Annotated in this window: 108 protein-coding genes and 1 other RNA gene (2 of these 109 only partly in view); 37 read left to right on the forward strand and 72 right to left on the reverse strand. The window is 59.8% G+C overall.

Going from position 1 to position 115,343, the window contains the following annotated elements; genetic code table 11:
• The 4 genes from sucD to zapE form a co-directional block, all read right to left on the reverse strand.
• Positions 1–829: the 5' portion of a succinate--CoA ligase subunit alpha gene (gene sucD / locus B0E33_RS09050; protein ID WP_077291000.1), read on the reverse strand. It extends 80 nt beyond the left edge of the window; 829 of the gene's 909 nt are visible here — the first part of the coding sequence; its start codon is at positions 827–829; its stop codon lies beyond the left edge, outside the window.
• 333 nt (positions 830–1,162) lie between these two features.
• Positions 1,163–2,356, reverse strand: coding sequence for an ADP-forming succinate--CoA ligase subunit beta (sucC, locus tag B0E33_RS09055; RefSeq protein WP_077291001.1), 1,194 nt, complete (start codon positions 2,354–2,356; stop codon positions 1,163–1,165).
• Positions 2,357–2,431: 75 nt separating this feature from the next.
• On the reverse strand, positions 2,432–3,394 hold the full coding sequence (gene mdh, locus B0E33_RS09060) for a malate dehydrogenase (RefSeq protein WP_022999018.1): 963 nt from the start codon (positions 3,392–3,394) through the stop codon (positions 2,432–2,434).
• A 173-nt stretch (positions 3,395–3,567) separates the two neighbouring features.
• Entirely contained in the window at positions 3,568–4,725 is a 1,158-nt protein-coding gene (gene zapE / locus B0E33_RS09065) for a cell division protein ZapE (RefSeq protein ID WP_031268680.1), read from the reverse strand.
• A gap of 172 nt (positions 4,726–4,897) precedes the next feature.
• On the opposite strand from zapE, the gene B0E33_RS09070 reads away from it, so the two are divergent.
• Entirely contained in the window at positions 4,898–5,455 is a 558-nt protein-coding gene (locus tag B0E33_RS09070; protein ID WP_077291002.1) for a GrpB family protein, read from the forward strand.
• A 303-nt stretch (positions 5,456–5,758) separates the two neighbouring features.
• Here B0E33_RS09070 and B0E33_RS09075 read toward each other — a convergent pair whose 3' ends face one another.
• From B0E33_RS09075 to B0E33_RS09085, 3 genes are all read right to left on the reverse strand, one after another.
• Positions 5,759–6,541 (reverse strand): DUF7662 domain-containing protein, encoded by a 783-nt coding sequence (locus B0E33_RS09075; protein ID WP_022999021.1) that lies wholly within the window; start codon positions 6,539–6,541, stop codon positions 5,759–5,761.
• A gap of 74 nt (positions 6,542–6,615) precedes the next feature.
• Positions 6,616–7,137, reverse strand: coding sequence for a protease inhibitor Inh/omp19 family protein (locus tag B0E33_RS09080; RefSeq protein WP_077291003.1), 522 nt, complete (start codon positions 7,135–7,137; stop codon positions 6,616–6,618).
• Positions 7,138–7,237: 100 nt separating this feature from the next.
• Complete coding sequence (locus B0E33_RS09085; RefSeq protein WP_208997789.1) at positions 7,238–7,693, reverse strand: arsenate-mycothiol transferase ArsC; 456 nt, start codon at positions 7,691–7,693, stop codon at positions 7,238–7,240.
• A gap of 234 nt (positions 7,694–7,927) precedes the next feature.
• On the opposite strand from B0E33_RS09085, the gene B0E33_RS09090 reads away from it, so the two are divergent.
• The 3 genes from B0E33_RS09090 to recQ all read left to right on the forward strand — a co-directional run bounded on the left by B0E33_RS09090 (position 7,928) and on the right by recQ (position 11,361).
• On the forward strand, positions 7,928–8,305 hold the full coding sequence (locus B0E33_RS09090) for an MAPEG family protein (RefSeq protein WP_022999024.1): 378 nt from the start codon (positions 7,928–7,930) through the stop codon (positions 8,303–8,305).
• 117 nt (positions 8,306–8,422) lie between these two features.
• Positions 8,423–9,316 carry a GNAT family N-acetyltransferase gene (locus B0E33_RS09095; RefSeq protein WP_022999025.1) on the forward strand — a complete coding sequence of 298 codons (894 nt, stop codon included), beginning with the start codon at positions 8,423–8,425 and terminating at the stop codon, positions 9,314–9,316.
• A gap of 155 nt (positions 9,317–9,471) precedes the next feature.
• Entirely contained in the window at positions 9,472–11,361 is a 1,890-nt protein-coding gene (gene recQ, locus B0E33_RS09100) for a DNA helicase RecQ (RefSeq protein ID WP_022999026.1), read from the forward strand.
• A 29-nt stretch (positions 11,362–11,390) separates the two neighbouring features.
• Here the strand turns inward: recQ and B0E33_RS09105 are convergent, their stop codons facing one another.
• The 5 genes from B0E33_RS09105 to creD form a co-directional block, all read right to left on the reverse strand.
• The gene (locus B0E33_RS09105) at positions 11,391–11,912 is read right to left on the reverse strand and encodes a hypothetical protein (protein WP_022999027.1); all 522 of its coding nucleotides are present in this window, start codon (positions 11,910–11,912) and stop codon (positions 11,391–11,393) included.
• 137 nt (positions 11,913–12,049) lie between these two features.
• The gene (gene msrA, locus B0E33_RS09110) at positions 12,050–12,694 is read right to left on the reverse strand and encodes a peptide-methionine (S)-S-oxide reductase MsrA (RefSeq protein ID WP_077291005.1); all 645 of its coding nucleotides are present in this window, start codon (positions 12,692–12,694) and stop codon (positions 12,050–12,052) included.
• A 306-nt stretch (positions 12,695–13,000) separates the two neighbouring features.
• On the reverse strand, positions 13,001–13,378 hold the full coding sequence (locus tag B0E33_RS09115; protein ID WP_077291006.1) for a VOC family protein: 378 nt from the start codon (positions 13,376–13,378) through the stop codon (positions 13,001–13,003).
• A 34-nt stretch (positions 13,379–13,412) separates the two neighbouring features.
• Positions 13,413–13,796 (reverse strand): VOC family protein, encoded by a 384-nt coding sequence (locus B0E33_RS09120; RefSeq protein ID WP_077293203.1) that lies wholly within the window; start codon positions 13,794–13,796, stop codon positions 13,413–13,415.
• Between the two features lie 178 nt (positions 13,797–13,974).
• Positions 13,975–15,441 carry a cell envelope integrity protein CreD gene (creD, locus tag B0E33_RS09125; RefSeq protein WP_077291007.1) on the reverse strand — a complete coding sequence of 489 codons (1,467 nt, stop codon included), beginning with the start codon at positions 15,439–15,441 and terminating at the stop codon, positions 13,975–13,977.
• A gap of 249 nt (positions 15,442–15,690) precedes the next feature.
• On the opposite strand from creD, the gene B0E33_RS09130 reads away from it, so the two are divergent.
• Together B0E33_RS09130 and B0E33_RS09135 are read left to right on the forward strand one after the other, a co-directional pair.
• The gene (locus B0E33_RS09130; protein ID WP_077291008.1) at positions 15,691–16,881 is read left to right on the forward strand and encodes a Rossmann-fold NAD(P)-binding domain-containing protein; all 1,191 of its coding nucleotides are present in this window, start codon (positions 15,691–15,693) and stop codon (positions 16,879–16,881) included.
• Entirely contained in the window at positions 16,842–17,666 is an 825-nt protein-coding gene (locus B0E33_RS09135) for a class I SAM-dependent methyltransferase (protein ID WP_208997790.1), read from the forward strand. The genes B0E33_RS09130 and B0E33_RS09135 overlap by 40 nt, the downstream gene beginning before the upstream one ends.
• A 332-nt stretch (positions 17,667–17,998) precedes the next feature.
• On the opposite strand, the gene B0E33_RS09140 is transcribed toward B0E33_RS09135, so the two are convergent.
• The 7 genes from B0E33_RS09140 to B0E33_RS09170 form a co-directional block, all read right to left on the reverse strand.
• Positions 17,999–18,781, reverse strand: a complete 783-nt coding sequence (locus B0E33_RS09140) for a succinate dehydrogenase iron-sulfur subunit (RefSeq protein ID WP_031268685.1) — start codon at positions 18,779–18,781, stop codon at positions 17,999–18,001.
• 59 nt (positions 18,782–18,840) lie between these two features.
• Positions 18,841–19,686 carry an FkbM family methyltransferase gene (locus B0E33_RS09145; protein WP_031268686.1) on the reverse strand — a complete coding sequence of 282 codons (846 nt, stop codon included), beginning with the start codon at positions 19,684–19,686 and terminating at the stop codon, positions 18,841–18,843.
• A gap of 12 nt (positions 19,687–19,698) precedes the next feature.
• On the reverse strand, positions 19,699–21,525 hold the full coding sequence (sdhA, locus tag B0E33_RS09150; RefSeq protein ID WP_077291009.1) for a succinate dehydrogenase flavoprotein subunit: 1,827 nt from the start codon (positions 21,523–21,525) through the stop codon (positions 19,699–19,701).
• A gap of 5 nt (positions 21,526–21,530) precedes the next feature.
• Entirely contained in the window at positions 21,531–21,914 is a 384-nt protein-coding gene (gene sdhD / locus B0E33_RS09155; protein WP_077291010.1) for a succinate dehydrogenase, hydrophobic membrane anchor protein, read from the reverse strand.
• A 10-nt stretch (positions 21,915–21,924) separates the two neighbouring features.
• Positions 21,925–22,323, reverse strand: coding sequence for a succinate dehydrogenase, cytochrome b556 subunit (sdhC, locus tag B0E33_RS09160; RefSeq protein WP_077291011.1), 399 nt, complete (start codon positions 22,321–22,323; stop codon positions 21,925–21,927).
• Between the two features lie 277 nt (positions 22,324–22,600).
• Positions 22,601–23,536 (reverse strand): glutaminase, encoded by a 936-nt coding sequence (locus B0E33_RS09165; RefSeq protein ID WP_022999040.1) that lies wholly within the window; start codon positions 23,534–23,536, stop codon positions 22,601–22,603.
• Positions 23,537–23,666: 130 nt separating this feature from the next.
• Positions 23,667–24,347 (reverse strand): sulfate transporter family protein, encoded by a 681-nt coding sequence (locus B0E33_RS09170; protein WP_022999041.1) that lies wholly within the window; start codon positions 24,345–24,347, stop codon positions 23,667–23,669.
• Positions 24,348–24,530: 183 nt separating this feature from the next.
• On the opposite strand from B0E33_RS09170, the gene B0E33_RS09175 reads away from it, so the two are divergent.
• Positions 24,531–25,277 (forward strand): class I SAM-dependent methyltransferase, encoded by a 747-nt coding sequence (locus tag B0E33_RS09175; protein ID WP_156912366.1) that lies wholly within the window; start codon positions 24,531–24,533, stop codon positions 25,275–25,277.
• Positions 25,278–25,325: 48 nt separating this feature from the next.
• On the opposite strand, the gene recR is transcribed toward B0E33_RS09175, so the two are convergent.
• The 3 genes from recR to B0E33_RS09190 form a co-directional block, all read right to left on the reverse strand.
• Positions 25,326–25,934, reverse strand: a complete 609-nt coding sequence (gene recR / locus B0E33_RS09180) for a recombination mediator RecR (protein ID WP_022999043.1) — start codon at positions 25,932–25,934, stop codon at positions 25,326–25,328.
• Positions 25,935–26,086: 152 nt separating this feature from the next.
• Positions 26,087–26,407, reverse strand: coding sequence for a YbaB/EbfC family nucleoid-associated protein (locus B0E33_RS09185; RefSeq protein WP_006935456.1), 321 nt, complete (start codon positions 26,405–26,407; stop codon positions 26,087–26,089).
• Between the two features lie 89 nt (positions 26,408–26,496).
• Positions 26,497–28,407: a DNA polymerase III subunit gamma/tau gene (locus tag B0E33_RS09190; protein WP_439126686.1), complete on the reverse strand. Its 1,911-nt coding sequence runs from the start codon at positions 28,405–28,407 to the stop codon at positions 26,497–26,499.
• Between the two features lie 164 nt (positions 28,408–28,571).
• Between B0E33_RS09190 and B0E33_RS09195 the strand changes: the two genes are divergently transcribed.
• Complete coding sequence (locus tag B0E33_RS09195) at positions 28,572–28,892, forward strand: hypothetical protein (RefSeq protein ID WP_077291013.1); 321 nt, start codon at positions 28,572–28,574, stop codon at positions 28,890–28,892.
• A gap of 12 nt (positions 28,893–28,904) precedes the next feature.
• Here B0E33_RS09195 and B0E33_RS09200 read toward each other — a convergent pair whose 3' ends face one another.
• The 3 genes from B0E33_RS09200 to ffs all read right to left on the reverse strand — a co-directional run bounded on the left by B0E33_RS09200 (position 28,905) and on the right by ffs (position 29,782).
• Entirely contained in the window at positions 28,905–29,303 is a 399-nt protein-coding gene (locus B0E33_RS09200; protein WP_077291014.1) for a hypothetical protein, read from the reverse strand.
• Entirely contained in the window at positions 29,290–29,550 is a 261-nt protein-coding gene (locus B0E33_RS09205; protein ID WP_077293206.1) for a hypothetical protein, read from the reverse strand. Before B0E33_RS09205 ends, B0E33_RS09200 begins: the two co-directional genes overlap by 14 nt.
• Before the next feature lie 134 nt (positions 29,551–29,684).
• An RNA gene (gene ffs / locus B0E33_RS09210) (signal recognition particle sRNA small type) lies at positions 29,685–29,782 on the reverse strand.
• A gap of 131 nt (positions 29,783–29,913) precedes the next feature.
• On the opposite strand from ffs, the gene B0E33_RS09215 reads away from it, so the two are divergent.
• The 7 genes from B0E33_RS09215 to B0E33_RS09245 all read left to right on the forward strand — a co-directional run bounded on the left by B0E33_RS09215 (position 29,914) and on the right by B0E33_RS09245 (position 36,277).
• Positions 29,914–30,333, forward strand: a complete 420-nt coding sequence (locus B0E33_RS09215) for an HIT family protein (RefSeq protein WP_022999048.1) — start codon at positions 29,914–29,916, stop codon at positions 30,331–30,333.
• A gap of 162 nt (positions 30,334–30,495) precedes the next feature.
• The gene (gene nudC / locus B0E33_RS09220) at positions 30,496–31,446 is read left to right on the forward strand and encodes an NAD(+) diphosphatase (RefSeq protein ID WP_077291015.1); all 951 of its coding nucleotides are present in this window, start codon (positions 30,496–30,498) and stop codon (positions 31,444–31,446) included.
• Positions 31,446–32,024, forward strand: coding sequence for a histidine phosphatase family protein (locus tag B0E33_RS09225; RefSeq protein ID WP_077291016.1), 579 nt, complete (start codon positions 31,446–31,448; stop codon positions 32,022–32,024). The genes nudC and B0E33_RS09225 overlap by 1 nt, the downstream gene beginning before the upstream one ends.
• A gap of 66 nt (positions 32,025–32,090) precedes the next feature.
• Entirely contained in the window at positions 32,091–33,305 is a 1,215-nt protein-coding gene (locus B0E33_RS09230) for a lytic murein transglycosylase (protein WP_077293207.1), read from the forward strand.
• 180 nt (positions 33,306–33,485) lie between these two features.
• A complete protein-coding gene (locus B0E33_RS09235) occupies positions 33,486–34,751 on the forward strand; it encodes a SulP family inorganic anion transporter (RefSeq protein ID WP_077291017.1) in 1,266 nt (421 codons plus the stop codon).
• A 182-nt stretch (positions 34,752–34,933) separates the two neighbouring features.
• Positions 34,934–35,548: a hypothetical protein gene (locus B0E33_RS09240; protein ID WP_156912367.1), complete on the forward strand. Its 615-nt coding sequence runs from the start codon at positions 34,934–34,936 to the stop codon at positions 35,546–35,548.
• Positions 35,549–35,638: 90 nt separating this feature from the next.
• Entirely contained in the window at positions 35,639–36,277 is a 639-nt protein-coding gene (locus tag B0E33_RS09245; RefSeq protein ID WP_156912368.1) for a hypothetical protein, read from the forward strand.
• 93 nt (positions 36,278–36,370) lie between these two features.
• Here B0E33_RS09245 and B0E33_RS09250 read toward each other — a convergent pair whose 3' ends face one another.
• The 7 genes from B0E33_RS09250 to B0E33_RS09280 form a co-directional block, all read right to left on the reverse strand.
• Positions 36,371–38,002, reverse strand: a complete 1,632-nt coding sequence (locus tag B0E33_RS09250; protein ID WP_055659277.1) for an ABC transporter ATP-binding protein — start codon at positions 38,000–38,002, stop codon at positions 36,371–36,373.
• A gap of 10 nt (positions 38,003–38,012) precedes the next feature.
• On the reverse strand, positions 38,013–39,281 hold the full coding sequence (locus B0E33_RS09255; protein ID WP_022999056.1) for an ABC transporter permease: 1,269 nt from the start codon (positions 39,279–39,281) through the stop codon (positions 38,013–38,015).
• A 3-nt stretch (positions 39,282–39,284) separates the two neighbouring features.
• A complete protein-coding gene (locus B0E33_RS09260; protein ID WP_022999057.1) occupies positions 39,285–40,409 on the reverse strand; it encodes a microcin C ABC transporter permease YejB in 1,125 nt (374 codons plus the stop codon).
• A gap of 63 nt (positions 40,410–40,472) precedes the next feature.
• Entirely contained in the window at positions 40,473–42,368 is a 1,896-nt protein-coding gene (locus B0E33_RS09265) for an extracellular solute-binding protein (RefSeq protein WP_077291020.1), read from the reverse strand.
• Positions 42,365–44,245, reverse strand: coding sequence for an extracellular solute-binding protein (locus B0E33_RS09270; protein ID WP_077291021.1), 1,881 nt, complete (start codon positions 44,243–44,245; stop codon positions 42,365–42,367). Before B0E33_RS09270 ends, B0E33_RS09265 begins: the two co-directional genes overlap by 4 nt.
• A gap of 109 nt (positions 44,246–44,354) precedes the next feature.
• A complete protein-coding gene (locus tag B0E33_RS09275; RefSeq protein WP_208997791.1) occupies positions 44,355–45,776 on the reverse strand; it encodes a diguanylate cyclase in 1,422 nt (473 codons plus the stop codon).
• Between the two features lie 157 nt (positions 45,777–45,933).
• A complete protein-coding gene (locus B0E33_RS09280) occupies positions 45,934–46,485 on the reverse strand; it encodes a c-type cytochrome (RefSeq protein WP_022999061.1) in 552 nt (183 codons plus the stop codon).
• Between the two features lie 185 nt (positions 46,486–46,670).
• Between B0E33_RS09280 and B0E33_RS09285 the strand changes: the two genes are divergently transcribed.
• The 3 genes from B0E33_RS09285 to B0E33_RS09295 are packed head-to-tail and all read left to right on the forward strand — an operon-like array spanning position 46,671 to position 49,371.
• A complete protein-coding gene (locus tag B0E33_RS09285; RefSeq protein ID WP_022999062.1) occupies positions 46,671–47,417 on the forward strand; it encodes a 3-deoxy-manno-octulosonate cytidylyltransferase in 747 nt (248 codons plus the stop codon).
• A gap of 29 nt (positions 47,418–47,446) precedes the next feature.
• Positions 47,447–48,337: a prephenate dehydratase gene (locus B0E33_RS09290; protein ID WP_022999063.1), complete on the forward strand. Its 891-nt coding sequence runs from the start codon at positions 47,447–47,449 to the stop codon at positions 48,335–48,337.
• 32 nt (positions 48,338–48,369) lie between these two features.
• A complete protein-coding gene (locus B0E33_RS09295) occupies positions 48,370–49,371 on the forward strand; it encodes an adenosine kinase (RefSeq protein ID WP_022999064.1) in 1,002 nt (333 codons plus the stop codon).
• Positions 49,372–49,420: 49 nt separating this feature from the next.
• Here B0E33_RS09295 and B0E33_RS09300 read toward each other — a convergent pair whose 3' ends face one another.
• The 4 genes from B0E33_RS09300 to B0E33_RS09320 form a co-directional block, all read right to left on the reverse strand.
• Positions 49,421–50,773: an amidase family protein gene (locus B0E33_RS09300; protein WP_167579511.1), complete on the reverse strand. Its 1,353-nt coding sequence runs from the start codon at positions 50,771–50,773 to the stop codon at positions 49,421–49,423.
• Between the two features lie 154 nt (positions 50,774–50,927).
• Positions 50,928–51,185 carry a hypothetical protein gene (locus B0E33_RS09305; RefSeq protein ID WP_197923148.1) on the reverse strand — a complete coding sequence of 86 codons (258 nt, stop codon included), beginning with the start codon at positions 51,183–51,185 and terminating at the stop codon, positions 50,928–50,930.
• A gap of 382 nt (positions 51,186–51,567) precedes the next feature.
• Positions 51,568–52,320, reverse strand: coding sequence for an SDR family oxidoreductase (locus B0E33_RS09315; protein WP_077291024.1), 753 nt, complete (start codon positions 52,318–52,320; stop codon positions 51,568–51,570).
• Positions 52,321–52,505: 185 nt separating this feature from the next.
• The gene (locus B0E33_RS09320) at positions 52,506–52,859 is read right to left on the reverse strand and encodes a cyclophilin-like fold protein (RefSeq protein ID WP_197923149.1); all 354 of its coding nucleotides are present in this window, start codon (positions 52,857–52,859) and stop codon (positions 52,506–52,508) included.
• 379 nt (positions 52,860–53,238) lie between these two features.
• Here B0E33_RS09320 and B0E33_RS09325 point away from each other — a divergent pair, with 379 nt between their 5' ends.
• The 6 genes from B0E33_RS09325 (at position 53,239) to B0E33_RS09350 (ending at position 57,665) form a co-directional block, all read left to right on the forward strand.
• Positions 53,239–53,694, forward strand: a complete 456-nt coding sequence (locus tag B0E33_RS09325; RefSeq protein ID WP_022999070.1) for a (R)-mandelonitrile lyase — start codon at positions 53,239–53,241, stop codon at positions 53,692–53,694.
• Positions 53,684–54,694: a PQQ-dependent sugar dehydrogenase gene (locus tag B0E33_RS09330; RefSeq protein ID WP_077291025.1), complete on the forward strand. Its 1,011-nt coding sequence runs from the start codon at positions 53,684–53,686 to the stop codon at positions 54,692–54,694. Before B0E33_RS09325 ends, B0E33_RS09330 begins: the two co-directional genes overlap by 11 nt.
• A gap of 87 nt (positions 54,695–54,781) precedes the next feature.
• A complete protein-coding gene (locus B0E33_RS09335; protein WP_055659269.1) occupies positions 54,782–55,678 on the forward strand; it encodes a LysR family transcriptional regulator in 897 nt (298 codons plus the stop codon).
• Positions 55,679–55,790: 112 nt separating this feature from the next.
• Positions 55,791–56,552: a carboxymuconolactone decarboxylase family protein gene (locus B0E33_RS09340; protein WP_022999073.1), complete on the forward strand. Its 762-nt coding sequence runs from the start codon at positions 55,791–55,793 to the stop codon at positions 56,550–56,552.
• Between the two features lie 50 nt (positions 56,553–56,602).
• Entirely contained in the window at positions 56,603–57,241 is a 639-nt protein-coding gene (locus B0E33_RS09345) for an NADPH-dependent F420 reductase (protein ID WP_077291026.1), read from the forward strand.
• A 28-nt stretch (positions 57,242–57,269) separates the two neighbouring features.
• Positions 57,270–57,665, forward strand: coding sequence for a (R)-mandelonitrile lyase (locus B0E33_RS09350; protein WP_077291027.1), 396 nt, complete (start codon positions 57,270–57,272; stop codon positions 57,663–57,665).
• 118 nt (positions 57,666–57,783) lie between these two features.
• Here the strand turns inward: B0E33_RS09350 and B0E33_RS09355 are convergent, their stop codons facing one another.
• From B0E33_RS09355 to B0E33_RS09380, 6 genes are all read right to left on the reverse strand, one after another.
• The gene (locus tag B0E33_RS09355; RefSeq protein ID WP_077291028.1) at positions 57,784–60,951 is read right to left on the reverse strand and encodes a multidrug efflux RND transporter permease subunit; all 3,168 of its coding nucleotides are present in this window, start codon (positions 60,949–60,951) and stop codon (positions 57,784–57,786) included.
• 15 nt (positions 60,952–60,966) lie between these two features.
• Positions 60,967–62,061 carry an efflux RND transporter periplasmic adaptor subunit gene (locus B0E33_RS09360; RefSeq protein WP_167579512.1) on the reverse strand — a complete coding sequence of 365 codons (1,095 nt, stop codon included), beginning with the start codon at positions 62,059–62,061 and terminating at the stop codon, positions 60,967–60,969.
• A 308-nt stretch (positions 62,062–62,369) separates the two neighbouring features.
• The gene (locus B0E33_RS09365) at positions 62,370–63,257 is read right to left on the reverse strand and encodes a DMT family transporter (protein ID WP_075281710.1); all 888 of its coding nucleotides are present in this window, start codon (positions 63,255–63,257) and stop codon (positions 62,370–62,372) included.
• Between the two features lie 102 nt (positions 63,258–63,359).
• On the reverse strand, positions 63,360–64,469 hold the full coding sequence (locus tag B0E33_RS09370; protein ID WP_206051420.1) for an alpha/beta fold hydrolase: 1,110 nt from the start codon (positions 64,467–64,469) through the stop codon (positions 63,360–63,362).
• Positions 64,470–64,596: 127 nt separating this feature from the next.
• On the reverse strand, positions 64,597–65,046 hold the full coding sequence (locus tag B0E33_RS09375; RefSeq protein ID WP_055657103.1) for a DoxX family protein: 450 nt from the start codon (positions 65,044–65,046) through the stop codon (positions 64,597–64,599).
• Between the two features lie 228 nt (positions 65,047–65,274).
• Positions 65,275–66,135, reverse strand: a complete 861-nt coding sequence (locus B0E33_RS09380; RefSeq protein ID WP_077291030.1) for an alpha/beta fold hydrolase — start codon at positions 66,133–66,135, stop codon at positions 65,275–65,277.
• A 164-nt stretch (positions 66,136–66,299) separates the two neighbouring features.
• Here B0E33_RS09380 and B0E33_RS09385 point away from each other — a divergent pair, with 164 nt between their 5' ends.
• The 3 genes from B0E33_RS09385 to B0E33_RS09395 are packed head-to-tail and all read left to right on the forward strand — an operon-like array spanning position 66,300 to position 69,434.
• Positions 66,300–66,962 (forward strand): response regulator transcription factor, encoded by a 663-nt coding sequence (locus B0E33_RS09385; RefSeq protein ID WP_022999082.1) that lies wholly within the window; start codon positions 66,300–66,302, stop codon positions 66,960–66,962.
• Positions 66,952–67,323 (forward strand): response regulator transcription factor, encoded by a 372-nt coding sequence (locus tag B0E33_RS09390; protein ID WP_022999083.1) that lies wholly within the window; start codon positions 66,952–66,954, stop codon positions 67,321–67,323. The genes B0E33_RS09385 and B0E33_RS09390 overlap by 11 nt, the downstream gene beginning before the upstream one ends.
• Positions 67,324–67,337: 14 nt before the next feature.
• Positions 67,338–69,434 carry a PAS domain S-box protein gene (locus tag B0E33_RS09395; RefSeq protein WP_077291031.1) on the forward strand — a complete coding sequence of 699 codons (2,097 nt, stop codon included), beginning with the start codon at positions 67,338–67,340 and terminating at the stop codon, positions 69,432–69,434.
• 48 nt (positions 69,435–69,482) lie between these two features.
• On the opposite strand, the gene B0E33_RS09400 is transcribed toward B0E33_RS09395, so the two are convergent.
• A complete protein-coding gene (locus B0E33_RS09400) occupies positions 69,483–70,325 on the reverse strand; it encodes an alpha/beta fold hydrolase (RefSeq protein ID WP_228148114.1) in 843 nt (280 codons plus the stop codon).
• 439 nt (positions 70,326–70,764) lie between these two features.
• Between B0E33_RS09400 and B0E33_RS09405 the strand changes: the two genes are divergently transcribed.
• Positions 70,765–71,478 carry a RibD family protein gene (locus B0E33_RS09405; RefSeq protein ID WP_077291032.1) on the forward strand — a complete coding sequence of 238 codons (714 nt, stop codon included), beginning with the start codon at positions 70,765–70,767 and terminating at the stop codon, positions 71,476–71,478.
• The gene (locus B0E33_RS30865) at positions 71,462–71,611 is read left to right on the forward strand and encodes a hypothetical protein (protein ID WP_156912369.1); all 150 of its coding nucleotides are present in this window, start codon (positions 71,462–71,464) and stop codon (positions 71,609–71,611) included. The genes B0E33_RS09405 and B0E33_RS30865 overlap by 17 nt, the downstream gene beginning before the upstream one ends.
• Positions 71,612–71,723: 112 nt before the next feature.
• On the opposite strand, the gene B0E33_RS09410 is transcribed toward B0E33_RS30865, so the two are convergent.
• Positions 71,724–73,130, reverse strand: a complete 1,407-nt coding sequence (locus B0E33_RS09410; protein WP_206051421.1) for a HAMP domain-containing sensor histidine kinase — start codon at positions 73,128–73,130, stop codon at positions 71,724–71,726.
• On the reverse strand, positions 73,127–73,846 hold the full coding sequence (locus B0E33_RS09415) for a response regulator (RefSeq protein WP_075281717.1): 720 nt from the start codon (positions 73,844–73,846) through the stop codon (positions 73,127–73,129). Before B0E33_RS09415 ends, B0E33_RS09410 begins: the two co-directional genes overlap by 4 nt.
• Positions 73,847–74,146: 300 nt before the next feature.
• On the opposite strand from B0E33_RS09415, the gene B0E33_RS09420 reads away from it, so the two are divergent.
• The 3 genes from B0E33_RS09420 (at position 74,147) to B0E33_RS09430 (ending at position 77,638) form a co-directional block, all read left to right on the forward strand.
• Complete coding sequence (locus tag B0E33_RS09420; RefSeq protein WP_062490880.1) at positions 74,147–74,608, forward strand: (2Fe-2S)-binding protein; 462 nt, start codon at positions 74,147–74,149, stop codon at positions 74,606–74,608.
• Between the two features lies 1 nt (position 74,609).
• Positions 74,610–76,784 carry a xanthine dehydrogenase family protein molybdopterin-binding subunit gene (locus B0E33_RS09425; RefSeq protein ID WP_077291033.1) on the forward strand — a complete coding sequence of 725 codons (2,175 nt, stop codon included), beginning with the start codon at positions 74,610–74,612 and terminating at the stop codon, positions 76,782–76,784.
• 131 nt (positions 76,785–76,915) lie between these two features.
• Positions 76,916–77,638 (forward strand): transporter substrate-binding domain-containing protein, encoded by a 723-nt coding sequence (locus tag B0E33_RS09430; protein ID WP_077291034.1) that lies wholly within the window; start codon positions 76,916–76,918, stop codon positions 77,636–77,638.
• A 42-nt stretch (positions 77,639–77,680) separates the two neighbouring features.
• On the opposite strand, the gene B0E33_RS09435 is transcribed toward B0E33_RS09430, so the two are convergent.
• A complete protein-coding gene (locus tag B0E33_RS09435; protein WP_077291035.1) occupies positions 77,681–78,148 on the reverse strand; it encodes a hypothetical protein in 468 nt (155 codons plus the stop codon).
• A gap of 114 nt (positions 78,149–78,262) precedes the next feature.
• On the reverse strand, positions 78,263–79,588 hold the full coding sequence (locus B0E33_RS09440; RefSeq protein WP_077291036.1) for an SLC5/6 family protein: 1,326 nt from the start codon (positions 79,586–79,588) through the stop codon (positions 78,263–78,265).
• A gap of 148 nt (positions 79,589–79,736) precedes the next feature.
• On the opposite strand from B0E33_RS09440, the gene B0E33_RS09445 reads away from it, so the two are divergent.
• The 4 genes from B0E33_RS09445 to B0E33_RS09460 all read left to right on the forward strand — a co-directional run bounded on the left by B0E33_RS09445 (position 79,737) and on the right by B0E33_RS09460 (position 84,118).
• On the forward strand, positions 79,737–80,447 hold the full coding sequence (locus B0E33_RS09445) for a helix-turn-helix transcriptional regulator (protein WP_161633214.1): 711 nt from the start codon (positions 79,737–79,739) through the stop codon (positions 80,445–80,447).
• 121 nt (positions 80,448–80,568) lie between these two features.
• Complete coding sequence (locus tag B0E33_RS09450) at positions 80,569–81,144, forward strand: LemA family protein (protein WP_167579513.1); 576 nt, start codon at positions 80,569–80,571, stop codon at positions 81,142–81,144.
• A complete protein-coding gene (locus B0E33_RS09455) occupies positions 81,141–82,160 on the forward strand; it encodes a hypothetical protein (RefSeq protein ID WP_077291038.1) in 1,020 nt (339 codons plus the stop codon). The genes B0E33_RS09450 and B0E33_RS09455 overlap by 4 nt, the downstream gene beginning before the upstream one ends.
• A gap of 287 nt (positions 82,161–82,447) precedes the next feature.
• Positions 82,448–84,118: a serine aminopeptidase domain-containing protein gene (locus B0E33_RS09460; RefSeq protein WP_265733545.1), complete on the forward strand. Its 1,671-nt coding sequence runs from the start codon at positions 82,448–82,450 to the stop codon at positions 84,116–84,118.
• A 43-nt stretch (positions 84,119–84,161) separates the two neighbouring features.
• Here B0E33_RS09460 and B0E33_RS09465 read toward each other — a convergent pair whose 3' ends face one another.
• The 6 genes from B0E33_RS09465 to dapB form a co-directional block, all read right to left on the reverse strand.
• Positions 84,162–84,554, reverse strand: a complete 393-nt coding sequence (locus tag B0E33_RS09465) for a hypothetical protein (RefSeq protein WP_022999097.1) — start codon at positions 84,552–84,554, stop codon at positions 84,162–84,164.
• A gap of 132 nt (positions 84,555–84,686) precedes the next feature.
• Positions 84,687–85,364 (reverse strand): hypothetical protein, encoded by a 678-nt coding sequence (locus tag B0E33_RS09470; RefSeq protein ID WP_077291041.1) that lies wholly within the window; start codon positions 85,362–85,364, stop codon positions 84,687–84,689.
• Entirely contained in the window at positions 85,361–87,346 is a 1,986-nt protein-coding gene (locus B0E33_RS09475; protein ID WP_167579515.1) for a vWA domain-containing protein, read from the reverse strand. The genes B0E33_RS09470 and B0E33_RS09475 overlap by 4 nt, the downstream gene beginning before the upstream one ends.
• A 14-nt stretch (positions 87,347–87,360) precedes the next feature.
• Positions 87,361–88,284: a hypothetical protein gene (locus B0E33_RS09480; RefSeq protein ID WP_077291043.1), complete on the reverse strand. Its 924-nt coding sequence runs from the start codon at positions 88,282–88,284 to the stop codon at positions 87,361–87,363.
• A gap of 282 nt (positions 88,285–88,566) precedes the next feature.
• The gene (locus tag B0E33_RS09485; protein ID WP_022999102.1) at positions 88,567–89,187 is read right to left on the reverse strand and encodes a 2,3-bisphosphoglycerate-dependent phosphoglycerate mutase; all 621 of its coding nucleotides are present in this window, start codon (positions 89,185–89,187) and stop codon (positions 88,567–88,569) included.
• 29 nt (positions 89,188–89,216) lie between these two features.
• Positions 89,217–90,029 (reverse strand): 4-hydroxy-tetrahydrodipicolinate reductase, encoded by an 813-nt coding sequence (dapB, locus tag B0E33_RS09490; RefSeq protein WP_197923153.1) that lies wholly within the window; start codon positions 90,027–90,029, stop codon positions 89,217–89,219.
• Positions 90,030–90,530: 501 nt separating this feature from the next.
• Here dapB and B0E33_RS09495 point away from each other — a divergent pair.
• A complete protein-coding gene (locus B0E33_RS09495; protein ID WP_077291044.1) occupies positions 90,531–93,287 on the forward strand; it encodes an EAL domain-containing protein in 2,757 nt (918 codons plus the stop codon).
• 81 nt (positions 93,288–93,368) lie between these two features.
• Here the strand turns inward: B0E33_RS09495 and pnp are convergent, their stop codons facing one another.
• The 19 genes from pnp to rimI form a co-directional block, all read right to left on the reverse strand.
• On the reverse strand, positions 93,369–95,498 hold the full coding sequence (gene pnp, locus B0E33_RS09500) for a polyribonucleotide nucleotidyltransferase (RefSeq protein ID WP_031268705.1): 2,130 nt from the start codon (positions 95,496–95,498) through the stop codon (positions 93,369–93,371).
• Positions 95,499–95,850: 352 nt separating this feature from the next.
• Positions 95,851–96,120: a 30S ribosomal protein S15 gene (gene rpsO / locus B0E33_RS09505; protein WP_006935430.1), complete on the reverse strand. Its 270-nt coding sequence runs from the start codon at positions 96,118–96,120 to the stop codon at positions 95,851–95,853.
• Positions 96,121–96,329: 209 nt separating this feature from the next.
• A complete protein-coding gene (gene truB, locus B0E33_RS09510) occupies positions 96,330–97,274 on the reverse strand; it encodes a tRNA pseudouridine(55) synthase TruB (RefSeq protein ID WP_077291045.1) in 945 nt (314 codons plus the stop codon).
• 609 nt (positions 97,275–97,883) lie between these two features.
• Positions 97,884–98,309, reverse strand: coding sequence for a 30S ribosome-binding factor RbfA (gene rbfA, locus B0E33_RS09515; RefSeq protein ID WP_055657070.1), 426 nt, complete (start codon positions 98,307–98,309; stop codon positions 97,884–97,886).
• Between the two features lie 243 nt (positions 98,310–98,552).
• Positions 98,553–101,285, reverse strand: coding sequence for a translation initiation factor IF-2 (gene infB, locus B0E33_RS09520; protein ID WP_022999109.1), 2,733 nt, complete (start codon positions 101,283–101,285; stop codon positions 98,553–98,555).
• Positions 101,286–101,314: 29 nt separating this feature from the next.
• Positions 101,315–101,950: an RNA-binding protein gene (locus B0E33_RS09525; RefSeq protein ID WP_031268706.1), complete on the reverse strand. Its 636-nt coding sequence runs from the start codon at positions 101,948–101,950 to the stop codon at positions 101,315–101,317.
• A 140-nt stretch (positions 101,951–102,090) separates the two neighbouring features.
• Positions 102,091–103,746 (reverse strand): transcription termination factor NusA, encoded by a 1,656-nt coding sequence (gene nusA / locus B0E33_RS09530; RefSeq protein WP_022999112.1) that lies wholly within the window; start codon positions 103,744–103,746, stop codon positions 102,091–102,093.
• Positions 103,747–103,813: 67 nt separating this feature from the next.
• Positions 103,814–104,407 (reverse strand): ribosome maturation factor RimP, encoded by a 594-nt coding sequence (gene rimP, locus B0E33_RS09535; protein WP_077291046.1) that lies wholly within the window; start codon positions 104,405–104,407, stop codon positions 103,814–103,816.
• A gap of 301 nt (positions 104,408–104,708) precedes the next feature.
• Entirely contained in the window at positions 104,709–105,395 is a 687-nt protein-coding gene (trmB, locus tag B0E33_RS09540) for a tRNA (guanine(46)-N(7))-methyltransferase TrmB (RefSeq protein ID WP_077291047.1), read from the reverse strand.
• Positions 105,396–105,475: 80 nt separating this feature from the next.
• Positions 105,476–106,648, reverse strand: a complete 1,173-nt coding sequence (gene metK / locus B0E33_RS09545) for a methionine adenosyltransferase (protein WP_022999115.1) — start codon at positions 106,646–106,648, stop codon at positions 105,476–105,478.
• Positions 106,649–106,760: 112 nt separating this feature from the next.
• On the reverse strand, positions 106,761–107,165 hold the full coding sequence (locus B0E33_RS09550) for a helix-turn-helix domain-containing protein (RefSeq protein ID WP_023014432.1): 405 nt from the start codon (positions 107,163–107,165) through the stop codon (positions 106,761–106,763).
• Positions 107,166–107,355: 190 nt separating this feature from the next.
• Positions 107,356–108,972: an apolipoprotein N-acyltransferase gene (gene lnt, locus B0E33_RS09555; protein ID WP_208997792.1), complete on the reverse strand. Its 1,617-nt coding sequence runs from the start codon at positions 108,970–108,972 to the stop codon at positions 107,356–107,358.
• A gap of 157 nt (positions 108,973–109,129) precedes the next feature.
• Entirely contained in the window at positions 109,130–110,326 is a 1,197-nt protein-coding gene (locus B0E33_RS09560) for a hemolysin family protein (protein WP_022999118.1), read from the reverse strand.
• Between the two features lie 35 nt (positions 110,327–110,361).
• Positions 110,362–110,877, reverse strand: coding sequence for an rRNA maturation RNase YbeY (gene ybeY, locus B0E33_RS09565; RefSeq protein WP_075281731.1), 516 nt, complete (start codon positions 110,875–110,877; stop codon positions 110,362–110,364).
• 16 nt (positions 110,878–110,893) lie between these two features.
• Positions 110,894–111,955 carry a PhoH family protein gene (locus B0E33_RS09570; RefSeq protein ID WP_022999120.1) on the reverse strand — a complete coding sequence of 354 codons (1,062 nt, stop codon included), beginning with the start codon at positions 111,953–111,955 and terminating at the stop codon, positions 110,894–110,896.
• 84 nt (positions 111,956–112,039) lie between these two features.
• Positions 112,040–113,491 carry a tRNA (N6-isopentenyl adenosine(37)-C2)-methylthiotransferase MiaB gene (gene miaB / locus B0E33_RS09575; RefSeq protein WP_077293212.1) on the reverse strand — a complete coding sequence of 484 codons (1,452 nt, stop codon included), beginning with the start codon at positions 113,489–113,491 and terminating at the stop codon, positions 112,040–112,042.
• 198 nt (positions 113,492–113,689) lie between these two features.
• Positions 113,690–114,556, reverse strand: coding sequence for a lyso-ornithine lipid O-acyltransferase (gene olsA / locus B0E33_RS09580; RefSeq protein ID WP_077291048.1), 867 nt, complete (start codon positions 114,554–114,556; stop codon positions 113,690–113,692).
• Positions 114,549–114,998, reverse strand: a complete 450-nt coding sequence (locus B0E33_RS09585; RefSeq protein WP_031268709.1) for a Fur family transcriptional regulator — start codon at positions 114,996–114,998, stop codon at positions 114,549–114,551. Before B0E33_RS09585 ends, olsA begins: the two co-directional genes overlap by 8 nt.
• 54 nt (positions 114,999–115,052) lie before the next feature.
• Positions 115,053–115,343 carry the 3' portion of a ribosomal protein S18-alanine N-acetyltransferase gene (rimI, locus tag B0E33_RS09590; RefSeq protein ID WP_022999124.1) on the reverse strand. Its footprint extends 198 nt past the window's final position, so only the last 291 of its 489 coding nucleotides appear in the window; its start codon lies off the right edge, out of view; the stop codon is at positions 115,053–115,055.

A 115,343-nucleotide genomic window follows, 5' to 3' on the forward strand; every position in this document is an offset into this window, starting at 1 on the left:
CAGCGATCTTGTCTTCTGCACCGCCCTTGCCGCCTGAAATAACGGCACCGGCGTGGCCCATGGTACGGCCCGGAGGCGCTGTCCGTCCGGCGATGAAACCAGCCATCGGCTTGGACCGGCCGCGCTTGGCTTCGTCCTTCAGGAACTGCGCCGCGTCTTCTTCCGCGGAGCCACCGATTTCGCCGATCATGATGATCGACTGGGTTTCGTCGTCGGCCAGGAACATTTCCAGGACGTCGATGAACTCGGTGCCCTTGACCGGGTCGCCGCCGATGCCGACAGCCGTCGTCTGGCCGAGGCCGGCATTTGTGGTCTGGAAGACAGCTTCATAAGTAAGGGTGCCGGAGCGGGAAACAACACCGACGGAGCCTTTCTTGAAGATGGAGCCCGGCATGATGCCGATCTTGCATTCTTCCGGGGTCAGGATGCCCGGGCAGTTCGGGCCGAGGAGGCGCGACTTGGATTTCTCCAGCTTGGCCTTGACCTTGACCATGTCGGCAACCGGGATGCCCTCGGTGATGCAGACGATAAACGGAACTTCCGCTTCGATGGCCTCGATGATCGCTGCGCCCGCGCCTGCCGGCGGAACGTAGATCACGGAGGCGTCGGCACCGGTTGCTTCCCTGGCTTCGCCTACGGTCGCATAGATCGGCAGGGATGCAGCGCTGTCGACACCGGAAGACCAGGTCTCGCCACCCTTTTTCGGGTGCACGCCGGCGACCATCTTGGTGCCGTAATACTCAAGCGCCTGTTCGGTGTGGAACGTGCCGGTCTTGCCGGTCAGGCCCTGAACGATGATTTTCGTGTCTTTATTGACGAGGATAGACATCTATCATGTTTCCTTCGTATTGGCGGCACGCTGTCTAGACCGAGGTCCTGCAATGTAAATAACCAGAGATACAATGCAGGCAGCAGTCAGATTATATGCAACGGTAATGTAGGCTGCTCGAGCAATATCAAAGTCCTCCAGAAAATAGCTCGTCCATACGACAAGGCACAAAACTGTTGAAACGGCGATAATCACTTTAGAAACCAAGACTTCCTTTCGAACCGTCCATTTTCTACGCCCTACAATGGCAACCCATAAAGTCATCAATGCCGGACTATAGAGGAGCAGTAGGACCAAAAGCCCAAATACCATCTATATTGCGCGCCTCCGGGCTTAACCTTTAACCGCTTTCACGATTTTCTGGGCGGCGTCGTCGAGATCGTCAGCGGCGATCACGTTCAGGCCGCTTTCGTTGATGATCTTCTTGCCGAGTTCCACGTTGGTGCCTTCCAGGCGAACAACGAGCGGAACCTGCAGGCCGACTTCCTTGACGGCTGCAACCACGCCTTCCGCGATCACGTCGCAGCGCATGATGCCACCGAAGATGTTGACCAGGATGCCCTTCACGTTCGGATCGGACGTGATGATCTTGAACGCGGCCGTCACCTTCTCCTTGGAAGCGCCACCGCCAACATCAAGGAAGTTGGCCGGCTCGGCGCCGTAGAGCTTGATGATGTCCATGGTCGCCATGGCAAGGCCGGCACCGTTGACCATGCAGCCGATGTCACCGTCGAGAGCGACATAGGCGAGGTCGTACTTGGAGGCCTCGATTTCCTTGTCGTCTTCCTCGGTGACGTCGCGCAGCTCCATGATGTCCGGATGACGGAACAGAGCGTTGCCGTCGAAGGAAACCTTGGCATCCAGTACGCGCAGGCGGCCGTCCTTCATGACGATCAGCGGGTTGACTTCCAGAAGGCTCATGTCCTTCTCGACGAAAGCCGTGTGCAGGATCGGGAACAGCTTCATGCCGTCTTCACGTGCCGCATCGGTCAGTTCCAGCGCGTCGCACAGCTTGGCGGCATCGGCTTCGGTCACACCGGTTTCCGGATCGATCGGCAGGGTGACGATCTTTTCGGGGGTTTCTTCGGCAACCGCTTCAATGTCCATGCCACCTTCGGTGGAGACAACGAAAGCCGGGCGGCCAACGGTCCGGTCGACCAGAATGGAGAGGTAAAGCTCACGCTCGATGTCGGCGCCGTCTTCGATGTAGAGACGGTTGACCACCTTGCCGGCGGCACCGGTCTGTTTGGTGACCAGCGTGTTGCCGAGCATTTCCTTGGCGTTGGACGTGACTTCGTCCAGCGAGAAAGCCAGACGGACACCGCCCTTGGCATCAGCGGCCAGTTCCTTGAACTTGCCCTTGCCGCGGCCACCTGCGTGGATCTGCGACTTCACGACCCAGAGCGGGCCCGGAAGGCTCTTGGCGGCTGCTTCGGCTTCGTCGGCGGAGAAGATGGCAACGCCTTCGGCCACCGGTGCACCGTATTCCTTCAGAACGGCCTTGGCCTGGTATTCATGAATGTTCATGTGTTTCCCCCGTTGTCGGAGGACCGTTCTTCCCGGCAGGAAGAACGGCCGCAAATTCCCTTAGGCGGGCCCGGTTCAGGCGAGCGCCGGCTGAATTTTCTTGCAGGCCTCGACCAGACCGTCGACGGAAGCGACAGACTTGTCGAAGTTGGCCTTTTCGTCGCCCTGCAGGTCGATCTCGATGATGCGTTCGACGCCATCGGCGCCGATCACGACCGGAACGCCCACATAGGTGTCCTTCAGGCCGTACTGGCCGTCGAGAGCAGCAGCACACGGCAGAACGCGCTTCTTGTCCTTCAGGTAGCTTTCTGCCATTGCGATGGCGGAAGCCGCCGGAGCGTAGAAAGCGGAGCCGGTCTTCAGGAGGCCGACGATCTCCGCGCCGCCATCACGGGTACGCTGGACGATTTCTTCCAGACGCTCGGCAGTGCACCAGCCCATCTTGACCAGGTCGGTGAGCGGGATGCCGGCGACGGTGGAGTAGCGGGTCAGCGGCACCATGGTGTCGCCGTGGCCGCCGAGAACGAATGCGGTCACATCTTCGATGGAGACGTTGAACTCGTCTGCCAGGAAGTAACGGAAACGGGCGCTATCCAATACGCCTGCCATGCCGACAACCTTGTTCTTCGGCAGACCGGAGAACTTCTGCAGGGCCCAGACCATCGCGTCGAGCGGGTTGGTGATGCAGATGACGAATGCGTTCGGGGCATACTTTGCGATGCCGGCGCCAACCTGCTCCATAACCTTCAGGTTGATTTCCAGAAGGTCGTCGCGGCTCATGCCGGGTTTACGCGGAACACCGGCGGTAACGATGACAACGTCCGAGCCTTCGATGGCTTCGTAGCTGTTGGCACCCGCCATTTTGGCATCGAAGCCATCGACCGGGGAGGACTCGGCCAGGTCGAGTGCCTTACCCTGCGGAACACCTTCCGCGATGTCGAAGAGCACGATGTCTCCCAGTTCCTTCAAACCTGCCAGATGTGCGAGCGTGCCGCCGATCTGACCAGAGCCGATCAAGGCAATCTTGTTCCGCGCCATTTCGAAAGTTTCCCTTTACGTAAGATGGAACTCCATGCCATCCTCTGATGACTGAGGATGGCACTACTCCCTTTGATCCGCCCGCGCAACCTCGCCAAAAGAATATTGCGCGATGCCGGACAAATTTTCTCAGATCTTCCCGTCTGCATAATTCACCTATAGGGAATGCAGACCTATGCGTGTACTTGTCGTCTTTCTCCCGCAAGGTACGCCTCGGACCGCATCTCGATCAACCGGGAGGCTGTCCGGTCGAATTCAAAGGCTTCCGTGCCGTCCTCGCCGACGTAAAGATCCTGCGGCTCGGCCTCAGCCGATACCACCAGCTTGATGCCGTTATCGTAAAGCGTATCGATCAGATTGATGAAGCGCTTGGCTTCGTTGCGCCGCGCCTTGGACAGCACGGGCACGTTGTCCAGAAACACCGTGCCGAAAGCATGAGCGATGCGCAGATAATCACTTGCCCCCAACGGCTGCATGCACAGGTCGTCGAAGGTGAATCTGGCCGCTCCAGCCGCGACACAGGGAACGGCGATCTTGCGGCCTTTGTTCTCCAGCTCTTCGGAATGCGGTGTCATGCCGTGCGTCAGCTTGGCAAAGAGCTCATCCATCTGGGCGTTTGCACTCTCGCCCAGAGGCGTGACATAGACCGGCGCACCAGCAAGCTTCTCCAGCCGGTAATCCGTCGGACTGTCCAGATGCAGCACTTCCACCTTGGAGGTCAGCATCTTGATGAAGGGTAGGAACAGCTGGCGGTTAAGCCCGTCCTTGTAGAGGAGAGACGGCTCGACGTTGGACGTGGCGACAACGATGACGCCGCGCTCGAAAAGCTGGGTGAACAGGCGGCCGAGGATCATGGCATCGGCAATGTCGGTCACCGAGAACTCATCAAACAGCAGCAGCCGCGTTTCTTCGGCAATCTGGCTCGCCACGGGCGGGATCGGATCGTCACCCTTGACCTCGCCGCGCTTGTGCGCCTGGCGGTGGGCATGAATGCGCTCGTGCACATCGGTCATGAACTCGTGGAAATGCACACGCCTTTTGCGGCGGATGACCGTTACCTCGTAAAAGAGGTCCATCAGCATCGTCTTGCCGCGCCCGACACCGCCCCACATGTAAAGCCCCTGTACGGAGGCCCAGAGCTGGTTCTTCTTGTTGGCGAACAGCCAGCCAAGTGAACTTTTCTTGGAGGCCAGGCGGGTTTCGGCAAGACGGGTGTTCAGGAGATCGAGCTGGCGCACCGCCTCCCGTTGCACGGGGTCTTCCTTGATCTCACCCGACGCGATGAGCGCGTCGTAGCGGGCGCTCAGGGCGCGGTTGACCGGCAGTTCCATCTTCAAGGGTGCTGCTCCCTCCATGAGAATTCATGGGGTCTTGGACGTATCTATTTGCACGGCGGAATAAGGTCAAAACGTCGCAGATGCAAGTCATGATATGGTTGCATACGATCACACATTCTTACGGATTTGTTTTTCAACCGTTTGAAATTTAAGGATTTCAGACCTCATGTCCATTCCGTTGCTCCCACATAATCCGGACTGGTTTCGCCAGGCTGACCTGCTGATCGACGACCTCGGACATCTTCTGGGAGCAAGGGCCCTGCGCCTGGACCATGTCGGGTCCACGGCCGTCCCTGGGCTGATTGCCAAACCCAAACTTCATATCGATGTAACGCTGGCTTCCGGATTTTCACCGGCTGCACTCAGCAACGATCTCCTGCTGTATGGCTACCATGATCTCGGCGCCCGCTTTCGGGAAGACGAAGTGCAAATGACCCGGCCAGCCGGACCAGGTCCCCGGTCGAAGGAGAGGGAAAATCACGAGCTGATTATCGCGCATCGGCTGTGTCTGTGTGCATCCGATTGCCCCTCACCTGATAAGCGGCGCCAGTTTCGCGACGCCTTGCGCGGCGATGCCAGCCTTGCCGGGCGCTATGCCGCCCTGAAACGGGACCTTGCCCTCATGGCCGGTTCGACCCCCGACTGGGAAATATACAATACCGGCAAGACATCCTTCATCGAAGGCGTGCTCTCAGGGGAAGGTATGCGACTGATCCAGCGATGACGCTCCTTCCGGCCCCGCCATCACTGCCCCCATTGACGGAACACCGCACCCAGCAGCCCGGTTCGCAATTCACTGATAATGGGCAGAAAAACACAGGCCAAGCCTTGAGGAACTCGAAACAGGAAGGCAGCACGCCCTCTGAACAAACAGCGCCCGCAACCGGTGGGAGGGTTACGGGCGCAGGGCACAGGGAGGGGTCCTGTGCGGGAGGAACGCAATCATGAACGCCCAAACGGCTCGGCCTGACTGGACCCGGCCATCATGCCTGTGCCCGGCTGAGCGCAAAAAGCACTCAGACAACACTTAGCGCAGGTAAAGGGCCGTCTTGCGACCGTTCTGGACTTCCTGAAGATAGAGCAGCTGGGCAACCAGATAACACTCGGACTGGTCGTCCAGATTGGCCTTGCGGCCACGACCGTCGGTCAGCAGCCAGGCATTGCCGGACTTGACGACATCGCATTCGATTGGTGCGGCGGCATCGAAACCGGCTTTCTTGAACAGCTCCGTACCGACGCGGCTGCCGGTATCGTCGTCCAGACCCTTCATCGCCATGCGCAGGCTGCGATAGGCCTTGTGAACCGACAAGGTTGCGACGATGGCAGTGACGACTTCGTCGCCTTCCATGGCCGCGAAGCGCACAACGCCGCCTTCCTGCGGAATGATGGAATTGGAACAGGGCGTGCGCTGGACATCGCCAAGCGTGGTCCATTCGGAGCGCAACGTTACGGTTGCAGGCTGACGAAGGGCCGCCATTTCCTTGGTGAGCCGCTTTTCTGCAGTTTTTTGCGGATTCTTGGCGGTCCGATCCATACGGGCGGACACCCCGGCCACGGTTCCGCCGATGCGCAACCGGCGGAAGACGATGACATCGCGCATGAGATCGGTTCGCTCTACCCGCCAGCCGGCATCAAGCCAGGCGTTCTGGTGAACGAGACTGCCGCCGGAATTTGCCCACCATGTCCGGTGTTCCCGGGCGCTCTTGGGCAGCGACGAGCCTATGATATCTTCGACTTCGTTCAGCTTGGCCGCCCAGACAACATCTTCCAGTCGTGCCAAGTGTTCCCGCAGTGGTTCATATTTTGACATTTGCACAGCCTTTCCGGTAGCTATGCAAATATACACCTATAGCGCGAGCTGTCCAGCATAAATACGGAGGGGCCTTAACGGTACAGCGAGATCGGCGATCCGGTAGAGGTCTGACCGTTGAACTGGCCGGAAGCGCTGGAGTAAAGCTGTGCAACGATCAGGCCGGCGCCGTCCTTCAGAACCACCTGATTGCCGCTCAGGTCCCATGCAGAGATCCCGGACAGTACAGGCGAAGCACAACCTCTGGTATTTGCACGGTAGCCGCCGGACCATGTTGTCAGCGTCATGAAGGCCATGCAGTTGTCGCCAGCGGAGGTGATTTTCCAGCCACCCAGAAGGTCTGTCCGGCCAACTTCCTTGGCATCGGCAGGCGCTGCAACCGGGTTGCTGGCCAGGTCGGTCGGCTGAGCCGACGGATCGTTGAGACCGCCAGCCGGCGCGTTGGGATCAAGCGGTGCAAGCTGTCCCGAGCCTACGGGTGTAGTCGGGGTCGCCGGCAGCGGTTCGGCATAATTCCGGCCTCCGGACAATCTCTGGCAACCAGCTGCCAGGACCACCAGGCCGACGATCAAAACAAACTTTCCCGCGCGCATCATGACGAATCAATCCCTCACCTTCGTCCCAATATGGGAGCAACTCTTAGCCCACAATTTGTCGAAAATCCAAAATCCTGAGAATCGACCGTTTTCTGATCGCTCAGGCGACCCGGCTCGAGACGGCCTTGCCTGCTGTTTTTGGCGGCTCCACAAGCCTGTCGATCGCCTCCGCAATCTTCTCGAAATAAGTGGCGCAGGCACCAAAACCATCCGGAAAAGGCGGTTTTGCGGCAATGTTCCACCAATGGCTCGATGTCGTGGTCTTCCACTGCGGCGGCAAGGCCACCGGCGCCTGGTCAGCGAGATAGACGACCCTGTCGGGAATTTCAGCATGCGGCATCAGGAAAATGTCGATCGGCTTGGGCGCAAGCCCTTTGGCATCAATTCCCCGTGCCGACAGTATCCGGCGCACATGCCGGCTCAGTTCCTGGGAAGGAGCCACACCTGCGGAGAACGCCCGCATCAGACCACCTGCCCGAAAATTCAGATAGGCTTCGGCCAGGGGCGACAGCAGGCTGTTGTCCGGACAGACGAACAGAACGGTTGTTTTCGACAAGGGGCATTCCTTCGCGGCTGCAGCCCATGCCAATCACGTCATGGGCGGCCTCCCCCTAGCGCCGGGACGGGAAGACTTTATGACAAACCCGGGGCAACATCGAAAATCATGAGGATATCTTCCACGAGCCTGATAGATATGCGCACAAACGCTCGCGTGCAGCCCGGTGCTCTGCTGCAACCTCATTCCGGGTATTCGCGCGCAAGACCTGCAACACGTTCCTGAGGAGCCCACATGCCCGTCGCCTTCTGGTGTGTCCTTGCCGCCGCCATCCTGCCGCTGCTTTCCGTCTTTCCGGCAAAACTGGACAAGTCCTTCGACAACGCCCGCCCACGTGACCCGGACTATTGGCGAGACGGTTTTCGCGCCCGCGCACAGGGGGCACAGGCGAATGGCTTCGAGGCATTTCCCCTGTTTGCGGTTGCCGTTTTCGTTGGCCTCAACCAGGGCGGCGACCCTCACTGGATCGACAGGCTCGCCGTGCTTTTCGTGTTATTGAGGATCATTTATATCGGCTGCTACTGGGCCGACCGCGCCTCGCCGCGCTCGCTTGCCTGGGCAGCCTCCTTCTTGACATCGCTGGCAATTTTCACCAGTTCCCTATGGAGCTGAGCCGCCGATGGGCGGATTCCGATCCTGAAATTCGTACAACGATCATTTGCACCAAGAGGCTGATTTCGTTAACGATGCATCGGAGTGAGGCAGTAATCTCGTGGGCAGAGGTGCATTGTGCGGACGACCGACCAGACGACAGACACCTTGCCGACGCGCCGTCAGGCCGCGGCACAGAGGCAGATTTCTGAGCAGCATATCGTCGACCTTCTGATTGCCGAACGGGGCAAGCTGGTGATGGCCAGCCCGTGGTGGCCCTTCATCAGACCCTTCGCGCACAAGATCCTTCGCTACAAGTCCGCCGTCGAAATGGCCGACACCATTGCGCAGATGGAAGCGCTGGAGGTTTTTGCCCATTTGAGCGGATTGCTGTCGCTTGACGTCACCACGCTTGGCCTTGAACGGGTTCCGCAGGAAGGCCCCGTCGTTCTGGTGTCCAACCACCCGACCGGCATTGCCGACGGCATCGTACTTTATGATGCGATCAAGTCCCGCCGGAACGATCTTGCGATCTTTGCCAACCGCGATGCCATCCGCATCAACCCGCGCCTTGCCGACATGATCATTCCGGTCGAATGGCGTGCTGACTTCAAGACCCGCGAAAAATCCAAGGAAACGATCAAGCTCGCCTCCTCCGCCTTTGCCAAGGAGCGGGTGGTGGTGCTGTTTCCCTCCGGGCGCCTGGCCTATTGGCACGACGGCAAGCTGACAGAACGGCCCTGGATGACGTCAGCCCTGGCGCTGGCACGCAAGAACAAGGCCCCGATCATTCCCATGCACATGGGCGGGCGCAATTCCGGTCTGTTCTATTTCCTTGCGAGAGTGTCGACCGAATTGCGCGACATGACGGTCTTCAACGAATTGCTCAACAAGGAACATGCCAAGTTCAACGTGCATTTCGGCAAGCCGATCCGCCCGGAAAAACTTGAAGGCGACCTTGGCGATCTGACCGAACAGATGCGCATTCACTGCGCCGAAACGCTGGCGACGGATCCGGACGCCGAGTTCTAGGTGCCAACGCACCGCCTCCACGCGTCTCCTAAGCATCTGATTTTTTGATGCTCTGACCAGGGCCTGCACGTCATCCACAGGCGTGGTTCCGCCTTCATTGCCCTTCTTCCGCGAATAAGACATTGTGCGGGAGAATCAAAGGACCCGTCTCACCCATGCCCGTTTCGCCCGCTGTTGCCGCGGAGGAAGTCATTCCAGTGCAGCATGCCGTTGCTCCGACCGTGCGTCCGGAGCCGAAGCCGCTTGCGGTTCTGCAGAAGGTTTTCGGCTACAGCAGCTTCAGGGGCAAACAGCAGGCGGTGATCGAAACGCTTGTGGACGGCAACGACGCTGTCGTTCTGTTTCCCACCGGCGCAGGCAAGTCGCTCTGTTACCAGATCCCGGCACTGTGCCGGCGTGGGGTTGGCATTGTCGTCTCGCCGCTGATCGCGCTGATGAAAGACCAGGTCGGTGCGCTTCGCGCCGCTGGCGTTCAGGCCGCAGCTCTCAATTCCACGCTGTCACCTGAAGAACAGGACGGCATTCGCAGTGCCCTGCGCCGCGGTGAAATCGACCTGCTCTACGTGACACCGGAGCGGCTGGGCACCGAGAGCTTCCGCAAGTTCCTGGACACGCTGCAGATTGCCCTTTTTGCCATCGATGAAGCGCATTGCGTCAGCCAGTGGGGACATGACTTCCGTCCGGAGTACATGTCGCTGTCCTGTCTGCGCGACCGCTATCCGGGCGTCCCGCGTGTGGCGTTGACCGCGACTGCCGACCCGCACACCCAAAAAGACATTCTGGCCCGCCTGCAGCTGGAAGACGCCGCCGTCTTTTCCACCAGCTTCGACCGGCCCAACATCCGCTACGAGATTGTCGAGCGCACCAACCAGCGCCAGCAGCTGCTGGATTTCCTGAAGAAGCACTCCGGCGAGAGTGGCATCGTCTATTGCCTGTCGCGGGCAAAGGTTGAGGATATCGCCGAATGGCTGACCTCTAAAGGCATCAGGGCCCTGCCCTATCATGCCGGATTGCCCGCGGAACAGCGCTCCGCCAACCAGGATGCGTTTCTGCTGGAAGAAGGGCTGTGCCTGGTGGCGACGGTTGCCTTCGGCATGGGTATCGACAAGCCGGATGTGCGCTATGTCGCGCATCTGGATCTGCCCTCTTCGGTCGAGGCCTATTACCAGGAAACCGGCCGTGCAGGCCGCGACGGCGCTCCCTCCGAAGCCTTCATGGCTTACGGCATGGCCGATCTGGTGCAGCGCCGGCGCATGATTGCCGAGGGCGATGCGCCCGAAGAGGTCAAGCGCGCGGAAAATGCCAAGCTGAACGCGCTTCTCGGCATTTGTGAAACGGCCGGTTGCCGTCGTCAGGCCCTGCTAGCCCATTTCGGCGAGACCTACCCCAAACCCTGTGGCAACTGCGACACCTGCCTGTCCCCGGTGGAGACCTGGGACGGCACGGAAGCTGCCCAAAAGCTGATGTCGGCGATCTATCGTACTGGTCAACGTTTCGGCACGGCGCATGTCATAGATGTGCTTCTGGGCAAGACCAACGAGAAAAGCACCCGCTTCGGCCATGACACGCTGTCGGTTTTCGGAATTGGTCAGGACGTGCCGCAGAAGACCTGGCAGTCGATTGCCCGTCAGCTTGTCGCCGCAGGCTACGTCGATGTCGACCATGCCCAGTTCGGTGCTCTTGTTCTGACGGAAAAGGCCCGGAGCGTCCTGCGCGGTGACGAGAAGCTCGCCTTGCGCAAGGACCGGAGCGCGGCAGGCCTGAAACGGACGAGTTCTTCACGTACGGCCTCCATCGCCGATGAACTGGACCATGAAGACAGGCTGCTGTTTGAACGCTTGCGCAGGCTGCGGACCCAGATTGCCCGCGATCAGGGCGTACCGCCCTATGTAGTGTTCACGGATGCGACGCTGGCCGGGATATCCGCTGCGCGCCCGGTGACCGAAGATGCGCTGCTGGCCGTTTCCGGTGTCGGGCAGTCCAAACTTGAAAAATACGGCGAGGCGTTCCTCGAGCTGGTCGAGGCATTTGAAGCCGGCGTATGACCGCCACGATGGTTGCCGATGAAATCCGGTCAACCGTCCTGCTGCAGGCAGAGTTGATAAACCCCGGCAAGATCCGACAAGGTTTCTTCATCAGGATGGGACAGGAAACTGTCGATGATGTCCCTGAGCGCCAGATGCATGTTCCGGTGCTGGCGCAGACGCCTGTAGGACGAGCCGAGCTTGTAGATCTGTTCGATTTCCTCATGCGAGAAGAGGTCCAGACCCGCAATACCCAGCACGACACCAAGATCAGCATTGGTGCGGCGCGTCAGGTTATGGGCAATCAGGAACCCGAACAGGCCGGTGACAAATCGGTTTTCGAAGCACAGTTCGTCAAAGTCGCGCTCGACCACTTTCAGCACGAGCTTCATGATCGACACGGTGGCAGCTGCCGCAAATTCGGTCGGTGTGTTGGTGTCACAGATCTCCAACCCTGCTGCTTCCAGCATGGCGGCGGTGGATCTTCGAAGGCGGTCTTCCGTCTCGACGGCTCTCAATTCAGAAATAAATTCCGGCTCTGCTGTAACGCGACTTCCAAACAAGCTCAGCATGTTAGCGTCCTTTCAGACGTAAGCCCACTGAAAGTATGTAGTGTACACCTTACCCTACGGCAAATTGATGCCTGAAAATTCGACGAAAATGCTGTTCTTTTGGGCCGTTCCCCGCGGAAACGGCCCATTTTCGAATGTTATGACCCTGCCTTGGGCAACCCCTTGAAGGCTTCGCTGCCCCACACGGCCTTGACCTGCGCATCCCTACCGCACCCTTTCCGGTAGCCCTTGTAGGCGTCGGCGCGGGTGACGTAGCCGAAGCGGGTAAGCGTACGAACCTGGCTCTTGTAATAGGCCTGATGGTAGTCCTCAGCGGGCCAGAAAACGGCCGGAGCCTCGACCGGCGTTACGATCTTGCCGCCGAGTGCCTTTTCCGCCTTCGCGATTTCCGCCCTGGCCTGTTTCGCCTGGGTTTCGTCCAGAGGATAGATGGCGGTGGAATAGGCATGTCCCCGGTCGCAGAATTGACCGCCGGCGTCCGTCACATCGACGGTGCGCAGGAATATCCCGACAAGTTCGGTGTAACTGATCTTGTTCTCGTCGAAATCGACCTTGACGACCTCCCGGTGACCGCCACGATCATAATCCTTGTAGGTAGGGTTCTGGGTCTCCCCGCCGGCATAGCCGGAAACGACATCGCGCACGCCGGGAAGTTTCTCAAGATCGGATTCAACGCACCAGAAGCATCCTCCGGCAAGCACCGCGGTTTCGGCCTGTGCGGTTCCCGGTGGCATCGACGCCACGAGCGCGGCAAAGAAAGTGAGCGGGAGCAGGCGTTTCATGTCAGGTCCTCCAGGGAGCTGGTTGTGGTCGACCTTTCCTAAGGGGGCGCCAACCTGATGATGATGGCGAAACCCCGACCGGAAAGACGACCAGCGCGCTTGGGTTTCGAGCTGTGGTCTTCGACTTTGAAATGCGCCTCATGGGTTGGAAGACCGGAGAAGGCATTTCGAATTCTACCCGAAAGAGGTAACGCGCCCGGCGGCTGAGACAAACTCAACTCCGCTCGCCAAACCAGCACATGCCCGTGAGCCTGGCGTGAGGCCCCTCGTTTCGGACCGCCAAAGCCATGTCCGATCAGGCCGTTCTCAGGCCTCCCAGGTCTTGGCAGCCTCCTCAAAACCGGCGAGTTGCGGTTTGACGACGCAGAACCGGTGACCGCTGGTTGCCTGCATCACTGTCCAGCCGTCCAGTTTCTGAACGATGGTCGCGCCCAGACCTTCAAGCCGGGCAACTTCCTTTTCCGGATCGCCGGTTTCGATATCCAGGTGCACGCGGGAGGGATGCTCGACCGACTGGAGCAGGATGCCGATTTCATCTTCCGTGCCGATCAGACGGCGATAGCGTGGGTTTTTCGGCTCAGCTTCAACAGTGCGCCCGAGCGCACCGGCCCAGAATTCCGCATGGCGGTCGATATCGCCACCTTCACAGTCGATCACCAGATCTCCCAGCCGGCTCTTGTGCATTTTATTCTCCAAATTGAAATCAGGAAACAAAGACTTATTCAGGCAGGTGACAGACCGCCTCGATATTCAGACCATCCGGGTCGAGTACGAAAGCACCGTAGTAATTTTCGTGGTACTGCGGCCGCAGGCCCGGTGCGCCGTTGTCCTTGCCGCCGGCTGCGATCGCAGCCTCGTAGAAGGCATCGACGAGCGCCCGGTTCGAAGCTGCAAAGGCGACATGCACCGGTGTTCCGGGGGCTTTGCCTTCGCCAATCCAGAAGTCCGGCTTGTCCTTGCCGAAACCGCAATAGGCGGGTCCACCCGTCATTTCAGCGGTGACTTCCATCAACACCTTGATGCCAAGTGGCGCCAGGACCTTTTCGTAGAACGCACGAGACGCCGGAAAATCGCTGACCGCAAAACCGATATGATCAAGAATGGACATCACGTCCTCCCACTCACCTCAATAGAACAAAATAAGAACATTCAAGGAGGAATTGCAAGCCTCGTTTTAGAGCTGCGATGCGCTCAACCGGCAAATGCCAAGCAAAATCGGCGGCGCAGCGATGCCACACCGCCGATCGGATTGGCGACATACCGGAATGACAGAATGACCGTCAGACCGCTTCGGCTTGCGGCCTCGTGCCAACCTGTTGTTGCCCGGACCAGTCGATCCGCTGGGTGGCAAACATGGTAACGGCAAGTGACAGGAACCCGATCATCGAACCGATCAGGAGCGCGTAGTCCTGCTCCTGCATGAGCGCATAAAGCACGCCGAATATCGCAGCCAGGACCGCAAGCATCACGCTTCCGGCAAGACGGCTTTTGAGCGAAGTCCCGATATAGAGCGCATTCAGCAGCGTCGCGGCGGCAGCGGCCACAAGATAGGCCAGGCCGTAGCCAACATGCTCTGCAAAGGCGAGCAGCATGACGTAGAAGACGATCAGGGACAGTCCGACCAGACCATACTGGATCCAATGGACCCGCCATCCGGAGCGCATTTCCAGAACGAAGACCGCCAGGAAGGTCAGACTGATGAAGCAGACTGCGTATTTCAACGACCTGGAAATGGTCTGATAGAAATTGACGGGTTCAACGAATTGCACTCCCAGAACCTTGTTTTGCAACGGCATTTGCGGACCGAGCACCAGTTTGGGAATGCCGCGGGCAAGATAGGGGATGGTCCAGGATGCGTTGAAACCGGCATCGCCGATTTCTCGGGCTTCCGGCAGGAATGCGCCGGTGAAGCCGGGATGCGGCCAGTCGGATTGAAGGGATACGCTGGTCGTCTGACCGGCCGGGGCAACATAGAAGGCGGTGGAGCCGTTCAGCTGCATCGGGATGTCGAAAGAAAACCCGTTTCGCCACAAACCCGCAGCGACAGGTGCGTTGATACCGGACGCGTTGATCGTGGCAACAGACCGCCGTATCGGCTCCATGGTCAGTGGCCCGAGCCCAGGCTCGAACGGCACGGAACCACTGTCGTTCAGGACCAGTGTGACCTCGCTTTTCAGCGCTGCGATGTCGCCGATGCCGACCACAAGAACCGCCTTGTCCCCGGCAATGTCGATTTGCCCACCGAACTGCGGCTGAAAGTTTTCGGACGACGTTGCGGCGAACCGGCCCTTCAATGTCACGTCGCCATGATAGACGGGCAGCGAATAGATCGATTTCCTGCGCTCCTGAACGGAGATGTCGCCACGCACATCCAGCTTTTCCGGAAACAGGATGGCAGTGTGCCAGCGAATTTCGGTCTTGGCGTTTTCTCCGGTGGAAACAGTGAAGGTCTCGCTGAACGGAACAACCAGATACGGTCCGTTGATCTCCTGGACGCCACCCCAAGATCGGGCGATGTCCTGAGCGACATCCCGGGCCCTTTCGGCACGTTCTTCCACCAGCACCCAGACGAACAAGCTCGGCACTAGCAGCATCACGGTCAACACTCCGATGATCACGAACTTGACTGCAGGAGACCCAAGAAAAGACGTTCGGCGCACCGGCTGTTCACGGGGTGAGCGGGGCTGCGAAAATTGAGGTCGCTCCTGCGGTTGTTCAACGGTGTCGTTTTCAGTATCGCTTGTCATGCAAATCAACCCTCTGCCAGAAGGATGTCCCGTCAGACGGGCACCCGGTCAACAGGGCGATCATTGAAGACAGAACAGGACACAAAAGGGCGTGGCCGAGCGGCTTTTCAGTATTGTTTGTGCAGTTCCTGTGCAGTGGCTCAAAAGTTGTTGGATTGCTGCCTCATTTTTCCTGTCTATTTCACAACTCGCACTTGTGCGTACCGGCGGCGCAGTGCCAGAATGGCAGAACCCTCGGAATAACCAACAATGCATCCATTAAGCGACATATCTACCGCGGCCGCGCCCGCCTATGCCCGACGTGCGGACTATCTGCCGGCGCTGGTCAAGCGGCTCGATCTCTTCAAGAGTGAAGCGCACCGGTATCTGCTGGTGGCGCATCTGTTTGACGACACAAGGCGCATGATCGATGCGCTGGAAGGGGTCATGGATTTCGATGCAATCATCGGCATCCCGTATTCCTCCGGCAGTGATGTGACACGGCTGAAATGGCAGGCCGTATACGGCGACAAGGTCCAGTGCCCGAAGACCGAGCCAGAATTCAAAGAGGTCCTGGCCAACGCCTTGCAGAAGAGCCTGGATGCCTGCCTGGCCTCCGACCAGAAGCTCGTCATTCAGGAAGTCGGCGGTTATGCCGTCGAATTGCTGCACGAGCGGTTTCAAGATCAGCTGCACCTTGTCGAAGGCGTGGTGGAGATCACCAAGCAAGGCGTGTGGCGGGCCGGGCAGACGCGGCTGCGGGTGCCTGTGCTCCACTGTGCCGACAGCGAGCTGAAGCGCCTGGAAGCGGTACGTTGCGGCGAGACCATTGCCCGGTGCCTGGATGGGCTCATGCGCGATCTCGGCAACTCCCTGGCCGGCCGGCACGCTGCTGTCTTCGGAGCAGGCTGGATCGGGTTCGGCGTGGCCAAGGCCCTGCGCCGGCTGGATGTCATCGTCTCGCTGATCGATGTCGACCCGCTGAAAATCGCAGAAGCAAGGTTGTCAGGTTATCCGGCGACCCTTCATCCCACGGATCTCGAGCAATGCGACCTGGTTGTCGGGGCGGCAGGGCGCTTGTCGATAACCCGGGACGTGTTGCAGCAGCTTCGCAACGGCTGCCTGGTGGCGAGCGCCAGTTCCCGGCGGATCGAAATCGACGTCGATTTTCTGGAACAGTCGCCAGCCTGCGACATTCATCCGTCGATCAAGGCTTTCCAGCTTCCCGGTCAACAGGGGGCGGACAAGCAGATCTGCCTCGTCAACGACGGCTACCCGGCCAATTTCATTCCCGGCTCCGGCAGCGTTGCCGATGAAGTGGTCGAGCTGATCCTCGGCGAACTGATCGTGCTGATGGCCGACCTGACCACCTACACCTACGAACCCGGCATTCACCGCTTGGCGACAGAAGGAGAGGCAGTGTGCACCAAACTCTGGATCGAACAGAGAGACCAGACCTAGCGGATGATGAGCAATCCGAAGTTACTGTCCATTCGCAGTATCTGGTCAAGAAGCTCGCGAACGCCCAGAGAAACCTGTACGGAACGGTGAAGTTCGACATTGTCGCCCGCACCATCCGGGACTGGGCACAAGACCTTGGTCGGCCGCCGCGTATTCTCGATATCGGTTGCTCGACCTCGATTTCGAAAGAATATCTCGCCGACACCGGCCTGGATTTCGACTATTGCGGTGCCGATTATGAAGCGGCGTTCGAACCGGACATCGTGCTGGATGCCACCCGTCTTTCCGAACACCGCGACGACCTTCCCTGGCAACCGGATGTGATCGCCCTTCTGGACGTGCTGGAGCATCTACCAGGCCGTGGGCCGGCGATCGAATCCGTGATGCGTCAATGTGGTGAGGTCATTGCGCCGGGTGGACTGATCCTAGCCGTGGTCCCGCAGCTTTACCGCCTCGACCGGCTGAAGCTGGGCCACCTGCACTACGCCGAGCACCAGGTCCGCATGACCTTGAACGAATGGTCGGAGATCATCGGCCGCGCGGTCACGATCGAGTCGGTGCACGGCATCGGCTATCTCTCGTGCCTGCCCTATCTGCCGATGCTCAGCCCCTGGTACGAGGAAACCAACCGCCACGGGAAACTGTTCCACCACCTGCGCGGCAAGACCTTCGAATGGGGTCCGCTGAAACCCGCTGAAATCGCCCTTACCCGCACGCTTGGTCGTGTTCCCGGGTTCAGGGGCTGGTGCAACAGCTCGCTTCTGGTGTGCCGGGCGAAGGTGTGATGCCGGTGGAGCTTTTCTTGAGAACGCGGTAATCCCGGCACAGCTTCGGCCCGACCAGAACAGGGCACCGGGAAACGCAAAAGCGTTTTCCCGCGTCATTCCGGACAAGGAAGGCGCAGCCGACCGCAGATCCGGAATCCAGAAATATGCTGCGCGAATAGCGCTGCCTTATCTTTCCAGAGTGTTCGCTCCGCTCACGCTGATATCTGGATTCCGGATCGGTGCGCAGCTTCACTGCGCTTGTCCGGAATGACGGTGGCAAGGTCGTTCGGAACCAATACAAAAAAGGCCGCCCCCCGGGACGGCCTTTCGATTTTCTGGCGCCGTGAAACTTACACCCGGCGTTCGACCATCATCTTCTTGATCTCGGCGATCGCCTTGGCCGGGTTCAGACCCTTCGGGCAGGCTTGCGAGCAGTTCATGATGGTGTGGCAGCGATAGAGACGGAAGGGGTCTTCCAGATTGTCCAGACGCTCGCCGGTGGCCTCGTCCCGGCTGTCGATCAGCCAGCGATAGGCCTGCAGAAGGACGGCCGGGCCGAGATAGCGGTCGCCGTTCCACCAATAACTCGGGCAGGACGTGGAACAGCAGGCGCACAGAATGCACTCATACAGGCCATCAAGCTTCACCCGGTCTTCATGCGACTGGCGCCATTCCTTTTCCGGGGCTGGCGATACTGTCTTCAACCACGGCTCGATCGAGCGGTGCTGGGCATAGAAATTGGTCAGATCCGGCACAAGGTCCTTGACCACCGGCATGTGCGGCAGCGGGTAGATCTTGACGACGTCGCCGGCAATCTCGTCCATGCCCTTGGTGCAGGCCAGAGTATTGGTGCCGTCGATGTTCATTGCGCAGGACCCGCAGATACCTTCGCGGCAGGACCGGCGGAAGGTCAGTGTCGGATCGATCTTGTTCTTGATGTAGATGAGGCCGTCGAGCACCATCGGACCGCAATCGTCCGCATTGATGAAATAGGTATCGACGCGCGGGTTGCGGCCATCGTCCGGGTTCCAGCGATAGATGCGGTATTCACGCAGGTTGGTGGCGCCTTCCGGCTTGTCCCACACCTTGCCTTCCGTCACCTGGGAGTTCCGGGGAAGCGTCAGCTGAACCATCTCGTTACTGCTCCGCGTTGGGCCCTTGGTTTCGCGTCCAGGGCCAAATCGTCTTTCGCTCAGGCAGAGAGCTCAAAGACCATGTTGTCATTCGTCTGGCCGGTTACCCCGTAGCCGCGGTTTGCCAGTTCACTCAGGCAATCCTCGGTCCAGTAGGGCCGGCAATTGGTTTCAAGCAGGATCACGCGGGGCCAGAGGCTCCGGTCCGCGTGCCTCAGGAAAGGCAGGACCACACGGTCCTCAAAGCCTTCCACATCAACTTTCAAAACATCGATCCGGGTGAGGCCCTGATCGTCGGCTATGGCCGTCAGCGGACGAACCTTCACGAAGGTCGGTGTCCAGTCGCCAGCCCACTCGCCGGTGGTCAGGTCCTTCACGAAGGTGGCAAAGCCGCAGTTGCTCGGTTCCTGCCACAGTGGCAGCGTATCGTCGCGCGGGCCAACGGCTGAATTGACCACCGTAACGGTGTCCAGGTCGTTTGCACGTACGTTGAAACCGAGCTTCGTTGCCGTCTGCGGGTTGGCCTCGATCGCAACAACCTCCGCGCCGAGACCGGCGGCAAAGATCGAATAGGAGCCGATGTTGGCGCCGATATCGACAAACACCTTGCCCTTGCCCAGATGCGGTTCGATCAGCTTGTGTTCTTCGCGCTCCGGCAGGCGGCCCTTGGCCAGGATCTTGCGGTCGTCATAGTTTTCACCCGGATAGATCCGGAACTTCAGACCGTCGGCTTCCAGGTCGTAGGGGCCCTTGAAGAACCGCGCTACCAGGGAGCGGATACGCTTGCGCAGGCCCTTGGAAAGGTCGTGCCGGTCGGCAAGACGCCAGGCAGCCCGGACCATCCGCTCGGCGGGATATGTGCCGAACGGACTTCTCGTGTCCAAAAGGGTTGCCACCTGGCTCACCGTGCCGTCTCCTTAGTAGACGCGCGCTTTCGGCGCGATCTTCTTCGGATCGATGCCACCCTCTTCAAGGGTGGTCAGCGGATCGAGCACCACCGGACGGTAGTCCAGCTTGACGTTGCCGGCTTCGTCGACCCACGAGAGCGTGTGCTTGCGCCAGTTCTCGTCGTCGCGGCCGGCGAACGGACCGTCCTTGTAGTCCTCGCGGGCATGGGCGCCGCGGCTTTCCTTGCGGGCTTCCGCGCCGTAGACCGTGGTGATGGCGTTGGCCATCAGGTTCTCCAGCTCCAGTGTTTCCACCAGATCGGAGTTCCAGATCAGCGAACGGTCGGAGACCTTGAGGTCCTTCATTTCGCCCCAGATCTCGGTCAGACGCTTGCAGCCCTGCTCCAGGCTTTCCTGGGTCCGGAAGACGGCAGCGTCTTCCTGCATGGCGCGCTGCATCTTGTCGCGAAGATCGGCGGTCGGGATGGAACCGGAAGCGTTCCGCAGCTTGTTGAAGCGGTCCATGATCTTTTCACAGGAAGCTTCGCTCGGCGCCGGAACGGCCGATTTCGGATCGACGACCTCACCAGCCTTGATCGCCGCCGCGCGGCCGAAGACCACAAGGTCGATCAGCGAGTTGGAGCCGAGACGGTTGGCACCGTGCACCGATGCACAGCCGGCTTCACCGACGGCCATCAGGCCTTCCTGGATGCGGTTCGGATTGTTGCCGTCCGCGTTCAGCACTTCGCCCCAGTAGTTGGTCGGAATGCCGCCCATGTTGTAGTGAACGGTCGGCAGGACCGGGATCGGATCCTTGGTCACATCCACGCCGGCGAAGATGCGGGCGCTTTCGGAAATGCCCGGCAGACGTTCGGCCAGCAGAGCCGGATCGAGGTGATCCAGGTGCAGGAAGATGTGGTCCTTGTCCTTGCCGACGCCGCGGCCTTCGCGGATTTCCATGGTCATGCAGCGCGAGACCACGTCACGGGAGGCAAGGTCCTTGGCCGACGGTGCGTAGCGCTCCATGAAGCGTTCGCCCTCGGAGTTGACCAGATAACCGCCTTCACCGCGTGCCCCTTCGGTGATCAGGCAGCCGGAGCCGTAGATGCCGGTCGGGTGGAACTGGACGAATTCCATGTCCTGAAGCGGCAGGCCTGCACGGGCCACCATGCCGCCACCGTCACCGGTGCAGGTGTGGGCGGAGGTTGCCGAGAAGAAGGCGCGGCCGTAACCGCCGGTCGCCAGAACCACCATCTTGGCGGCAAAGCGGTGCATGGTGCCGTCATCAAGGTTCCACGCGATCACGCCCTGGCACACGCCGTCTTCGGACATGATCAGGTCGAGTGCAAAATACTCGATGTAGAATTCGGCATTGTTGCGCAGGGACTGGCCGTACAGCGTGTGCAGGATGGCGTGTCCGGTCCGGTCGGCTGCAGCGCAAGTGCGTTGCACGGGAGGACCTTCGCCGTAGTTCTGCATGTGGCCGCCGAACGGGCGCTGATAGATGCGGCCGTCTTCGGTCCGGGAGAACGGCACACCATAGTGTTCCAGTTCGTAGACCGCCTTCGGCGCTTCACGGGCCAGGTATTCCATGGCGTCGGTGTCACCGAGCCAGTCGGATCCCTTCACCGTGTCGTACATGTGCCATTCCCAGCAGTCCGGCGTCATGTTCTTGAGCGACGCGGCGATGCCGCCCTGGGCAGCAACGGTGTGGGAGCGGGTCGGGAACACCTTGGTGATGCAGGCCGTTCTCAGGCCCTGCTCGGCCATGCCGAGCGTGGCCCGAAGGCCTGCGCCACCGGCGCCGACGACCACCACATCATAGGTGTGGTCGACAAATTCATAGGTCTTGGCCATTCGGGTCAGCCTCCAAAGCCAATCTTGAGCACTGCGAAGACGCAGCCGAAACCGATTAAGGCGCAGAAGAAGGTGTTCGCCATCAACGTGAGGAACTTGATGCCTTCGCCATGCACATAGTCTTCGATGATCACCTGCATGCCGAGCTTCATGTGATAGACGCCGGAGAGGATAACCAGGAGCAGGATGATCGAAACGAGCGGGTTCTTGAGGGTCTCGACCACGTCACCGTGGGAGGAGCCCTGCATCGCGATCACCAGGATCACGAAGAACGAGATCAGGAACACGTTGGCGACAGCGGTCAGACGCTGCTTCCAGAAGTGATCGGTGCCTTCCTTGGCAGATCCAAGGCCGCGTACCTTGTTCAGGGGTGTGCGCATATCTGTCATGACACTCTCCTTAGCGAATCGCGTAGCCGATGATCCAGAGGATCAGCGTGACGGCAACGGACCCGATGATGGTCGCCTTGGCGAGCCACTCGCGCGCTTCCTTGCCGAAGCCCGCACCCATGTCCCAGATGAAGTGGCGCAGGCCGCCGAGCATGTGATGCACAAGCGCCCAGGTGAAGCCGAACAGGATCAGACGGCCGATGATCGAGCCGTAGATGCCGTTGACGAAATCGAAGTAGCTGGGGCCCGCCGCAGCGGCGATCAGCCACCAGGCCAGCAGGACAGTGCCGAAATAGAGCGCCGCGCCAGTGATGCGGTGCAGAATCGACATGACCATCGTCAGAATGAGCTTGTAAATCTGAAGATGGGGCGACAGCGGGCGGTTGCCCCGCAGATCGGCGTTCGACATGGAATTCCTCTCCCGTACGACGCTAGAGCGAAATGCGCTTAAGATGACCCGTTTGAACCTGGTTCCGACCCCGGACGAACCGGCGCAGCCTTCTGGCCAAACGACCCAACCTCAACTCACCTCACCCCAGTTTACGTTTACGCAAACGTAAGCAAATCAAAGCGTTGTCTAGGTGCGTAATAGCGCCAACGCTTCAAAAGGTCAAAATATCCTATAGGCCTAATTGCAAGGAAACTACTTCTATATCGTTTAAATTCATCCGGTGACAGAAAGTGACCTAAACGTGAGCCCCTTCGCCCCCGTGGGGAACGCCGAACACCGACCAGCCGGTTTTGTGAGCAAAATGCTCCATTGCTTCCGTGCCCAGCTTGGAATTGCCGTACTTGTTGAGACCCGGCGACCAGACGGCGATCGACGCCCGGCTTGGCGAAATCACGAGAATGCCGCCGCCGACACCACTTTTGCCCGGCATGCCGACACGAAAGGCGAAATCGCCCGAACCGTCGTAATGGCCACAAGTCATCATGAGGGCATTGATCCGCCTCCGGCGCTCGATCGAAACAAGGCCCGGCATCCGGGGCGCATCCACCAGAAAGCGGCCGGCAAGCGCAAGCTGCCGGCAGGACATTTCAATGGCGCATTGATGGCAGTAGGTGCCAAGCACCTTGTCGACGGAAGCCCGCAGGTTGCCGTAGGACGCCAGATAATGGGCAAGCGAGAAATTGCGGTGTCCGGTGGCGAGTTCCGACTTCGCGACCTTCTCGTTCATGTGGATGCTGTCGTCGTCGCAGGCGGCGCGAATAAAGCGCAGCAATTCGCCCAGAGCTTCCCGTGGCGTTGATCCGGCCAGATAGGTATCCGTCGTCACCAGCGCACCGGCATTAATGAACGGATTGCGGGGAATGCCATCTTCCCGCTCCAGAAGCAGGATCGAATCGAAGGAAAGCCCGGAGGGTTCGCGCCCAACCCTGTACCAGAGCTGATCTCCGACCCGGCCGAGCGCCAGAGCAAGGGCAAAAATCTTGGAGACGGACTGGATGGAGAACGGCACATCGGCATTGCCGGCTGTGAATACCCTGCCATCGGCCAGGGCGACGGCTATGCCGAACTGGTTGGGATCGATGCCTGCCAGTTCGGGAATATAGGTCGCGACATTGCCTTTGTCGGGATTGGCCGCAGCGGCTTCCGCGATTTCCGTCAGCAATTCCTGCATGTGCTCCTCCGGTTCGGAGGGGCACTTGGTCAGATTGCCATGGGATATGCAAGTGTCGGGTGACGTGACGCCATCCTGGCAGCCTCAATTGCCGGGCGTGGTCTCCAGCCCCGCAAGAGCAAGACAGTCTTCAGGCGCGCGCCACATTCTGCCGCTGCGCTGCCAGCAGCTTGAAAAGATGCAGCATGAAGATGGTCGCAAAGATCGGCGTCACCAGGTTGAGAATCGGCACGGCAAGCAAGCCGGCGATGATGAGACCACCGAGAAAAACGGTTCCGCCCCGCGCCTTGCGGAATGCCTTCGCCTCGGCCGCCGGAAGGAAACGCATGGCGGCGAATTCGAAGAATTCCCGGCCGAGCAGGTAACCGTTCACGATGAAGAAGGCGACCAGATTGACACCGGGCACAAGCAGCAGCACCAGGGCAAACAGGTTGCCCAAAATCACGACGCCGGTGAACTTTATGGTCTGCACGATCGACTGCGACAGCGGCAGTGCGCGGCCCGGCTGGTCGTGCGGATAGTCTTTCTTGTCGACGATATCCGCGATTTCGTCCTGAAAGAGGCCGGCGAAAAGCGCTGAAATAGGCGCAATCAGGAAGCCGAGTACGAATATTGCGCCAATGCCCGTCAGAACGGATATCGCCGTGTCCATCCAGGCATAAGGCAGCGCGACGAAGGCCGCGATCACGCCCTGAAGGGCGATCCAGATGACCACAAGCACGCCAAGTGTAAAGCCAAGCATCTTCCAGAAAATTGCCCGGAACGGCGGTTCGAACACCTCGGACATGGCGCGGGAAGCAGCTTGGAACATGACACCTTCAAATTTCTCGTGAACGACCGCCTCGACATAAGTGCAGCGCCGATCATGTGCAAGCCCGCGGACGATAGGCGACTGAAAACTAAACTTATTGTTGTGCGAACCCGTTTCTGAAACTAGCATTTGTTAAACGGTTGTTCGTTGCCGGTACTTTACACCCCAGGTTCGGACCGCACGATGCTGCATCTTCATTTCGCCCCCGACACCGACATCACCAAGGGACTGGCACCCGAAGCCCTGAAAATGTTCCAGTTCGAGTGGAACATCTATCACAAGCTGGTGCGTGCCAACGAAATGCACCACCGGGAAATCGGCCAGCTCTTGCGCGACGAGATCGGCAGACGTTTTGACAGGCCTTTCGCTTTTCTGGATCTGGCCTGCGGCGACGCCAGTCTTGCGCAGACGGTGCTTCAGGACAGCAAGGTCGCGACCTACGAGGGCCTCGACCTGTCACGCCCGGCGCTGCAATGCGCCGCCCGGGTGATGAAAGACGTTCCGCATGATGTGGAACTTGCCGAAGAGGACATGGTGGAAGGCATCGTGAGCCGTCCGGCCAGCGCCAACTTCATCTGGTGCGGTTATTCCATCCATCATCTTCAGCGCGCGCAAAAACAGAAAATGCTGTCAGCGATCCGCAACGCACTCAAGCCGGGTGGCGTCTTCGTCTGCGCGGAGCCTGTGTGCCTGCCCGGCGAAACACGAGCCGATTATACACGCCGCTGGCAGAAAGAACTGCGCCACCGGTTTCGTTCACTTACCGACGCCGAATATGACCACCTCTGGCAACACATCAGCACGCACGACTTTCCCGAGACCCCGGAAGATTGGTTGGCGATGGGCGAGACAGCTGGTTTTACATCGAGCCGGGAGATCTTCCGGTTTCCCGGCGATCTGTTTTGCGCCGCGTTTTTGTATGAGAAGTGAGGCTGTCGGCTTCGGCAGTGTGCCAGGTGCCTGGTTTCCAGCGTGTTTCTAGAACCGCGTCCGGGCGCGCAGCGCCTGCGCCAGCGTGCCTTCGTCCAGATAGTCCAGTTCGCCGCCGACGGGCACCCCATGGGCGAGCCGGGTGACATTGACCTCAAGATGAGACAGCTGGTCCATGATGTAGTGGGCCGTTGTCTGCCCCTCGACGGTGGCGTTGATCGCCAGAATGACTTCCGAAAAGCCTTCCGACCCGCAACGGTCGATCAGCGAGGCGAGATTGAGATCCTCCGGGCCGATGCCGTCGAGAGGCGACAGGGTACCGCCCAGGACGTGATACCGGGCATTGACCGCGCCGGCACGTTCCAGCGCCCACAGATCGGCAACATCCTCGACCACCACCAGAACACTCTGGTCGCGTTTCGGATCTGAACAGATGGTGCAGGGATCGGACGTATCGACTGTGCCACAAGTGGAGCAGATGCCGATTTCCCGAACCGCAATGCCCATGGCGTCCGCCAGCGGCACCAGCAGCTGATCCTTTTTCTTGATCAGATGCAGCGCGGCACGGCGCGCCGAACGCGGGCCAAGCCCCGGCAATTTCGCCAGGAGCTGGATCAGCCGTTCGATTTCCGGTCCTGCCACACTTTTCTGTGCCATGGTTTTCTCTTCAGCGCGCGTTGACGACCACCTGAAAGACCTGCCGCGTCAAACCGGCCGGATCGCTCCCCTGATTTCCAGGAAGCAACCAAGAGGCCGGCTTACGAGGCATGGCGCGAGGCCCTTACGGCCGTCACGCACTTCAGTTGGTATCAGAACGGCAGTTTCATGCCGGCGGGCAGGCCCAGACCACCCATCAGTTCCTGGGTCTTTTCCTGAATTGCCTGCTCGACCTTGGCACGGGCTTCGGTGTGGGCAGCAATCAGCAGATCCTCGAGGATCTCCTTTTCCTCTTCCTTCAGAAGAGACGGATCGATCGACAGCGACTTCAGATCGCTCTTGCCGTTGAGACGCACGGTGACCAGGCCGCCACCGGCCGAGCCTTCGGCCTCGATCTCAACGATCTGCTCCTGCAGCGAGCCCATCTGCTCCTGCATTTGCTTGGCCTGTTTCATCATCTTGAGGAAATCCATGGAACGACTCCTTCCAAACCCTCACATGGCGCGGATTTCCGCGACCTTACCTATCTGGGAACTGCATTTAGAAGAACAAGAAGCGCGGATCAATCGTCTTCGTCATCCCCGAGCGCTTCGCTCAGGAGCGGATCGCTGACCATCGGGTCGGCCAGAGCAGCGTCGTCTTCTTCGGTGACCTGAACCTTCACGTCGACAACACGGGCACCCGGGAACTGCGCCAGCAGGGCAGCAACGGTTGGGTGCGACTTCGCGTCGGACAGGAGTTGCTGCTGGTTGGCCTCCTGCTCCTCGTGGATGGTCGGGCGTCCCTGAGTGCGGGAAACCACGACAAACCAGCGCTGTCCGGTCCATTCGGTCAGTTTGCGGCCGAACTCGCCGGCGATATCGGCCGGGGCGTCGTCCGTCGGCTGGATCTCGATCTTGCCGGGCTCGAATTTCACCAGACGCATGAGGCGCTGGATCTTGACCTTGAACGGAATGTCGCCCTTCTCGGAAGCAAGGGCGGCGCAATCGTAGAGGCTCTTGAGATTATACGCCGGCTGAGCCTGCGGCTCGGGCGCGGCTTGCGGCACTCCCTGAGGCGCGGGCCTGCCGCCCTGGATGGCCGAGAGCTGAGGGCGGGCGCTTGCCTGCATGGTCGGGCCACTGCCCGAACTGCCGGGCGCGTAGTTCATGCCGACAGCCATGGCGGATGTACCACCGCCACCACCGGCAGGTGCTCCGCCACCACCAGATGGTGCCGCACCGCCAAACGGGTTCTGGCCGTTCTTGATCTGTGCCATCAGGTCGCCCGGATCCGGCAGGTCCGCGGCATAGGCAAGGCGCACCAACACCATGTCGGCAGCGGCCAGTGGCTTGGACGCAGCCTGAACTTCCTGGACACCCTTCAAGAGGATCTGCCATGCACGGGACAGAAGCCGAACGGAAATCTGCTCTGCAAACTCCCGGCCGCGCGCCCGTTCAGCTTCGGTCACGGACGCTTCGTCAGCCGATTTCGGCGCAACCTTCATGCGCGTGACAAGGTGCGTGAAGTCCGCCAGGTCCGTCAGCACGATGGCCGGATCCGCACCGACCTCATATTGCGCCTGCAGTTCGCCCAGGGCGTCCTCGATCCGGCCGGCCATGATGTGGCCGAAGAGGTCTATCACCCGGGCACGGTCCGCAAGACCCAGCATCTGACGCAGGTCTTCCGCCTCGATGGCGCCGGCGCCATGGGCCATGGCCTGATCGAGCAGGGACAGGGAATCGCGCGCCGACCCCTCCCCCGCACGGGCAATCAGCATCAGGGCTTCGTCGGAAATCTGGATGCCCTCGGCATCGGAGATCCGGCGCAGCAGACCGATCAGCTTGGATTGTTCGATCCGGCGCAGGTCGAAACGCTGGCAGCGCGACAGGACCGTGATCGGCACCTTGCGGATCTCCGTCGTCGCGAAGATGAACTTCACGTGCTCCGGCGGCTCTTCCAGGGTCTTCAGCAGACCGTTGAAGGCGGCGTTCGAAAGCATGTGCACTTCGTCGATGATGTAGACCTTGTAGCGCGCCGTTGCCGGGCGGTAGCGAGCCGCATCGATGATTTCGCGAATGTCGTTGATGCCGGTGTGGGAGGCGGCGTCCATCTCGATGACGTCGACATGGCGGCCTTCCATGATGGCCTTGCAGTGCGTGCCTTCCTGGGTGAGCTTCACCGTCGGCTTGTCGGCAACGCCCGGCACTTCGTAATTGAGGCCCCGCGCGAGGATGCGGGCGGTGGTGGTCTTGCCGACACCGCGCACCCCGGTCAGCATCCAGGCCTGCGCAATCCGCCCGGTTTCAAACGCATTTTCCAGCGTCTGCACCATCGGCTCCTGGCCGACCAGATCCTCAAACGTCTTCGGCCGGTACTTGCGCGCAAGAACGCGGTAAGCACCATCGTCGGTCGCCGGTTTCACCGCGCCCTGATCCGCCATCAACCCCGGCGTCTGCCCGCCGTCACTTTCGGAAAAGCCTGTCTCGTCCATGAGCCGCACCATAACCATTTTTTCGAAAAGTGGGACGGGCTTTTGAAAGTTTTTGTGCGTCGGACTGCCCCGGGCCGCAATACCTTCAGGGAACCCTTTGCCCAAGCCACGCATTGAGTAACTGCCGGCCGTTATTTTCAGCCGGTTTTCATTAGGGAGATGATATGTCTGGAAAACTCTCGCACGACCTGTTCAGCCTCTGGTTCCAGGCGCCTGTCGTCATCGCCATGCGCTGCCAGAACTGGACCGCAAACCTTGCGGCGGGCACGGCCTGGACCAATCCGGAGCTTCATCGGATGATAAGCGAAAAGGCTGCAGCTGCGACGGAAAGCGCGCTTGCCATGAACAGGGCGCTGCTACGTGATGGAATAACATCGTTTCAGCGGTACTGGCTGGGTGGGCAATCAATCGCGGCAAAGGGCACACGGCCCTATGCGAAGCGTGTCCGCGCAAACGCCAAGCGCCTGAGCAGGAAACCGCGGTAGTTACCGATTTCCTCAGCCCTGATATCTGTCCGGCAACAAAAACCGTTGCCTTGCACCTGGCGACCCAAGCCGCGCGTCCGAATACCACGTTGCCATCAACGCCCTTGAGCTGAGATCCGGGTTCTTGGCAAGAAATTCGCCGAAGGTTTCATGCGGCGTCTCGGCCATCCGCTCCGACAGGATGCCCAGGAAGGCCAGGGTGATGGTGGTGTTGTACTTCTCCGGCACGCCTGCTCTGGAGGCGAGGCCACGCAAGGCGTTGCCATATCGGCAAGCCGCTTCCAGAAACTCGTACTTCTGCAGCATCTGGCAGGCAACGCCGATATGGTCCACATGGCTGAAGCCTTTTGCATCCAGCTGGCCAGCTTCGAAGCGATCGGAAAGCTGCGCGTAATCCCTAAGCTTCGGCATTTGTTTCATCCTTCAGTTTGTGGCTGTCGGCCGCGCTCAGATCGAGGTCGTAAACGCTCTTGAGTTGCCGGATCTTGTCTAGCGTCTCCTTCGAAAACGGCGGCTTGTTCTCAAAAGCATGCAGCGCCATGCCCTCGATCAGGTCGCCAAGACTGATGTCCAGATGTTCGGCGAGCCCTTTCAGGACCTTCAGCAACCGTTTTTCCAGGCGCACACCGGTTTGAACGCGCTCAACTGATTTTTCCATCTTGTTATCATGGTACCAATGTACCAGATAAGTCAACTTTTCGATTTGAGATGCGGAGAGCCCGAGCCTGAAAAACAAAAAAGCACCGCGGAGAACCGGCGGTGCTTTTTGGTAAAGCTGATGCTTTGGATAGGGTGGGAGGCTGGCACGGCGACCCGTGCCGAGGCTCGTTAGGGCTGCTTCCTTCCGGACCTGACCCGGTTGGCGAGTGGCTCGTCCACCACCAACCTCCCGTGGGCCTTATATCAGAAGAAGGATGGGGTTTGGCAAGAGGGCAACACGGTTTTTTGTTCGCCGGGAAATCACACTCCCAAACCCGCCACGAAGCGTGTAGCCTTCGGGAAATTCTGCCCGGAGTGTTTCATGTCATCCTTTGCCCTCAATGCCCGTCTCGAAGGCGACAGCTACTTCGTCAGCGATCTGACGCTGTGCACCGTCCGTCTGCTGAAAGATGCCAACTATCCCTGGCTGCTGCTCATTCCGCGCCAGTCGGACCTCGTCGAGATCATCGATCTGGAGGAGGCCGACCAGATGCAGTTGATGCGAGAAATCGCCCTGGCCAGCCGGGTGCTGCGCGAAGTGACCGACTGCGAGAAGCTGAATGTCGGCGCGCTCGGCAATCAGGTGTCCCAACTGCATGTCCATGTGATCGCCCGTTACCGGGACGATCCGGCCTGGCCCGGGCCGGTCTGGGGTGCGGTTCCGGCGCAGGAGTATTCCCACGACAGGGTGGAAACCCTGATCGAGAAGTTGCGGGATACCCTTGCCGGTGACGACGACTGATTGCCGGACCGGTCCAACTTCCTGCCTCGTAGCTGTTTCAATCTGCATTCAGATGTGATCGGCGGCTCCGGCAGGAAGCGGTTTCTCCAAGCTGGAAAATGCACTACGTGAAGAACCAGCACCTATTTACCTCCCGCCCCTTTCTCTTCCAAGGACTTTGACATGAACGCCAACCCCGCCGGTTCCCTGGCCATGGAAATGAGTTTCCTCGGCAACACCCTTGACCGGCAATCGACACGGCGTGGCGATACCGCCTATCTGGCAAGTCTTCTGGAAAAGCCCGATACGCGCATCGTGCTGTCGACGGACCGGACATTGGTCTTTGCCGCGGGCGAAAACCTTGCCGCCGGGCATCGTCTGGAGGTCGCCCTTTCGATCGGAGCCGTGCGGGAGGAGATGATTTTCCTGGGACTGCGCCCGGAAAACGGCGAGGCCCTGTTCGCAACGGCCTTGCCCGCGACAGACGAAGACCTTGCGGATCGCACGGACCTTCAGCTTGTCGACTTGCGCACCCTTGCCCTGCAGAACGCATTTGCACCGCAGGACATGGGCGCACTTGCCCAGGCCCGCGCCCTGATCCACTGGCATCGCACGCATCAGTTCTGTTCGCGCTGCGGCGAGAAAAGCCATCTGTCCGAAGCCGGATACCGTCGCGATTGCCCGTCCTGCGGCGGCCAGCATTTTCCGCGCACAGACCCCTGTGTGATCATGCTGATTACCGACGAGAGCGGAGACAAGGCCCTGCTGGGCCGCCCGGCCCGACTTCCGGAGGGCATTTACACCACCCTTGCCGGTTTCATGGAACCGGGAGAAACAATCGAACAGGCCGTGCGGCGCGAAACGCTGGAGGAAAGCGGGATCATTGTTGGCGACGTCCGTCTGATTGCCAACCAACCCTGGCCGTTTCCGGCGAACCTCATGCTCGGCTGTATCGGCAAGGCAACCTCCTTCGACATCGCCATCGAGGACGACGAGCTTGAAGCCTGCAAGTGGTGCGACCGGGACGAAGTGCGGCAAATGCTGGCCGATACGCATCCCGAGGGCCACAAGATACCACCTTCGATTTCCATCGCCTTTGAACTGATCAAGGGCTGGCTCGACGGAACGCTCTGATGACCTGGTGCGCGTACCTGACCCATCCGGAAGTCCTGATCGATCCGGACGTTCCCGTTCCCGAGTGGGGCCTGTCGGATACGGGCCGGGAGCGTGCGGCGAAAGCCACCGTCCTGCCGTTTGCCAAGGACATCCGACAGGTAATCTCCAGTGCCGAAAAGAAGGCGCTTGATACCGCGCAGGTCTTCTCCGGCCGCCTCCGCGTCTTTCAGCGGTCGCTTCCGTTCCTGCACGAGAATGACCGGAGTGCGACCGGCTTTCTGCCACCAGAAGAGTTCGAGCGGACCGCAGATCTTTTCTTTGCCGATCCGCATCATTCCGTTCGCGGCTGGGAACGTGCGATCGACGCCCAGGACCGGATCGTCAATGGTGTCAAAAGCGCCCTGCGCCACATTCCCGAGGAAGACCCGGTCCTGTTCGTCGGTCATGGCGCCGTCGGCACCTTGCTGATGTGCCATCTGATGGCCGCACCGATTTCCCGCCATCATGACCAGAGACGCGGCGGCAGCTGGTACCGCTTCGAGAAATCCTGGCTGATGAGCCAGGCCGGGCGCAATTTGGCTTGGACAGACCTTTAAGCGCGGTCGGACGAAGACCCGGAACATGTTAGGCTGCCCCGACCTGTCGTGATCCGGGAGCCCGATGTGATCTGCCGTTTGCCGAAGCTTGTTCTTGCGACCCTGAGCTGCCTCGCCGTTACTTTGCTGCCCGCCAACGCGGGCCAATATGATGCCCAATTCCGGCAGTTCCTGTCTTCAGAAGTTGCTCCGGCGGCGCGCCAGCAAGGAATCTCCCAGGCAACTCTCGACCGGGAACTGAAAGGTCTGACACCCGACACCTCCCTGCCGGGGCTGGTCAGGCCGGGCGGCAAGGGCACGCCGCCCAAGATCAACTTTCAGGCCGAGTTCGGTTCCCCAAGCCGCTACTTCCGGGACAGCCAATTCAACGCCCTTGTGCCGCGCGGGCGATCGCTGATGCAGAAACACGCGGCCGTGCTGTCGCGGATCGAAGCGAAATACGGTGTGCCCAGCCGGATCATCCTGGCCATCTGGGCAAGGGAATCAGGCTATGGCGGGGCCAAGATCCCCTATGACGCGATCCGCGTTCTGGCGACGCAGGCCTTCATGGGCCAGAGGCCGGACTTCTTCAAAGGCGAATTGATCGCCGGATTGAAGATCCTGCAAAATGGCGATGTATCCAGGCAGGGCATGAAAAGCTCCTGGGGTGGAGCCATGGGTCAACCACAGTTCCTGCCGTCTTCCTTCTGGAAGTATGCTGTCGATTTCGACGGTGACGGCAAGCGCAACATCTGGACCTCCGACATCGACACGATGGCCTCCATTGCCCATTATCTCTCGGCGCATGGCTGGGTAGCTGACCGCGACTGGGGATATGAAGTCCATCTTCCCGACAACGTCTCATGCACGCGGGAAGGTCCGGACAACCGCCAGAAAATTTCCGACTTCGTGCGTGAAGGCGTCAAGCGCGTCAGCGGCAAGCCTTTCCCGGCCAATGAAGTCAACCGGCCGGGCAACATCCTGCTGCCTGCCGGCCGCTACGGCCCAGCTTTCATTGCCACGGAAAACTTCTACGTCATCAAGGACTACAACGAGAGTGACACCTATGCGCTCTTCGTCGGTCACCTGGCGGACAGGTATGGCAACAACAGCGGTTTTGTCGGCGACTGGAAACCGATGAAGGAAACAACCAGAGGCGCGGTACGGAACCTTCAGCAGAGGCTTGAGGGACTGGGGCATGACGTTGGCGGCGCCGATGGCCTGATCGGCTTCAAGACCCGTCGATCCATCGGCAAGGACCAGGAGAAGAACGGCTTCTTCGCGACTTGCTGGGTCGGCTAGAACACACCCTGACCGCTCTCCTGGGTTGTGTTTCAAGGTGCCCGCAAAACTGCCGTTTCCAGGTAGAAGTATCCCGTGACCAAGCGCCGCGGGACGCCCGTTTCAACAAACAGTTGATTTTGGGCGTGCAGTGCGGAAGACTGTTTCCACATCCTTCCTTACTGCTTCTCCGGTGCCTTCATGCGGCTCCCCAAGATCGTTACCACATTGCAGGATTATTCCCTGCCGCTCTTCCGTGCCGACCTCGTCGCCGGGATCACCGTTGCCATGGTTGCCCTGCCGCTCAGCCTGGCGATCGCCATTGCTTCGGGGGCCGATCCTGCGAAAGGGCTGGTAACGGCGATTGTCGGCGGGTTCTTCATCTCGCTTCTCGGCGGCAGCCGGGTGCAGATTGGCGGGCCGACCGGCGCTTTCATCGTGGTGGTTTACGGCGTCATTGCCGATCACGGGTACGACGGGCTGGTGCTGGCAACCTTCATGGCGGGCATACTGCTATTGATCGGCGGGTATTTCCGGATCGGCAGGCTGATCCGCTATGTGCCGGAAGCCGTGGTCAACGGGTTCACCATCGGCATCGCGATCATCATCGCCTCCAGCCAGATCAAGGATTTCTTCGGCCTTCAGATCTCCGAGGTACCGGCGGACTTTCTGGAAAAGCTTCCCGTTCTCTGGGAAGCACGTGACACCGCGTCGCTGGCCGCCAGCGGACTTGCCCTGGTCACGCTGGTAATGATCGTCGTCCTGCGCCGGATGGCTCCGGCCTTTCCGGGGCTGATCGTTGCCGTGTCACTGGCCTCGCTGGCTGTCGTTCTGGCCACCCTGCCGGTAGAGACCATAGCCTCGCGCTTCGGTGCCCTGCCCAACACGCTGCCACTTCCGGCGCTGCCAAGCGTCACTGTCGAGCGGGTCGTGGAACTGTTTCCCTCCGCCATCGTGATCGCGTTCCTTGCCGGCGTGGAATCACTTCTGTCCGCGATGGTGGCCGACAGGATGATCGAAGGAAGCCACCGCCCCAACGCCGAGATGCTGGCACAGGGAACCGCCAATATCGCGTCTGCCCTTTTTGGCGGCCTTCCGGCCACCGGTGCCATTGCCCGCACGGCCACAAACGTCCGTGCCGGTGGCAAGACGCCGGTATCCGGGCTGGTGCATGCGCTTGCCATTTTGCTGATCATGCTGGTTGCGGCCCCCCTGGCCGGATACCTTGCCTTGCCCGCCATGGCGGCCTTGCTGGTTCTCACAGCCTGGAGCATGAGCGAACCGCACAAGTGGAAATCCTATCTGAGCGCCCCGATGGCCGACCGCATGTTGCTGTTGACCACGCTGATCCTGACGGTCCTGATCGATCTGACCGTTGCCATCGGCGTGGGCGTTTCAATCGGTCTTGCCCTCAGGCTGCGCGAACGCAAGAAGCAGCCGGACGACTGGTCGATGCCGGAACGCTGACACGCCCGGTCACCGACTGCAGGACATTCAAAACACAAGGTTTTCAGCTGGAATTTCCAGTTTCCCCTTTGGTCGCGACCAGCCAAAGGCCTGATGCCGTGTGCGCGACATATATTTTCTGCTTTTATTTTTTATTGTTTTACGATAATTAATCGCTGCAACTTAAATTGGAGCCACTCCGCATGTCTGTTTTGTCGTCTTGCGGCGCGAACCCTCGGGTGCGCGCGAGAACCCTTCTTATTGCTCTTTTTCTGATGGCCTTTGGCACAGCACCGTCATTTGCGGACCCACTCGACCGGTTCAATCCCGCCACGACCGACCCTGACCTCTTCCGGCTAGCGGTCCGTCATCCCGACAGAATGAAGGTTCCGGATGGAGCCGCAACGGTTCATGTTGTCCTGTCCGACAAGGAAACCGGCCGCGTTGTCCAGGAAAAGCGGATCGAGCTGCAAAGGACCACAACCGGCGAACAGGCAGCTGAAGTGCGTGCAGAGGCACCGGAAAACGTGGTGACTGTATACCGGATCCCGGCAAAACAGGTGGCTGAACTGCGGGCACTGCAGGCCAAGTATCTGGCCATGCCCCAGTCTCGTCAGCAAACGATTGGCGGATCCCTGTCGATCGACGTCACCGGCTGCAAACTCGATGCTGCCGATACCGGCGAGATGTTGATTTCGACTTATCTCAAGACATCGGAACTGGAGACCTTCGTGGCTCTGGCGGAAAATTTCGACCTGCGGAACACGCAGGCTTCTGGCCGCAACGACCTCGATAACACGATCCCGCCCTGTTCATGACCGGGGAACCGGGCAAGGTCACCTCAGACCTTGCCCGCCCCTGCTACGGACAATCACCCTTCCCTGTCTTCGGATCGAAACGCACTTCCCTTGTCGACCCCTTTTTCAAGCCGCTCGCTGCTTGCGGTTATGCTTTGCCTGCCCCTGTTTCTGCTGACTGCCTGCAGTCATGTTCCAGTTGCCACCATGGTCAAACTGGCAAACTTCGATATTCTGAAAACCAACCCGGCAGGCTTGCGGGTTGCCGTCAGATATCCGGCCAGCATCCGCATCCCGAAAGGCGGAGCACGCATGATGCTGACGGTGAAGGACAAGAAGACCGGCAAACTGGTTATGGAGGAGAAACTTGCTTTCGTCCGCGTATCGTCCAAGGCCGAGCGGGCGGAGCTGAGCGCCGAACTGCAGGAAGGCCGGCGGATTGCGATCTACCGGCTACCGGACGACAAGATCCCCGCCTTCAAGGCCTTTCAGACGTACCTTCTGACAATGGACAAGGCGGAACGGGACAAGATCGAAGGCAATATGGAAGTCGGCGTCGACGGCTGCCTTGCTTTCGAGCACCGGCCCGCGCGTATCCTCGTCAGCACCTATCTGAAAGCGGATGAGCTGGGCGGCTACATACCACTGCTGCGCGATGTCGATCTTGAGGAACAGATGGCTGACGGCAAGAACGGCGTCGATGGTGGCCTGCCGCGCTGTACGGACGCCCGCGCCGCTACTGAAGGATAACGACTCAAGCGAGTGCACTGTCCGTCCGTCGAGACCGGCAGACGGCACACCTTTGGACGAGGCAGCACATGTGCCCTGCTCGGTCCAACAGGATTACGCGCTCACCACACCTTCCGGTGCTGCTTCCAGGCGGAAGGCGGCAGCCATCAGGGCTTTGGTGTAATCGGTCCGGGGCGCATCGAAGATCTGTTCGGAGGCGCCCTGTTCCACCACCTTGCCCTGACGCATGACGATAACCTCGTTGGCCAGGGCGCGGACAACCTTCAGGTCGTGGGAAATGAACAGATAGGCGAGACCGTGCGCCTTCTGCAGATCTCGCAACAGATCGACCACCTGGGCCTGGACACTCATGTCGAGGGCTGAAGTCGGCTCGTCCAGCATGACGAACTTCGGCTCAAGAACCATGGCCCGTGCGATGGAGATGCGCTGACGCTGGCCGCCTGAGAATTCATGCGGATAGCGATGCCGGGTGGACGCATCGAGCCCGACTTCCTCCAGGGCCTTGGCGACCTTGCGGTCGCGCTCATCGGCCGAAATACCGGGGAAATGCACCTGCAGGCCCTCACCGACGATTTCAGCCACCGACATGCGCGGGCTCAGCGCACCAAAGGGATCCTGAAACACGATCTGCATGTCCCGGCGCAGCGGGCGCATTTCCTTCCAGGAATTCTTCTGGATTTCGGCACCGTTGAAGGCAATCCGCCCGGTGGAGGAAATCATGCGCAGGATCGCAAGACCGAGTGTCGTCTTGCCCGATCCGCTTTCGCCGACGATCCCGAGCGTCTGGCCCTGCCGCACTTCCACATCGATCCCGTCCACCGCCTTGATGTGGTCGACGGTCTTGCGCAGGAAGCCCCGCTTGACCGGGAACCACACCTTCAGATCGTCTGCCTGAACGACAATCGGCTTGCTCTTGTCCGTCGCCGGTGGTTCGCCCTTGGGCTCAGCAGTGAGAAGGTGCTTGGTGTAGGCGTGCTGCGGCCGGTCGAAGATATCGGCGACCGGTCCCTGCTCGACGATCTTGCCTTTGGTCATCACGCAGACCCGGTCGGCGAACTTGCGCACGATCCCGAGATCGTGGGTAATGAACAGCATTGCCATGCCGTGGCGACGCTGAAGGTCCTTCAGCAACTCCAGGATCTGCGCCTGAACTGTGACGTCGAGCGCCGTGGTCGGTTCGTCGGCAATCAGCAGGTCCGGTTCGTTGGCCAGCGACATGGCAATCATCACGCGCTGGCGCTGGCCACCGGAAAGCTGGTGCGGATAGGAGTTGAGACGTTTTTCAGGATCGCGGATGCCCACCTGGTTGAGCAGTTCCAGCACGCGCTCACGTGCCTTTGTATCGCTCATGCCCCGGTGGATCTTCAGAATTTCCGAAACCTGCTTTTCCACCGAGTGCAGCGGATTGAGCGAGGTCATCGGTTCCTGGAAAATCATCGAGATGCCGTTGCCGCGCACCTTGCGCAGTTCGGCTTCCTCAACCGCCAGAAGATCCTGACCATTCATCAGGATCCTGCCGGAGGGGTGCGAGGCTGCGGGATAAGGCAGAAGCCGCAGGACCGACTGAGCGGTTACGGACTTACCCGAGCCGCTTTCCCCCACCAGTGCGACGGTCTCGCCTTTCTTGATGTCGAAGGTGATCCGGTCGACGGCAAGGTTCTTGCTGCCGCCTTGGGAAAAGGCGACGGACAGGTCTTCTACGGAGAGGAGCGTTTCTTTTGTCATCTTGTGTTCCTCACCCCAGACTCTTGCGCGGGTCGAACGCATCACGCACCGCCTCGCCGATAAAGATCAACAGGCTCAACATCAGTGAAATGACCATGAAGCCGGTGATCCCGAGCCAGGGCGCCTGAAGGTTGTTCTTGCCCTGCGCCAGCAGTTCGCCAAGTGATGCCGACCCTGGCGGCAGACCGAAGCCAAGGAAATCCAGCGCCGTCAGGGTGGAAATCGAACCGTTGAGAATGAACGGCATGAAGGTAAGCGTCGCCACCATGGCGTTGGGAAGCAGGTGCCGCCACATGATCACCGGATTGGAAACGCCGAGTGCCCGGGCTGCGGATATGTATTCCAGGTTCCGGCCGCGCAGGAATTCCGCGCGCACGACACCCACGAGCGCCACCCAAGAAAATGCCAGCAGAATGGTGAAAAGGGTCCAGAAGCCGGGCACCAGAAACGACGACACGATCAGGATGAGGTAAAGCGTCGGCACCGCCGTCCAGATCTCGATGAAACGCTGGAACAGGAGATCGGTCCAGCCGCCATAATAGCCCTGCACGGCCCCTGCCGCGATGCCGATGACGGAGGATGCCAGCGTCAGCGCCAGGCCGAACAGCACGGAAATCCGGAAGCCGTAGACGAGACGCGCAAGCACATCCCGGCCCTGGTCGTCCGTACCGAGCCAGTTCCAGTTACCCATGACGCAATTGGGGTCTTCCGCGCCAAGCGGATAGCGCGAGCAACGCTTTTCCTTGTCCATCGTCCAGGAGGGAGGTGCAGGTGCCGGGACCGGAATGTCATTGTTGACCGATCGGTAGGAATAACGCACCGGCGGCCACAGCATCCAGCCGTTGGCGCTGATCTCTTCCTGGATGAACGGATCGCGGTAGTCGGTCACCGCCAGGAAGCCGCCGAACTTTTCTTCCGGGTAATCGACGAAGACCGGCGCCAGCAATTCGCCGTTGTAGGAAACAAGGATCGGCCGATCATTGGTCAGGAATTCTGCCAGCATGGCCATGACGAACAGCACCAGGAAGATCCAGAGCGACCAGTATCCGCGCCTGTTGGCCTTGAAGTTCACCAGCCGCCGCTGGTTTATCGGCGAAAGGCGTGCCTTGGAACCCTTTGCCGGGACGACAAACGCTTCGCGATCATCCGTTACAGCTGCCTCGAAGTAGGCCGCCCTGGACCGCTCGCGGCTTTCGGCTTCATATCCGCCAGCCTCATGTCCGCCACTGCCGGTCTCGTAGTTTGCACTTCCTGCATCACTGTCTGAATCGGTCGCCATCGATCAGACCTCCCTGCTTTCGAAGTCGATCCGGGGATCGATCCAGGTGTAGGTCAGGTCGGAAATGAGGTTCACCAGAAGGCCCATGAGCGAGAAGATGTAGAGGGTTGCGAAAACAACCGCGTAGTCGCGGTTGATCACCGATTCAAAACTGAGCAATCCCAGGCCATCGAGCGAGAAGATCGTCTCGATGAGGAGCGAGCCGGCAAAGAAGGACGAGATGAAGGCCCCCGGGAAACCGGCCACCACGATCAGCATGGCGTTGCGGAACACATGTCCGTAAAGCACCTGGCTTTCCGTCAGTCCCTTTGCCCTTGCGGTGATCACGTATTGCTTGCGGATTTCATCCAGGAACGAGTTCTTGGTCAGCAAGGTGGTGGTGGCAAAGGCGGACAGGGCCATGGCCGTCAAGGGCAGGGCAAGGTGCCAGAAATAGTCGGCGATCCGGGCAGGCCACGAGAGCTGTTCCCAATTGTCAGACACCAGCCCCCGCAAGGGAAAGATATCCCAGAAGGAGCCACCGGCGAAAAGCACGATCAAGAGAACCGCAAAGAGAAAGCCCGGTATGGCGTAAGCCACGACGATGACACCGGAGGTCCAGACGTCGAACCGCGAACCGTCCGAAACGGCCTTGCGGATCCCGAGCGGTATCGACACCGCATAGGATATCAGCGTCATCCAGAGGCCGAGCGAGATTGAAACCGGCAGTTTTTCGGCAATCAGATCGATGATCTTGATGTCGCGGAAATAGCTTTCGCCGAAATCGAAGCGGGCATAGTCGCCCAGCATCTTCAGGAAGCGTTCCAGCGGCGGCTTGTCGAAACCGAACTGCGCTTCCAGTTCCTTGATGAATTCCGGGTCAAGCCCCTGGGCACCGCGATATTTCGAACTGGCCGAGTCTGCAGTTGCGCCACCGCTGCCACCGGAAGCGTCGTTGCCGCCCCCCAGCATGTCGCTGCCACCACCGCTGATGCGTGATGTCGCCGAAACGTCCGTTCCCTGCAACTGGGCAATGACCCGCTCGACCGGACCACCTGGCGCAAACTGGATGATGACGAAGTTGATTGCCATGATCCCGACCAGCGTCGGTATCATCAGCAGCAAGCGGCGGAGGATGTAGGCGCCCATGGAGTGTGTGCAGTCCCTTTTGTCTTGGCCTTCTGGAGCGGGCCCGAGGTTTCGCTGGAAATATTACCCGGCTTTGCCGAGTTTTTCCGCCTTTTCCTTGTCTATCCACCACAGTTCTTCAACCGGGAAGAAGTAGCGCGGAGTTTCTTCGGGAAAGCCGTAGACATCCCACATGGCAACAGTGTGGACGTTCTTGAACCATTGCGGGATCCAGTAATGACCGGCTCGCAACACGCGGTCGAGGGCCCGCGCCGCGTTGGTCATCTCATCGCGCGTTGTCGCCGCGATGGCCTTGTCGATCAGTGCATCGACAACCGGGCTGGATATGCCGGATGTGTTGTAGGTGCCCGGAATTGTCGCCGCCTTGGAGCCCCACATCTCGCGAATGGTATCCGACAGTGTCGGCGAAAGGCTGAGCCTGCGGCTGGCGATATCAAAGTCGTAGTCGTTGAGCCTGGCCTCATATTGCGCCGGATCGACGATCCGCAGGCTCGCCTTGATGCCGAGCCGTTCCAGGTTCTTGATCATCGGATTGACGATCCGTTCGTAAGCGGCGGTGTTGTTCAGGAACTCGATCGTCAGCTGATTTCCGTCCGGGCCGATCAGGTCGGTCCCCTTCCGGGTAAACCCGGCTTCGGCCAGAAGTTCGCTCGCCCGTTTCAGCAGCTTGCGGTCATTGCCGGACCCATCGCTGACGGGCTGCATAACCGCTTCGCCGAAGACAGCCTCCGGCAACTGGTCCCGGAAGGGCTCCAGCAAAGCAAGTTCCGCGGCCGAGGGCATCCCCTCCGCCTTCATGTCGGAGTTTTCGAAGAAGGACTGGGTTCTCGTATAAAGCCCGTAGAACAGGTTCTGGTTCGACCATTCGAAATCGAAGGCGTATCCAAGAGCCTCGCGCACGCGCGGGTCCTTGAACTTGTCGAGCCGGGTGTTGATGAACCAGCCCTGCGCCCCTGACGGCCGGCCATCGGGAAACTCGCGGCGGATGACCTTGCCTTCTTCCACAGCCGGAAAATTGTACTCCGTTGCCCAGTTCTTGGACGTGAATTCCTCGCGGTAGAACGTCTTGCCCTTCTTGAAGGCTTCGAATGCCGTCTGGCGTTCACGGTAGAACTCCACCCGTATAACCGCGAAATTGCAGTGCCCGACCCTGACCGGCAGATCCTTTGCCCAGTAGTTTTCGACCTGGTGGTATTCGACATAGTGACCGACGGCATGTTTTCCGACCTTGTAGGGACCGGATGACAGGGGCGGTGTCAGGGTCGATTGCTTGAAATCGTAGGCGGTGTAATACCGCTTGGAGAAGATCGGATAATCGGCCGCAACGACGAGCGGCAGGTTGCGCGACTGCGAGCCGTCGAACTGCAGCGCGACCTTGTGTTCGTCCAGAATGACCGCGTCCTTCAATGACGACAGCGGCTGGCTGAGCATGGGGTGACCGTCGGCCTTCAGAAGCAGAAGCGAAAAGGCAACGTCCTCTGCAGTCAGTTTGGAGCCGTCGTGAAATCTGGCTTCAGGCCTCAGACTGAACGTGAAGACGTTGCCGTCCTCCGACACCTTTACCGTTTCCGCCAGCAGGCCGTAGACCGCGTCCGGCTCATCGTAAGCACGCACCATCAAGGTGTCGAAACACAGCTCCATGCGGGGCGGGGCATCGCCTTTCAGGATGAAGGCATTGAAAGTGTTGTAGGTCAGGACATTCTGGTTGAAGTACCAGTAAGGCGCCTGAAACGAGAAGGTCCCGCCTTTCGGAGCCAGCCGGTTGACATAGTCGAACTGGGTGAAGTCCGGTCCGTATTTCAGGTCGCCGAATACGGACAGGCCGTGTACGGGGCCATCCGGATAGGCGGTTTGTGACGCGAAGGCCGTGGACACCGGCCAGGGCGCTGCCGACGCAAACGCCGCGGCGCTGCTCATTTGCAGGAAACGGCGCCGGGAAGTCGTCAGAGCCCCACTCATCGCGCGGCTCCCGTCTTGGCGGCCAGGGCCTCGTCGTACCACCAGATGGTCGGGAACCCGGTGCTGTATTCCGGCATCTGTTGCGGATGGCCGAAGCGGTTCCAGCGTGCCGTGCGAGTTTCGTCGGAATAGAACTGCGGCACTACATAATGGTTCCACAGCAACACGCGGTCGAGCGCGCGGGTGGCAGCCACCAGCGTTTCCCGGTCTTCGGCAAAGATGACCTTGTCGATCAGCTTGTCGATCGCGGGGTTCTTGATGCCGGCATAGTTGGCCGAACTTTCGTTATCAGCAGATTCAGACCCCCAGTACTCCCGCTGCTCGTTTCCGGGCGACAGGGACTGGCCGATCGCCAGGACCACGGTGTCGAAATCACGGCTGCGGACACGATTGACGAACTGTGAGGTATCGACCAGACGCAGGATCGGCTTGATGCCGATGGCTTCCAGGTTCTGCGAATACGGCAGAAGAGTGCGTTCGCTGGCCTTGTCACGGTAGAGGAATTCGATGCTGAGCTGTTCGCCGGTTTTCGGATCGACCATCTTGCGGTCTTTCAGCTCATAGCCGGCCTTGCGCAGCAACTTGACGGCTTCACGCAGGTTCGCGCGCACGTTCTGCGGATTGCCGCCAACCGGGTTCTTGAATTCTTCCGTGAAGACTTCGGGCGGCACCATGTCCCGCACTTCCTCCAGGATCTCCAGCTCCTTGCCCTGCGGCAGACCGCTGGATGCCAGTTCCGTGCCGGCGAAATAGGAATTGACCCTCTTGAGAAGATTGGCGGAAACGATCTCGTTGGTGGTTTCGAAATCGTAGGCATAGTTCAATGCCTGACGGACATCAGGGTTCTGGAATTTTTCACGGCGCTGGTTCAGGAAGAACCCCTGCATGACGCCCCTGGACTTGTCCGGGAAGATTTCCTTCACCACCCGGCCATCCTTGATGGCTGGGAAGTCGTAGCGCTTGGCCCATTGGCTCGAGCTGCGCTCGGTATGGAAGTCGTACTGGTCACCCTTGAAGGCTTCGAACTGCACGGAATCATCGAGGAAGGAGATGTAACGGATCTCCTCGAAATTATCGGTGCCGACGCGGATCGGCAGGTCCTTTCCCCAATAGTCCGGCACGCGCTCGTAGATCACCTGTCGGTTGGGCGAGAACTCTTTCATCTTGTAGGCACCGGAACCGAGTGGCGGCTCCAGAGTGGTGCGGGAGATGTCACGCTGTTCTCCCTTGCTGTTCGTGCCTTCCCACCAGTGTCTGGGCAGGACAGTCAGCTGGCCCATGATCTTGGGAAGCTCGCGGTTTCCGCTGACATCAAAGGTGAAACGCACGGTGCCATCGCCGACAATCTCGGACTTCTGGACATTCTGGAAGTAGTACTTGCGCTGCGGGTCCAGCTCGATGGACTTTTCGAACGACCAGATGACATCGTCGGCGGTTACCGGCTCGCCGTCATGCCACCTTGCATCCGGGTTGAGCCTATATTCGACCCAGGAATAGTCGTCGGGAAAGCGGACCGCTTCGGCCAAGACGCCGTATTGGGCACTGATGTCCTCTTCGTCCAGAGAGGGCTCCATCAGGCTTTCGTAGATATTCAGGATGCCGGGGGCGATATTGCCCTTCTGCGCCAGAATGTTGAACGTATCGAAACCGCCGCTGGCGGCTAGCCGAACCGTGCCGCCCTTGGGGGCATCGGGATTGACGTAATCGAAATGCCTGGCGTCAGCGTCGTATTTGGGTGTTCCGTTGAGGGCGGCCGCGTGATGCCATTCCGGTTCAGCCGCGAAAGCCGGTACGGATCCGATCCCCGACATCACCACCACACTTGCCAGTGCAAGCCCAGCTGCGGCCCGCTTCCCTACATGCCATTTGAACACCATCGGCTTCTCCGTCCCCTTCCGGTTCCTGAACCCAAATCACGGGTTTAGAGAATCAGTGTAGGGACCTGTTGGCCCTGCGTCACCTGCTGGCTGCCGAGATGACAGAAATTTAACCTGTCTGGGGGAGGCCGTTTCCGGGAATATCCTGTGAATTTCTCTTGGACTTTGCCTTTTGCGCGTACATTCTACCGTCAGCAACCCTAAGTAAATCTTCCACCGTAGCGGCATCGCCGGGATAGCTTGCAGAACCAATACTGGCCTTCACGTCGATACGGGCACCCGAATACTCGAAAGCCTCGGTCACACGCTCACCAAGTCGATTGAGAAAGGTGTCCTTCTCCTGGCGCCGCATGTTGCCTGGCGTCAACACGATGAACTCGTCGCCACCGACCCTGGCGACGGTATCCGTCTGCCGGATCTGGTTCTGCAGCCGCTGCCCGACCTCGATCAGAAGCTGATCGCCAACTGCGTGACCATAGTTGTCGTTGACCGGCTTGAAGGCATCCAGATCGACGTAAAAAATCTCGAAGCCCGCGCCACTGCGCTCGCACATGGCGGCAAGCTGGTGCATGCGGTCTTCCAGCAGGCGCCGGTTCGCCAGTCCTGTCAGCGGGTCATGCAGCGCCATGGAGCGAACCTTGTAGACTTCGCTGATCAACAGAAACGCCATGGCGCCAAAGACAAGCGAGATCAGGCTGCCGACGAGTTGCGTGATCCAGACCTGGTTGCCCGTGCTCGACCAGCCGGCCTCCGGAAGGCCGACAAGCTCCCAGTTCAGACCGCCGGGAAGATGCAGAGGCAGGGACACATGGTCCTTTTCAAGGAGAGACTGGCTGCCGAAAATCATGTTGTTGGAGGCAACCGCGCTCCGGTTCACAAGGCCGATACGGATGCCGTTGATGACATCCGTGATGCCGGCAGTCTTCATCATGCCCTCTTCGTCCAACACCAGGGTGGCGACACCCCAGTAACTGCGCTCCTTGAGCGGTTGCCCAAGGAAGCTGGCTGGAAAGATGGGAATTCGGATCAGGAGGGCCCTGCCCCCCTGCACAAGTTCCAGTGGGCCTGCAATCACGACGTCACGCGTCACCATCGCCTGCTGGATTGCGGGCCACTGCGCCGTGTTCATGCGGTAGTTCAGACCGAGCGCCGCCTGGTTTGGCTCCAGCGGAAACACCGCGCGAAGAATGTTGTTGGGTGCCAGGCCGATAGAGCGGATGGACGGATTTTCCTCGATCAGTTCGACCGCGATTTCCCGGTAGTCTTCCATATCGAATGGCTGTTCGACGAACTGGGACACATAGGCCCGGATCCCGAGACCGTGGGCCACTGTCCGGTTGATTTCGCCTTCAAGGCGCGCCCGCGCTTCGGAGAGCGAGGCGACGGCCTGACGTTTGTGCTGGGAAACAAGTTCGTTGCGGACCAGTTGACCGACATGCGCAGTGACGGCGATACCAGCGAGAAAACAGACGGCAGCAACGATGGAAGCGATCCACGTTCCATTCGACTTAGAAAATACATTCCTCGTCAAGTTGATGCCCATAGGGTCCTTGCCCGACCTTAGCCCACTTTCAACAGAACTACGTAACGTAAGATTTGTTAATTTTTCTTATAAATCAAATAAAAAAGCCGGGTAGTTAACCCGGCTTCTCTACAATTCAAGTCACGTCTGCGATGTCGACGAGATTTTACTCGGTCGGCAGCGGTGCAGGCGAATCGGCCTGTTCACGAAGGTAGGCAATCAGGTCTGCCCGGTCTTCCGGTTTACGCAGACCGGCAAAACCCATCGTGGTGCCGGAGATGAAGTTCTTCGGGGACTCCAGGAAGTGATCCAGCTCTTCGTAGGTCCACTCCGGATTTTCTTCACCGAATGCGGTCATTGCGGAAGAATAGCCGAAACCTTCGTGAGAACCAGGCTTGCGGCCGACGACATCCCAAAGACCCGGGCCAACCTTGTTGGCACCGCCCTGCGTGAAGTCGTGGCAGGCGGCGCATTTCTTGGCCACCTTCGCGCCGTCTTCAGCAGATGCTTCGACCAGACGCTCGGAGATCGGCACCACTTCCGGAACCGCGCCGACTTCCGAGGTGCTATCCTCTGCAGACGCCACGACGATTTCATAACCCGGTTTACCCGGGATCGTCGGATGGAAGATGATGTCGGAGACAATGCCGACACCCATAGTCAGAATCAGAACCATCAGTACCGCACCAGCGGCCTTGTTCAGCGTGAAGGAATCCATTCTCTCCGGCTCCAAGCTCATACGCGTCCGGGCCCGCAGCGTCGCTGCGACCCCTATCAGCTTTTCGAATTTTGCCGGAACCTACAAATTTTTTGACCTTGCTGTCCATAGCTTTAAAAGGGCATCTGATACGACAAACGGACGCGGCACGTGTTTTTTTGCATTTCTTCCGCCCGTCCGGCTCCATGGAGACCCGATTGACCGCTGCTCTTGTGATTATCCCGGCCCGCCTCGCTGCCACCCGACTGCCGCGCAAACCGCTTGCCGACATCTGCGGAAAACCCATGATCGTGCGTGTTCTGGAACAGGCCCGCAACGCGGATATCGGTCCGGTGGCCGTTGCCTGTGATGACAAGGACATTTTCGAAGCGGTGCAGGACCATGGCGGCAAGGCAGTCATGACGCGTGCCGACCACGCTTCCGGATCTGATCGCATTCACGAGGCAGCGGGACTGATCGATCCGGACGGAAAGCACGATGTCATCCTGAACGTGCAGGGTGATGTGCCGCTGATCGCACCGGAAGCCATCCGGGCGGCCTTTGCACCGCTCGCCATTGCCGATGTCGACCTGGGCACCATCATGACCGAGTTCACCAATACCGCCTTCCGGGACGATCCGAATTTCGTCAAGGCAGTCACCACACCCAACGGCCACGGCCATCATCGCGCGCTTTACTTTACCAGGGCCGTCGCCCCGCACGGTGACGGCCCGTACTACCACCACATCGGCATCTATGCCTACCGCAGGGCAGCCCTGGCGAAATTCGTCCAGCTGCCGCCTTCGCCGCTGGAACAGCGTGAAAAGCTGGAGCAGTTGCGGGCCCTGGAAGCGGGCATGCGGATTGATGCCTCCGTCATCGACAGCGCGCCGATGGACGTGAACACGCCCGAAGATCTGGAACGAGCCCGGGCGGCCTATCAGACAAACTGACGAAAGACTGCCGAAAGGCGGAAAGACATATGACCGACAGAAAAAGAATCGTGTTCCAGGGAGAAACCGGTGCCAACTCGCACATGGCCTGCCGGAGCGTTTATCCCGATTACGAAGCCATCCCCTGCGCCACCTTCGAGGACTGCTTTTCGGCCATGGCCGACGGGTCGGCAGACCTTGCCATGATCCCGATCGAGAACTCCGTTGCCGGCCGCGTCGCGGACATTCATCACCTGCTGCCCAAATCGGACCTGCACATCATCGGCGAATATTTCATGCCGATCCGGTTTCAGCTCATGGCGGTCAAGGGTGCAAAGATCGAAGACCTGAAAAAGGTGCAAAGCCATGTGCATGCCCTTGGCCAGTGCCGGAACGTGATCCGTGAACTCGGCCTGACGGCCGTCGTCGGCGGCGATACCGCGGGCTCCGCCCGGCAGATCGCCGAGCTGGGTGATCCGAGCGTCGGCGCTCTTGCGCCGGAAATGGCCGCCGAAATCTACGGTCTGGACATTCTGCGCCGGGATGTGGAGGATGAGGCGCACAACACGACCCGCTTCGTCATTCTCTCGCGCGACAAGATGGAGGCCGCGCACAACGGCCAACCGGTCATCACGACCTTCATCTTCCGGGTTCGCAACGTCCCGGCAGCGCTCTACAAGGCCCTGGGAGGATTTGCCACCAACGGGGTCAACATGACCAAGCTGGAATCCTATCAGCTTGAAGGGCAGTTTTTCGCGTCGATGTTCTATGCGGACGTCGAAGGCCATCCGGAAGATCCGAAGGTGGCCCTGGCGCTCGAGGAGCTGGCCTTCTTCTGTGCCGAGCTGAACATGCTCGGCGTCTACCGGGCAAGCCCGTTCAGGGACAAGATCAGGGAGCCGGAATCCAACCGTGCTCTCCGGCCCAATCCCTACTCGTAACGGCGGCTACCCGACACCACCAGAGGAACTCTATGACTGAAACAAGATTTGATGCCCTGTGCATCGGCAATGCCATTTGCGACGTCTTCGCCCATGTCGAAGAGGATTTCCTGCTTCAGGAAAACCTCGTCAAAGGCTCCATGCGCCTGATCGACACCGACGAGGCAGTACGCCTGTTCGACAAGATGGGACAGACCGTCCGCATTTCCGGCGGCAGCGCCGGCAACACGGCGGCTGGCATTGCCTCGCTCGGCGGACGCCCTGCCTATTTCGGCAAGGTTGCCGAGGACGAACTGGGCGACAGCTATTATCACGACATGAACGGCACCGGCGTCTATTTCAACACGCCCCGCCTCAAGGAAGGCAAGCCGACCGCCCGGTCGATGATCCTGATCACGCCGGACGGCGAACGCACGATGAACACCTATCTGGGTGCATGCACCGAATTCGGCATCGCCGATGTTGACGAGGAAGTCGTTGCCGCCGCAGCCGTCACCTACATGGAAGGCTATCTGTGGGACCCGGCAGACGCCAAGAAGGCGTTCCTGAAAGCTGCGGAAATCGCGCATGCAAACGGGCGTCAGGTCGCGATCACCCTGTCCGACTCATTCTGTGTCGACCGCTACCGCAGCGAATTTCAGGCCCTTCTGACCGATGGTGTCGTCGACCTGATGTTCGCCAACGAGCATGAGCTGAAAGCCCTTTACGAAACATCGGATCTGGACAGTGCGGTAAATGCGGCCCGGGACTCCGGTGCCCTGACCGCCCTGACCCTCGGCGAGAACGGTGCGATGGCAATCAGCCGCGAGGAAACCGTCAAGGTTCCCGCGCAGACTGTCGACAACGTGGTTGACCTGACAGGCGCCGGCGACCTGTTTGCCTCCGGCTTCCTGTTCGGACTTGCCCGCGACTACAAGCTCGCGGAAGCCACCGAGCTTGGTTGCCTGTGCGCCGCGAGCGTCATCAGCCACGTCGGCGCCCGGCCGGAACGGGCCTTGAAAAACATCGCCGGCCAGAGCGGCTTCGAGATCTGAACCTTTTCAGGGGCGGCCTTCGGGCCGCCCTTTTCGGAACCGGCAACTGCTACCGACGCATGCCGTTTTCCTTCGATTGCATTGCTTCAATCGCTGCCGCGATTGCCAGCACCTTTCGATCTGCTCCCGGCAGCCCATCGATTTCCAGGCCTGCGGGTACTCCGCGAACACTCCGTGCCATTGGCAAACTAACGCCAGGGGCACCAAAGAATGTTGCCGGTACCGTGTTGCGCATGGTCTTCCAGACAGACACTTCCTTGCCGTCAACGACGACACGCCCTTCTTCACCCAGTGCCGTTGCCGCAATCGGTGTCGTTGGAAAAATGATCGCGTCAAGTTTGTACTGCTCCAAATGCGCGCAGTATTGCTTGCGACACCGGGGGAGCGACACGGAAATCACATGCTCGTATCGTGCTGCCAGGTCCTTGGCGTCCGCACCACGCAAAGCCCCGTCAAATTCCTCACGAACGTATTGCCCGGCTATGCCGGCAACGAGCGACCGAACATCGACGGCAGCGCCAGAAACCGACAAGTACGCTTCCAGCGCTCTTTCCAGCTCCCACGCACGGATTGGCTCCGACATCTCGCCAAGCCAGCTTGAAACCTCCGGCATCTCTGCCTCAACCACCATGACACCCCAAGAGACAAGCTGGTCAACGGTTTCCTCAAACGCCTGGGCGACGCCGCTTTCCAGGCCGGACAGGAAATACTTTCCGGGAAGACCAAGCCGCAGGCTTCGAAGGTCGATGGCAGGCCGCTCACTCTGCCCACACAAAACGGCATCCAGAAGCAACAGATCTTCTGCAGATCGCGTAAATGAACCAGGCACATCGCGCGTTGGAAACAAGGGCATGACACCGTCAGTCTTGTAGCGGCCACTTGTGGGGCGAAAGCCGAAAACCCCGCAAAATGATGCCGGAATTCGCACCGAGCCTGCCGTGTCCGTGCCAAGAGCAGCCGGAACCAGACCCGCGGCCACGGCAGCGGCAGAACCACTGCTGCTTCCCCCCGCTGAGCGAGAAGGATCGTGCGGGTTTCGAACGGGGCCAGTGTGATCGTTGTTGCTGGTGATGCCGAAGGCGAGCTCGTACATGTTGGTCTTGCCGAAGACCAGTGCCCCGGCGTTTTCCAGTTTCGTGACCACCGATGCGGTCCTGTTGACCACGTGATCTTTCAGGCCTGGCGTTGCAGCAGTCGTCGCCATGCCGGCAATGTCGATGCAGTCCTTGATGGCAACGGGAATGCCATGCAGCGGCCCCAAGGGCCCACCGTTCGCCTGGTGCTCATCGGCCTTGCGCGCAGCGCTGCGGATATTTTCCGGGGCAAACTGGGTGAAGGCATTCAGGTCAACGAACCGTTCTGATCTTTCAATCAACGCCTCGACATAGTCTCGGCAGGACATTCTGCGGCCTCGAAACATCTCCACTGCTTCAACAACTGTCAGCCGCCAAAAATCCATGTCGGTTTCACCCCAAGCATCGGAACCTTCGTATCATCGCTGGTTTGCAGCCTTTGTCACTTGCTGTTCTCAAAAATAATGAAGTTGGCCTACCCGGTTAGGCGGCAACTTCAATCGCGTCTGTAACGCGCAAAATTTCCCTGACAAGCAACTCGAGGTCTTCGCTTCGTGTGCGGTGGTTGCAAATGGCGACGCGAAGGCTGTGACGGCCCCTGACAGTGGTATCCGAGAGCGCTGCAATGCCTTCCTCCTGAAGGCGAAGCATGATTTCCGTATTCAGAGCTTTCAGCGGAGCTTCGTCCATTCCGCCCGGGTCGTACCGAAAATTCACGATATTGATCACGGTCGGGGCCATGAGCCGCAGCCGCGGTTCGTTTTCGATCCTTGCCGAGAGCTCTTTGGCCTGAGAGATGTTCTGATCGATCAGGCAACCCAATGCTGCCGAAATGGCCGAACGCAGTGCGCTGACACCGGGAGCCCACTACCTTGTCAGCATGATCGTCGTTTCATTTGCAACCCTGGCCGGACAAACCGAACGGGCCGAGCGTTGGGCGAAAGATGTACGGTCCCGACGTGCCGACGCGACCAGGCAAATGTTTCTAGAGGCTTTTCCCTTCAAGGACCCGCAATGGCGTGCCCGTATAGATGCCTCATTGGATGCGCATGGTTTTTAACCGCGTATGAGACCGGTGACGGCAGCGTAAATTTGCCGCCGCCACCGGTCATTTCACCGGGTCTTACCAGGGCTGATTGGCCGGACCGACGGTGAATTCGTTGACCGTCGTGTCCTCCGGCAGCGACACTGCAAACTCGACGACCGCCGCGATCCGGTCGGCGGAGATGCCGTACTGGTCGTAAAGGGCATGGAAAGCTTCGGAACTGCCCTTGTCGCTGATCGTGTTCAGAAGTTCGGTGTTGATTGCCGCCGGGTAGATGGTTGCCGTGCGGATGTTGGTGCCTTCCATGGCAGATTCCATCCGCAGGACTTCCATGAACGAGCGTACGAACCACTTGGTGCCGCAATAGACCGCACCGCCAGGATAAGCCTTCAGACCAGCAACGGAAGAAGTCGCGATGACATGGCCGGACTTCTGTTCGGCAAAGGTCGGCATGACGGCTGCAACACCGTTCAGCACGCCCTTGACGTTGACGTCGACCATCTGCTCCCACTCGTTCGTCTTGAGTGCGGAAATCGGCGAGGACGGCATGAGCCCCGCGTTCAGGAAAATGACGTCGAGTTTTCCGTAAGTGTCCTTCGCCAGTTTGACGATAGCCTCGTTTTCAGCCGGTACGGTGACGTCCAGCTCCTGATAGATGGCTTCGCCGCCAGCAGCCTTGATCTCGTTCGCGATGGTTTCGAGCTTGTCGGTGCGCCGTGCACCCAGCACGATCTTCGCCCCCTTGCTGGCCAGCAGCTTTGCGGTTGCTTCGCCGATGCCGGAGGAGGCTCCGGTAATGATGACGACTTTTCCCTTGATGTTGTCGGACATGATAGTCTCCTTGGGTTCTGAGAGTTCTTGTTCAGGCAGAGGAATGGCCCGGTTCACCGGGTCCAGACAGATCCGTTCTGCCGAAGCGAAAGCGTTTTCGAAGGTGTCGAAAATGAAGACACCTGCAGTCGGGCAATCCCGACGGGTGGACAGGCCGTTCCAGAATTTGCCGATCTTTGGCCGTATCAGTCGGCCGCTTCGATGCGGACCGAAAGCGGTCCATCACCCAGAAGGGCATCGATCGACCCGTCGAATGCGCCGAGCCTCACGAGGCCCCGGGAATTCTGAAATGGCTTGTAGAAGATCGCGATGTTTCCCCAGGGCGCGTAGTGCGTGATGTCGCCCTTTCGCGGCGTGTAGCTTGCCGGGGCTTCGGAGATATCGAGCTTGCGTGGCAGGTCCGCGACCTTTTCTGTCCCGTGATAGTCGGTCAGGGTCAGGTCAAGTGGCAGCAGGGCCGCGAAGTCCCTGCCGGCGAGCGTATCGTCAAGCGTCGCCGGAAGCACAACGTCTTCTACGATCACCTTGATGCGGATCATGCGAGCCTCGTTCGATGGTTCGGTTGCGTTTCCGGAAGCCCCCGCCCCGGCGCAAAACAGTGTCATTGCCAACGAGAGCAATCTTGACCTGAAAGCGGGCATTGCGGGGTTCCTCCGTTCTGTTGCTTCCAATCTAGGCGTCAGACCGACAAGGATTAAGCCCCCTCCAGGTACTGCCTCTCATGAGCAGCACTCATTAATCCGCACCCAGGTCACACCGGAAGGAGTGGAGCTCGTGGACAGACGGACAGCCCCACCGGGTTCATGAGTGATCCTCATGACTGCTTCCGACAGAGCCACCATTATCCACGCGTGCGTCTTGCCTACGTTCTTGAGGAAGGCCGAAAGGCCGCATCACGACTGATGGAGACGACCTGAGATGAAACGCACCCTTGCAACGCTCGCACTCGTTCTTGCGGCTCCGGCTGCATTTGCACAATCCATGGAAATAACCCGCTCCGAAACCCTGGCGGGCCAATTGGGAAGCGGCGACTATTTTACCGGTACAGCCTATGTCGCCCCTGTTTTCCCGCCTGTCATGAACGATGTCAGCGCCGGTCACGTCACGTTTCTGCCCGGAGCCCGCTCCGCCTGGCATACGCATCCTGCGGGCCAGATGCTGGTCGTGACATCGGGGACCGGCTGGGTGCAGGAGCGCGGCCAGGAAAAGCAGATCATGCAGGCCGGTGATGTGGTCTGGTGCCCGCCTGACGTCGAGCATTGGCACGGCGCGACCGACACCACGGCCGTTTCCCATTACGCAATTCAGGCGACGGTTGACGGGTCCGCCGTTGCCTGGGGCGATCATGTGACGGACGAAGAATATGGCCAGTAAGCTTGCCGTCCAATTTTGTGGCGTCTTGTTTGCGATGCTGGTACCGGTGTCCGCCTCTGCAGCGGACACCGTGCTGAACGGCCTCGACTATCCCTGGGATATCGAAGCCCATGGCGGCAAGATTTATGTGACGGAGAAGAGCGGAACAGTCGGCATCCTTGCCGACGGTTCCTTCACGCGCCTTCCCGTCGAAACCAGTCAGCCGATCCTGGATGACCGCGGCGGCGGCCTGCTTGGTCTGGCCATCAGCCCGGACTTCCCGGACACCGGCCGCATCGTGCTCTACCAGCACTACGGCACCCCGGACGCCCGGATGAACCGTGTCATCGAGGCCGAACGCCTCGGGGATCGATGGAAAGAGACCCGGGTGCTGGTCGACGCAATTCCGGGCCACCCGCTTTACAACGGCGGACGCGTGGCCTTCGGTCCCGACGGCATGCTTTATATCACCACCGGTTGGACCGAAAACAGGGAGCGACCGCAAGACCTCGGCAACCTTGCCGGGAAGATATTGCGCGTGACGCCGGACGGCGAAATCCCTTCGGACAATCCGTTCGCGGGTTCACCGGTCTGGTCGCTCGGCCATCGCAATCCCCAGGGCCTTGCCTGGGACGCCTCCGGGCAGCTCTTCGCAGCCGAGCACGGCCAGTCCGGCCATGACGAGGTGAACCGGATTGAGCGGGGCGGCAACTACGGCTGGCCGCTGATCCAGGGCGATGAAACCCGCGACGGTCTGCTCGCACCGCTGGCGCATTCGGGCCAGAGCACCTGGGCGCCTTCCGGCCTGACCTCGGATGGTGACCGGCTGCTTCTTGCGGGCTTGAGAGTGAACGGCATTCTGGAAGTGACCACCGATGGCCGGGTATCCGAAGCCTACCAGGCGGGAGAACGTATCCGGGACGTGCTTGTGTCGGATGGGGTGATCTATGCAATCACCACAAACCGGTCTCCCCGGCGGGAAGGGGCTTCTGAAGACAGGCTGATCCGGCTTGATCCCTGATTGCATAATCGATGGACCTCATGAGCCCGGCACATATATGTGGGAGAGACAGTGATGATTCTGGATGATCAGAACGGGACGTCCCACATGCTCCGAGAAAATATCAATGATCTCATCGCGCTTGCGGCTGTTGCGGAGGAACGCAGTTTCACGCGCGCCGCAGCGCGGTTGAACGTGTCTCAGTCCGCCCTGAGCCACACGATCAAGGGACTGGAGCAACGCCTGGGCCTGAGGCTTTTGACGCGGACAACCCGTTCCGTCGCTCCCACGATCGAAGGCGAAGACCTTCTGGCTACGCTGACACCATGCCTTGAAAAGATCGAGGCCAGGCTTCAGGCACTCAACGATGCACGTGACCAGCCCACAGGAACAGTGAGGATCGTCGCGACGGAATACGCCATAGAAAGCCTCCTTTGGCCGAAGCTGTCTCCGGTTCTCAAGGCCCATCCGCTGGTCAATGTCGAATTCGTCATGGACTACGGATACACGGACCTTGCCGATTCCCAATGTGACGCAGGTGTGCGGTATGGCGAACAGGTCAGCGAGGGCATGATCTCGATGCGTATCGGTCCGGACGAGCGTATGGTCTGTGTCGGATCACCCGACTATCTGGACAGGGTTGGCGAGCCGGAAACACCCCAGGATCTCGCGGACCATAGTTGCATCAACCTGCGGCTTTCCACCCATGGCGCACTCTATGCCTGGGAATTCGAAGACAAGGACGGCAACGAAATCCGGGTGAAGGTAAAGGGACAAGCCTGCTTCAATACGATCAACCCGGTCATGCGTGCGTCCGTGGACGGTCATGGACTGGCACTGGTTCCCGAAAGGTTGGCGCAGGAACATCTTGCGGCCGGAACCTTGCGCACATGTCTTTATGACTTCAGCCCGTCGTTTCCCGGTTTTCACCTTTATTACCCCAGCCGGCAAAAGCCCTCGTTCGCCTTCCAGGTCGTCCTGGATGCCCTGCGGGATCGCGGTTGAGCCCACTCATGAGGTGACGTCATGAGTGGCTTGAAAGACCCGGTTATTAAGATACGTTTTTTGCGCTCCAGATTAGCAGGGTAATTGCCCACTTGCCGAAAGGGAGCTCCCGATGAAATCCATTCTCACCGCAGCCGGTCTGGCGTTGATGGCCACGACTGCAGCCGCTCAGGACGCGGCAGGAACCTTGCCTGCAGCCGTTGGCCGCGTTGCCCCGGCACTTGAAGCCTATGCGAAGGACGATCTATTCGGTGCGGAATGGAACGGGGCAGGCCTTTCCAAGAGAGACCGGGCACTGGTCACCTTTGCCGCCCTCATGACGCGGCACGAGACCGGAAATCTTGCAAGCCATGTGTCGTTGGCTCTCGATTCAGGCGTTACACCGGCAGAGATCTCCGAAACCATCACCCACCTCGCCTTCTATACAGGCTGGGGCAATGCCACCGCGGCCGCCGAAGCAGCCGCGCCGGTGTTCGAGGAAAGGGAGATCACCATTGAAGACCTGCCGGCCTCCGACCCGGACCTGCTGCCGCTCAACGAAGAGGCCGAAGCTGCCCGTGAAAACCTCGTACGCGGCAACTATGCGGATGTGAGCATGGGTGTCGTGGACAACACGCGTGAGCTGCTGTTCCGCGATCTCTGGCTGCGTCCCGATCTCGCACCCCGCGACCGGAGCCTCGTGACGGTTGCCGCCTTGATTGCAGCCGGTCAGCCCGAACAGATGACATTTCACCTCAACCGCGCCATGGACAATGGCCTGACACAGGAAGAAGCCGGTGCCATGCTTTCTCACCTGGCATTCTATGCCGGTTGGCCGAAAGTGTTTTCGGCTTTGCCGGTTGCCAAGGCCGTGTTCGAAAAACGCGCACAGTGACCGGTTCCCGCCGAAGCCGGCCTTGCCGCACGAAAGATCGGAACTGAGACATGAAGATAGGCATTCTGGGGTCGGGTCTGATGGGCGCCAAGCTCGGACAGCTCTGGGCGCGTTGCGGCCATGATGTGACCTTCGCCTATTCCCGCAGCCGCTCGAAGCTCGAGCGTCTCGCCCAGGCGGCAGGCGCCTCGCACGGGTCGGTGGCGGATGCAGTCGAGAACGCGGACGCGCTGCTGCTGGCCGTTCACTGGTCGCGGGTGAACGACGTCCTCGCGCAAGCCGGGGATCTATCCGGAGCCGTGGTCCTGAACTGCTGTGTGCCCCTTGATCCGACGAACACGGATCTGGTGGTCGGCATTCAGTCGTCCGGAGCCGAAGAGCTGGCCGCCATGCGGCCGCAGGCCCGCTGGGTTTCCTGTTTCAACACGGTTCCCTCCGAGGCTTTCATGCCGGTTTTTTCGCAAAAGGAACGGACACCAAGGCCGCAAGTCCTGGTTTATGGGGACGATGCCGGTGCGAAGGAAGTTGCCGGTCTCCTGATCCGGGATATCGGTTTCGATCCTCTTGAAGCCGGCCCACTTCGCACGGCCCGCTTCGCGGAGCCCTTTGCCATGATCACCGCCGAGTTGGCTTACAGCCAACCCGGGGGGCCTGCCCTAACCTACCGTTTTGAAAAGCTACGCGGCTGACCGCGCAACAAGCATCAGGGAGTTGAAAATGAAAATCATCCGTTCCGGGACTGCTTCGTCCGTCAAGGGGCCAGACGACTGGTTCACTGGCACTGTGCGCATCGACCCGCTTTTCCAGGCCGAAGAACCCGGCCGGACCGGAGGTGCCCATGTCACCTTCGGGCCCGGCGCACGCACGGCCTGGCACACCCATCCGGCCGGACAGACGTTGATCGTGACCTTCGGCCGTGGCCGGGTTCAGCGCGAAGGCGGCCCCGTGGAAGAGATTTCCCAGGGTGACGTCGTCTGGTTTCCGGCCGGAGAAAAGCATTGGCACGGTGCCGCACCCGACACAGCCATGAGCCACATCGCCATTCAGGAAAGCATCGACGGCTCCCCCGTCACCTGGATGGAGAAGGTCTCGGACGAAGACTACACCGGCTGAACGACCGCCAGCCGGGCCCAAAGGCCCGGCTGCCATACCTCGGAGAATGTCCGTTTTCCGACGCCTGCGACTGATGTCCCCCGTGCTGTTCACCAACGGTTGGAGGACGTTCACGTATTCACGCCGATTGCCGGCTGTTCCCGTCAGGCAATTCCTCGTCGTCGGCACTCCGGGGAGTGGAAGCGGCGGCCTTGGACTTGCGGCCGAAGAGCTTCGAAACGACGACGTAGAATGTCGGCACCAGAAGCACCGCAAGCACCGTTGCCGATATCATTCCTCCAAGAACACCCGTACCGATTGCTCGCTGGCTGGCCGAACTGGCGCCCGTCGCAAAAGCAAGCGGAACCACACCGAGTATGAAGGCGAAAGACGTCATCAGGATCGGACGGAAGCGCAGTTTCGACGCTTCGACCGTTGCTTCCAGCAGGGAACGTCCCTCGTTCCTGAGATCCCGGGCGAACTCGATGATCAGGATGGCGTTCTTGGCAGATAGTCCGATGATCGTGATCAGCCCCACCGTGAAATAGATGTCGTTGGGCAGGTTTCGCATGGTGACCGCAACGATGGCCCGTACTGCGCCAAGCGGAACGACAAGCATGACGGCGATTGGAACCGACCAGCTTTCGTAGAGCGCGGCAAGGCACAGGAACACGAAGACAAGCGACAGGCCGAGAAGGAAGGGAGCTGCGTTGCCTGAAGCCTTTTCCTGGTAAGACAAGCCCGTCCATTCGTAGCCGAAACCATGCGGCAAAGACTGGAAAAGCCGTTCCATTTCTGCCATCGCCTCGCCACTGGTGTGGCCGGGGGCAGGGCTGCCGCTGATCTTGATCGCCTGGAGACCGTTGTACCCGACCACTTGCGTCGGCCCCAGTTCCCAGCGCGCACTCGCGAAGGCGGAGAGCGGCACCATCTCGCCGCGGCTGTTGCGGGCGTTCAGGTCAAGCAGGCTCGCAACGTCCATCCGCTCGGCCGCTTCGGCCTGAACGATGACACGCTGCATCCGACCAGCGTTCGGAAAGTCCGCGACATAGCTCGATCCGATCGACGTGGACAACACCGCATTGATTTCATCGAAGGCGACCCCGTAGGCGTTCGCCTGCCGGCGATCGATATCGAGCATGATCTGCGGAGCAGGCGGCAGACCTTCGATGTAAGGATATTGCAGGATCGGGCTTTGCCAGGCCATGCCCAACAGGGCATTGGCAGCCTGCACAAGCGCGTCATTTCCGTGATTGGCACGGTCCTGCAAACGGAAACTGAACCCGCTGGCATTGCCGAGCGCAGCAATGGGCGGCGGCGTCAGGGTGAACACGGAACCTTCCGGAATGCCGGCAAGTGCTCCCAGGGCCGAACCGACGATGGCTTCGGAAGAATCGCCCGGTCCTCTTTCCGACCAGTCCTCGTAGGTTGCGAAGGAGATCCCCGCGTTCTGGCCGTTGCCGTTGAACCCGAAGCCAAGGATCGAGACGATTTTCCTGACGCCTGACCTGTTCATGAAGAAGTCATCGACCTGATCAAGAACACCGGCGGTCCGCTGCGCGGTAGACCCGGCCGGCAATTGCGTCGCGGCGATAGCATATCCCTGGTCTTCCACCGGCAGAAAGCCCGAAGGCAGGCGAACATAGGTGTAACCCAGGCCCGCCAGGATCGCCATGTAGATCACCATCATGCGGTAGTTGCGTTTCACGGCCCCGCCGACGACGCGGCCGTAGCCATTCGTCGTCTTGCCGATCAACCAGTCGAACCCACGGAAGAACCAGTTCTTGTGATGGGCATGGCCTTCGGGGATTGGTTTCAGGATCGTCGCGCACAGCGCCGGTGTAAGGGTCAGAGCCATGAAAGCCGAAAACACCATCGACATGACGATCGTCACGGAGAACTGCTTGTAGATGATCCCGATGGCCCCGGGAAAGAACGCCATCGGCACAAACACCGCAATCAGGACAACCGTGATGCCGATGACGGCACCCGTGATCTGCTTCATCGCCTTGACGGTCGCCTCTTTCGGCGGAAGACCTTCCTCGGCCATGATGCGCTCGACGTTTTCGACAACCACGATCGCATCATCGACCAGGATACCGATCGCAAGCACCATCGCGAACATGGTCAACACGTTGATCGAGAACCCGAATAGCTGCAGCGCGGCACATGTTCCCAGCAAGGCGATCGGCACGACAAGCGACGGGATCAGCGTGTAGCGGAGGTTCTGCAGGAACAGGAACATGATGACGAAGACCAGCACCACCGCCTCGATCAGTGTGTGAATGACCTTCTCGATGGAAATCGAAACAAAGGGCGTCGTGTCATAAGGGATCTCGAAACTGACGCCCTGGGGAAAGTTTGCCGCCAGTTCCGCCATCCTCGACTTGACAGCGTCGGCGGTCACCAGCGCGTTTCCACTCGCATTCAACTGGATGCCGATCATCGCGGCTTCCTGACCATTGATACTCGAGGAGATCGCATAACTTTGTGCGCCGAATTCCACGCGCGCCACGTCTCCGAGGCGCACCACGGATCCGTCGGGGTTGGCCCGCAGTACGATTTCCGCAAACTCCTCGGTGGTCGACAACTGACCCGTGGTCGAGACGGTGGCCGTAATTTCCTGGCCAGCCGCACTCGGCTGGGCTCCAATGCTGCCGGACGACACCTGGGCGTTCTGTCCAGCAATCGCACCAGTCACGTCCCTGGCTGTCAGGTTGAGGCCGACGAGCTTTTTCGTGTCGATCCAGACGCGCATCGCCCGTTCTGTTGCGAACAGTTGCGCCTTGCCGACACCAGGCAAACGCCGCAATTCATCAATCACATTCCTGGCTGCGAACTCGCCCAGGTCGACAGCGTTCAAACGGCCATCCGTCGAGACAAGGCCGACAAAGAGCAGAAAGGAGCTGCTGGTTTCCTCGACCCGCACCCCTTGCTGGCGAACCGAAGGCGGCAAGCGCGCCTCCACACGGCTGATCCGGTTCTGCACATCCACGGTCGCGACCTGCGGATCAGTGCCCGCTTCGAACGTGATGTTGATGGTCACGCTGCCTTGCGCATCGCTGACGGAATCGAAATAGAGCATCCCCGTCGCGCCGTTCATCTCCTGTTCGATGAGCTTGGTGACACTGTCATAGAGATTTTCCGGCGTCGCGCCGGGATAGCTGGTTGTCACCGCAATCGTGGTTGGTGCCACGTTCGGATATTGGGAGATGGGCAGGAACGGAATTGCGATCGCACCTGCCAGGGCAATGGCAAGTGCGATGACCCAGGCAAAAACGGGCCGTTCGATGAAATACTGCGGCATTTGGAAGGACCTGTTCTAGCTCGGGATATCGCACGGTTCTGCGGCACTGCAGTCTGATGCCGTGCCGCGTTCGGCGGCCTTTTCTGCAGCCGCTTCCGCCGGTGCGGCCGAGACGGGCTGACCGGGCATCGCACGATCGAGACCGTCGACGATCACCTGATCGCCTGACTTCAGTCCCTGGGTGACGAGCCAACGGTTGCCGACGGAACGACTTGTCAGGATAGGCTGTGCGGCCGCCTTGCCGTCCCTGACTGTCATCACGCTCGCCTGGCCCAGCGTGTCCCACTGGACGGCCCTTTGCGGAACGAGCACCGCCTGGTGAGCGACGCCTTCCGTCACACGGACGCGGACATAGGTGCCGGGCAACAGTTTGCCCTGCGGATTTTCGAACTCGGCGCGGAGCAGCACCTGACCTGTGGTTTCATCGACCACGGCAGACGAAAACAGCAGTCGGCCCGGATGTTCATAGGTGCTGCCGTCGTCAAGGATCAGCTCGATGGCATTGCTGCTTTCAACCGGCTGCATGTCGCCAGCATCGATTTCGCGGCGGACCCTGGACAATTCCGCGAGCGGCGCGATGAAGTCCACATAGAGTGAACTGATATCCCGCACGATCGCCATTTGCGTTCCGTCCTCCTGGCGAACCAGAGCGCCTTCGGACACCAGCGCAGCGCCAATATGACCGTCAATCGGTGAGCGGACCGAGGCATAGCTGAGCTCAAGTTCCGCGGTCTGGAGATTGGCCTTGGCAACGGCAACTTCCGCCTGGGCCTGCTTGCGGTCCGCCAGGGCAACATCGTGCTGCTCCGTGCTGGCAACATTTCGCGCGAGCAGACGCTTCACCCGGTCTGCCCGCTGGTTCGCCAGGCTGAGCGCTGCTTCTGCCCGCGAAAGCTGCGCCTTTGCGGAAGCCACGGCGGCCGCGAATTTGGCCGGGTCGATTTCGAACAGCACGTCGCCCTTGTGGACGTCGCTACCCTGTTCGAATTGCCGTTCCAGTACGATGCCGGAAACCCGCGCCCTGACTTCGGCCAGACGAATGGGCACCAGTCGACCCGGATAATCTTTCTTGAGCGGCATGTCCTCGCCGGCCACCGTGATCGTCTTCACGGCCGGCGGCGGGAAACTGGCATGCGAGGTTTCTTCGGAAGGGCTGCAGCCACTGAGTATTATCAGAACCGCAAGGAGCGGGAGTAAGTCGGGAAAGAGCCTGACGTGCATTGGTTATCCGGTAATGAGTACGAGGTACCGGCGGCAGGTTTGGGCACGCCGATGAGCCTGTAGACGCAGACCCGGACGCCTTCTTAAGACCTCAACCTAAGTTGAGGTCAAGGACAAATTTCGGCTTCTTCAAATCCGTCACTTTCCGCATGCCACATCACCGTGCAAAGGCTGGACTTCGCCAAGTTCCGGGTCACTCATCGATTGACAAGTACGATCCCGGCGACGACGAATGCCGCTCCTGCAAGGAGTGAAAAAGTCAGCTGTTCCCCCAGCAGGAGCACTGCCAGGATGCTGCCGAAGATCGGCATCAGGTGGACAAACTGCCCGCCGCGTTCCGGGCCGATGATGCCAATGCCGTAGGACCAGAGCAGAAACCCGATCGCCGACGCAAAAACCGCAATATAGGCGACAGCCAGCAGGGATTCTTCGGTGAACTCAGGCCGTTCCACCCCGCGTACGAGGAGGAAAGCCGCCATCACGCAAAGCGCCACCAGAATGCTTGCCACCAGTGTCACGCTCTGCGGCACGGCGGACGGCTTGTGGCGCAGCAAAAGCGTATACCAGGCCCAGATCAAAATCGCGCCGAGCATCCAGACCTTGCCGGTATCAACCTGAAGAAGGGACACGCCGACGGTTCCGCCAGCCAGGACCAGAACCGAGGCACCCAGCAGCGACACAAGCAGCCCGGCGATCTGGAACAAGGTCGGCCGGAACCCGCTCCAGATCATTCCACCGGCAACAGTCGCGACCGGAGCCAGCGCCAGGATCAGGAGACAGTTCACCGCGGCTGTTTGCGAGAGCGCCTGGTAGACCATCGTGTGAAACGCGGCGATGCCGGTGATCCCAAGCAATGCGACCACGCGCCATGAGGCAACAAGCTCCCGGCGATAGGAGACCAGGCCTCGCAACGTGAAAGGCAGCATCATCGCCAGGCAAAGGCCCCATCGGATCGTGTTGAGTTCCAGCGGCGTGATCTCACCGCGGATCGCACGCCCGGCGATAAAGTTTCCCGACCAGAACAGGGTCGCAAAAACGAGCGCGGCAATTGCCGCCGTGGTGTCTTTTTGGATTGCTTGTCTCATCTTCCGGTCATCCTTCGGCTTGATCTGTGGAGATCAGACGCCAAAACCGACCGGCGCACATGAGATCGATGTCCCGCTGCGCTTGATAAAGTGACGTATTGCCTAGGGTGTTTGTCCCGTCTGTGCCGACAGAACGCGCACGATCAACTCGGAACGGGTGTGCACCCCGACCTTGTCGAAGAGCGAGGAGACCTGATTTCTCACGGTCTTTTCGCTCTTGTCCAGAAGCTCCGCAATTTCCGAATTGCTCAGCCCCTTCGCCACCAAAGTCAGCACCTGTTCCTCCGCGGTGGTGAGACCGAAGTCCGTGTCGGATACCGCGAGGTCGGCGCTGGTTCCGAGGAAATCCTGCAAGGAAGAAAGAAGAACGTTCCACGCAGGTTCCGTGTCCAGCAATACGTGATTGTTGCTGTCCAGGGGCACGAATTTGGCATCGGGGATGGTCATGGCAAGCTCGCGTCCCTGAGCGAAGGGAACGCGTGCGTCGCCATTTGCATGCAGCACCAGCGTCGGCACTTTCAATTGCGCAGCCAGATTCAGGACGTCGATACGATGCAGCGTTTCCATGGTGCGGGCTGCAATGTCTGCCGATGCGGTGTCTTGTTCAAGAGACCGCCACCATTTGTGCTGCGCAAGCGTTCCGTCCGGAATGAAGAGATGCGTAAAAACCTGATTGAAAGCAGTATCGTCCCTGCCCCACCCCAGCCGCATCAGGTTGGTCAGCGTGGCCGCTTCCAGTCTTGCCCTGTCGCTGGTGTCGCGAGCCAACAGTCCGCGCGCGTAACCGCCGATCAAGACCAGTCGTTCCACCTTGTCCGGATGGCGAAGCGCGTAAGCGATGGAAAGCGCGGCACCCTGAGACATGCCGATCAGGGTAAAGGGTTCGTCGATTGCTTCGGTCACGGCTTCCAGGTCCGACAGCCAGGCCTCGAAGCTGATCTCGGAGATGTTTCGCGAAGAAAGACCACAGCCGCGAAGGTCGTATCGCACGAGACGTCCGAAGCCAGTCAACTCGGCAAGCCAGTGTTGCCAGACGGGACTGTCAAGATCGCGGGAAATATGGGTCAGCCAGTGCGCGGCTCGAACGATGGTCGGCCCACGCCCTGACGAGGCGCAGGCAATGCGCGCACCATCTTTGGCGGTGACAAAGAAGATGTCTTGTTTTGGAACTCCACGCCGCATCATGGGCAGGAGTATGACATCTCTTCGCATGGGGGCACAGTATTGCCTTGGCGCGATTGCTGTTCATTTCACACCCCATTGCACCCGGCACAAACGCGCACGGCCTCCGGGATGAGCGGAGGCCGTGAAGCGTTTTTCAGTTTTTACAGGGATGCGATTACTGCAGTCGAGTTCCGATCCGGGCATCGACACTAAAGCGGCCGGCGCCATAGGCTACGATCTGCAACAGTCCACCGGCGATCGATATGTTCTTGAAGAAGTGGATGAACTGGTTCTGATCACCGAGCTGATTGTGGAAGGCCAGAGCTGCTGCAACTGTAAAGAGTGCCATGACTGCGGCAACGAGACGGGTCTGATAACCCGCGATCAGCGCCAGACTGCCGATGATTTCAACTGCAACTGCGCCGATATAGGCGAGCGTTGCGAAGGGCAGGCCTGCTGCATCGATCCAGGCGATGGTAGCTTCTGCAGACCCAAGTTTGGAAATGCCGGAAAGCAGAAACAAAGGGGCGATCAGCAGGCGTGCGGCCAGCGGCACGGCGCCGTCCAGACTGCGGGTGAGTGCGGAGCCGCCTTCAGGTGCAGCCGATACATCGAGATTTGCCATTTTCAGTACTCCTGTTTTGCCGGACCTTTCCTTATTCGTCCGGGCCTGGTTAAAAGATATCGTCTACTTTTATGATTATAAGTCACCAAAATCGGATCACATTGTAATCGATTATTGAACAATCCAATCCGACCTGCCGTGAGCGGCGGGATGAGATCTGTGCGCCCGGGAGATCCAGCGACGGCAATTTCGAACCGAAATCTGCCGGCGCCGAAGTTTCAACCTTCATCAGGCGTTGCGGACAAAACTGGCGATGATATCCGCCGTCAGTTCAGGATGCTGATGCTGGGGCCCATGGCCTGCGCTGGGGTAAGTCACCAGTGTGACTGTCGGCAGGACCCCGTTCAGCGCGTACCAGTTCTCGACCGGGAAGATGATGTCGTGATCTCCGCCGATATGCAGGATCGGCACGCTGGTCGTCTTCAGCATCTCCATCACCGGCGGAGCCGGGAAAGCCGGATTGGCCGGACCACCGGCAATGCGAGCCCGTGCAAAATCTATCGGAACTGCCGGGCTGGTATCGCCCTCACGCGCTTCGATGCGTGCCTGGGACCGGCTTGCGGCCGCACGGCTCGAAGCCGATTTCGGTTCGAAGAAAAGGGCAACCACGTCCTCGAAGTCATTCACGTCCTTGCCGGCAAGGTCGTAAAAAAGCTGCTCTGCCGGTTTCACCAGATCGCCGGGAGGTGTGGAGCCCAAGAGCACAAGGTGGCTGATCTCCTGCGGATAAAGCGTCAGCGCCACCTGGACCGCCATGCCGCCGATCGACCAACCGAGCAGGATCACGTCCTTCAGGCCCAGCGCCTGGATAAGATCACGCGGATCTGCGGCCATCTCCAGGGGATTGTAACTGGGTGTGCCGGTGGACAGGCCAAGGCCGGAATAGTCGAAGGTGATGACACGAAAGCCTTTTTCGGCAAGCCCGTTCAGGAAGGCCGGATCCCAGAGATCCAGAGTGCCGCGAAAGCGCGTTGCCAGCAGGATCGGCTTGCCTTTGCCGATGGACCTGTAAGCCAGAGTTCTGCCACCGGTTTCGATGAATTGGGTCGGTGCCGTCAGGGCATCATTTTCTGCAATCTTGTCGAGCATGTCCGTCTCCTCTGCTCCTTGCCGAATAGCGCCGGATCGCTTGCCTTTCCGGCTGATGGCTAGAAGGTGAGCCAAGACGGGTCCCGAAACCATTATCTGCCGGGATGCTGCACTCATACTGGCGTATGATTGAACGGACTGCAGGCCCATGCGAGGACTTGGCCATGACTGACAATCCGATTGTTCACATCATCGACGATGACACCTCGCTACGAGAAGCCCTGGTCCGGCTGTTCCGGTCAGTTGGTCTTGAGGCGAGGCCTTATGTGTCCGTCGCGGCTTTTCTTGAGGCCGGCAACAACGACACTCCAGGGTGTCTTTTGCTCGATGTGCGCTTGCCCGGCATGAGCGGTCTCGACTTTCAACGTCAACTGGAGGATCTCGGGATCCGTATGCCGGCCATCATGATGACCGGCCACGGAGATATCCCGATGTCCGTCAGCGCGATGAAGGCGGGTGCAGTCGACTTTTTGCCGAAGCCTTTCCGCGACCAGGACCTTCTGGATGCGGTGGCAATTGCAATCGAACGCGACAGCCGCAATCGGACCGACAATCGGGAAAAAGACCAGTTGCAGGCTCTGTACGAAAGCCTGACCCGGCGCGAACGGCAGGTGATGACGCGTGTCTGCGCCGGACGCCTCAACAAGCAGGTCGCAGCGGATCTCGACCTCAGCGAAATCACAGTAAAGATCCACCGTGGAACGATGATGAAAAAAATGAGAGCCAGAACCCTGGCCGACCTTGTGCGCATGGCCCAGATCCTCGGTCTGAAAGACCCTCATGTGGATGCCTCCGGATTGGCGAGGCTCGACAGTCATGACCTCTGAGGCAGCCTGCGTGGCGGTCATCGATGACGATGAATCGCTGCGCAACGCCATTTCGTCGCTGCTGCGTTCAGTGGGAATGCGCGTTTCAACCTTTGCCACCGCCGACCTTTTCCTGAACCGCGCGGTGCTTGGCGACACCGATCTGATCATTACAGACATTCACATGCCGGGCATGTCCGGCATCGAGTTGAAAGACCGGCTCGACGATCTGGACTGCCAGGTCCCCGTGATCATGATCACCGCCAAGACCGAGCAGAATCTGCTTGACCGGGCGGAGGCCTCGGGAGCCTACTCGGTGTTCCGGAAACCCTTCGATACCGACGACTTACTCAACACGATCGAGCAGGCCCTTGCCGACTGAACGGGAGATGCCGCATGCTGGAAGGACCTATCCCTCTTTCTGAATTGCAGCGCCCTGACGCGGCAGCAACCGCCCTTCTGGACCATGCCCCGCAAAGCGTCGTCCTGTGCGACGGAAGCTGGCGCATCGCCTACTGGAACCGGGCGAGCGAAACGCTCTATGGCTGGACATCGGCTCAAGTACTCGGACAGGAGCTGAACACGCTGCTGCAAAGCCGGCATCCCCAACCCGTCCAGGCCCTGCAGCAAACTTTCGCAACGCACCGGGCCTGGGACGGTGATCTGGAACGCACCACCGCCTCCGGCAACACTCTCGCCGTCGAAACGACCTGGGCGATGGTGCCAGCGGCAGACGGGCAGTCCGAGTGGATCATCGAATACGGACGCGACATCACCGCGTTGAGTGATGCGGAAATCTCCGTCCGCACACTCACCCACCAGTATACGAACGTGTTCCAGGCCATGGCCGCCTCGTTCTGGGAACTGGACTTCACCGAAGTCCGCCAGATGATCGGCGGCCTGCTGCAATCCGGCGTCACCGATTTCGCGGCCTATTTTCAAAACCATCCCGAGTTTATCGATGAGGCCATTGCCCGCACGACGATCCTGGATGTCAACGATGCGACCGTGCGGCTGTTCGGGGGCAAGGACCGGGACGGCATGATCGGCCGGAATATCTCGCCATTCTGGCCGCAGGAAAGCCGGACCATCTATGCCCGATCCTTGCTGGCCGCCCTGCGGCGTGAACCGAACCTGCAGACTGAAACCCGGCTGTCGACGCTCGACGGGCAGTTGATCGATGCGCTCTTCACCGTGTGTTGGCCGGAGGGCCATCATGGTCGTGGCTCGGTTCTGGTCGGTGTCATTGACCTTACCGACCGCGTCAAGGCGGAAGAGGAACTGAGACAGTCGGAACTGCGTTTCCGCGATCTTTTCCAGGCCATGTCCACGGCCTTGTTCCAGCTCGACACTGCGGGCTTGCTTGGCTTCTATGACGACTTGCATACCCGAGGCATTACCGACATGGGCTCTCATCTTGACGACCATCCGGAGGATCTCAGGCGCGCCATGGAGGGCTGCGTCATCGTTGAGGTCAATACAGCTGCTCTCAAGATACTTGGTGCGGAAACGACAGAGGACCTCGTAGGCCAGACAGTATCCCGCTTCTGGCCTGCGTCCGGTGATGAGGCCTTCCGGGCCGTGCTTCAGCACAGCTTCGCCTCGGCAACCCCGTTCGAAGTCCGCGCCCGGAACTGCCGCCTCGACGGAAGCGAGTTCGACACGATGTTCCTGGTCAATGCCTCGCCGATCCTGCGGGCAAGGAAGATGACGCTTGTCGGGCTCGTCGACATCACGGATGAAGTCGAGGCAAAGTCCGCCTTGCAAAAGCTTCAGGCCGAATTCGCGCATGCTTCCCGGCTTTCGGTGCTCGGGGAACTGGCAGCCTCCATCGCCCATGAGGTCAACCAGCCGCTGGCGGCAATCGCCGCAAACGGGTCAGCCGCCGGCCGCTGGCTGAAGCGGCCCGACCCCGATCTTGAGGAACTGATGGCCATCAACGAGGCGATGGTCTGCGACGCAAGGCGCGCGGCCGACATCGTGTCCAGGATCCGCTCCATGGCCACCAAGCGGGAGACCCAGCAGCTTGCAGCACCGGTCAATCGGATCATCGAGGAGGCTCTGGTTTTTCTTTCCCACGAGCTGCAAGCCCACGGCACAAATACACGAACCGCGCTGAAGGACGGCCTGCCCGATGTCCTTGTCGACCGGGTGCAGATCCAGCAGGTGGTGGTCAATCTCATTCTCAACGCCGTCCAGGAACTTGCCCGCAAGAACATTCCCTTCCCGCTGATCGAAGTCACGACCTCGCAGGTGGACAACAGGGTTGTCATCCGCGTGGAAGATACCGGTGCCGGCATTCCGGCGGAGATGCGCGAGCGCATATTCGAAAGCTTCTACACCACCAAACAGACCGGACTTGGCATCGGCCTGTCCATCTGCCGCAATATCGTGGAAGGTCATGGCGGCAGGATCCTGGCGGACGGCTCGTCCCTTGGCGGGGCACGGTTCCAGGTGGAGCTGCCCGTTGCCTCTGCAGCGGTGCAAACATGATCGGGAGGACGCTGCCGTCCTCCCGTTTATCTGGCTGAAACCAAGTCCTCACGCCGGCTGGACGAAGAACTCCAGAAGATCGGGATTGACGATATCCGGATGGGTCGTTGCAAGGCCGTGCGGCAGCCCCTCATAGACCTTCAGCGTGCCCTTCGGCAGCAGCTTGATGCTTTCCAGCGCCGAGGCCCCGATCGGGACGATCTGGTCGTCGTCGCCGTGCATGACCAGAACCGGGATATCGATTTTTTTCAGGTCTTCCGTGAAGTCGGTCTGAGAAAACGCCTTGATGCAGTCGTAATGAGCCTTTGCTCCCCCCATCATGCCCTGGCGCCACCAATTGTCGACGATGCCCTGGCTGACAACGGCACCCGGCCGGTTGAAACCGTAAAACGGGCCTGCCGGAATATCGTGGAAGAACTGCGAACGGTTGGCCAGAAAGGTTTCCCGGAAACCGTCGAACACTTCCAGCGGCAAACCGCCCGGATTGGCCGCTGTCTTGACCATCAGCGGCGGCACAGCACCCAGCAACACTGCCTTTGAAGCACGGGCTGTGCCGTGACGGCCGAGGTAGCGGGCCACCTCGCCACCGCCGGTGCTGTGGCCGACGTGGATGACGTTTTGCAGGTCCAACGCTTCCACCAGCGCCTTCACGTCATCGGCGTAAGTGTCCATCTCGTTGCCGTCGAAGGTCTGGGTCGAACGGCCGTGGCCGCGCCGGTCGTGCGCCAGCACCCGGTACCCCTTCGCCAGAAAGAACATCATCTGGGCGTCCCAGTCATCGGCAGAAAGCGGCCAGCCGTGGTGAAACAGGATCGGCTGGGCGTTTTTCGGACCCCAATCCTTGTAAAAGATTTCGGTGCCGTCTGCGGTGGTAACGAATTGCGCGGTCATCTGGCTTGTTCCCCTGATTTCTTCCGCCGTGGCGGGGGTCGGTTGCATAACGATGGATACGGCCCCGCCGATCGCGGGGGCCGATGCCAGTCCTTCAAGAACGAAGCGTCGCGTGACAGATTTCATGGACATGTTGTTCCCCGTAGCTGATGCAGGCGGTGCCTGCGGTGACGTCATCAGCCTGCGGGAAAGGGCACCGTGGAACCATTGTACGGCAGGTCTTACCGCTCATACATCGGTATGGTTGTATTTAACCCCGTGTTTGATTGAAGCTGGTGTTGAGCCAATTTCGTCAACGAAAGCCAGCTTGTTTCATGAGTCCTTCTCATCAGTGCAAGCTGGGCTCAGGGCATATTTTCCATCCGGTCTGCGGGGTAATGTGTCAGCTCCAAATTCGACTTGCCTCCCAAGCGCCTTGAAACCGGAAGCAACGCATCAAATGCAACGACCTTTCATCATCTGCCACATGATCACCTCTCTCGACGGCCGCCTCCTTCCCGGTCGCTGGCCGGTAAGCGAGGAAGAAGTCATGACAGCCTATGAAAGCGCTGCCGAACGTCTGGACAGTGACGGCTGGATTGTCGGTCGGCGCACAATGGAAGATTTCATTGCCTCAGCTGAACCCTGCATCTCTACAGGTCCGGTTCCGCGTCCGGATCTCATAGCCGGCTCTTCTGGAAACAAGGTCGCAATCTGCTTTGACCGCTCCGGGCGTCTACGCCCCGAAACCGGAGACCTCGACGGCGATCATCTCGTGATCGTGCTCTCGGAAAGAGTTGCAGACGACCATGTCCAGGACCTGAACGCCCGCGGTATTTCCGTTTTCTTTGCCGGTGCGGAGGGAACCGACCTGTCCGGTGCGCTGACAAGGATTTCGGAAGCCTTCGATTGCCGGCGTCTGTTGCTGGAAGGCGGCAGTACTCTCAACGGCGCGTTTCTGGCAGCCGACATGATCGATGAAACCAGCACACTCGTCTTCCCGGTTATTGATGGACAGAGCGGCATTCCAGCCATTTACGAGCATACGCAACCGTGTGATGCCCGCAGGCTCGAACTCATCTCCTCCAGCACATTCGACGACGGAACCATCTGGATCCGCCACAAGGTGATCCGGGAGACATCCCATCGAGACCGGAATGACAGTGACATCTGAATCTCATCCCCCTGCCGGGGCCCTGATCATCATAGCCTTCGCGACGTTCCTTGCACTCGTCGTCTTCACCGCGCCGCTGACGACGCTGGAAGCGATGACACGTGAACTGCACCTGTCGTCGGCTTCTCGCTGATGATTTATGGTGCTCCCTGCGCTTTTGCGCAGGGGGGGCGCCCCCCCTGCCTGTTGACGTCAAGAATGTGGATAGGCACGCACCGTGACGACGGAACGCCAGGCATGGGTCCCTACTGACAAGGTACGGTCAAAACGGCACGCAGGCCCGGCTTGTTCGGTTCCAGCCGAATGTCGCCGCCGTGCTGGCGGGCGACGGCGCGGGCAATCGACAGGCCGAGGCCGGTGCCTCCGGTGTCCCGGTTTCTTGACTGTTCCAGCCGGAAAAAGGGCAGAAAGACCTGTTCCAGATCCGCGTCCGGAATCCCCGGACCGGTGTCGGCGACAGTGATCACGACTGCCGATGGTGTCCTTTTGCAGGAAACGGAAGCTTTGCCTGCGTATTGGCAGGCGTTCTCGACGAGATTACGGACGGCGCGCCTGATGCCGTCCGGGCGGCACCGGCAGGAAATCCCGTCAGCTTCCTCAAAATCGATATCGAGACCGAGTTCCCTCATGTCGTCGCAAAGGCTCTCCAGGAGCGAGCCCATGTCCACCAGCCTTGTCTTTTCGGTGGCGGCATCCGCTCTGGCGAAAGACAGCGTGGCATCGGTCATCGATTTCATGTCGTCGATGGTTTCGGTCAGCCGGTCACGCAGTTGCGGGTCTCCAATCTGTTCGACACGCAACCGCATCGTCGTGAGCGGGGTCCTGAGATCATGGCCGATTGCCGCCAGCATCTGTGTCCGGTCTTCAACGAACCGGCGCAGCCGTTCCTGCATCTGGTTGAAGGTGCCGCACAATCTTGCAATGTCGCGGGGCCCGCGTTCCGGCACAGGTGCGCTTTCCTCACCGCGGCCGATTTTTTCCGCCGCATCGGCGAGCGCACTGAGAGGCTGGGCAATGCGGCGGGTCGCAAAGATGCCGAACAGACAAAGAGCAATCCCTGTCGCAATAGTCGAGACGAGCGATTGATAAGTGCCGTCGTTGGGGATGTGGGTCTTGTAGAAAACCGCGTTCAGCCAGCTTCCATCGGCAAGCTCCACGACGATGCCAAGACCGATCTGGTCCCTGAACGGCAGGACGCTTGCCGCTTGCGGGCAGGTCCACAGCGGGTTTTCCATGGCAGACCAGCCCTCGAAGGATTTGCGCTGCACGAATTCCTCGGAAGCCGTATTGCTCACCGTTGCTGCCTGAGGGGGGGGCTTCAATATATCGGAGAGCGGCGTCAGAAGCTCGTTTCGGGCAACGATGTACCAGTTCCGTCCTTCCGGTCTCGGATCATCGGCGCTTCGCCAGAACCTTGTGTAGGTCGTAGCGCTGGCAAGCAGTACATTTGTCTTGAAGTCCTCCGTCATTGTCTGGATCACTTCGCATAGCGCTGACGTGCGACTGACGAACTCACTTTCGGCGGCTTCCTTGAGGGCCGCCCTGCGGCTGTTCCAGGAAAGCGCGAAGCCGATGCACTGACCAAGAACCAGCGCGATCAGCATGAGGCCGATGATCTGGCGGCCGAGACTGCGTTTCCACCAGCTGATCATGTTATTTCCACGTCCACACCAAGGCTGTAGCCACCGCCCCAGTGGGTCTGGATGATCCTCGGGTTCTTTGGATTGGCCTCGATCTTCTTGCGCAGGCGGCTGACCTGATTGTCGATGCTGCGATCGAAGGGTTCGGCTTCCTTGCCCACCGTAAGGTCCAGCAATTTTTCCCGGGTCAGCACCGCTTTGGGATTTTCCAGAAACACTTTCAAAAGCCGGAAATCGACCGTGCTCAATGCAACCGTCAGACCATCACTCCGCTCCAGCTCACGCCTGCCGAGGTCGAGCGTCCACTGATCGAAACGGATTGTCTCCTTGGAAAACTTGCCACGATTGAAAGGTACATTGTCCACTCTGCGCAACACCGCCCTGATACGGGCCAGAACTTCCCGCGGGTTGAAAGGTTTGACGACATAATCGTCGGCCCCCATTTCCAGACCCAGGATCCTGTCCGTATCCTCGGCAAGAGCGGTCAGGAAGATGACCGGAACCTGCGTCTCAGACCGCAAGTTGCGACAGATCTCCAGTCCGTCTTCGCCCGGCATCATCACATCAAGCAGTATGAGATCCGGGGCGTTGTACTTCAGCACCTTTCTGAGCGCGTCCCCACCATCGGCAAGGCTGACCCGGTAGCCATGGCCTGTCAGGTAGTCCCCGATCAGGTCGCGGATTTCCCGGTGGTCGTCGACGATGACGATATGCGGCTTGTCTTTCATGATGCTCATCCCGGCAGAACACCCCATGAATAGCCCAGATCGAAGCGCCGGCCACGTCGGCAAATGTATCAAATGTGGCATACATGTCCGGTTGATGCCGGTTCCGGGTGCCAACAGAGAGCAGCTTTGCTTGCCCGGTCATCCTCGTCGGCGCAGGTGGCTGCGCGTCCGCCGCGATACAAACGATACAAACGCTCGCTCTCCCGGCACATCCCTGCGACGTCTCTCCCTCAGTTTTTGTCGATGACCACGCCGGCGACGGCCAGGCGTCGGCATCAACGAGAGCAAAGGAGTTGTTGGATGGCTGTGACATTCGAACTCAACGGCAAAGAGGTGACGTATGACGGCGACCCGGAAACGCCTCTTCTCTGGGTGATCCGGGACGAATACGGTCTCACCGGAACGAAATTCGGTTGCGGCATTGCCCAGTGCGGCGCCTGCACCGTTCACGTTGACGGCATGGGCCAGAGGGCCTGCATCACTTCGGTCGAAAGCATTGACGGTCAGTCCGTGCGGACGATCGAAGGTCTCGTCGACGAGGTGTCCGTGGCGGTCAAGGATGCCTGGAGCAACTTCAACGTTCCCCAATGCGGCTATTGCCAGTCCGGTCAGGTGATGTCCGCCATCGATCTGCTGCAACACAATCCGAACCCGAGCGATGAGGATATCGACGACGCCATGTCCGGCAACATCTGCCGCTGCGCGTCCTACGTCCGCATTCGCCATGCAATCCAGCGTGCCGCTGAAACCCTGAGGACCTGAGATGAACACACCCCTGACACGACGGTCCTTCCTGTCCCGCATCGGCGGCGGACTTGTCATATCCATGGTGCTTCCGACCCAAAGCTTCGGTCAGGCGATCCGGCGGATGAGCCCCGCAGAGATGCGGGATTTGCCGGCAGCACCCAATGCCTTCCTGAAAATCGCTCCCGACAACACCGTCACCGTGATTTCCAAGCATATCGAATTCGGACAAGGAACATTCACCGGTCTGGCAACACTCGCTGCCGAAGAACTGGATGCGGACTGGGACCAGATGCGCGTCGAGGCAGCGCCTGCGGATGTCGAGCTTTATGCCAATCTCAACATGGGCATGCAGGGAACGGGCGGCTCATCGGCGATGGCCAACAGCTATTACCAGATGCGCAAGGCAGGCGCGGCTGCCCGGGCGATGCTTGTTGCCACTGCCGCACGCCTCTGGAACGTACCGGAAAAGGAAATCGACGTGAAATCCGGGATCGTGCGTCACGCACCCAGTGGCCGGACATCCGGATTCGGAGCCCTCGCCGAAACCGCGGCGCAGATGCCGCCCGTCACTGAGCCGGTTCTCAAGAATCCTGCCGACTTCACGCTGATCGGCAGCGATCTCAGGCGTGTGGATGGTCTCGAAAAATCGTCCGGTCAGGCAATCTACACCATCGACATGACGTTGGACGGAATGGTCCACAGCTCCATCCTGCACCCGCCGGTCTTTGGCGCAACGGTATCACGCGTCGATGCCGCGGCCGCGCTCGGCCTGCCGGGGGTGCTGGCCGTTCACGAGGTCGGGCGCGGCGTCGTGGTGATTGCCCGCACGCGCTACGCGGCCATGCAGGGCAAGGCGGCCCTGGAGGTCGAATGGGACTTGACCAAGGCTGAAACGCGCAGCAGCGAAGAGATGTTCACCACCTACGCCGCAGCTGCCCAGACCCCCGGTGCAGAAGCCGAAAAGCGTGGTGAAGGTGACATGCCGCTGAAGGACGCCGCGCGGCAGATCGAAGCGGAATACCGATTCCCTTTCCTCGCTCATGCACCGATGGAACCCATGGGTGCGGTGGTCGACCTGACACCGGAAAAGGTCGACATCTGGATGGCCAGCCAGCTCGTCACACGTGACCAGCGCGAGATCGAGAAAGTGCTCGCGTTCAAGCCGGAACAGGTCGAAATTCATACCATGCTTGCCGGCGGCAGCTTCGGGCGCCTTGGAACACCGGATGCGGAATTCGCTGCCGAAGCCGTAGGCGTTGCCAAGGTCTGGGGTCAGGGACCGGTCAAGCATCTCTGGTACAGGGAAAACGATATCCGAGGCGGACGCTACAGGCCGATGTGCGTTCACAAATTGCGCGGCGGTGTGGACGATGCTGGCAACATCTCGACCTGGGACCAGGTCATCGCCGTTCAGTCCTTTCTGAAAGGGACAGCCTTTGATGGAGCCGTGCGCAACGGGATCGACAGATCCGCCGTCGAAGGTGCGATGGGTATGCCTTATGCAATCCCAAATCTTCGTGTCGGGCTGCATCTGATGGAAAACGGGGTCAGCGCCAATTTCTGGCGTTCTGTCGGCAGCAGTCACACGTGTTATGCGGTCGAGACATTCCTCGATGATCTTCTGGAACTTGGCGGGCGCGACCCTGTTGCCGGTCGCCTTGCATTGATCTCCGAAGAAGAGCCGCGGTTGCGAAGAGTTCTCGAGCAGGTCGCCGACATGGCAAACTGGTCCGGTGCCAGCAGAGGCGGCGACAGGGCGATGGGCGTTGCAATCGCCAGATGTTTCCGCAGCTACGTTGCAGAAATCGCCGAAGTCTCGCGCGGCGAGGACGGATTGCCAAAGGTGCACAAGGTCTGGTGCGCGATCGACTGCGGCGTTGCCATCAACCCGGACCTGATCCGGGCTCAGCTGGAAGGCGGGGTCGGCTACGCTCTAGGCGCTGCCATGTATGACGAAATCACCATTGATGCGAACGGGCAGCCGGAACAGTCGAACTTCGACACTTACCGGTCGCTGCGGCTGTCCGAAATGCCGGAAGTCGAGGTTTCGATCATCAAATCGCAGGCCGACCCGACCGGGGTCGGTGAACCGGGTGTACCGCCTGTTGCTCCCGCTGTCGCCAATGCCTGGAAAAAGCTCACCGGCTCCCGCATACGGACCCTCCCCTTCACAAGAGGCATATCCACTTAAACATTCCCCGGAGGCCGCCAGAGATGGCGGCCTTTTTTGCCAAACCTTCAGAGTTTCGACAATTGTCATGGAAGGTCCACTACGCAATGATCTCGCTGTAATCGGCTCGGAACCGGGTGAGGAGGAGCGGCATGCGGGGACTATCGGCGTTTTTGGTCGCCATGAGCGTTTTTCTGCTCCCGGGCGTTTCCATTGCCGACACCATCAAGGTACCGACGATAGAAGTGCCACCCTGGGGCAAAAACTCGAACCCTCCCAGCGGTTTGCTCGTCGACGTCGCCGCAATGATCGCAGATGAGATGGGAGCAACACCCGAGTTCATCGTCATGCCCTACAAGCGCGTGCACACGGTGGCCAGTGGCTGTTTCAAGGGATTTGTAGTGATGCCGGATCACCCCGAAATCCGGGCCAGCTCGGAGGAGGCCGCACGCCTTTGGGACATGGAAGTCGTTCTTTACTCAAACAAACTGGATCCCGTCGGCAGCTTGAAAGAGCTTGAAGGCAATTCGGTCGGCCTGCTGCTCGGCTCCGAGCTCCTACCGGAAATAAACGCCAACGAAAAGATTGCGAAGGTCGAGGTCGAGCATCCGGACCAGATGGTCGACATGCTGTCCCGGCAAAGCGTAAGCGCCATCGTTGGCCTCCGGCCGAACTGCAACTTGCTGCAAAGCCAGGACGCCGAGAATTGTGTCGATCTCGACAAGACCTTCCACGCAACTCCCGTCAGAAAGGTGTCGGTATTTGCCTGGACACCGAAATGCGATGTGGGAAGAGCGGTCAGGACCCGCATCAAGGAAGCGGTCTCCCGGCTGCAGACGGAAGGTGCGCTGAGCAAGGTTCAAAGGCTGAACTGACGAAAGGTTTCGCAAACTGTCCGGGCCTGCTGCAGAGGCCGGTCAGCACCCTTCAGACGACGCCTTGAAGGACAATGTGCTGGTTCTCGCCTTGCCGTTTTTCCCGACATATTTGACCTTCGCCCGCATGAAGGCGGGATAACCGGACCCAATCGTCTTGGTGGAGAACCCGTAACTGTTCGTCACGGTGACCGCTCCATTGATCCGGCTTGAATAGAATTCTCCCGTCGCTGTGTTGAGGCTCAGTTTCTCCGTGCGCGTGAAGCATTTGCGCCCCTCCGGGCAAACCTGCGTATGAACCCCGCACCGGTTTTGCTTGTAGTCGTTGAAGAAGTAGACGGACTTCACCGGCCCTTTGGAACCGGTCTTGATGAAGCAACCAACAGGATGGTTGAACGGACAGGCCTGTGGTTGACCTGTCACTCCCTCATTGGAGCGCGACTGTGCTGTCGCAAATTCTGCCGGCAAACCCAGCAGAAGGCCAGCTGCAAGAGCGTAGGCGTATTTCATCAGATTGTCTCCTTTGAGCCGAAACTCGGGAAGGAGTAGGCGATCCTTGCAGGCTGCAAATGTCCCATATGGGAGAGCTTGAACGGAAATCGCAGTTACTTAGGCGGCGAAGCATCAAACTCTCGCGTCTCTTTCAGCAACCTTGCGAAGCGCCAGGGACTGGCCCGGTGCAAAGCGTGACACTGTCTCATACAGCAACCAGGACAGAAGAAAGCCAGCCAACGCCGCGGAATTCAGGTCCACCGTTGTCAGCAGCACGGTGACCGCGATCCCGACGTTCAGGGACACGATTGCCGCCGGCGCACTCACACGTCGGCCGCGAACCGACGCCCAGACAACCGGCAAGAACACCGCCAGCGAACTGAAGGCGGAAATGATCGAGTTCAGGACATCCGCGAACAAGGCCGCTGAAAGACCGAGCAACGTGAACAGCGCGGCAACGATCAGCTGCAATCTCCGCAGCGACAGCTCCGTCCGCTCCAGACCGGCCATCAGCGGCATCACGAACGTGTCCATCGTCGACATCACCACGGCGATGAGCATCAGGTCGACAAGCCATGTCCAGGTCTGCGGCACCGACGTGTGCAGGATCTGCATCACGTCCCCGCCAGGCATGCTGTGCAGCCCGAGCCAGACGATAATGAGGTATCCCGCAAGGCATATCGGGGCTCCGAGCAGGAATGCGCTCCGGGCAACCGACGGCTCGCGTGCGGTCGCCATCCGCTGCCAGTTGTCGACTGCCAGAACAGCGCTTGCCGGTATGAACAGCCAGATGCCGATCAGGATCGGAAAGCGGTAGGGACCAAGGTCGAAAAACACGAGCTCCCGCGAAGGCGCTTCCATGTTCCACATCCCGAGGATCGCAATGCCGACGAGAATGACCACGGCCTGCGGAATGTCGGTTTCCGTTGCCACTCTGTAGCCGCCAATCGCCGTATAGGCCCCTGCAAAGAATGTTGCGAGCACGACTGCCGCAAGCGGCGGGATTGGAAGGACAGCCGTCAGGATAACGGCCAGGGCAATCAAGTGTACCGAGGCCCGCAGAAGAAAGACAAAGGCAACCGGCCCCCATATCAGGATCGGGTGCCGCACATTGTGGGTGACCACGATGAGGTCGATCAGTCCCCTCACCCCGTATTTTTGCGACAGTCTGTGCACACCCGTAGCGACAAGGGCACACATCAGCAGCCCAGTGCCGTAAGCCAGCGCGAGCGACAGGCCGATGACCGGGCTTGCGGCGGAAAACAGCACCAGTGCAACGAATGTACCGATGCCGATATTGCCGCAGATGATACCGGCGACCGTGGCCAGTAAACCCGTGCGACCCGAGTTGAAAATGTAGTCTGCACGCGTTCCCTTGCGGCTGCGCCAGAAGGCGTAAACCAGCGGTCCCAGCAGAAGCGTTCCAAGAACGATTGTCTGTGATCCCGTACCTGTCACGTCAGAAGCGGCCCCTCGAAAACGTTTTCCGTCCGACGGGCCCTGGTCAGGTAAAAATCCCCGTGAACTCTAACCGTTGTCCGATGTAACCCGGCACCCTATGATCTCCAATATATGGAAAACCATAGTTTATGCTTGGACAGACGCAGTGCCGCCCAGTTTGATCGAGAAATTGCCTGAAGGAATTTCTTCCAACAGTGCCTGGACAGCCAGTGCACAATTCTTCGAATCCTTTGGCTTCGACAAGCTCATTTACATCGACCGCACGATGGCGGGTCTGTCGATGTTCACTACCTTTCCGGAAAGCTGGACCTCTCATTACCGCGCAGCCGCCTATGAGCGGATCGACCCCTTCTTTGCCTATTGCTGCACCTCGACTACTCCTATGGGGACAGGCATCGACTATCTTTCGGACTACCCGTATCTGTGCACTGCCCAGCGCCAACTCATTCAGGAAGCTGGAGAAACCGGCATGCGTGCCGGCATGTCCTGTATCGTGCGGCAAGCGGGCCCTGGTGGAGCTGGTGGCTGGAACCTCGGATCAAGCCTGCCGCGCCACGAAATCGAGAAGATATTTTCAGAACATGCCGACCTGCTCCGGCTGACAGCCTTCTTTGCGCACCAGCGCCTGCAGGCCGCGCTGGAAAACGAGCACAGGGACATCGCGCTGAGCCCGAGGGAAAAGGAATGCCTCCTTTGGGTCGCGCAAGGCCTGCGCAGCAAGCAGATTGCAGACAAGCTCGGCCTCAGGCCGGTTACCGTCGAACTTCATCTCAAGAACGCCCGCACAAAACTTCGCGCCGCAACCCGCGAACAGGCAATTGCCATCGCGCTGCTCAACGGGCTGATTTCCCCTTAGTCAGGAATGTGGAAAAGGTGTCCTGTGCCTTTCACGTGTTCAAGCTCCCTTAAATGGGAGAGGGCGCGTGTCACCCCAACTGTTCTGTTGTCGTCCGAACATGGGTTTTCCGGAGACATGCATGACGACGCTTTTCATCCTACTGATCCTGAGCCTTGGCGGGTTCGTCTACCTGCAGAACCGCCTTGCAGCGGCCAGAAATGCCGTTGCGAACGGGCGTTCCGGCATTCAGGTTCAACTCAAGCGGCGGCATGACCTTGTTCCCGGGTTGGTGAGCGCGGTCCGCTCCGCCATCCGTCAGGAAAACCATGTCTTCGACCGTCTTCTGGAAGTACGGGAGAAGGCGATTGCGGTCCGGCAGGGCAGCCTGGAAGACATCGAACGGGCCGAAGGCGACCTGACCGCGGGGTTGAGCACCTTCCTTGGTTACACGGAACATCATCCAGATGTGACTTCGACGGAAAACATCCTTCAGCTGCAAAAACAACTGGAGGAAACCGAGGACCAGATCAGTGCCGCACGCCGGCTCTATAACGGCAATGTGGATCGCTACAACACGCTGCTGGATGCCATCCCATCGTGTTGGGTCGGCGCGCTTCTCGGCTTCGAACGGGCAGCGTTTTTCGCACTCGATGCAGACCAGTTGAAGTCCGCTGAAGCCGTACCGCCAATCGACCTGACAAGAGCGCCGTCATGAGTGGGCGCGTCACGCACTGGGACCCGATCAAGGGTGAAATCTCCGTTGAGACCCCCGACGTCTCCGACATCCGATCCGGTGTTGTTCTGCCGGCTCCGGTCCGGCGCATGCTGCCGATAGGGGCGATCCTTGCCCTTCTGTGGACCATGGTGCAGGGCTTCTGGACGGACGGCTTTCCGTTTGTGCCTGTTGCGGTCACGACCGTGATGTTCGCGCTCATGTTTCTGACGGGGGAGCTTGAAAACAGAGACGGCCGACAGCTGAAGCGCCGGGTCGAACTCGCACGCAGGAAAGGCTGGAGCTACACCGGCAAGCTCATGGAGCGCGTGCGCGAATTCGACACCGTCATGACATCGGACGGCGCGGATCGCCGAACGCACCTGGTCAAATCCGAAAGGGCGCTTGCCGTGGAAGACCGCGTCCCGGAACTGACCAGGCTTCAGGTCGGGTCCTTTGTCGGTGCCCAATTCGATGGCGAATTCTGGGGCACAAGCAGCAGCGACGGATTGCCGTTCTGGGTCGCAATCGGTGCCATGGAAATGGAAGCCGGCCTTGCGGCGAATCCTGCCCTGAGGCGTGACGCCCGTGGCGGCAGAGGGGGCTTCGGCGTGTTCTACTCCCTCCTGGGCGCTTACAAACTTGACCGCAAGACAGGCGTCCGGGCCGCAGTGCGACCGGAGAACCTCTTCCACAAGGGCCCTCTGGATCGGGACATCAAGACGGAGTCCATCGCCTTCAACGAGGCATTCCATGTTTCCTGTTCAAACGATGCCGGAGCGGATGCAGACCTTGCCGTCCTCAGCATCCTGACACCTGCTACTCAGACCACCCTGCTCGATCTGCTTGAGCGGTATCATACCGTCGGCTTCGTGGTTGATGACGATGTCCTGTTCTTTCTGGCACAGGACAAGCTTGTCGGTACCAACGCGCACCCGGACCGGGTCGATGCACATCTCGCCGACCTGCTGACCGAGTTCGAGGCCGCAAAGTTCTCTCTCAAGAATACCGTCGAATAGGGGCTCTCGGCATGAAACGCCGCTTTTGCAGCCAGACCCTATGGATTTTCATAGATTTGCAACGGCGGCTTTCTGCTGCAGTCTCGCGGCGGGCGTCTGCAAGGGGAATTTTGACACATTGGGCAGATGTGGTTCTGAGACGAGATCTGCGCATGGAAGCAAAATACCTACCGAGACCTGACGGGCCTTCGCTTTATTACCGTCATTGGCCCGTCAACATGACGCGCCGTCTCTATTCGGGAAAGAGAACCGTTTTCCTGGGCCACAGCCAACCAACGCATTCAGGAATGCTGCAGCCACTCGCAGCCGGATTCCGCGCCTCCGGCTGGGACGTCCACTCCGGTGATATCCGGGGACACGGCAAGAGTTTCGACAAGACCTCGGTTGCCGGGCATCTGGATCCGCGAGACGGCTGGAAATCGGCTGTAGAAGATTTGCGGCACCTGCTGGAGAGGAGCTTTGAGGACACGCCCTGGCAGGACCGGTTGATCGTCGTTCCCAATATCACCGCCCTGCTGACCCTGGAAGTCATGAAGACCTGGCCGGACCTGGCCCGGCACATCGTGTTCATCTCGCCGCCGCCCAACCAGAAGACGCTGGCCTTGTTCGGCAAGACTTTTTCCGAGGTTCGAATCCGCCTGAAAGGCGCGGATACGCCCGACGAGCAGACCCTGCACCACCTCTATTCCTTCCTTGGCGCGCACCTGAAGGATCGCAGGCACCTTGCCGATGTCATGAGTACGGATCACCGTGTCATTCAGCAGGTTCTGGAAGACCCGCACGGCTGGCCGACACCGACACCCGCATATTGGAAGCAGATTTTCGAAGGCATGCTCAGTGCGTGGTCGTGGCCGCGTGACGCTCAGATGAAACCAGGCACGCGGTGCCTTGTCGTCTTCGGCGGCGAAGATGCAATGCTCCGCGACGGCGGTTTCCTGCCGCCCATCCAGCGCTTCCTGTCGCGGATAGGTATTGAGGACGTAGCCTCCGAACGTGTCGACGGAGCCCGCTCGGCGCTGTTTCTGGAAGAGGACAAATTCTCGATCAGCGGACGGATCCTGGACTGGGTCCAGAAAAACAGGCGCCCTGAGGCCGATATCAGTGAAGTCGGCGTGGAAGAGCTTGCCTCGGACATCCTCAACCGGATCAGCGAAACCGGCGCACGGCAGCTGGAGCCGGATGAACTTGTCGAGCTCTGTTACAACGCCATCGACGACGACAGCCGATGGACGGAAATCATCTACCGGATGATCCATGAGGCAGAACTCTCCGGGAACGTCAACGAGGAGGAACTGCACGAGCGCATCAGCCGGCTGATGCCGCACTGGGAACGGGCGTTCAACCTGAACAAGCAGGTCATGATGAGCGCGACGCTCGGCGTTCTTCTGGAAAGCGTGATCGAGCGGCTGCAGATCGGTGTTGCCCTGCTGGACAGGCAAAACGACCTCCTGCATTGCAACGGCGCCTTCGAAACATCGCTCTCGGGCCTGTTGCCGCACGACGACGCTTGTCAAATTCACGAAACCGCGAAGGCGCGGGTAAAGTCGCTTCTGGCAGAAAACGAAGCGGCAGTCATTTCTCGCCAGAACGGGGAAAGACTGATTGTCCATGAGGGCAAGCCTGTCGGCTTTCAGTTTTTTCCTACCGCCCTCAAACAGACCAGCCTTCAAAGGCACGGGCCTGCCAGCTTGTTGTTGTTGAGGGTGCAGACCGGCGAAGACACCTCCGAAACCCGAAAGACCCTGATCGAACTGGCCTATGGCCTGACCGGCAAGGAAGCGGAGATTGCCCTCGAGATCGCCGAAGGAAGATCGCTGGATCAGATTGCCGACAACCAGGGAATTCTGGTCAGCACGGCACGCGGGCATCTCAAAAAGAGTTTCCAGAAGATCGGCGTGCACAGTCAGTCGGAGCTTGTGGCCCGGCTGATGGCCGGGCCTGTCGGCTGGTTGAAATAGACCGTCCGCACGCATTCCATTCGGGAAATATTCGTACCGCCCGTCACCTGCCAGCAGCGTAGACGGAACATCCCTGCTTCAAGGCGGCGCGACGGTCGCTCTGGCACTCGCAGGAAGGGGTGATTCCCGTGCCGGTGAGGCATGAAACGCCTTTGACGTAGCAACCCTGGGCGCGAACCACCACCCTGTGGTTAAACCGGGTGCCATCGAACTTGGGATAGCCTTTTGTCACCCGGGCCATGGAAACGGCAAACCGGCGGCCATGGCTGTTCCTCATCTTGCCTTGCCAGTTTACCCAGGCTCTTGCCTCGGCACCGGCCCGGGTCTTGTGACCCTTGCTGAAAGCGCTCTCCGCCTGGATCGTGCAGATCGTCTTGGCCTGCGCCGAAAAGGTTGGCAGCAGGAAACTCGTCCCCAGTGCCAGAAAAAGTATCATCCAAATCTTCTGCATTTTCAGTCTCCGGTCTTGTTGGCGAGACATGTCGATGACACAAGACTGACGTTTCGATCCGGCTGAAGCCTCTCCCATTTGGGTGAGCATCGATGCGGTTCCGGCACCGGACGGCGCTTATTTGCAGACAATGAAACCAAAAGCGGGACACCCGCCAGCTTCGCAATAGGCGTCGACAGTGGCGGCCTTGCCGACGAGCTTGATGTCGCCGAAACAGGCAACGTCCGGCTGACCGAATTTCAGACAATAGGCACGGGCGGGTGCCTTGCCGCATTCGCTGTAGCGATTGTTCGCTCCCTTGAAACAGGCGAGCACCCGGATGTCCGGTTGCCCCTGCACGAAGAGCGGATCGACGGACACATTGCCCGGGCATGGTGCCTCTGAAAACCCGTCGAGACTTGCGAAGTCGGGCAAGGCTTGTGCACCGCTGCCATTCGGCGATGCGCCGGTGTCCTCGGTACCCGAACTTGAAAGGCTGCCCGCGCCGATGCCTATACCGGATCCGGCAGCCTGCAGGCATTCGGACGGTGGCAAGTCTGCGTTTCTTGCCACCTCCGTAAACCGTGCGGGATAAGCCTGGGCGAACAGGTCCCGGGCCTCTCCCGTCGTCATCAAGCCCAGCATCGCCAGGACGTCACATTGCGAAGACGAAACGTCTTGGCAGCCATAACCCGCCGCACAAGCGAGGTCTTCGACACCTGGGGCCTGGACCCCGGGACCTTGCGCGAAGACCGCTTCCGACAGGAACCAGGGGATTACGAAGGCCAGATAAGCACGGCGAGGACGAGACCTCATTGCGAAACCAGCTCGATTGCAAACCTGTCGAACTCGAAATGGCTCTCTTGCGACTTTGCCTTGTTCCACTGACCGGCGAGCACGCTCGGCTTGCCGGCAAGGCGCAGCACGGTAACCGGATCGGTCTCGAGGACGTAGGGGCCGCCCTCCTGACCGTCAGCAGCGGGCAATTCCAGTTCGATGGCAGCGGAAAGCGCACGTTCTCGCCGTTTCAGACGCAGCAGAGCACCATCGGTCGAAAGCGATTCCAGAACCTTGTTGCCATAAGCCCTGCCCGCCTTGTCGCACACTGTCTTGACAATCTGCTTGCTGAACAGATTGACATCGAAACGCGATACTTCAGGCTTGCCTTCGGGATCTCCGGAGAGGCGGGTCAAGGACAGGTTCAGATAAGAACCGCAGCCTTTCGTCCAAATCCAGGCCATTGCGCCAATCTGGTTGTTCGTATCCTCCAGCAGCGACAACGATACGCTTTCATGGCCGCTTTGTTCATGCAACTTGAACTTGAGACTCAGGTCGAAATCGCCGTCAGGCAGCGGCTCGTCAAGAACGAGGCGGTTCAGCGCGTTCTTGTTGTCGTAGATCGTATCGCCCCCCAGTGCGGAGACAAACAGGGTGCCGCTTCCGGTAAACCTGGTCAGCCTGTCGGTTCCATTCAGTGTCTGCCAGCTGGCTGCCAGCTCCGGGCCGTCAAACGTTTCTTCAAACACAAGGGTGCTGGCCGGAACGGCCTCTTCAGCTTCCGGCTCCGGTGCGGGAGGTTCCGCTGCCTTGCCTGCGTCCGCAACTGCCTGCTTGACGGCCTCGGTGAAGCTTTCGGCATTGTTGGCGGCGTAATAGTTGCCGCCGCCATTCTCGGCAATGCACTGAAGGGCCTGGTTCTCCTCCTGCGTCAGGTCAAACCCGACCACATGGACGCGGGTGTTGATACCGCGCTCGGCCAATGCCTTCGCCGCGGCGCATGGGTCACCGCCACAGGTTTCCAGCCCGTCTGAAATCAGAAGCACGTTTGCCGGCCGGTTGGAGGCGGGCATGGCGGAAGCCGCCTGTTGCAGGGCGGCTGCGATAGGAGTTTTTCCACGAGGCGTAATCGCGTCGATAACCGGCTTCAGACGTTCGGTATCGAAGTTGGAAACCGGATACAGGATCTCGGTGTCTCCGCAATCCCCTTCCCGGCGATGTCCGTAGGCCATGAGGCCGACATTGGTCTGAGCCGGCAGGTCACCGATAAGACCTGTCAGCGCCTGTTTCGCGGTGGTGATCTTGGCAACACCGTCAACCTGGCCCCACATGGAGCCTGAACCGTCCAGAACGAACAGAAGGTCGCTCCCTTCAGAGGACAGGCCGTTTCCGGGAAGGTCCCCTTCCTCCATGCCGGGTATTACCGCGTCTCCGCCGTTTGCAGCCTGTGTCTGCCCCGACCCAACGGTGGACCCGGTCACTGAACCGTCCTTGAGCGTGATCTCGGAACCTGGATCCGATCTGATGTCCACACCGGCGGACTGCAAAAGATCGGACAGCGACCAGTCGTTTGTTTCGGAATAGATGTCGTTGATCTGCCAGGAACCGTCCGGCACGGTTATCAGCGTGTAGATGTGCCGGATCGGCATTCCGAAGTTGGTAAAAGTCACCTGGATCCGGGCAGCGCCCTGCAAGAGAGGTACGTCCGGATCGGGCCGGATACTGAGATCGGAAATGCTCGCGTCCTGGGCATCATAGACCGGATCGAATTGCAAAAGCCCCTGAAGCTCCCCTTGCACAAGACCGTCAACGAGGAACTCCTTAGCGGCCGGAGCGTCGTTCAGGAGCGGCGTATCGCCGTCGTTGAACCGCTTGGAATGTTCGGCATAAAACAGCCGCACGAGGTTCTCTGCGGCGGCGACATCACCTTGCTGAGCATGAGAAGGTAAAGCTGCACAAAGGGCGAGCGAGAAAGGAACCACGAGCCGCAGTACGCGCGCCCGAGAGGGAAGAGCAGACATGGGAAACTCCGGGCTCATTGTTGCGGACGGCGGATGCTGAAGTGGTCGAACTCGGCCAGCGTTTCACCGCTGCCGGCGCGGCTGCCCTGGCCAAGCAGGAAAACCGGTTTGCCGAAAGGCGCCATGCGGGCAATCCAGTTGGTGTGAACGGTCTCGAGACCGGCGGGCTTTTGCGCCCCTCTGTCCGGAACGGTCAATGTCAGGGAGGTCCGGTAGCGCAACCTTCTTCTGGAAAGGGTCAGCTCAAAACCTTCTGCAAACAGGTTCGACAGGATCTGATCCCCGAGAGGCCGGCCGGCCTTGTCGCAAACGGACTTGAGGATGGGACCGTCAAACAGGCTGTGGTTGGCGGCGGTCAAAACCGGCTCTCCTTCCGGCATTACCGGCTGATTGGCGACAGTCCGCAGGAACAGTGCAGGACCGCACCCCTTGGTGAGCACATAAAGATGGGCTGCAATAAAATTGTCCGGACTTTCCCGAAGTCCCAGCCAGACTTCGTCGTAACCGGTTTTCGGATCGAGCTTGCCCTTGATAGCAAGATCGAAGTCTCCCTCAGGCGGCACGCCTTGCAGCTCGAAGATGTTGCTCGAATCCGCATTTCGCAGACTGTTCTTGCCGCCGCTCGTGAGCGCAAGCAGGATGCCGTTCTCTACAACGAAGGAGTCCTTGTCAGCATTCAGGAGTTGCCAGTGCCCGGCCAGATCCTTGCCGTCAAACGGCTCCTCGAAGGGAAGTTCGATCGCGGTGGCAGTCGGTGCCTGGCCGCCGTCGGCTGCGGCCAGCCTGGCCTGTTCTTCAGCTGTCAGGTTTGTCTGGGCCTGCGCCGAAACCGCGCCGAGCAGAAAAACTGCAGTTGCCTGAAATAGCGAACGTACCGATTTCCCGGATCTGCGCACCAGCTTCTGCAAGCGGGAAGAAACTTTCGTGCATACGGCCATCTATAAATGCTCCAACCGTGGTCGACGGCTGGAAGCCTATAGAGGCGTGGCAGATCGGCCCTCCCTCAAATGGGAGAGACGTCGAATGTAAATCACTATTCAGGACTGTTTTTGCAAAGAAATTGCCGGGGGATTGCAGACGGTACATGCCCGCTTCAAAGGCTCATTCGATAACGCCCCGGGCAACGCAGGCACAGGGTGGGCTGCAAGCTGCCTTTCAAAAACAAGTCCCGCTGCCTCATGGAAGCAGCGGGACTTGAATTTCGGCAATGCAGACAGGCCTCAGTCGGCGAGATCCTGGACGCTGACCACGCCGCCGTTTTCATCGAGGCGATAGATGATCGGCGTTCCGGTGCCCAGTTCGCGCTTCAGGATTTCTTCCGGTGAAAGATCTTCCAGATCCATGATCAGCGACCGCAGCGAGTTGCCATGCGCGGCAACGATCGTGCGGCTGCCAGCCAGGACGCGCGGCAGAATTTCGGACTTGTAGTAAGGCAGAACGCGCTCTGCGGTCATCTTCAGGCTTTCACCGCCCGGAGGCGGAATGTCGTAGGAGCGGCGCCAGATATGGACTTGCTCTTCGCCGAATTTCTCGCGCGCTTCGTCCTTGTTCATGCCGGTGATGTCACCGTAGTCACGCTCGTTGAGAGCCTGATCCTTGAAGGTTTCAAGGCCGGTCTGGCCCAGTTCTTCCAGGATGATGTCCAGCGTCTTCTGTGCACGCGACAGATCGGAGGTGAAAGCAACGTCGAAAGACAGCTTCAGATCCCTGAGCTGTTCGCCGGCCTTGTGCGCCTCCGCCACGCCCTGCTCGGTCAGGTCCGGGTTTTTCCAGCCGGTGAACAGGTTCTTCAAATTCCAGTCGCTCTGTCCGTGACGGACAAGCACAAGAAGGCGGTCCATGCCATTCTCCTCAAGCTAAATGCGTATCTTCAAGAATCCAGGCCGAGGACATCGGCCATCGAATAAAACCCGGGCTTCTGGTCAAATCCCCACAGTGCCGCCTTGACGGCTCCGCGGGCAAACAGTTGCCGGTCTTCCGCCCGGTGAGTGAGTTCGATGCGCTCGCCTTCACCTGCAAAAATCACTGAATGCTCCCCGATGACCGACCCGCCCCGCAGGGTTGCAAAGCCTATGTCGCCGATCTTGCGAGGGTCCATGATACCGTCGCGCGAACGGACCGAATGGGCGGCCAGATCCAGGCCCCGGCCCTGCGCAGCCGCTTCGCCAAGCAACAGCGCCGTGCCCGAGGGGGCATCCACCTTGTGCTTGTGATGCATTTCCAGAACCTCGATGTCGAAATCCGCATCAAGCGCGGCGGCAGCCTTGCGCACCAGGCTCGCCAGCAGATTGACACCCAGGCTCATGTTTCCGGATTTGACGATACGGGCATGACGGGCAGCCGCCTTCAGAGGTTCGTCCTGCCCTTCAGCCCAACCGGTGGTGCCGATGACATGGACGATGCGAGCCTGCGCGGCCAGTTCGGCAAACCAGAGACTTGCCGCCGGAGCCGTGAAATCCAGGACGCCGTCAGAGGCGGCAAAGGCTGTCAACGGATCGTCGGTGACAGGAACGCCCAAGGAACCTGTTCCAGCCAGGTCGCCCACATCCTTGCCAAGAAACTCGGAGCCCTCGCGTTCGATCGCCGCGACGACGGTAGCACCCGTTGTTTCCGTGACCGCCCGCGTCAATGCCCGGCCCATTCGGCCACCGGCTCCAACGACTACCAAGCGCATCTGCCCCATCAAGTGGCTCCGTCTTCCGCAATAGGCCAATCGACCCCAATTCACTTCACGATTGGGGGTATACCAGTTTCGCCGGGGGAGGCAAACGCCCGATCATGCGAGAGGACAGCAGCACTCAATAGAAATGGCTCCTGTCAAATATTACTATACTCAATCCCAACTTTATTGATGAACAGCAAGTTAAATTGACAATAAAAAGGCAATATCTTCACCATTCCAATTCACCAAAGGTAAACCTCGAGCAGTTACGTTTGAGTCTGTAAGTGTTTTTTCTTGCAATTGCAAAACAGGAGGCAGGTTTCATGATACTGTGCTTATGGACGCATCGGTTCGTCACAACCTGTCTTTTCCCGAAGCTGTCCACACCCGCCGCCGGGTGCCTTGTACTTGCAAGACCAGCAACAACCTGTTGTTCCAACCGAGAAGGACCCCGCGCCGCCTTGCTTCCCGTCATGTTCGATTTACCCGTCAGATGATGCCCGCCGGTTCAGGAGCGCTTCGTTGAAGGCCAGTTTTTCCATTCCCTTCAGCCGCCTTGTCATGGCTCTGTTTGCGTTCGGCCTTATGGGAACGGCGATCGCGCTCTTCTGGATTACGTACCTTGGCAGCCTGTCGATTGCCGAACATGAAATTGCCCGCAGCGCAAAATCCAAGGCAACACTCGCAAGGCTCGTCTTCACCCAGCATCTGGACAAACTCGAAACGCAGATCCGCGCGGTCGCGGCCAACCCGGATATCCGGCAGGCACTGGTGGACAACGACAAGGAGACCGCCAAGGTCATCATTGAACGCGCTTCCGAAGGTATGACCAGCGCGGTTCTGGACATTCTCCTGATCGATCTTCCAGGTGAAAACGGCTGGGTAAACGGCAGTCTCGGCCTGATCGACCTGAGCCACCAGTTGCCGGTGAAGATACGTGCGGCCATGCCGCCCGACATCTGGGTAACTTACGCGGACCATGATTCCGATCCCATACAGATCACCGCAGCGCTCTCTGTTCTAGTACTGGATTCCGATACCGGCCGAGTCCTCGGCAGGATTTATGGCGGGACGACTATCACCGATTCCTTCTCCCTGCCGGGTGTCCTCGCCAAGGCGCTACGGGTGGAAGATATCGCCTTCTATCACCATGAGGATGTTGTGGCAGGCATGGGTGACCTGACCACGGAAGTGCTTCCCGAACGGCTCTACGCTACACCTGACGACGTCAATTACGCGCTGAACGGAGAGAACCTTTTCGTTTTTGCTCCGCTGATGCAGGGCCTGGACGGCCACATGCTTGCGACCGTGATCAAGCAGCCCGTGGACACCCTGCAAAAGGTCGAGGAAACCTACAGCCAGCTGTTCACGCCGTTCCTGCTTTATACGGCGATACTGGCAATCGGTGCCGCGCTTCTGGTCAATCGCATCACCACGGCCGGCCTGGGCAGGCTGCTGAACTACGCGATGAGCCTGCGGCAGGACAAGGTGGTGTCGCCGCCGCCGCCCGGGCTGATCTTCGAATTCAACAAACTGGCGACCATGTTCCAGGCGGCGTTTGAATCCGTTCGTGACCGCGATGCCCAGTTCAAGGACATGATCGACGGCTCGATGCACGGCGTGCTGGTTCATGCCAACCATCGCATCCTTTATGTGAACGACGCCCTGCTGAAAATGTGCGGTTACGCCCCCGGAGAACCCGAACAGCTTGTCGAATCCCCCACACTGGTGATCTACGCGCCGGAAGAGCACAGCCGGTTGCGCAGCTATTACAACATGCGTGAAAATGGCGAAGGCGCGCCGCGCGCCTATGAGGTCAAGGGCATCCGCAAGGATGGAGAGACCATCTGGCTGGAGCAGCATGTCCGGTTGACGGAATGGCGCGGGGAACGCGCCTATTACGCTACCATCACGGACATCAGCGAGCGCAAGCGCCAGGAAGAACTGGCAACCAAGAATGCCAACTTCGACATTCTGACCGGTCTGCCGAACCGGCGCCTGTTCATGGACCGTTTGCGCCAGGCGATCCAGCGCGGCAAGCATATGGGCGACCTGACGGCGCTGATGATCCTCGACCTCGACCGGTTCAAGACCGTCAACGAAACCTATGGTCCCAAGGCCGGGGACAAGGTCATCGAAACCGTAGCCGCGCGTCTGACCAGGACCCTTGGTCCGGACCAGACCGTGGCCCGCATGGGCGGCGACGAATTCGCCATTATCCTGTCGAACCCGGAAGACCGCTGGCAGATCGAACAGACCGCCCGTGACATTCTGAAGGCGATCGGCGACCCGATCAAACTGGAAGACGGCAATGAAGCCGTGCTTGCCGGCAGCCTCGGCATTACCGTCTGCCCGCACGACGGCACACACGAGGAAGCGCTGCTGATGCAGGCCGACACCAGCATGCTGCAGGCCAAGGCCGATAGCGGTGCCAGTTACCGGTTCTTTGCCACGCGCATGAATGAACAGGCCGCCCGAGCAAGCCAGATCGAGATCTGCCTCCGGCAAGCCATCGACAAGGGTGAGCTGCACCTGAATTTCCAACCGATCGTGGACTATGAAAAGAACCGCGTGGTGAGCTGCGAAACCCTGGCCCGCTGGACCGATCCCAAGTTGGGTGTCGTCCCTCCGACCGAATTCATCAAGGTGGCCGAAGACTGCGGGCTCATCGTGCCGCTCGGTGAACAGGTGCTGCGCGAGGCCTGCGAATTCTTCCAGTCCTGCAACCGCAACGGCCTGCAGCTCGACGGGATCAGCGTCAACATATCGCCGCGCCAGTGCAGGGATGCGGATTTCCTGCCTCGGCTGAGAGAAATCCTCGACGGGACCGGCATGGACCCGGCCCGCCTGCAGCTGGAAGTCACCGAAAGCGTGATGTTCGACGACCAGCGCGTCAACCCGGTCGAAATTCTGGAAGCCATCAGCAACCTCGGCATCAAGATCTCCCTGGATGATTTCGGCACCGGCTATTCGTCGCTCAGCTACCTGAAGCGCCTGCCGATCGACACGCTCAAGATCGACCGGACCTTCATCATGGGCCTGGAGCGGGATGTGGACGGCCAGGCACTGGTTCAGGCGATCATTTCAATGGCCGGCTCGCTGCATATCGAAGTCGTGTGCGAGGGAGCCGAAACGCACGAACAATGTGAGCTGATCCATTCCTTCGGCTGCTCGCTCATCCAGGGGTACAGCTTTTCGCGCCCGCTTTCCGGCGTCGACTTCCACCGCTATCTCGCCAAGATGAACGGCGTCGATTCAGTTGCCGCCCGGGCTGGCTGACCAGGCTTTCTCGCTTCAAGACAAACAAAAACGGGGACCTTTCGGTCCCCGTTTCATATCTTGCGTCAGTCGGACGGAAGCTTATTCAGCTTCTTCCTTCTTTTCGATTTCCTTGCCGGTTTCCTGGTCGACAACCTTCATGGACAGGCGGACCTTGCCGCGCTCGTCGAAGCCCATGAGCTTGACCCAGACCTTGTCGCCTTCCTTGATCACGTCGGTGACCTTGGCAACTTTCTTCGGAGCCAGCTGGGAGATGTGGACCAGACCGTCCTTCGCACCGAAGAAGTTCACGAATGCGCCGAAATCAACGCATTTGACGACGGTGCCTTCGTAGATCATGCCCACTTCCGGCTCAGCGGCGATGGAGTTGATCCAGTTGACGGCAGCCTTGATCGCCTTGCCGTCGGCAGATGCGATCTTGACGGTGCCGTCGTCTTCGATGTTGACCTTCGCCCCGGTCTTTTCCACGATTTCGCGGATGACCTTGCCGCCCGAACCGATGACTTCACGGATCTTGTCGACCGGGATCTTCATCACTTCGATGCGCGGAGCATGTTCGCCGAGCTCGGCACGAGCCTCGGTGATGGCCTTGGACATTTCGCCGAGGATGTGGATACGGCCGTCCTTGGCCTGACCCAGAGCGACCTTCATGATCTCTTCGGTGATACCGTCGATCTTGATGTCCATCTGCAGCGACGTGATACCGTCCTGGGTACCGGCGACCTTGAAGTCCATGTCGCCGAGGTGATCTTCATCGCCCAGGATGTCGGACAGAACCGCAAAACGGTCGCCGTCCTTGATCAGGCCCATGGCGATACCGGCAACCGGTGCCTTCAGCGGAACGCCGGCATCCATCAGCGACAGCGAAGTGCCGCAGACGGTTGCCATGGAAGACGAACCGTTGGATTCGGTGACTTCGGAAACGACGCGGACTGTGTACGGGAACTCGTGATGCGGAGGCATCATCGGGTTGATCGCACGCCATGCCAGCTTGCCGTGACCGATTTCGCGGCGTCCCGGGGAGCCCATGCGGCCGGTTTCACCGACGGAGTAAGGCGGGAAGTTGTAGTGCAGCATGAAGTGAGACTTCACGGTGCCTTCCAGAAGATCGATGAACTGCTCGTCTTCGCCGGTGCCGAGGGTGGCAACGACCAGGCCCTGGGTTTCACCACGGGTGAAGAGTGCGGAACCGTGCGCACGCGGCAGAATGCCGACTTCGGACGAGATCGCACGGACGGTCGACAGGTCACGTCCGTCGATACGGGTGCCGGTGTCGAGGATCGCGCCACGAACGATTTCAGCTTCCAGTTTCTTGAACTGCTCGCCCAGAACGGTGCTTTCGACGGCTTCGCCTTCGGCAGCGTTGGTGATCAGCGCTTCAACGACCTTCGCCTTGGCAGCGTCGACTGCGTTCTTGCGGTCGGTCTTGGACGTGATCTTGTAAGCGGCAACAAGCTCGGCCTCGGCCAGAGCCTTGACCTTGCCGAACAGCTCGGAATGATCCGGCAGGACCAGCTCGCGCGGTTCCTTGGCAGCGGTTTCAGCCAGTTTGATGATCGCGTCGATCACCGGCTGGAAGCCCTTGTGGCCGAACATCACAGCGCCGAGCATGATGTCTTCGTTCAGTTCCTTGGCTTCGGATTCAACCATCAGAACGGCGTCGTTGGTACCGGCAACAACCAGATCCAGAGAGGATTCCGGCATGTCGTCGACCAGCGGGTTCAGCACGTATTCGCCGTTGATGTAGCCAACGCGTGCGCCGCCGATCGGCCCCATGAACGGAACGCCGGAAAGGGTCAGTGCAGCGGAAGATGCCACCATCGCCAGGATGTCCGGAGCGTTTTCCAGATCGTGCGACAGAACGGTGATGACCACCTGGGTGTCGTTCTTGTAGCCGTCCGCGAACAGCGGGCGGATCGGACGGTCGATCAGGCGGGACGTCAGCGTCTCGTGCTCCGACGGACGGCCTTCACGCTTGAAGTAGCCACCCGGGATCTTACCAGCGGCAAATGCCTTTTCCTGGTAGTTCACGGTGAGCGGGAAAAAATCCTGGCCCGGCTTCGGAGACTTGGCGGAAACAACCGTCGCCAGAACCTTCGTTTCGCCATAGGTCGCCATGACGGCGCCGTCGGCCTGACGGGCAACCTTGCCCGTTTCGAGGACGAGCGGGCGTCCGCCCCACTCGACTTCTACACGATGAATATCAAACATCATCTGTCCTTACAGCTTTGCCTGCCTTTGGCTGCTTTCGGTACAGCACGGTCATGGCAGACACATTCCCGGTCGGCCCCGTATGGGCCGGTTACCGGCGGACAGGTCACGGGCAAGACGACGAGCTGCTTTCGGCTCAAGACGGAAAGAAGCCGGCAATCCTGCCCCATGACGTGTCACGAGGTCTCTATAGAGCGTTCCACTCGAATTTGAAACACTCAAAGCTCTTTCACGGAACAAAGACCCGAAGTGGATCAGTGTTTTGCCCGCAAGAGCTGCGTCCGGCAAATGCCGTCACGCAATACAAAAACGCGGCGGGTTCTCACCCACCGCGCTTTCAGGTTCTGAGTTCTTAGCGGCGAATGCCAAGACGCGAGATCAGCGACTTGTAGCGTTCTTCGCTCTTGCCGCGCGTGTAGTCCAGAAGGGACCGGCGCTGCGCAACCATTTTCAGAAGACCGCGGCGGGAGTGGTTATCCTTGCCATGACCCTTGAAGTGTTCGGTCAGGTTGTTGATCCGCTCGGTGAGGATCGCGACCTGTACTTCCGGGGAACCGGTGTCGCCTTCTTTGATGGCGTATTCCTTGATGAGCTCAGCTTTGCGCTCTGCAGTAATCGACATCGCTCTTTCCTTTCAAAGAGTGGGGTCCGTTGACCGGACACGTTGAAATGCCGGAGACCGGCCTGATCCGGATGTTTCCAGAGCCGAGATGTCGTTCAGCAAAGGATCCGTCCGGACGAATTGAGCATCAGTGCCCAATGGCGGCGGAATATGGCGGAAAACCTTTCGAAAATCCAGAGGATTCTCAGGTTTTTTCGCCACACCCGAATTTACAGGTGAAACACCCTGGTCGGCTGGAACCGGCCCTTGTCAATTGAGCCGATGGCAACCGGCACGCTGGCGTGGCTGGCAAAGGCGACTTCCGTGTTGAGCGGAGCATCCCGGCCGCGCAGCAGCACGGCCATGCCTTTGCGGATCTTGGCCGCGTCATCGAGCGAAACGGGTACCTCGATCAGATTGTCCATCGCCTCGCGAACCGGCAGGACGAACTCCTCGACTAGAGCATCAATGCCGGCGCCTTCCTCAAGCGCCTCGGATGCTTCCTGGATTTCGTCCAGCCCGATCAGGTCCTCTTCGCCGAACGGACCGACCAGCAAACGGCGCAACTCGGTCACGTGACCGCGGCTGCCGAGCCGGCGGCCGAGATCGCGTGCGATGGCCCGCACATAGGTGCCCTTGCCGCATTCAGCCTCGAAGACGGCGCGGTTCTTATCCGGACATTCAACCAGATCCAGCCGGTGCACGTCGATCGGGCGGGCTTCCAGTTCGACTTCCTCACCGTCACGCGCCAGATCATACGCCCGTTCACCGGCAACCTTGATGGCGGAGAATTTCGGCGGGACCTGCATGATCGTGCCGACAAACTCGCCAAGGACGGCCGAGATTTCATCCGCACTCGGCCGCACGTCGGACGTTGCAACCGCCTCGCCTTCGGTGTCGTCGGTATTGGTTTCCACGCCCCAGGTCACCTCGAAACGGTAGACCTTGCGGCCATCCATGACGAAGGGAACGGTTTTCGTGGCTTCGCCGAAGGCAACCGGCAGGAGGCCGGACGCGCGCGGATCAAGCGTTCCGGCATGGCCGACCTTTTCCGGCGAGAAGATGCGCTTGATCTTGCCAAGCGCCTCGTTGGAGGAGATGCCATATGGCTTGTCCAGCACGAGCCATCCGTTGATTGCGTTCTTTTTTCTTTTGAATTGTTTTTGGCGTGCCATGAGTGCGTTTCAATACGATTGCAATTGTTTTACGGCGACAAAAGAAACACTGACTGTCGGCCCCACCATCCATGCGCAACAGCGAGACCCTGAAGACATCAGCTTTCGTCAGCGATCATTCTCGAGTTTTTCAAGTCTGTTGTGGTCACAGTAAGTCACCTGGTTTCCAACTTTATGCGCCTTCGCCAAGTCGCATGCCCCACTTTGAATTTGCCATCTGCATCCGTTCTGGTGACTGCATGCCTTGACCCTGGCGGGTTATCTTTTGATGCGTCTGATGGAGCCAATGCCGCCACCAACTCAATCTCTGCATTTGCAACCGGCATACCATCGTTTAACAGCACGCCCGAAACCTCAGGCGCGAGGACGCGTGGAACGGGAAACACGACACATGCAGAGGTCGCTGCACCAAGTGCGATTGCTGCGAGAGTTCTGAAGAGCGCCATCTTCTTTCACATCAAGTGACTTGCAGACACGGCACACATTCAAGTCGACCGACCAGACAAATTCAGTTTTCCATTTCCCGGCGAGGCTACAATTACCGAGGGCTACGAACTCGAATTCACGCAATTTCAAATTGAACCGTGAATTGTGGTTTCAGCGCGGCAATCAGTCCTTGGCTGGGTCGCCGTCCTCTTCGTCCGCGTCGAGATCGCGGGAGACTTCCGGGGAATGCAGCAGCGTGCCGATGCGGTCGTCGTCGTCGAACCGTGTGTCGAGAACGAAGCGCAGGTCCGGCATGTATTTCATGGTCAGCCGGCGGGACACCTGGCCGCGCAGATATTTGGCGCTGCGGTTCAGGGCCTTTTCGACATTTTCAGCGTTGACGCCACCAAGCGGCATCACCAGGCAGGTGGCCAGGCGCAGGTCCGGCGTCATGCGCACTTCGGGGATCGTGACGATCACCCCGTCGAGATCAGGGTCGGAGAACCGTCCCCGGGTCAGAATATCGGACAGCTCCTTGCGAACTGTCTCGCCAACGCGCAACTGGCGCTGGGAGGGGCCGCGGCTGTCCTGTCCGTGTTGTCTTGCCATTTTGTTGTTCCTGCATCTCTGGCAGCGCAATGCGTCCCGACGTTTCGGGTGCCGTTGCCGGACCGGTCCCAGCGATCCGCGCCTTTGCCGTGCCTCAAGCACAGACATTGGCCAGACTGCCCGGATGGCGCGGCTGCCACGGCGAAGCCTTGGCATGACGGCGTTACCTGCGACCAGATACGACGTCAGCGGCTTAATTGAATAAGCCGCTGACATCAGTTTCAAGTAGATTTCTGACTTCGATCAGAGTGTCCGTGCGATCTGCTCGACGCGGAAGCACTCGATGACGTCGCCCGGACGCATGTCCTGGTACTTGACGAAGTTCATGCCGCATTCCTGACCGGACTCGACAGACTTGACCTCGTCCTTGAAGCGCTTGAGCGTGCCCAGTTCGCCTTCGTGGATGACCACGTCGTCGCGAATGAGGCGAACGTTGGCGCCACGTTCCACGACACCTTCGGTGACCAGACAGCCTGCAACCTTGCCGACCTTGGAGATGTGGAAGATTTCCTTGATCTCCGCATTGCCGAGGAAGGTCTCGCGGCGCTCCGGCGACAGCATGCCCGACAGGGCCGCCTTGATGTCATCGACCAGGTCGTAGATCACGTTGTAGTAACGGATCTCGATGCCTTCGCGGCTTGCCGCTTCACGGGCCTGCTTGTTGGCACGCACGTTGAAGCCGATGATCGGAGCCTTGGAAGCGAGCGCCAGCGTGACGTCGCTTTCGGTGATGCCACCGACACCGGACAGCAGGATGCGTGCGCCGACTTCCTCGTTGCCGAGTTCGTTGAGCGCATGGGCAATCGCTTCCGCGGAGCCCTGCACGTCGGCCTTGAGCACCAGCGGGAACTCTTTTTTGCCGGTTTCCTGCAGACGGTTCATCATCTGCTCGAGCGAACCACGCGTACCGGAGGCGACCACGGAGGCCTTCTCGCGGATCTGGCGCTGACGGTAGTCGGTAATTTCACGGGCGCGGGCTTCGTTGTCGACGACCGCAACCATGTCACCGGCTTCCGGCGTGCCCTGGAAGCCCAGAACCTCGACCGGTTTGGCCGGACCGGCTTCCTTCACCTGGTTGCCATTCTCGTCGAGCATGGCGCGGACGCGGCCCCACTCGGCACCGGCAACAAGAATGTCGCCCGGCTTGAGGGTCCCCTTCTGCACCAGAACGGTGGCAACCGGACCGCGGCCCTTGTCGAGCTGCGCTTCGATGACGATACCTTCCGCCTTGCGGTCCGGATTGGCCTGGAGTTCCAGAACTTCGGACTGCAGCAGGATCATTTCCAGAAGCTTGTCGAGGCCCTGGCCACTCTTGGCCGAGACTTCCACATCGATCACGTCACCGCCCATGGATTCCACAACGAGGCTCTCGCTGAGAAGTTCGGTACGGACGCGGTTCGGATCGGCTTCCGGCTTGTCCATCTTGTTGATGGCCACGATGATCGGCACGTCGGCAGCCTTGGCGTGCGCAACGGCTTCCTTGGTCTGCGGCATGACGCCATCGTCGGCAGCAACAACAAGGATCACGATATCGGTCGACTTTGCACCGCGAGCACGCATCTGCGAGAACGCAGCGTGGCCCGGGGTATCGATGAAGGTGATCTTGTTGCCGTCCTGATCGACCTGATAGGCGCCGATGTGCTGGGTAATGCCGCCGGCTTCGCCGGTGACAACCTTCGACTTGCGGATCGCATCGAGCAGCGAGGTCTTGCCGTGATCGACGTGACCCATGATGGTCACGACCGGAGGACGCGGCAGCAGGGTGGACGGTTCGTCTTCCGTGGTGAACAGACCTTCTTCAACGTCTGCTTCAGACACGCGCTTGACCGTGTGGCCCATTTCCTCGGCGATCAGTTCGGCGGTATCGGCGTCGATAACGTCGTTGATCTTGAGCATCTGGCCCTGCTTCATGAGAAGCTTGATCACGTCCACAGCGCGCTCTGCCATACGGTTGGCGAGTTCCTGGATCGTGATGGCTTCCGGCAGAACGACTTCACGCATGATCTTCTCACGCACGACCTGCTGCTGCCCGCGCTTCGCCTTTTCCTGGCGACGGCGCATGGAGGCCAGAGACCGCGCACGCTGACCGTCGTCGCCACCGGTGGCGGCGGAGATGGTCAGCTTGGAGCGGCGGCGGTCGTCGCCGGTGCGCGGACGCGCGGCGGGAGCCGGAGCCTGCTTCGGACGCTTGACCGCACGAACACTCTTGTTGTTGCGATCGTCTTCTTCGGATTCTCCGCGCTCGGGTTTCGCACGTGCGGCCGGAGCTTCCGGCGCCTTGCGCTTTCCCATGTCGTCAAGGCTGGGCGGCTTGCCGCCGTCGGCGTGAGCCGGCTTGCGAACCACGGTGCGACCGGTTGCTTCCTTGCGCACAGGCGCAGCAGCTTCCGTTGCCGCTTCGGCAACAGGTTCGCTCTTCGGTTCGGCCTTGGCCTGTTCCGCAGCCTGGAGAGCTTCTTCGGCTTCACGCTTTGCGCGCTCTTCCGCTTCCACCTTGGCGCGGGCCTCTTCTTCGGCCTGACGCTGCGCGGCTTCAACAGCCCGGCGCTTGTCTTCTTCTTCGCGGCGCTTGCGGTCTTCCTCGTCGCGCACCTTCGCCATCTGAAGGGCTGCCGCACGTGCTGCCGCTTCTTCCTTGGTCAGGGTGCGCAGAACGTTGCCGTTGCCCTTCTGGCGCTGGCCGGAGGCAGACCGGCGGGCCTGCTTGGTCGCCTGTGGATCTGGCTGTGGCGGCGTACGCGGCGCTTCAGCCGGCCGCTCGAGGCGCTGTGTTGTCGGCGCAGGAGCTTCTGCTTTCGCTTCCTGCCCCGGGAGTACAACACGACGCTTCTTCTTTTCCACGACGACGGCTTTGGTCCGGCCATGCGAGAAGGACTGCCGAACAGTTCCCTGATCGCCACCGCCGCGCTTTAGGCCAAGCGTTTTGCCACGCTCAACGCTGATTGTCTTGTCGCCTGGATTTTTCGTATCGCTCATATTGCCTTCAGTCCTGCGCAACCGCCTTTTCAAGCGTTGCCATTATCGCTGCTTGCCCCGGAGGAGTTGCGAAAACGCTCCAGGTCACGCACCCGCGACAGGAAGTTTTCGCTCGCCTGCCCCGCAAGCAGTGCAGCATGTATCACATTTGACCGGCCCAATGCCAAATCCAATTGGTCCGAATCGAACAAACGGACGATTTGGCATCCGTTTGCGTGTTCCTGAGTGCCGGCAGCCAGTGCCGCCAGCTTCCTTACCCCGTCTTCTGCAGCGTCCGAGGCATGGACCAGCCCGGCGACATCTTCCTGCCGCAGAGCTGCTTCAACTTTCGCATATCCCGTTACCAGCTCGCCGGCCTTGCGCGTCATGGAGAGCGCTTGCAGCGCCGATCGTTCCATGAGCGCATCAACCCGATCCGCCAGTCCCGGCTCGACAGAGGCTTCCCCTTTAAAACCCCTGCCGAAGACCTTTTTCCGGTCCTTTTCGGCAACAGCCACGACTTCTTTCGTGGCGGTTATCCAAACACCACGCCCTGGAAGAACCCGCTTCAGATCCGGAACCACCTCGCCTTGCGGGTCGAGGACGAACCGGATCAGCGCACTGACGGGCTGAACCTCCCGGGTCACGGCACATTGCCGTTCGGTCGGCTCACTCTTCCTGGGCACGCTGCCACTCCTTTAGATCAACCTGCTTTCCGGTGCGAACACCTTCGGCGCAGAAAAGTTGATCGAACTTGCGAATTCGAAGCTGCCGATCGGCCGGGGCCATACCGGAAGCTTCATACAGGAGGCTTTTGCCTCTCTCGTTACCCGTTCAGGATCGCGCCGCCCTGCGGCTCTTCTCCAACGGTCTCGGCCATTTCGGCCTCGTCTTCTTCTTCGGCTTCTTCTGCCTCAGCCTGAGCTGCGAGTTCTTCCTCGGTGATCCAGCCGGCTGCCAGACGGGCGGCCATCACGACGTTTTCCGCTTCAGCGCGGGACATGTCGAATTCCGAAAGAGCACCTTCGAAGCGCTTGGTTTCGCCGTCCTTGCGTTCGGTCCAGCCGACGAGATCGTCAGCAGCGCAACCGGCGAGGTCTTCCATCGTCTTGATGTCGTCCTTGCCCAAGGCAACCAGCATAGCCGTTGTCAGGCCATCAATCGACCTCAAGTCGTCGGCAACACCGAGCGAAATACGCTCTTCGTCGAGTTTTGCTTCCAGTTCGGCCAGGTAATCCCGGGCACGTGCCTGGATTTCGACGGCGGTGTCGTCGTCGAAGCCTTCGATCATGGAGATCTCATCGAGCTCCACATAGGCAACTTCCTCAACCGAGGTAAAGCCTTCGGTCGCCAGCAACTGTCCGACCATCTCGTCCACGTTGAGGGCTTCCATGAACAGCTGCGAACGCTCCAGGAATTCCTTCTGGCGGCGGTCGCTTTCTTCCTGCTCGGTCATGATGTCGATGGCCCAGCCGGTCAGCTGTGAGGCCAGACGCACGTTCTGGCCGCGGCGGCCGATCGCCAGTGATAGTTGGTCATCGGGAACGACAACTTCAATACGTTCGGCGTCTTCGTCCAGAACAACCTTGGCAACTTCGGCCGGCTGCAGGGCGTTGACGATGAAGGTTGCCGCTTCTTCGTTCCACGGGATGATGTCGATCTTTTCGCCCTGGAGCTCGCCAACAACGGCCTGGACGCGGCTGCCGCGCATACCCACGCAGGCGCCGACCGGGTCGATGGAGCTGTCCTTGGAGATCACGGCGATCTTCGCGCGCGAACCCGGGTCACGGGCAACGGACTTGATCTCGATGACGCCGTCGTAGATTTCCGGAACTTCCTGGGCAAACAGCTTCGCCATGAACTGCGGATGCGTGCGCGACAGGAAGATCTGCGGGCCGCGCTGCTCGCGGCGAACGTCGTAAATGATGGCGCGGATGCGGTCGCCCGTGCGGAAGATTTCGCGCGGGATCAGCTCGTCGCGGCGGACGATGCCTTCGCCGCGGCCAAGATCCACGATGACGTTGCCGTATTCGGCGCGCTTGACGACACCGTTGACGACTTCGCCGACACGGTCCTTGAATTCTTCGTACTGACGGTCACGCTCGGCTTCGCGCACTTTCTGCACGATAACCTGCTTGGCGGACTGGGCGGCGATACGGCCGAAATCGAGCGGCGGCAGCGGCTCGGCAATGAAGTCGCCGATGCTGGCTTCCGGATTGCGGGCCTGCGCGTCATCAAGAGAGATGTCGGTGGAAACGTTCTCGACAGTGTCAACGACCTGAAGCAGGCGCTGCAAACGGATCTCGCCGGTCTTCGGATTGATTTCGGCGCGGACTTCCGTTTCCGTACCATAGCGGGAGCGGGCTGCCTTCTGGATCGCGTCTTCCATTGCATTGATGACGATCATCCGGTCGATGGATTTTTCCCGTGCGACCGCGTCAGCGATTTGCAGCAGTTCCAGCCGGTTCGCGCTGATTGCCATATTCCACTCCTCTTGCGCCAAGGATCGGTTCGGGCGCGTTCTTCTTCTTTCCCTTAGAGCCTGTGGCTCAGTTGGGCATGTTGTCCTGCGACAGCTCGTCATCCTGGCCACGGGCGGCAAGCGCCGCCTTTTCCGCCTGAAGAGCTGCGGTAATCAAGTCATCGGTCAGAACCAGCTTGGCTTCGCCGATGTTCTCCAGCGGCAGCGCCACGGTGTCCTTCTCGCCTTCCCGCACATCGGGCAGCCGAAGGTTGGCCTTGCCGTCTTCCGCGCCGAGGAGCTTGCCCCGGAACCGCTTGCGGCCATCCAGCATGACGGCCATCTCGACCTTCAGCTCATGGCCGGCCCAGCGATTGAAATCGCCGGCCCGCACGAGCGGACGGTCGATACCTGGAGATGAAACTTCTAGATGATATGCCCGGTTGATCGGGTCTTCGACGTCGAGCGCGGGCGAGACAGCCCGGCTGATGGTTTCGCAGTCCTCGACCGTCATGGTGCCGTCCGGGCGCTCCGCCATGATCTGCAGGGTGCAGCCGTTCTGAGCACTGATCTTCGTACGCACCAGTCGGTAGCCGAGGTCCTCGATGACCGGCTCCACAATTGCGGCAACACGGGCATCAAGACCCTGTTCCGTCACAATTCTCGGTTCGTGTGCGCTCACACTTGGCTCCTGTTGGCGGCCGTTACCGGCTCTTGAGCATCAGATGCACCTGATTGTCGATTTACATAGGGCAGTCCTGCTCGAACTCGTTGGTTTCCGGTTATGTAAGCAAAAAAGAGCGGGTCCCCGGCGGGCCCACTCTCAAAGTGCTCAGATAAGCCGTTTGAGGTGAAACACGGGCTGTATAACGCCAAAGGGGGCAAAAAGGCAAGAGGCCGGGCCAAATTCCTCAAAGAAGTTGGCGCCAGTCCGGAATCCCCCGATAAACGGCAGCAAACGCGCCGTTCTCCGCGATGTGCCGCTACACCCTGCGGAAAGTCAGGTAGCGTCCGATACGCCCCTCACGGATGGCCTTCGCCTCGTAACGTGTACTCGGCCAGCCTTCCCAGGGTGTTTTCCAGTCGGACGCCGTTTCCGCCACCCATTCGAACGCCGCATGGTCGCGGCAATGGCGCAGCGTCCAGTCGACGTAGGTATCGATGTCGCTGGCAAAACGGAACTCGTGGCCGGGCTTGATGGCCCGGGCATAGCGATCGAGATTCTGTTCGTTGATGAACCGGCGCTTCCAGTGGCGCTTTTTCGGCCAGGGATCCGGATAGAGCTGATAGGCCAGGTCGAGACTTGCCTCGGGCAACCAGTCCAGAACATTGACGGCATCATCATCGTAAAGGCGGATATTGCGGAACCCCTCCCCCACGACGGCATTCACGGCCTTGGCCATACTGCCGACGAAAGGTTCGACGCCGATGAAGCCGACACGCGGATTGGTTCTGGCCCGGTGAAGCAGATGCTCACCGCCACCAAAGCCGACCTCCAGACACACCTCGTCGACATCCGCGTCAAAGAGGGTCTTCAGATCCTCCGGAGCGGGTGTTGCCAGGTCCAGTGCCAGGCGCGGCAGTTCGTTTTCCATCAGCGCCTCACGGCGCGGGCTCAACGGCTTGCCCTTGCGGCGGCCGTAAAAGGAACCTTCGTAGCGGTCAGTCATAATTCAACTTCAAAACGACAGATCGCCGGCACTGAACCGGCGATCTGCTTCACTTCTTCCATGTTCAGCTTAGGCGCAGCTTATCCCGCAAGCGGGCGCAGCGCGTCAACCAGATCCGTTTTTTCCCAGCTGAAGCCGCCATCGGCCTCAGGTTCGCGGCCGAAGTGGCCGTAAGCGGCGGTGCGCTCATAGATCGGGTTGTTCAGCTTCAGGTGCTGGCGAATGCCGCGCGGACTGAGGCCCATGACATCGCGCAACGCTTTTTCCAGCTTGGCTTCATCGCAACGGCCGGTGCCATGCAGGTCGACGTAGACCGACAGCGGCTCCGGAACGCCGATGGCGTAGGAAAGCTGAATGGTGCAGCGGTCGGACAGATCGGCTGCAACAACGTTCTTGGCAAGATAGCGCGCCGCGTAGGCTGCCGAACGGTCCACCTTGGTCGGGTCTTTCCCGGAGAATGCGCCGCCGCCATGCGGAGCCGCACCACCGTAGGTGTCGACAATGATCTTGCGGCCGGTCAGGCCGGCATCGCCGTCAGGGCCGCCGATGACGAAGGCACCGGTCGGGTTGACGTGCCAGACGGTGTCGCCGGTGATGAAGCCTTCCGGCAGTGCAGTGCGGATGTAAGGCTCGACAATGGCGCGTACGTCGGAGGAGGTCAGGGCCGGATCCAGATGCTGGGTCGACAGAACGATCGAGGTTGCCTCGACCGGCTTGCCGTCGACGTAGCGGACGGTTACCTGGCTCTTCGCGTCCGGGCCGAGCGCAGGCTCCTGACCGGATTTGCGGACGTCGGCCAGAAGACGTAGGATCTTGTGCGAAAACAGGATCGGAGCCGGCATCAATTCTTCGGTTTCACGGCAGGCGTAACCGAACATGATGCCCTGATCGCCTGCACCTTCGTCCTTGTTGTCGGCAGCATCAACGCCCTGGGCGATGTGCGCGGACTGCGCGTGAAGGTGAACGGCGATATCGCAGTTTTCCCAATGGAAACCGTCTTGCTCGTAGCCGATATCTTTCACGGCCATGCGGGCAAGATGAGCGATGTAATCGTTGGTGATGGTTGACGGACCGCGGGTTTCGCCGGCGATCACGATGCGGTTGGTCGTTGCCAGGGTTTCACAGGCAACGCGCGCTTCCGGCATTTCCTTGAGGTAGGCATCTACAACCGCATCGGAAATACGGTCGCATACTTTATCCGGATGCCCTTCGGAGACGGACTCGGAGGTAAACAGGTAATTCTGACGTGCCATTGGCGATCGTCCTTCTGGGAATGAATATGACAGGAGCGGCGATTGTCATCGCCGCTCCGTCTGCATCAATCTTAGAAGTTCTTCGCCGCGTCAAGCGCGCGCGTGAATTTTGTCAGTCGTCGCCAGCCAGAGACCGGACCAGATCGACGATCCGGCGGCGTACTTTCGGGTCTTCAATCCGCACGAATGCCTTGTTCAGGGACAGGCCTTCGGAAGAAGACAGGAAGTCGACGACATAAGAGGTCGGCTGCGTTTCGCCGAAGCCTTCCGCCTCTTCAGGCGTACCGGGCGCATCTTCGAAGAAAAAGGAAACCGGGACTTTCAAAACGGTTGCGATGTGTTGCAACCGGCTAGCACCGATACGGTTGGTGCCTTTTTCGTATTTCTGGATCTGCTGGAAGGTGATGCCCAGACTTTCGCCAAGCTTTTCCTGACTCATGCCTAGCATCATGCGGCGAAGCCGGACGCGGCTGCCAACATGAATATCGATCGGATTCGGAGACTTTTTACTGGGCATCTGTGTCGCTCTTTCTTTTTCTCGCGGAAAAAGCCCGCTCGTTTTCGTTTGCACAAGCTCTCCTGACATCCCCCCACAGGCTCAAGAGACCGAAGTTTGCCCGCAACCTTTCACTTGTACATGAAGCAGCCTTCAATCGGCTATTTCACGGTTGTATCACAGTTTCTTCACTCAACTCAAACAAAAAATATCAATTTACACGCGAATCGCGGTTGTATTGGTAAAACCCGGCAAATACTACGATAAGAAACGAGATAACGAGCACGGGCAGATCGCCAAAAATGCCGTAGAGAGTATTGTCTAGTCTCTGCGGAAGCTTGGAATCGATCAGACCTTTTTCGAATATCGCGAGTTTCGCGACCACCTGACCTTTGGCATCAATCACCGCTGAAATGCCTGTATTTGCAGCTCTAATCAGCGGCAGGCCGGTTTCGATGGCACGTAAACGAGCCTGTGCGAGGTGCTGATAAGGGCCGGGCGTCCGGCCAAACCAGGCGTCGTTGGTAACGTTCAGCAGAAAGTCCGGCCTTCTGGAAACACCGTCCAGAGATCCCGGAAAAATTGCCTCATAGCAAATCATGGGTAGAAAACTAAAACTTTCGGACGTGGTCAGTACACGCGGTTGATACCCGGCCTCGAACCCATCCATGGGGCCCGCAAGGTTAGAAATTCCCAGTGATTCAAGCAGAGGTTTAAACGGAACGTATTCGCCGAAAGGCACGAGCCGAACCTTGTCGTAGATGCCCTGAACGGTGCCCTCGGTGCCGATGACGAAGACGCTGTTGAAGTAATCAGCCCCTCTCATGCCGGGCTCGGCCCGGATCGCACCGGTCACCAGTTCGGTCTTGTCACCGAGCGACTGACCGATCCGGAACAAGGCTCCCGGCTCCTGTGTCAGCAGGAAGGGAACAGCCGATTCCGGCCAGACCACCATGCGCGGCTGTCCGACGCGCGCGGCACCGCCAAGCGGCGCTTCGGTCATGTCGAGGAAGGTCTGAAAGATCTCGTCGCGCAGCTCCGGCCGCCATTTGTCTTTCTGATCGATCGATGGCTGTACGATTCGGATGTCGAGATCGGCAACGGGCAATGCCGCCTGCCAGAGCCTGACGGCGCCATAACCCGCAACCGCGGCCAGGGCAACCGCGGCAGCGACAACGGCCGTCACGCGCTGGCGAAACGGGCGAGCGTCGGCCAGAACGGCCGACGTCGAAAAGACCGCAACCACGAAGAAGGTGAGACCATAGAGCCCGACAAGACTTGCCGCCTGCGACACGCTCAGCGATCCGGACACGCCATAGCCGAAGGCATTCCAGGGAAACCCGGTCAGGACATGGCCGCGCAGCCAGTCCGTCAGGGTCAAGCCGGCAGCAAGCACCAGGATGCGGCGAAACTGGTCACTCCAGAATATCGCGGCCAGTCCCACCCCAAGGCCCGTGAACAGCGCCAGTCCGACAGGCATTGCCAGCACGGCAAAGGGCATCAGCCAGGCAAAGCGCTCCGCTTCCACCAGAAACGCCGCACCGATCCACCAAAGGCCCGAGAGAAAATAGCCGAAGCCGAACAACCAGCCGAGCGCGAAACCCGTGCGAAACCGCTGAACCCGCTTGCCGGGTGCGGGATCGACCGCTCCGTCCAGCATCCAGACCAGACAGGGAAACGTGACCAGAAGCACGAAAGTGAAGTCATAAGGGGGAAGCGCAAAGGCCGTCAGCGCACCGCAGGCGGCGCACAAGAGACGGCGCTGCCAGCCCCATGCCAGAAGAAAGGTATTTGGCAGGGCCGACAGGCGGTGTGACAACCATTGCATCAAAGAGCTTCCCCATACTTGCGGTCAGGAGATTTGTCGGCTCGCCGCAGTGGGGTCAAGGGTTAATACCAACGGCGCGCGAAGAAGTCGCTTCGAGACGACGGGCCATCGGCACCGTTGGCAAGCATCCTTTTGGCTGGTTTCGGCGTCCGGCCGCTCATCCGTTTCCGCTGGACGCAGCAACCTTGGTCTTGGTGCTTTCGCTGTCCTGGCTGCTCTCGCCGGAAACGGAATCGGTCCGCTTTGGACGGCGGCGAAGGTCCGGCGGGCGCGCGTCGGCGCGGCGGCGGCGGATCTTCAGGCGCTTGATGCGGCGCGGATCCGCATCCATTATCTCGAATTCGAACCCGGGCACTTCATCCGGCACCAGCAGCAGCTCGCCGCGAACCGGTACGCGGCCAACGGAGACATAGAGCAGACCACCGAGCGTATCGACGTCCTCGGAAATCTCGCCGTCGTTCAGCTGCGTGCCGAGCGCTTCGTCGAGTTCCTCCAGCGGCAGACGCGGATCTGCGATCCACACGCCCTCGCCGGCGGCAGCCAACATGGCTTCCTCATCCTCGTCGTGTTCGTCTTCGATATCACCGACAACTTCCTCGACAAGATCTTCCAGCGACACAAGTCCGTCGGTTCCGCCGTATTCGTCGATCACCAGCGCCATCTGGATACGATCGGCCTGCATTTTCGCCATCAGGTCCGTCGCCGGCATCGACGGCGGCACGAACAAGAGATTGCGCAGCAGATCCGTGTCCTTCAGCGAAACCGACAGGTCGACACAGGACAGGTCCAGGTCGGGCATGTTGTGACCGTTCCGCGCAGGCGCATTCGAATTGGACGGTTGAAAGCCGGTTGTATCGTTTTCATTGTCCACAGAAGTTGCAGGACGGTTCGAAGCGCCACGTTCTGCGATATAGGCCATCAAATCCTTGATGTGGACCATGCCGCGCGGATCGTCGAGCGTCTCTTCGTAAACCGGCATGCGCGAATGCCCGCTCGTCTGGAACAGTTCCATGACGCGGCTGAGGCTGGTTTCCAGATCGACCGCGTCAATATCCGCACGCGGGATCATGACGTCGTCGACGCGCAATTCACGCAGTCTCAGAATGTTGCCGAGGAGCATTCGCTCCTCCGGCGAGAAGGCAGCATCACCGCCCTCGCGAGCAAGCTCGTCCTCCAGGTTCTCGCGCAAGCTCGAAGACTGGCGGCCCAAGCGCAGGAAGCGTTTGAGAAGATCGAGAAAGGCCGCAGGTTTCTGCGGCTTCAGCTGTTGCGGGTCTTCCCCGTCCTGGTCCTGTCCGGTGCTGGCAGGCTTCTGCCCGGTTGCCGGACTTTGCGGTTCAATTGAGTTCATCATCCATCAATCAAGAACATCACATCCCATGATGCCACTTAACCGCCGTCGGCCACAAGTGGCCTGTCCGCGTAAGGGTCATCGATGCCAAGAGACGCCAGAATGGACTTCTCAAGGCTTTCCATCAGTTCCGCCTCTTCACTTTCCTGATGATCATAATCGAAAAGGTGAAGCAAACCGTGAACAGTCAGATGGGTAAGGTGATCGGAAAATTCAATTCCAAGGTCTGCAGCTTCCGCCGCGACGGTTTCATAGGCGAAAACGATGTCCCCCAGAAGGGGGCCATAAACGTCGCCTTGCGGATCGCTGCCGGGAAAGGACAGGACGTTCGTTGCCTTGTCCTTGTCGCGCCATTTCGCGTTCAGCTGCCGGATCGACGCGTCGTCGGTAAACAGCAGCGAGACTTCCGTTCCCTCCAGCACTTCCAGATCCGCCCCTGCAAAGGCAGCGGTGATGGCCTTTGCAGTTATCGCTTCCAACTGGCTTTCCGCCGGCCAATCACCTGCTTCTATCGACAGGTCTATCTGAAAACTATCAGGCAATCGGTCTGGCATCGTCGGCAAGGGCTTTTCAGGAATTTGCGGCTTCACGAGGGCGCGCAGAGGCACCGTCGCGGTCCGCACCACGTTGTCGCTCGGCAAAGCGGCGCTCGCGCGCTTCCGATTCTTCCCGAGAGGCGTTGTCGTAAGCGGTCACGATCCGTCCGACCAGCTCGTGACGGACAACGTCCTTCTCGTTGAAGCGGATATGGGCAACTTCCGGAATGTCCGTCAAAAGCCCCAGCGCTTCGCGCAGACCGGACATCTGCCCTGACGGCAGGTCGATCTGGCTCGGATCGCCGGTGACGATCATCTTCGAGCCTTCCCCAAGACGCGTCAGGAACATCTTCATCTGCATGGAGGTCGTGTTCTGCGCCTCGTCGAGCAGCACCACCGCGTTGGAGAGCGTGCGGCCGCGCATGAAGGCGAGCGGTGCCACTTCGATCATGCCGGACTGCAAGCCACGATCGACCTTCTCGGCAGGCATCATCTCGTAAAGCGCATCGTAGATCGGCCGCAGGTACGGATCGACCTTGTCCTTCATTTCACCCGGCAGGAAGCCGAGGCGCTCACCGGCTTCCACGGCAGGACGGGACAGGATCAGTCGGGCCACATCGCCGCGCTCCAGAAGAGCTGCTGCATAGGCAACCGCCAGAAAGGTCTTGCCGGTACCGGCCGGGCCGGTTCCGAAAATCAGGTCGGCCCGATCCATCGACCGGATATAGGCATCCTGGGTCGGTGTGCGGGCGACGATCGTTTTCCGGCGGGTCGCGATCTGGGCGAAGGCCAGCCGGGACTTCGGCTCCAGCGTCGGCAACGGCAGCTGCGCTTCCGCAGCCGCTGCCATGCGCAGCGCGCCATCGACATCACCCGGGTGGATTTCCTGTCCCTGCAGCAGGCGCTGATACATGGCTTCCAGAGCCGTGCGCGCCTGGGCGCAGCCTACCTGGCTGCCTTTCAGTGTCACCTGGTTGCCCCGGGCAATCGCGTCGATGCCGAGACGCTGCTCGATCAGCGCAAGGTTCTGGTCGAATTGCCCGAACAGATCTCCGATCAGCCGGTTATCTTCAAAGGCAAGAACAATATGGGTCATGTCGGAGGCCGAACCGGCCGCAGAGGATTGTACCGAAGACTTGCGGGATGAAGAGTGGCTGTCGCGCGTCAAATGACGTCTCCTTTAGGCCGCCGGAGCCGGGATGCGTCCGGACCTTCCAAGATCATCTTGCCCCGCAATCAGCCGCCCGAACAGGGAATTGGACCCGATGTCGACGATTTCCACCGCTTGTATCGACCCGATGAGGTCTTCAGGTGCATCCAGTTGTACCGGCTGCAACCACGGCGACTTGCCGACCAGCTGTCCGGGATTGCGGCCGGTCTTCTCCAGAAGTACATCGCAGGTCATGCCCAGACGCGAGGCGTTGAACGCCTTCTGCTGCTCGGCAACCAACGCCTGAAGCGCGGCCAGCCGTGCGGACTTCACGTCCTCCGGCACCTGTTCGTCCATGGTCGCGCCGGGCGTACCGGGCCTGGAACTGTATTTGAACGAGAAGGCCGAGCCGTAGCCGACCTGTCGAATCAGATCCATCGTGTCTTCGAAATCCTGGTCGCTCTCGCCCGGGAAACCGACGATGAAATCGCCTGAGAGCGCAATGTCGGGAGATACCTCGCGAATGCGGTCGATCAGGCGGAAATACTCATCGCGCGTGTGCCGGCGGTTCATCGCCTTCAGGATCTTGTCGGACCCGGACTGCACCGGCAGGTGCAGATACGGCATCAGGCTTTTCAGGTCCCGATGCGCCTCGATCAGGTCATCATCCATGTCGCGCGGATGGCTGGTGGTGTAGCGCAGCCGGTCCAGACCGTCGATTTCCGCCAGACGACGCAGCAACCGGCCAAGACCCCAGACGGCACCGTCCGGCGAAGTGCCGTGATACGCGTTGACGTTCTGGCCCAGCAGCGTGATCTCTCGTACCCCGGCCGCGGCCATGCGTTCGGCTTCGCTGACGATCTGTTCGACAGAGCGGGAGACTTCGGCCCCGCGCGTGTAGGGAACGACGCAGAAGGTGCAGAACTTGTCGCAGCCTTCCTGCACGGTCAGGAAGGCGGATGGCGGGCGTTTGAGAACCTGCTTTTCGGCACGTTCCGACAAGTGATTGAACTTGGCGTCGATATCGAACTCGGTCTCGACAACCTTGGAGCCTGCGCGGGCCTTTTCCAGAAGGGACGGCAGCTGATGATAGCTCTGCGGGCCCACCACAAGATCGACAATCGGCGCCCGGCGAGAAATTTCCTCGCCCTCCGCCTGCGCAACGCAGCCGGTGACACCCACCATCATGTCCTTGCCGGATTTAGCCCGCTCTTCCTTGACCTTGCGGATGCGGCCAAGCTCCGAATAGACTTTCTCGGCTGCCTTTTCACGAATATGGCAGGTGTTCAGAATGACAAGATCCGCGTCTTCCAGATCGTCCGTCGCCTCGAATCCTTCCGGTGCCAGCACATCGGTCATGCGCTCGCTGTCGTAGACGTTCATCTGGCAGCCATAGGTACGCACGAACACCTTGCGGGTGTTTCCGCCCTTGCGGGCGTCTGTCATATCGGCGGCGGAAACGACGGTGACGTTCGTTTCCATGTCTTGTTCAGGGCGGCTTGTCATTCGCTCCTCGTGGGGCTCCTCATGGCCTTGATACGCTGGCCTTTTTCAGGCGGCCGGATGTCGTGAATGTCGGTACCTTCATCGGGTAGTTTACCCGGCACAGGCACAGGATCGATCCGTCCTTCATGCCCGGGACCCGCGCCTGAGACCGGCGGCGGACGGCACCTTGCAAATTCAGGCGCCAGCTTTAGCGGTTTTTTCCGCGTTTGAGAAGAACTCGAGTGTCTCGATTTCGCTGAAATCTTCGGTGTCGACCGGCTTTTGCAGCAGCGAGGCTATCGTCATGGCCCGAACCTCCGTTTCCAGACGGCGGGTCAGGGCTTTCCGGTCCGTTGTCCGATCAACCAGAACCGGCTCGCCCCAGCGCACCACCACGTCGAGTGCACCGCGCGAAAAGATGCCCCACAGATGGCCGGCGAGTTCCATATCGCCATACCAGGCGACATGCGGCCGATGGGCCCGGCCCATCGGCAGGCCGTAGAAGCCCTGATAGGCGACCGAAAGCGGCTGCACCCAGACTTTCGAGGTTTCGTCCTCGCCGACCGCACGGGTGGCGGCGCCCAGTAGGGCCGAGCGAAACGGCAGGACGCAATTGCCGTCGTTGGAGGTACCTTCGGCAAACAGGACCATCGCGTCGCCGGCAGCCATGCGAACGGCGATGGCATCGGCAACCTGGGCGGTTTCCGTGCGCCGGGTGCGATTGACGAACACCGTGCGCTGAAGCTTGGCGAACAGGCCGAAAATGGGCCAGCCGGAAACCTCGGACTTGGCGATGAAGGAGAGAGGCATCAGCGAGCCGACCACGGTGATATCGACCCAGGATGCGTGGTTGGAAGCGATCAGCAACGGCCGGTCCACGGCAGGGGCCCCGATCTGCTCGATCTTGATGCCCACAAGCCGGGTGGCGATCCGGTGCCAGAGCTGGGGCAGTTTTCGCTGCATCTTCAGCCCGAGCTTCACCGCCAGCCACTGAAGCGGGATCAGCACCAGCGAGACCAGCGTCAGAAGGAAGATGATAACCCCGGCCTTGAGTTCAGCCATCGCCCTGATTATCCTTCGGGACATCGAGCGGGACGCCATAAAGTTCCAGCCGGTGATCGACCAGACGGTAACCCAGCTTCTTGGCGATGAATTCCTGCAAGGCCTCGATTTCCTCGTTGCGGAACTCGATGACCTGACCGGAGCGCAGATCGATCAGATGGTCGTGGTGCTCGTCCGGAACGGTTTCATAACGCGACCGGCCGTCACGAAAATCGTGCCGTTCGATCATGCCGGCGTCCTCGAACAGCTTCACCGTACGATAGACCGTCGAAATGGAAATGCCGGGATCGATCGCCACGGAGCGGCGGTAGAGTTCCTCGACGTCCGGGTGCTCGTCGGACGCGGCTTCGATGACGGAGGCAATGACGCGACGCTGTTCGGTCATGCGCATACCTTTTTCGATGCACAAGTCCGCTAGCGTTGATTGCCGCTCTTCCGCCATTGCGATGCCGTCCGCTGTCTGTTTCCGATACCGTATCCGTTTCCGCTACAGCGCTTAACCAAGATCGACGCGCATGACAAGCGCGGTGCCGTCTCCTCCACTGTCGCTGTAATAGCCTTTGCGGCTGCCGACTTCCTTGAAGCCGAGCGCCCGATACAGCAGCAGAGCCGGTTCGTTGGCTGCGTCCACTTCCAGAAAAAGATGTTTGCAACGTTCACCGTATAGCCGGAACAGGCCGGCTTCCATCAGCTTCTTGCCGATGCCACGGCCGCGCTGGCGCGGGTGAACCGCAATGGTGATGACTTCGGCTTCATCGGCAACGGTGCGCACGATCAGGAAACCAAG

Origin of the sequence: Roseibium algicola (genome assembly GCF_001999245.1) — a bacterium.
GTDB classification, from domain to species: Bacteria; Pseudomonadota; Alphaproteobacteria; order Rhizobiales; family Stappiaceae; genus Roseibium; species Roseibium algicola.

Bases quoted from the DNA above. Each gene is read 5' to 3' on its own strand.
- sucC (WP_077291001.1), bottom strand. From the start codon at position 2,356: ATGAACATTCATGAATACCAGGCCAAGGCCGTTCTGAAGGAATACGGT.
- mdh (WP_022999018.1), bottom strand. From the start codon at position 3,394: ATGGCGCGGAACAAGATTGCCTTGATCGGCTCTGGTCAGATCGGCGGC.
- zapE (WP_031268680.1), bottom strand. From the start codon at position 4,725: ATGGAACTGCCGGTCAACCGCGCCCTGAGCGCCCGCTACGACGCGCTC.
- B0E33_RS09070 (WP_077291002.1), top strand. From the start codon at position 4,898: ATGTCCATTCCGTTGCTCCCACATAATCCGGACTGGTTTCGCCAGGCT.
- B0E33_RS09075 (WP_022999021.1), bottom strand. From the start codon at position 6,541: ATGTCAAAATATGAACCACTGCGGGAACACTTGGCACGACTGGAAGAT.
- B0E33_RS09080 (WP_077291003.1), bottom strand. From the start codon at position 7,137: ATGATGCGCGCGGGAAAGTTTGTTTTGATCGTCGGCCTGGTGGTCCTG.
- B0E33_RS09090 (WP_022999024.1), top strand. From the start codon at position 7,928: ATGCCCGTCGCCTTCTGGTGTGTCCTTGCCGCCGCCATCCTGCCGCTG.
- recQ (WP_022999026.1), top strand. From the start codon at position 9,472: ATGCCCGTTTCGCCCGCTGTTGCCGCGGAGGAAGTCATTCCAGTGCAG.
- B0E33_RS09105 (WP_022999027.1), bottom strand. From the start codon at position 11,912: ATGCTGAGCTTGTTTGGAAGTCGCGTTACAGCAGAGCCGGAATTTATT.
- msrA (WP_077291005.1), bottom strand. From the start codon at position 12,694: ATGAAACGCCTGCTCCCGCTCACTTTCTTTGCCGCGCTCGTGGCGTCG.
- B0E33_RS09115 (WP_077291006.1), bottom strand. From the start codon at position 13,378: ATGCACAAGAGCCGGCTGGGAGATCTGGTGATCGACTGTGAAGGTGGC.
- creD (WP_077291007.1), bottom strand. From the start codon at position 15,441: ATGACAAGCGATACTGAAAACGACACCGTTGAACAACCGCAGGAGCGA.
- B0E33_RS09130 (WP_077291008.1), top strand. From the start codon at position 15,691: ATGCATCCATTAAGCGACATATCTACCGCGGCCGCGCCCGCCTATGCC.
- B0E33_RS09140 (WP_031268685.1), bottom strand. From the start codon at position 18,781: ATGGTTCAGCTGACGCTTCCCCGGAACTCCCAGGTGACGGAAGGCAAG.
- sdhA (WP_077291009.1), bottom strand. From the start codon at position 21,525: ATGGCCAAGACCTATGAATTTGTCGACCACACCTATGATGTGGTGGTC.
- sdhD (WP_077291010.1), bottom strand. From the start codon at position 21,914: ATGACAGATATGCGCACACCCCTGAACAAGGTACGCGGCCTTGGATCT.
- sdhC (WP_077291011.1), bottom strand. From the start codon at position 22,323: ATGTCGAACGCCGATCTGCGGGGCAACCGCCCGCTGTCGCCCCATCTT.
- B0E33_RS09165 (WP_022999040.1), bottom strand. From the start codon at position 23,536: ATGCAGGAATTGCTGACGGAAATCGCGGAAGCCGCTGCGGCCAATCCC.
- B0E33_RS09170 (WP_022999041.1), bottom strand. From the start codon at position 24,347: ATGTTCCAAGCTGCTTCCCGCGCCATGTCCGAGGTGTTCGAACCGCCG.
- B0E33_RS09175 (WP_156912366.1), top strand. From the start codon at position 24,531: ATGCTGCATCTTCATTTCGCCCCCGACACCGACATCACCAAGGGACTG.
- recR (WP_022999043.1), bottom strand. From the start codon at position 25,934: ATGGCACAGAAAAGTGTGGCAGGACCGGAAATCGAACGGCTGATCCAG.
- B0E33_RS09185 (WP_006935456.1), bottom strand. From the start codon at position 26,407: ATGGATTTCCTCAAGATGATGAAACAGGCCAAGCAAATGCAGGAGCAG.
- B0E33_RS09190 (WP_439126686.1), bottom strand. From the start codon at position 28,407: ATGGACGAGACAGGCTTTTCCGAAAGTGACGGCGGGCAGACGCCGGGG.
- B0E33_RS09195 (WP_077291013.1), top strand. From the start codon at position 28,572: ATGTCTGGAAAACTCTCGCACGACCTGTTCAGCCTCTGGTTCCAGGCG.
- B0E33_RS09200 (WP_077291014.1), bottom strand. From the start codon at position 29,303: ATGCCGAAGCTTAGGGATTACGCGCAGCTTTCCGATCGCTTCGAAGCT.
- B0E33_RS09205 (WP_077293206.1), bottom strand. From the start codon at position 29,550: ATGGAAAAATCAGTTGAGCGCGTTCAAACCGGTGTGCGCCTGGAAAAA.
- B0E33_RS09215 (WP_022999048.1), top strand. From the start codon at position 29,914: ATGTCATCCTTTGCCCTCAATGCCCGTCTCGAAGGCGACAGCTACTTC.
- nudC (WP_077291015.1), top strand. From the start codon at position 30,496: ATGAACGCCAACCCCGCCGGTTCCCTGGCCATGGAAATGAGTTTCCTC.
- B0E33_RS09225 (WP_077291016.1), top strand. From the start codon at position 31,446: ATGACCTGGTGCGCGTACCTGACCCATCCGGAAGTCCTGATCGATCCG.
- B0E33_RS09235 (WP_077291017.1), top strand. From the start codon at position 33,486: ATGCGGCTCCCCAAGATCGTTACCACATTGCAGGATTATTCCCTGCCG.
- B0E33_RS09240 (WP_156912367.1), top strand. From the start codon at position 34,934: ATGTCTGTTTTGTCGTCTTGCGGCGCGAACCCTCGGGTGCGCGCGAGA.
- B0E33_RS09250 (WP_055659277.1), bottom strand. From the start codon at position 38,002: ATGACAAAAGAAACGCTCCTCTCCGTAGAAGACCTGTCCGTCGCCTTT.
- B0E33_RS09255 (WP_022999056.1), bottom strand. From the start codon at position 39,281: ATGGCGACCGATTCAGACAGTGATGCAGGAAGTGCAAACTACGAGACC.
- B0E33_RS09260 (WP_022999057.1), bottom strand. From the start codon at position 40,409: ATGGGCGCCTACATCCTCCGCCGCTTGCTGCTGATGATACCGACGCTG.
- B0E33_RS09265 (WP_077291020.1), bottom strand. From the start codon at position 42,368: ATGAGTGGGGCTCTGACGACTTCCCGGCGCCGTTTCCTGCAAATGAGC.
- B0E33_RS09270 (WP_077291021.1), bottom strand. From the start codon at position 44,245: ATGGTGTTCAAATGGCATGTAGGGAAGCGGGCCGCAGCTGGGCTTGCA.
- B0E33_RS09280 (WP_022999061.1), bottom strand. From the start codon at position 46,485: ATGGATTCCTTCACGCTGAACAAGGCCGCTGGTGCGGTACTGATGGTT.
- B0E33_RS09285 (WP_022999062.1), top strand. From the start codon at position 46,671: ATGGAGACCCGATTGACCGCTGCTCTTGTGATTATCCCGGCCCGCCTC.
- B0E33_RS09290 (WP_022999063.1), top strand. From the start codon at position 47,447: ATGACCGACAGAAAAAGAATCGTGTTCCAGGGAGAAACCGGTGCCAAC.
- B0E33_RS09295 (WP_022999064.1), top strand. From the start codon at position 48,370: ATGACTGAAACAAGATTTGATGCCCTGTGCATCGGCAATGCCATTTGC.
- B0E33_RS09300 (WP_167579511.1), bottom strand. From the start codon at position 50,773: ATGTCCTGCCGAGACTATGTCGAGGCGTTGATTGAAAGATCAGAACGG.
- B0E33_RS09305 (WP_197923148.1), bottom strand. From the start codon at position 51,185: ATGGCCCCGACCGTGATCAATATCGTGAATTTTCGGTACGACCCGGGC.
- B0E33_RS09315 (WP_077291024.1), bottom strand. From the start codon at position 52,320: ATGTCCGACAACATCAAGGGAAAAGTCGTCATCATTACCGGAGCCTCC.
- B0E33_RS09320 (WP_197923149.1), bottom strand. From the start codon at position 52,859: ATGATCCGCATCAAGGTGATCGTAGAAGACGTTGTGCTTCCGGCGACG.
- B0E33_RS09325 (WP_022999070.1), top strand. From the start codon at position 53,239: ATGAAACGCACCCTTGCAACGCTCGCACTCGTTCTTGCGGCTCCGGCT.
- B0E33_RS09330 (WP_077291025.1), top strand. From the start codon at position 53,684: ATGGCCAGTAAGCTTGCCGTCCAATTTTGTGGCGTCTTGTTTGCGATG.
- B0E33_RS09335 (WP_055659269.1), top strand. From the start codon at position 54,782: ATGCTCCGAGAAAATATCAATGATCTCATCGCGCTTGCGGCTGTTGCG.
- B0E33_RS09340 (WP_022999073.1), top strand. From the start codon at position 55,791: ATGAAATCCATTCTCACCGCAGCCGGTCTGGCGTTGATGGCCACGACT.
- B0E33_RS09345 (WP_077291026.1), top strand. From the start codon at position 56,603: ATGAAGATAGGCATTCTGGGGTCGGGTCTGATGGGCGCCAAGCTCGGA.
- B0E33_RS09350 (WP_077291027.1), top strand. From the start codon at position 57,270: ATGAAAATCATCCGTTCCGGGACTGCTTCGTCCGTCAAGGGGCCAGAC.
- B0E33_RS09355 (WP_077291028.1), bottom strand. From the start codon at position 60,951: ATGCCGCAGTATTTCATCGAACGGCCCGTTTTTGCCTGGGTCATCGCA.
- B0E33_RS09365 (WP_075281710.1), bottom strand. From the start codon at position 63,257: ATGAGACAAGCAATCCAAAAAGACACCACGGCGGCAATTGCCGCGCTC.
- B0E33_RS09370 (WP_206051420.1), bottom strand. From the start codon at position 64,469: ATGCGAAGAGATGTCATACTCCTGCCCATGATGCGGCGTGGAGTTCCA.
- B0E33_RS09375 (WP_055657103.1), bottom strand. From the start codon at position 65,046: ATGGCAAATCTCGATGTATCGGCTGCACCTGAAGGCGGCTCCGCACTC.
- B0E33_RS09380 (WP_077291030.1), bottom strand. From the start codon at position 66,135: ATGCTCGACAAGATTGCAGAAAATGATGCCCTGACGGCACCGACCCAA.
- B0E33_RS09385 (WP_022999082.1), top strand. From the start codon at position 66,300: ATGACTGACAATCCGATTGTTCACATCATCGACGATGACACCTCGCTA.
- B0E33_RS09390 (WP_022999083.1), top strand. From the start codon at position 66,952: ATGACCTCTGAGGCAGCCTGCGTGGCGGTCATCGATGACGATGAATCG.
- B0E33_RS09395 (WP_077291031.1), top strand. From the start codon at position 67,338: ATGCTGGAAGGACCTATCCCTCTTTCTGAATTGCAGCGCCCTGACGCG.
- B0E33_RS09400 (WP_228148114.1), bottom strand. From the start codon at position 70,325: ATGACCGCGCAATTCGTTACCACCGCAGACGGCACCGAAATCTTTTAC.
- B0E33_RS09405 (WP_077291032.1), top strand. From the start codon at position 70,765: ATGCAACGACCTTTCATCATCTGCCACATGATCACCTCTCTCGACGGC.
- B0E33_RS30865 (WP_156912369.1), top strand. From the start codon at position 71,462: ATGACAGTGACATCTGAATCTCATCCCCCTGCCGGGGCCCTGATCATC.
- B0E33_RS09410 (WP_206051421.1), bottom strand. From the start codon at position 73,130: ATGATCAGCTGGTGGAAACGCAGTCTCGGCCGCCAGATCATCGGCCTC.
- B0E33_RS09415 (WP_075281717.1), bottom strand. From the start codon at position 73,846: ATGAAAGACAAGCCGCATATCGTCATCGTCGACGACCACCGGGAAATC.
- B0E33_RS09420 (WP_062490880.1), top strand. From the start codon at position 74,147: ATGGCTGTGACATTCGAACTCAACGGCAAAGAGGTGACGTATGACGGC.
- B0E33_RS09425 (WP_077291033.1), top strand. From the start codon at position 74,610: ATGAACACACCCCTGACACGACGGTCCTTCCTGTCCCGCATCGGCGGC.
- B0E33_RS09430 (WP_077291034.1), top strand. From the start codon at position 76,916: ATGCGGGGACTATCGGCGTTTTTGGTCGCCATGAGCGTTTTTCTGCTC.
- B0E33_RS09435 (WP_077291035.1), bottom strand. From the start codon at position 78,148: ATGAAATACGCCTACGCTCTTGCAGCTGGCCTTCTGCTGGGTTTGCCG.
- B0E33_RS09450 (WP_167579513.1), top strand. From the start codon at position 80,569: ATGACGACGCTTTTCATCCTACTGATCCTGAGCCTTGGCGGGTTCGTC.
- B0E33_RS09455 (WP_077291038.1), top strand. From the start codon at position 81,141: ATGAGTGGGCGCGTCACGCACTGGGACCCGATCAAGGGTGAAATCTCC.
- B0E33_RS09460 (WP_265733545.1), top strand. From the start codon at position 82,448: ATGCTGCAGCCACTCGCAGCCGGATTCCGCGCCTCCGGCTGGGACGTC.
- B0E33_RS09465 (WP_022999097.1), bottom strand. From the start codon at position 84,554: ATGATACTTTTTCTGGCACTGGGGACGAGTTTCCTGCTGCCAACCTTT.
- B0E33_RS09470 (WP_077291041.1), bottom strand. From the start codon at position 85,364: ATGAGGTCTCGTCCTCGCCGTGCTTATCTGGCCTTCGTAATCCCCTGG.
- B0E33_RS09475 (WP_167579515.1), bottom strand. From the start codon at position 87,346: ATGTCTGCTCTTCCCTCTCGGGCGCGCGTACTGCGGCTCGTGGTTCCT.
- B0E33_RS09480 (WP_077291043.1), bottom strand. From the start codon at position 88,284: ATGGCCGTATGCACGAAAGTTTCTTCCCGCTTGCAGAAGCTGGTGCGC.
- B0E33_RS09485 (WP_022999102.1), bottom strand. From the start codon at position 89,187: ATGGACCGCCTTCTTGTGCTTGTCCGTCACGGACAGAGCGACTGGAAT.
- dapB (WP_197923153.1), bottom strand. From the start codon at position 90,029: ATGGGGCAGATGCGCTTGGTAGTCGTTGGAGCCGGTGGCCGAATGGGC.
- pnp (WP_031268705.1), bottom strand. From the start codon at position 95,498: ATGTTTGATATTCATCGTGTAGAAGTCGAGTGGGGCGGACGCCCGCTC.
- rpsO (WP_006935430.1), bottom strand. From the start codon at position 96,120: ATGTCGATTACTGCAGAGCGCAAAGCTGAGCTCATCAAGGAATACGCC.
- truB (WP_077291045.1), bottom strand. From the start codon at position 97,274: ATGGCACGCCAAAAACAATTCAAAAGAAAAAAGAACGCAATCAACGGA.
- rbfA (WP_055657070.1), bottom strand. From the start codon at position 98,309: ATGGCAAGACAACACGGACAGGACAGCCGCGGCCCCTCCCAGCGCCAG.
- infB (WP_022999109.1), bottom strand. From the start codon at position 101,285: ATGAGCGATACGAAAAATCCAGGCGACAAGACAATCAGCGTTGAGCGT.
- nusA (WP_022999112.1), bottom strand. From the start codon at position 103,746: ATGGCAATCAGCGCGAACCGGCTGGAACTGCTGCAAATCGCTGACGCG.
- trmB (WP_077291047.1), bottom strand. From the start codon at position 105,395: ATGACTGACCGCTACGAAGGTTCCTTTTACGGCCGCCGCAAGGGCAAG.
- metK (WP_022999115.1), bottom strand. From the start codon at position 106,648: ATGGCACGTCAGAATTACCTGTTTACCTCCGAGTCCGTCTCCGAAGGG.
- B0E33_RS09550 (WP_023014432.1), bottom strand. From the start codon at position 107,165: ATGCCCAGTAAAAAGTCTCCGAATCCGATCGATATTCATGTTGGCAGC.
- lnt (WP_208997792.1), bottom strand. From the start codon at position 108,972: ATGCAATGGTTGTCACACCGCCTGTCGGCCCTGCCAAATACCTTTCTT.
- B0E33_RS09560 (WP_022999118.1), bottom strand. From the start codon at position 110,326: ATGATGAACTCAATTGAACCGCAAAGTCCGGCAACCGGGCAGAAGCCT.
- ybeY (WP_075281731.1), bottom strand. From the start codon at position 110,877: ATGCCAGACCGATTGCCTGATAGTTTTCAGATAGACCTGTCGATAGAA.
- B0E33_RS09570 (WP_022999120.1), bottom strand. From the start codon at position 111,955: ATGACCCATATTGTTCTTGCCTTTGAAGATAACCGGCTGATCGGAGAT.
- miaB (WP_077293212.1), bottom strand. From the start codon at position 113,491: ATGGAAACGAACGTCACCGTCGTTTCCGCCGCCGATATGACAGACGCC.
- olsA (WP_077291048.1), bottom strand. From the start codon at position 114,556: ATGGCTGAACTCAAGGCCGGGGTTATCATCTTCCTTCTGACGCTGGTC.
- B0E33_RS09585 (WP_031268709.1), bottom strand. From the start codon at position 114,998: ATGGCGGAAGAGCGGCAATCAACGCTAGCGGACTTGTGCATCGAAAAA.